The organism is Streptomyces sp. BA2 (assembly GCF_009769735.1).
Classification (GTDB): Bacteria; Actinomycetota; Actinomycetes; order Streptomycetales; family Streptomycetaceae; genus Streptomyces.
This window is the reverse complement of the sequence record NZ_WSRO01000001.1, coordinates 288,358-403,700: the sequence shown is the minus strand read 5'-3', so window position 1 is coordinate 403,700 and position 115,343 is coordinate 288,358. Positions and strand designations below refer to the sequence as shown.

Annotated in this window: 87 protein-coding genes and 6 pseudogenes (1 of these 93 running past the window's edge); 36 read left to right on the top strand and 57 right to left on the bottom strand. The window is 65.9% G+C overall.

All coding sequences use genetic code 11. From position 1 onward, the window contains the following. The first annotated feature begins 9 nt into the window (after positions 1-9). The gene (locus tag E5671_RS01610) at positions 10-1,374 is read left to right on the top strand and encodes a hypothetical protein (protein ID WP_237329991.1); all 1,365 of its coding nucleotides are present in this window, start codon (positions 10-12) and stop codon (positions 1,372-1,374) included. 34 nt (positions 1,375-1,408) lie between these two features. On the opposite strand, the gene E5671_RS01605 is transcribed toward E5671_RS01610, so the two are convergent. Both E5671_RS01605 and bla read right to left on the bottom strand, forming a co-directional pair. Further along, positions 1,409-2,200 carry a transporter substrate-binding domain-containing protein gene (locus E5671_RS01605; protein ID WP_160502034.1) on the bottom strand — a complete coding sequence of 264 codons (792 nt, stop codon included), beginning with the start codon at positions 2,198-2,200 and terminating at the stop codon, positions 1,409-1,411. Between the two features lie 300 nt (positions 2,201-2,500). Beyond that, positions 2,501-3,415, bottom strand: coding sequence for a class A beta-lactamase (gene bla / locus E5671_RS01600; RefSeq protein WP_160502033.1), 915 nt, complete (start codon positions 3,413-3,415; stop codon positions 2,501-2,503). An 812-nt stretch (positions 3,416-4,227) separates the two neighbouring features. Between bla and E5671_RS01595 the strand changes: the two genes are divergently transcribed. Next, positions 4,228-4,374 (top strand): hypothetical protein, encoded by a 147-nt coding sequence (locus E5671_RS01595; protein WP_160502032.1) that lies wholly within the window; start codon positions 4,228-4,230, stop codon positions 4,372-4,374. 144 nt (positions 4,375-4,518) lie between these two features. Here E5671_RS01595 and E5671_RS01590 read toward each other — a convergent pair whose 3' ends face one another. Genes E5671_RS01590 through E5671_RS01580 form a run of 3 tightly spaced genes read right to left on the bottom strand, consistent with a single transcriptional unit; the run spans position 4,519 to position 8,884 of the window. Then, positions 4,519-5,103: a DUF6262 family protein gene (locus tag E5671_RS01590; RefSeq protein WP_160502031.1), complete on the bottom strand. Its 585-nt coding sequence runs from the start codon at positions 5,101-5,103 to the stop codon at positions 4,519-4,521. After that, the gene (locus E5671_RS01585; RefSeq protein ID WP_202120928.1) at positions 5,100-7,709 is read right to left on the bottom strand and encodes a tyrosine-type recombinase/integrase; all 2,610 of its coding nucleotides are present in this window, start codon (positions 7,707-7,709) and stop codon (positions 5,100-5,102) included. Before E5671_RS01585 ends, E5671_RS01590 begins: the two co-directional genes overlap by 4 nt. Then, positions 7,706-8,884 carry a tyrosine-type recombinase/integrase gene (locus E5671_RS01580; RefSeq protein WP_336605620.1) on the bottom strand — a complete coding sequence of 393 codons (1,179 nt, stop codon included), beginning with the start codon at positions 8,882-8,884 and terminating at the stop codon, positions 7,706-7,708. The genes E5671_RS01585 and E5671_RS01580 overlap by 4 nt, the downstream gene beginning before the upstream one ends. A 135-nt stretch (positions 8,885-9,019) precedes the next feature. Between E5671_RS01580 and E5671_RS46865 the strand changes: the two genes are divergently transcribed. The 3 genes from E5671_RS46865 to E5671_RS01565 are packed head-to-tail and all read left to right on the top strand — an operon-like array spanning position 9,020 to position 10,112. Beyond that, positions 9,020-9,253 (top strand): DUF6192 family protein, encoded by a 234-nt coding sequence (locus tag E5671_RS46865; protein WP_160502029.1) that lies wholly within the window; start codon positions 9,020-9,022, stop codon positions 9,251-9,253. Then, positions 9,250-9,513 carry a DUF6192 family protein gene (locus E5671_RS46860; protein WP_272902806.1) on the top strand — a complete coding sequence of 88 codons (264 nt, stop codon included), beginning with the start codon at positions 9,250-9,252 and terminating at the stop codon, positions 9,511-9,513. The genes E5671_RS46865 and E5671_RS46860 overlap by 4 nt, the downstream gene beginning before the upstream one ends. 35 nt (positions 9,514-9,548) lie before the next feature. After that, positions 9,549-10,112, top strand: a complete 564-nt coding sequence (locus E5671_RS01565; protein WP_336605619.1) for a transposase — start codon at positions 9,549-9,551, stop codon at positions 10,110-10,112. Between the two features lie 430 nt (positions 10,113-10,542). On the opposite strand, the gene E5671_RS01560 is transcribed toward E5671_RS01565, so the two are convergent. Then, positions 10,543-11,490, bottom strand: coding sequence for a hypothetical protein (locus E5671_RS01560; protein ID WP_160502026.1), 948 nt, complete (start codon positions 11,488-11,490; stop codon positions 10,543-10,545). A 443-nt stretch (positions 11,491-11,933) separates the two neighbouring features. Here E5671_RS01560 and E5671_RS01555 point away from each other — a divergent pair, with 443 nt between their 5' ends. From E5671_RS01555 to cas6e, 6 genes and pseudogenes are all read left to right on the top strand, one after another. Then, positions 11,934-12,704 (top strand): aquaporin, encoded by a 771-nt coding sequence (locus E5671_RS01555; RefSeq protein WP_336605618.1) that lies wholly within the window; start codon positions 11,934-11,936, stop codon positions 12,702-12,704. A 543-nt stretch (positions 12,705-13,247) separates the two neighbouring features. Further along, positions 13,248-15,035: a type I-E CRISPR-associated protein Cse1/CasA gene (casA, locus tag E5671_RS01550; RefSeq protein WP_237329990.1), complete on the top strand. Its 1,788-nt coding sequence runs from the start codon at positions 13,248-13,250 to the stop codon at positions 15,033-15,035. A gap of 144 nt (positions 15,036-15,179) precedes the next feature. Beyond that, on the top strand, positions 15,180-15,782 hold the full coding sequence (gene casB / locus E5671_RS01545; RefSeq protein WP_160502024.1) for a type I-E CRISPR-associated protein Cse2/CasB: 603 nt from the start codon (positions 15,180-15,182) through the stop codon (positions 15,780-15,782). Between the two features lie 103 nt (positions 15,783-15,885). Beyond that, the gene (gene cas7e, locus E5671_RS01540; RefSeq protein ID WP_160502023.1) at positions 15,886-17,040 is read left to right on the top strand and encodes a type I-E CRISPR-associated protein Cas7/Cse4/CasC; all 1,155 of its coding nucleotides are present in this window, start codon (positions 15,886-15,888) and stop codon (positions 17,038-17,040) included. Continuing rightward, entirely contained in the window at positions 17,037-17,834 is a 798-nt protein-coding gene (gene cas5e / locus E5671_RS01535) for a type I-E CRISPR-associated protein Cas5/CasD (protein ID WP_160502022.1), read from the top strand. The genes cas7e and cas5e overlap by 4 nt, the downstream gene beginning before the upstream one ends. Before the next feature lie 5 nt (positions 17,835-17,839). Continuing rightward, positions 17,840-18,589 (top strand): annotated as a pseudogene (gene cas6e, locus E5671_RS01530) (type I-E CRISPR-associated protein Cas6/Cse3/CasE); the annotation flags it as partial. Between the two features lie 731 nt (positions 18,590-19,320). On the opposite strand, the gene E5671_RS01525 reads toward cas6e, so the two are convergent. Continuing rightward, positions 19,321-19,488, bottom strand: a complete 168-nt coding sequence (locus E5671_RS01525) for a hypothetical protein (RefSeq protein WP_160502020.1) — start codon at positions 19,486-19,488, stop codon at positions 19,321-19,323. A 412-nt stretch (positions 19,489-19,900) separates the two neighbouring features. Between E5671_RS01525 and E5671_RS01520 the strand changes: the two genes are divergently transcribed. After that, entirely contained in the window at positions 19,901-20,212 is a 312-nt protein-coding gene (locus E5671_RS01520) for a hypothetical protein (protein ID WP_443032540.1), read from the top strand. Between the two features lie 178 nt (positions 20,213-20,390). Next, positions 20,391-20,486 (top strand): annotated as a pseudogene (locus E5671_RS01515) (IS5/IS1182 family transposase); the annotation flags it as partial. 819 nt (positions 20,487-21,305) lie between these two features. Here E5671_RS01515 and E5671_RS01510 read toward each other — a convergent pair. The 4 genes from E5671_RS01510 to E5671_RS47650 form a co-directional block, all read right to left on the bottom strand. Then, the gene (locus E5671_RS01510) at positions 21,306-21,935 is read right to left on the bottom strand and encodes a hypothetical protein (RefSeq protein ID WP_160502019.1); all 630 of its coding nucleotides are present in this window, start codon (positions 21,933-21,935) and stop codon (positions 21,306-21,308) included. Positions 21,936-22,552: 617 nt separating this feature from the next. Continuing rightward, complete coding sequence (locus E5671_RS47660; protein ID WP_443032539.1) at positions 22,553-22,804, bottom strand: FAD-binding protein; 252 nt, start codon at positions 22,802-22,804, stop codon at positions 22,553-22,555. Further along, positions 22,780-23,382 (bottom strand): FAD-binding protein, encoded by a 603-nt coding sequence (locus tag E5671_RS47655; protein WP_443032538.1) that lies wholly within the window; start codon positions 23,380-23,382, stop codon positions 22,780-22,782. The genes E5671_RS47660 and E5671_RS47655 overlap by 25 nt, the downstream gene beginning before the upstream one ends. Further along, positions 23,288-23,551, bottom strand: a complete 264-nt coding sequence (locus E5671_RS47650) for an FAD-dependent oxidoreductase (RefSeq protein ID WP_160502018.1) — start codon at positions 23,549-23,551, stop codon at positions 23,288-23,290. The genes E5671_RS47655 and E5671_RS47650 overlap by 95 nt, the downstream gene beginning before the upstream one ends. A 1,063-nt stretch (positions 23,552-24,614) precedes the next feature. Between E5671_RS47650 and E5671_RS01490 the strand changes: the two genes are divergently transcribed. Further along, positions 24,615-25,034 carry a hypothetical protein gene (locus E5671_RS01490; RefSeq protein WP_160502017.1) on the top strand — a complete coding sequence of 140 codons (420 nt, stop codon included), beginning with the start codon at positions 24,615-24,617 and terminating at the stop codon, positions 25,032-25,034. A gap of 738 nt (positions 25,035-25,772) precedes the next feature. Here E5671_RS01490 and E5671_RS01485 read toward each other — a convergent pair. Genes E5671_RS01485 through E5671_RS01465 form a run of 5 tightly spaced genes read right to left on the bottom strand, consistent with a single transcriptional unit; the run spans position 25,773 to position 28,973 of the window. Beyond that, the gene (locus E5671_RS01485) at positions 25,773-26,051 is read right to left on the bottom strand and encodes a hypothetical protein (protein WP_160502016.1); all 279 of its coding nucleotides are present in this window, start codon (positions 26,049-26,051) and stop codon (positions 25,773-25,775) included. After that, positions 26,048-26,722: an ABC transporter ATP-binding protein gene (locus E5671_RS01480; RefSeq protein WP_160502015.1), complete on the bottom strand. Its 675-nt coding sequence runs from the start codon at positions 26,720-26,722 to the stop codon at positions 26,048-26,050. Before E5671_RS01480 ends, E5671_RS01485 begins: the two co-directional genes overlap by 4 nt. Continuing rightward, complete coding sequence (locus E5671_RS01475; RefSeq protein WP_160502014.1) at positions 26,719-28,242, bottom strand: hypothetical protein; 1,524 nt, start codon at positions 28,240-28,242, stop codon at positions 26,719-26,721. The genes E5671_RS01480 and E5671_RS01475 overlap by 4 nt, the downstream gene beginning before the upstream one ends. Then, complete coding sequence (locus tag E5671_RS01470) at positions 28,232-28,675, bottom strand: hypothetical protein (RefSeq protein ID WP_160502013.1); 444 nt, start codon at positions 28,673-28,675, stop codon at positions 28,232-28,234. Before E5671_RS01470 ends, E5671_RS01475 begins: the two co-directional genes overlap by 11 nt. A 55-nt stretch (positions 28,676-28,730) precedes the next feature. Further along, positions 28,731-28,973: a hypothetical protein gene (locus E5671_RS01465; protein WP_160502012.1), complete on the bottom strand. Its 243-nt coding sequence runs from the start codon at positions 28,971-28,973 to the stop codon at positions 28,731-28,733. A 398-nt stretch (positions 28,974-29,371) separates the two neighbouring features. Here E5671_RS01465 and E5671_RS47260 point away from each other — a divergent pair, with 398 nt between their 5' ends. Both E5671_RS47260 and E5671_RS01455 read left to right on the top strand, forming a co-directional pair. Further along, positions 29,372-29,869, top strand: a complete 498-nt coding sequence (locus tag E5671_RS47260; protein ID WP_336605617.1) for a response regulator — start codon at positions 29,372-29,374, stop codon at positions 29,867-29,869. Continuing rightward, a pseudogene (locus tag E5671_RS01455) lies at positions 29,793-30,646 on the top strand (IS5 family transposase). The gene E5671_RS47260 and the pseudogene E5671_RS01455 overlap by 77 nt, the downstream one beginning before the upstream one ends. A 297-nt stretch (positions 30,647-30,943) precedes the next feature. Here the strand turns inward: E5671_RS01455 and E5671_RS01450 are convergent. The 3 genes from E5671_RS01450 to E5671_RS01440 form a co-directional block, all read right to left on the bottom strand. Beyond that, positions 30,944-31,636, bottom strand: a complete 693-nt coding sequence (locus E5671_RS01450) for a response regulator transcription factor (RefSeq protein WP_160502011.1) — start codon at positions 31,634-31,636, stop codon at positions 30,944-30,946. Between the two features lie 1,290 nt (positions 31,637-32,926). After that, positions 32,927-34,009 carry a ParB/RepB/Spo0J family partition protein gene (locus tag E5671_RS01445; RefSeq protein WP_160502010.1) on the bottom strand — a complete coding sequence of 361 codons (1,083 nt, stop codon included), beginning with the start codon at positions 34,007-34,009 and terminating at the stop codon, positions 32,927-32,929. Then, a complete protein-coding gene (locus E5671_RS01440) occupies positions 34,006-35,283 on the bottom strand; it encodes a ParA family protein (protein ID WP_160502009.1) in 1,278 nt (425 codons plus the stop codon). The genes E5671_RS01445 and E5671_RS01440 overlap by 4 nt, the downstream gene beginning before the upstream one ends. Positions 35,284-36,115: 832 nt before the next feature. Between E5671_RS01440 and E5671_RS47645 the strand changes: the two genes are divergently transcribed. The 6 genes and pseudogenes from E5671_RS47645 (at position 36,116) to E5671_RS01415 (ending at position 46,552) form a co-directional block, all read left to right on the top strand. Further along, positions 36,116-36,826 (top strand): IS110 family transposase, encoded by a 711-nt coding sequence (locus E5671_RS47645; RefSeq protein ID WP_443032537.1) that lies wholly within the window; start codon positions 36,116-36,118, stop codon positions 36,824-36,826. Positions 36,827-38,530: 1,704 nt separating this feature from the next. Next, the gene (locus tag E5671_RS45850; RefSeq protein WP_336605616.1) at positions 38,531-39,715 is read left to right on the top strand and encodes a transposase; all 1,185 of its coding nucleotides are present in this window, start codon (positions 38,531-38,533) and stop codon (positions 39,713-39,715) included. A 900-nt stretch (positions 39,716-40,615) separates the two neighbouring features. Next, the gene (locus E5671_RS01430) at positions 40,616-41,500 is read left to right on the top strand and encodes a ParA family protein (protein ID WP_237329986.1); all 885 of its coding nucleotides are present in this window, start codon (positions 40,616-40,618) and stop codon (positions 41,498-41,500) included. Positions 41,501-41,993: 493 nt separating this feature from the next. Beyond that, positions 41,994-42,434 (top strand): hypothetical protein, encoded by a 441-nt coding sequence (locus E5671_RS01425; RefSeq protein WP_160502008.1) that lies wholly within the window; start codon positions 41,994-41,996, stop codon positions 42,432-42,434. A 398-nt stretch (positions 42,435-42,832) separates the two neighbouring features. Next, the gene (locus E5671_RS01420) at positions 42,833-43,306 is read left to right on the top strand and encodes a hypothetical protein (RefSeq protein ID WP_160502007.1); all 474 of its coding nucleotides are present in this window, start codon (positions 42,833-42,835) and stop codon (positions 43,304-43,306) included. Positions 43,307-45,794: 2,488 nt separating this feature from the next. Next, positions 45,795-46,552: pseudogene (locus tag E5671_RS01415) on the top strand (IS5/IS1182 family transposase). Between the two features lie 72 nt (positions 46,553-46,624). On the opposite strand, the pseudogene E5671_RS47255 reads toward E5671_RS01415, so the two are convergent. After that, positions 46,625-46,949 (bottom strand): annotated as a pseudogene (locus E5671_RS47255) (alpha/beta hydrolase); the annotation flags it as partial. A 50-nt stretch (positions 46,950-46,999) separates the two neighbouring features. On the opposite strand from E5671_RS47255, the pseudogene E5671_RS01405 reads away from it, so the two are divergent. Beyond that, positions 47,000-47,249, top strand: a pseudogene (locus E5671_RS01405) (winged helix-turn-helix transcriptional regulator); the annotation flags it as partial. A gap of 269 nt (positions 47,250-47,518) precedes the next feature. Here the strand turns inward: E5671_RS01405 and E5671_RS01400 are convergent. Further along, positions 47,519-48,208 carry an ANTAR domain-containing protein gene (locus E5671_RS01400; RefSeq protein WP_160502006.1) on the bottom strand — a complete coding sequence of 230 codons (690 nt, stop codon included), beginning with the start codon at positions 48,206-48,208 and terminating at the stop codon, positions 47,519-47,521. Positions 48,209-49,907: 1,699 nt separating this feature from the next. Between E5671_RS01400 and E5671_RS01395 the strand changes: the two genes are divergently transcribed. From E5671_RS01395 to E5671_RS01385, 3 genes are read left to right on the top strand one after another with little or no spacing between them, the layout of a single operon-like run. Further along, positions 49,908-51,020, top strand: coding sequence for a bifunctional DNA primase/polymerase (locus E5671_RS01395; protein ID WP_160502005.1), 1,113 nt, complete (start codon positions 49,908-49,910; stop codon positions 51,018-51,020). After that, positions 51,017-52,522: a DNA primase family protein gene (locus tag E5671_RS01390; RefSeq protein WP_160502004.1), complete on the top strand. Its 1,506-nt coding sequence runs from the start codon at positions 51,017-51,019 to the stop codon at positions 52,520-52,522. The genes E5671_RS01395 and E5671_RS01390 overlap by 4 nt, the downstream gene beginning before the upstream one ends. Next, positions 52,519-52,920, top strand: a complete 402-nt coding sequence (locus E5671_RS01385; RefSeq protein WP_160502003.1) for a DUF6009 family protein — start codon at positions 52,519-52,521, stop codon at positions 52,918-52,920. The genes E5671_RS01390 and E5671_RS01385 overlap by 4 nt, the downstream gene beginning before the upstream one ends. 104 nt (positions 52,921-53,024) lie before the next feature. Here E5671_RS01385 and E5671_RS01380 read toward each other — a convergent pair whose 3' ends face one another. The 5 genes from E5671_RS01380 to E5671_RS45215 all read right to left on the bottom strand — a co-directional run bounded on the left by E5671_RS01380 (position 53,025) and on the right by E5671_RS45215 (position 56,406). Then, on the bottom strand, positions 53,025-53,468 hold the full coding sequence (locus tag E5671_RS01380; RefSeq protein WP_160502002.1) for a hypothetical protein: 444 nt from the start codon (positions 53,466-53,468) through the stop codon (positions 53,025-53,027). Between the two features lie 40 nt (positions 53,469-53,508). After that, the gene (locus tag E5671_RS01375; protein WP_160502001.1) at positions 53,509-53,760 is read right to left on the bottom strand and encodes a hypothetical protein; all 252 of its coding nucleotides are present in this window, start codon (positions 53,758-53,760) and stop codon (positions 53,509-53,511) included. Continuing rightward, positions 53,720-55,246 (bottom strand): hypothetical protein, encoded by a 1,527-nt coding sequence (locus E5671_RS01370; RefSeq protein ID WP_160502000.1) that lies wholly within the window; start codon positions 55,244-55,246, stop codon positions 53,720-53,722. The genes E5671_RS01375 and E5671_RS01370 overlap by 41 nt, the downstream gene beginning before the upstream one ends. Positions 55,247-55,251: 5 nt before the next feature. Further along, positions 55,252-55,968 carry an ATP-binding cassette domain-containing protein gene (locus E5671_RS01365; RefSeq protein ID WP_160501999.1) on the bottom strand — a complete coding sequence of 239 codons (717 nt, stop codon included), beginning with the start codon at positions 55,966-55,968 and terminating at the stop codon, positions 55,252-55,254. 105 nt (positions 55,969-56,073) lie between these two features. Then, the gene (locus tag E5671_RS45215) at positions 56,074-56,406 is read right to left on the bottom strand and encodes a hypothetical protein (protein ID WP_202120927.1); all 333 of its coding nucleotides are present in this window, start codon (positions 56,404-56,406) and stop codon (positions 56,074-56,076) included. A gap of 1,462 nt (positions 56,407-57,868) precedes the next feature. On the opposite strand from E5671_RS45215, the gene E5671_RS01355 reads away from it, so the two are divergent. The 3 genes from E5671_RS01355 to E5671_RS01345 all read left to right on the top strand — a co-directional run bounded on the left by E5671_RS01355 (position 57,869) and on the right by E5671_RS01345 (position 63,340). Beyond that, positions 57,869-59,254 (top strand): hypothetical protein, encoded by a 1,386-nt coding sequence (locus tag E5671_RS01355; RefSeq protein WP_160501998.1) that lies wholly within the window; start codon positions 57,869-57,871, stop codon positions 59,252-59,254. A 1,774-nt stretch (positions 59,255-61,028) separates the two neighbouring features. Beyond that, positions 61,029-61,259 carry a hypothetical protein gene (locus E5671_RS01350; RefSeq protein ID WP_160501997.1) on the top strand — a complete coding sequence of 77 codons (231 nt, stop codon included), beginning with the start codon at positions 61,029-61,031 and terminating at the stop codon, positions 61,257-61,259. Further along, the gene (locus tag E5671_RS01345) at positions 61,256-63,340 is read left to right on the top strand and encodes a hypothetical protein (protein ID WP_160501996.1); all 2,085 of its coding nucleotides are present in this window, start codon (positions 61,256-61,258) and stop codon (positions 63,338-63,340) included. The genes E5671_RS01350 and E5671_RS01345 overlap by 4 nt, the downstream gene beginning before the upstream one ends. Positions 63,341-64,359: 1,019 nt before the next feature. Here E5671_RS01345 and E5671_RS47640 read toward each other — a convergent pair. After that, positions 64,360-64,722, bottom strand: a complete 363-nt coding sequence (locus E5671_RS47640; RefSeq protein WP_443032551.1) for a DUF2637 domain-containing protein — start codon at positions 64,720-64,722, stop codon at positions 64,360-64,362. A gap of 1,682 nt (positions 64,723-66,404) precedes the next feature. Between E5671_RS47640 and E5671_RS01335 the strand changes: the two genes are divergently transcribed. Further along, the gene (locus E5671_RS01335; protein WP_160501994.1) at positions 66,405-67,004 is read left to right on the top strand and encodes a DivIVA domain-containing protein; all 600 of its coding nucleotides are present in this window, start codon (positions 66,405-66,407) and stop codon (positions 67,002-67,004) included. 785 nt (positions 67,005-67,789) lie between these two features. Here the strand turns inward: E5671_RS01335 and E5671_RS01330 are convergent. The 3 genes from E5671_RS01330 to E5671_RS01320 all read right to left on the bottom strand — a co-directional run bounded on the left by E5671_RS01330 (position 67,790) and on the right by E5671_RS01320 (position 71,384). Next, positions 67,790-68,218: an ImmA/IrrE family metallo-endopeptidase gene (locus E5671_RS01330; protein ID WP_160501993.1), complete on the bottom strand. Its 429-nt coding sequence runs from the start codon at positions 68,216-68,218 to the stop codon at positions 67,790-67,792. A gap of 1,065 nt (positions 68,219-69,283) precedes the next feature. Further along, positions 69,284-69,616: a hypothetical protein gene (locus tag E5671_RS01325; RefSeq protein ID WP_160501992.1), complete on the bottom strand. Its 333-nt coding sequence runs from the start codon at positions 69,614-69,616 to the stop codon at positions 69,284-69,286. A 1,354-nt stretch (positions 69,617-70,970) separates the two neighbouring features. Continuing rightward, positions 70,971-71,384: an ATP-binding protein gene (locus tag E5671_RS01320; protein WP_237329985.1), complete on the bottom strand. Its 414-nt coding sequence runs from the start codon at positions 71,382-71,384 to the stop codon at positions 70,971-70,973. A 569-nt stretch (positions 71,385-71,953) separates the two neighbouring features. Between E5671_RS01320 and E5671_RS01315 the strand changes: the two genes are divergently transcribed. Then, entirely contained in the window at positions 71,954-72,430 is a 477-nt protein-coding gene (locus E5671_RS01315) for a helix-turn-helix domain-containing protein (protein ID WP_202120926.1), read from the top strand. Positions 72,431-72,571: 141 nt separating this feature from the next. Here E5671_RS01315 and E5671_RS01310 read toward each other — a convergent pair whose 3' ends face one another. The 17 genes from E5671_RS01310 to E5671_RS45835 form a co-directional block, all read right to left on the bottom strand. Then, entirely contained in the window at positions 72,572-73,633 is a 1,062-nt protein-coding gene (locus E5671_RS01310) for an LCP family glycopolymer transferase (protein WP_160501989.1), read from the bottom strand. Between the two features lie 86 nt (positions 73,634-73,719). Continuing rightward, a complete protein-coding gene (locus tag E5671_RS01305) occupies positions 73,720-74,346 on the bottom strand; it encodes a hypothetical protein (protein ID WP_160501988.1) in 627 nt (208 codons plus the stop codon). Between the two features lie 332 nt (positions 74,347-74,678). Next, positions 74,679-75,056, bottom strand: coding sequence for a hypothetical protein (locus tag E5671_RS47635; protein WP_160501987.1), 378 nt, complete (start codon positions 75,054-75,056; stop codon positions 74,679-74,681). A gap of 372 nt (positions 75,057-75,428) precedes the next feature. After that, positions 75,429-76,352 (bottom strand): class I SAM-dependent methyltransferase, encoded by a 924-nt coding sequence (locus E5671_RS01295; RefSeq protein WP_160501986.1) that lies wholly within the window; start codon positions 76,350-76,352, stop codon positions 75,429-75,431. A gap of 134 nt (positions 76,353-76,486) precedes the next feature. Next, positions 76,487-77,680 carry a hypothetical protein gene (locus E5671_RS01290; protein ID WP_160501985.1) on the bottom strand — a complete coding sequence of 398 codons (1,194 nt, stop codon included), beginning with the start codon at positions 77,678-77,680 and terminating at the stop codon, positions 76,487-76,489. Then, complete coding sequence (locus tag E5671_RS01285; RefSeq protein WP_160501984.1) at positions 77,677-79,920, bottom strand: CDP-glycerol glycerophosphotransferase family protein; 2,244 nt, start codon at positions 79,918-79,920, stop codon at positions 77,677-77,679. Before E5671_RS01285 ends, E5671_RS01290 begins: the two co-directional genes overlap by 4 nt. Positions 79,921-80,016: 96 nt before the next feature. Then, on the bottom strand, positions 80,017-82,290 hold the full coding sequence (locus E5671_RS01280) for a bifunctional glycosyltransferase/CDP-glycerol:glycerophosphate glycerophosphotransferase (protein WP_160501983.1): 2,274 nt from the start codon (positions 82,288-82,290) through the stop codon (positions 80,017-80,019). A gap of 106 nt (positions 82,291-82,396) precedes the next feature. Beyond that, on the bottom strand, positions 82,397-84,688 hold the full coding sequence (locus tag E5671_RS01275; RefSeq protein WP_160501982.1) for a bifunctional glycosyltransferase/CDP-glycerol:glycerophosphate glycerophosphotransferase: 2,292 nt from the start codon (positions 84,686-84,688) through the stop codon (positions 82,397-82,399). Between the two features lie 310 nt (positions 84,689-84,998). Further along, positions 84,999-86,780 carry a hypothetical protein gene (locus E5671_RS01270; RefSeq protein ID WP_160501981.1) on the bottom strand — a complete coding sequence of 594 codons (1,782 nt, stop codon included), beginning with the start codon at positions 86,778-86,780 and terminating at the stop codon, positions 84,999-85,001. Beyond that, entirely contained in the window at positions 86,764-89,019 is a 2,256-nt protein-coding gene (locus tag E5671_RS01265) for a bifunctional glycosyltransferase/CDP-glycerol:glycerophosphate glycerophosphotransferase (protein WP_160501980.1), read from the bottom strand. The genes E5671_RS01270 and E5671_RS01265 overlap by 17 nt, the downstream gene beginning before the upstream one ends. Before the next feature lie 91 nt (positions 89,020-89,110). Then, on the bottom strand, positions 89,111-91,339 hold the full coding sequence (locus E5671_RS01260) for a bifunctional glycosyltransferase/CDP-glycerol:glycerophosphate glycerophosphotransferase (RefSeq protein ID WP_160501979.1): 2,229 nt from the start codon (positions 91,337-91,339) through the stop codon (positions 89,111-89,113). Positions 91,340-91,994: 655 nt separating this feature from the next. Beyond that, entirely contained in the window at positions 91,995-92,969 is a 975-nt protein-coding gene (locus E5671_RS01255) for a UDP-glucuronic acid decarboxylase family protein (protein ID WP_160501978.1), read from the bottom strand. A gap of 231 nt (positions 92,970-93,200) precedes the next feature. Beyond that, positions 93,201-94,292 carry a sugar transferase gene (locus E5671_RS45845; protein ID WP_237329984.1) on the bottom strand — a complete coding sequence of 364 codons (1,092 nt, stop codon included), beginning with the start codon at positions 94,290-94,292 and terminating at the stop codon, positions 93,201-93,203. Between the two features lie 72 nt (positions 94,293-94,364). After that, complete coding sequence (locus E5671_RS01245) at positions 94,365-95,168, bottom strand: WecB/TagA/CpsF family glycosyltransferase (RefSeq protein ID WP_202120925.1); 804 nt, start codon at positions 95,166-95,168, stop codon at positions 94,365-94,367. Beyond that, on the bottom strand, positions 95,165-96,181 hold the full coding sequence (locus tag E5671_RS01240) for an NAD-dependent epimerase/dehydratase family protein (RefSeq protein WP_336605615.1): 1,017 nt from the start codon (positions 96,179-96,181) through the stop codon (positions 95,165-95,167). The genes E5671_RS01245 and E5671_RS01240 overlap by 4 nt, the downstream gene beginning before the upstream one ends. Before the next feature lie 510 nt (positions 96,182-96,691). Continuing rightward, positions 96,692-97,369, bottom strand: coding sequence for a tetratricopeptide repeat protein (locus E5671_RS45840; RefSeq protein WP_237329983.1), 678 nt, complete (start codon positions 97,367-97,369; stop codon positions 96,692-96,694). A gap of 14 nt (positions 97,370-97,383) precedes the next feature. Continuing rightward, positions 97,384-98,013, bottom strand: a complete 630-nt coding sequence (locus E5671_RS45835; protein WP_237329982.1) for a helix-turn-helix domain-containing protein — start codon at positions 98,011-98,013, stop codon at positions 97,384-97,386. Between the two features lie 934 nt (positions 98,014-98,947). Between E5671_RS45835 and E5671_RS01230 the strand changes: the two genes are divergently transcribed. After that, positions 98,948-99,718, top strand: a complete 771-nt coding sequence (locus E5671_RS01230; RefSeq protein ID WP_160501977.1) for a class I SAM-dependent methyltransferase — start codon at positions 98,948-98,950, stop codon at positions 99,716-99,718. Between the two features lie 69 nt (positions 99,719-99,787). Here E5671_RS01230 and E5671_RS01225 read toward each other — a convergent pair whose 3' ends face one another. Both E5671_RS01225 and E5671_RS01220 read right to left on the bottom strand, forming a co-directional pair. Continuing rightward, positions 99,788-99,979 (bottom strand): YegP family protein, encoded by a 192-nt coding sequence (locus E5671_RS01225; protein WP_160501976.1) that lies wholly within the window; start codon positions 99,977-99,979, stop codon positions 99,788-99,790. A 544-nt stretch (positions 99,980-100,523) separates the two neighbouring features. Next, a complete protein-coding gene (locus E5671_RS01220) occupies positions 100,524-101,102 on the bottom strand; it encodes a hypothetical protein (protein WP_160501975.1) in 579 nt (192 codons plus the stop codon). 464 nt (positions 101,103-101,566) lie between these two features. On the opposite strand from E5671_RS01220, the gene E5671_RS01215 reads away from it, so the two are divergent. After that, positions 101,567-102,223 (top strand): sigma-70 family RNA polymerase sigma factor, encoded by a 657-nt coding sequence (locus E5671_RS01215; RefSeq protein WP_160501974.1) that lies wholly within the window; start codon positions 101,567-101,569, stop codon positions 102,221-102,223. Between the two features lie 57 nt (positions 102,224-102,280). After that, a complete protein-coding gene (locus tag E5671_RS01210; protein ID WP_160501973.1) occupies positions 102,281-103,000 on the top strand; it encodes a peptidoglycan-binding protein in 720 nt (239 codons plus the stop codon). Between the two features lie 429 nt (positions 103,001-103,429). Here the strand turns inward: E5671_RS01210 and E5671_RS01205 are convergent, their stop codons facing one another. From E5671_RS01205 to E5671_RS01185, 5 genes are all read right to left on the bottom strand, one after another. Further along, a complete protein-coding gene (locus E5671_RS01205; RefSeq protein ID WP_160501972.1) occupies positions 103,430-105,427 on the bottom strand; it encodes a hypothetical protein in 1,998 nt (665 codons plus the stop codon). A gap of 248 nt (positions 105,428-105,675) precedes the next feature. After that, positions 105,676-106,398 (bottom strand): response regulator, encoded by a 723-nt coding sequence (locus E5671_RS01200; RefSeq protein ID WP_160501971.1) that lies wholly within the window; start codon positions 106,396-106,398, stop codon positions 105,676-105,678. Next, complete coding sequence (locus E5671_RS01195; protein WP_160501970.1) at positions 106,383-107,414, bottom strand: histidine kinase; 1,032 nt, start codon at positions 107,412-107,414, stop codon at positions 106,383-106,385. Before E5671_RS01195 ends, E5671_RS01200 begins: the two co-directional genes overlap by 16 nt. A 284-nt stretch (positions 107,415-107,698) precedes the next feature. Beyond that, positions 107,699-108,079, bottom strand: coding sequence for a roadblock/LC7 domain-containing protein (locus E5671_RS47250; RefSeq protein ID WP_160501969.1), 381 nt, complete (start codon positions 108,077-108,079; stop codon positions 107,699-107,701). 448 nt (positions 108,080-108,527) lie between these two features. Continuing rightward, positions 108,528-109,187 carry a response regulator gene (locus E5671_RS01185; RefSeq protein WP_160501968.1) on the bottom strand — a complete coding sequence of 220 codons (660 nt, stop codon included), beginning with the start codon at positions 109,185-109,187 and terminating at the stop codon, positions 108,528-108,530. 495 nt (positions 109,188-109,682) lie between these two features. Between E5671_RS01185 and E5671_RS01180 the strand changes: the two genes are divergently transcribed. Both E5671_RS01180 and E5671_RS01175 read left to right on the top strand, forming a co-directional pair. Continuing rightward, positions 109,683-110,318, top strand: a complete 636-nt coding sequence (locus tag E5671_RS01180) for a hypothetical protein (RefSeq protein WP_160501967.1) — start codon at positions 109,683-109,685, stop codon at positions 110,316-110,318. Between the two features lie 71 nt (positions 110,319-110,389). Next, the gene (locus E5671_RS01175) at positions 110,390-110,689 is read left to right on the top strand and encodes a helix-turn-helix domain-containing protein (RefSeq protein WP_160501966.1); all 300 of its coding nucleotides are present in this window, start codon (positions 110,390-110,392) and stop codon (positions 110,687-110,689) included. 84 nt (positions 110,690-110,773) lie between these two features. Here the strand turns inward: E5671_RS01175 and E5671_RS01170 are convergent, their stop codons facing one another. The 3 genes from E5671_RS01170 to E5671_RS01160 form a co-directional block, all read right to left on the bottom strand. Continuing rightward, positions 110,774-112,864, bottom strand: coding sequence for a glycosyltransferase (locus tag E5671_RS01170; protein ID WP_160501965.1), 2,091 nt, complete (start codon positions 112,862-112,864; stop codon positions 110,774-110,776). Further along, complete coding sequence (locus E5671_RS46850; RefSeq protein WP_160501964.1) at positions 112,861-114,486, bottom strand: stealth conserved region 3 domain-containing protein; 1,626 nt, start codon at positions 114,484-114,486, stop codon at positions 112,861-112,863. Before E5671_RS46850 ends, E5671_RS01170 begins: the two co-directional genes overlap by 4 nt. A gap of 124 nt (positions 114,487-114,610) precedes the next feature. Next, on the bottom strand, positions 114,611-115,343 hold the 3' end of the coding sequence (locus tag E5671_RS01160; RefSeq protein ID WP_160501963.1) for a stealth conserved region 3 domain-containing protein. It continues 881 nt past the right edge of the window; the window shows 733 of its 1,614 coding nt (coding positions 882-1,614); its start codon lies beyond the right edge, outside the window; the stop codon is at positions 114,611-114,613.

Sequence of the window (115,343 nt, the reverse complement as noted above, 5' to 3'; positions counted from 1 at the left end):
GTCAGTGTTATGACGGCTGCGACCCTCCTCGCCGGACTGGGGCCCATAGGAACGGCGGTGGCGGCCGATCGGAGTGTCGGGCCCGCCGCAGAGGCCGAGGAAACGGTCCAGAGCACGTCCGGATACCACGTCAACTCCTACGATGTCCGACTCGACTACAACCCGGCCAAGGAAACCCTGTTGGGAGAAGCGACGTTAGACCTCGTCGTCAAGGAATGGCGGGACGCCCTCGATCTCCGGCTGCAACTGCCCGCACGCTCAGTGCAGATCGATGGGAAAGCGGCCACATTCTCCGCGGATAAGGGCACCCTGCACGTGAAGCCGGTGGCGCGACTCAGCCCGGGCCGGCACGTCAAGGTGCACGTCGCCTACGCGGGTAGCCCACGCCGAACGCTCGACGACCCGGGCGAGGACAACCTGGCCTGGGCGGCGACCAAGGACGGCGGCCACTACCTGGCGCTCGAAACCGCCGGCGTGCTGTTCCCGGCGAACAGCGACGACGCCGACCGCTCGGCCGTGCACCTTCAGGCCCGGGTCCCCGACGGCTGGACCGCGATCTCCAACGGCCGGGCGGGCACCCCTGTGAAGGACGGCGACCACAAGGTCTACCGATGGGCCAACCGAGAACCAATGCGGGCCGGCTACGTGCATTTCGGCGTGGGAAACAAGTGGACCGAGTCGGACACGAAGCTGCCCGATGGCACCCCGGTGCACTTCGTCTACGGCAGCGGGGCGGAAGGCCGGGGCAGAAAACTGGCCGAAGCCCTGGGGGAGGCGGCCAGTTGGGAGGCGAGCATCTTCGGGAAGTACCGCCACGACAGCCTGACCGTCTCCTTCCTGGACTTCGAGGACCCGAACGTGCCAAACGTGACGGGCTGGAACACGATCTCCATGGGCATGGAGTATCCGGGGGATGCGGAAACCCAGCCTGTCACCCAGGACATCTTGGTCCACGAGCTGGCCCACACCTGGCTGGAGGCCGTGCAGGCGAAGGACGACTACGTGGAGGAGACCATCCCCACCTATCTGCAATGGGCCTGGAAGGAGAAGTTCCGCAAGGCAGATCTGGTCACGATGTACCGGGACAAAGTCAAGAAGATCCAATGGCAGCACACCAACGTGTACACGACCGGCGACGTCGCCATGTATGCGCTCCGTCGGCTGGTCGGGGACAACGCCTTCGACCGAGCGCTGAAGGACTGGCTGCCCAACCACGCCGACCGGCCCACCGCCTGGGACGCCTTCCGAACCTCCCTGGAAAAGCACTCCGGCAAGGACCTGAAGCCATTCTTCGCCGGCTGGTTCCCGCCCGAGGGAACAAAGCCCGCCTACCCCGGTGACGACTTGGTCTGGCCGGCCTGGGCCAAGGACTGAGACGGAAACGACGTCGGCGCACGATGGCAGCGTGTCACTTCAGCCACTTGGCGTAGAGCGCGTCGAAGGCCCCGTCCTTCTTCATCTCGGTGAGCCATGAGTTGGTCTGTGAAGTGAGGGGACTTCCCTTGGGGAGCATGTACACCTTCTCCACTCTGGTGAAGGGCTTCTCCGGGTTCACGACCGTCAGCCCGGGGTGGTTCTTGGCCTGGTACTTCCCTTCCAGCGCGTCCGTGATCATCACATCCGCGTGTCCCTTCTTGATCTCGTCGAAAATGGTCACATTGTCCGGCCAGGTGATGACGGTCGCGTGGCGAAGACGGTCCTTGACCAACTGCTCATTGGTGCCGCCCGGGTTCACGATGACCCGGACGTCCTTGCGGTCGATCTGGTCGAGTGTCTGATACTTGCTCTCCTCACCCGACCTGACCACCGGAGCCTTGCCGTCGACAAGGTACGCGGCGGTCAGGTCGGCCTTCTTCCGCCGGTCTGCCGTATCAGACACGCCGCCCATGGTGATGTCGCACTTCTCCGGGGTGAGCAGATCCTGCATCATCGTCGGCCAACTCGTCTGCACGAATTCGGCCTTGCGCCCCAGGTGCTCGGACAGGCTCTGGGCCATGTCGATATCGAAGCCGCTGTACTCCCCGCTTGCCTTGTCACGGGAGGTCAGCGGCATGTAGTCCCCCGTGGTGCATACCTTCAGCGGTGATTTCAGATCCGCGGATGGTGCACTGTGCGCGGGCGCCGCCGCGCACACCGTACTGGTGACGAACAGCACGGACGAGACGACGACCGAATGGATCAGAACCTTGCGGGTAACCATGGAACAGCGACTCCTTGCGTGAGCTGTGGGGGCAGACAGTAGATGGGGTCGGCGAAATGCCCCGGTGGCCACCCGTACCTTTCCCGCCATCTGACGCAGGACGGTGGTCATGTCGACGGAGGTTGAGAAGATCACCAGGCCCGCGACCAAGTCGAGTGAAGCGCGAATACGCCGTCCGGCCTGGCCAGTCTCGGCTTCCGCGGTGAGCCGCGCGTGCTCGGTAGGTGGCGCGGCCTGATCGTGGGGCCCTGGAGGGGGACGCGGACGTCGACGCGGCCGGAGGGGCCCGCCGCCTGGTGTTCAGGTGAGGGCTGCCGCCAACAAGGTGACGGTCTTGGCGACCAGCGGGTTGTCAGTCGGCCCTTCGGGAGCATGTTTGGTCGAAAGGACCGCCAACACAAGAGGCGACTTCCCTGGAGGCCACACGACACCGACGTCGTTGGCCACTCCATACTCTTTTCCGCCGCCGGTTTTGTCGGCAAGGGTCCAGTCGGCAGGCAGGCCGGCGCGGAAGCGTTCGCCGTTGGTTGTGTTGGACATCAACCATCCGGTCAGCCGGCTCCGGTCTTCGCCCGCGAGAGCGTTCCCGAGAATGAGCCGCGCGTATGTGTGCCCGATGGCACGAGGGCTGGTTGTGTCGGTCTTCCGCCAGGGCTCCGCAGAGTTCAGCGCGGGCTCCCACCGGTCCAGCCGTGTTGTCTTGTCCCCGATCGAGCGGCAGAACCGGGTAATCGCGGTCGGGCCGCCCAACTCACGGAGAAGGAGATTCGCTGCCCCGTTATCGCTGTGAGAGACAGCAGCGGCGCACAGTTCGCCGACGGTCATTCCGTCGGCGAGGTTCTCAGGCCTACCCGTGATCGGGTGATAGCCCGAGTTCATAGCATCCTCGCTGGTGTACCTGATCCGCTGCGCAAGGAACGTACCGTTGCGGTCGAGGTCACGTAGGACAGCCGCGGCAGCAAGCGTCTTGAAAACCGAACACATAGGGAAATGCTCATCTGCGCGATACGTCACGGTCCGGCCGGTGACCGTATCGCGGGCGAACACTCCAAGGCGCGCGGAGTACTCCTGTTCAAGACCACTCAACTGCTTGGCTAGCTCCCCGCCGGTAGGGCTTGAGGCGAAGGCCCTGGGCGATATGGCGGTAGCCAGGGCGGTCCCCGCACCAAGAGCCAGGATCGCGCGTCGCCCTGGATGAGATCCGATGGTGTCCAAAGCTGTACTTTCCCCATCTCTACGGTCACTACAGTTACTCCAACCCTCAAGACGCTAAAACCACCACATTGGTTCCTTATACCCTGAATCGGTCAAGCCGGGAGCCCCCAACTACCTCCTGGAGCCGCTGCGCTTGTCGGGGGTGCTGGAGGGTCTCAATGCCCGCCTGACCCAGGCCTACTGGCGGGCTCTGGTGCGCCACCACCGCCGTCGCCCGCTCCTCGAAGACACCACGCCAGCGATCGCCGGACCGGTGTCGCATGGGCGGGGAACCCATTCATAGCGGACCGCGGGGCTCCGGTACTTGGAGCCACGTGGTCGTCCTGGCATGGGAGTTGAGGGTCTCGGTGCGCGGGCTGACCCGCTCCTTTCCGGGCCAGGGCCCGCAGGGAATGCGACTGTCGGCCGACGCGGCTTCACTCGCAGTACGTGCTGCATGTCGCGGACGAGGCCCTTTGTGACACCGTGGCGCGAAACAACCCCCGTGATGCCTCGCCAATCTGAATGGGCACCACAGGTGAACCGTCGCGCATTCGCCGGGCTGCATGGCCCAGGCACCGCACCTTCGGACCGGTTAGAAGCTGTGCCACATGCCTTGATCCGTGACCTGCTGTGATGGCTGGGCAGGTTCGTTCACTTTGAGGTCGGGGTGGGGTTGGGTTCGGGCGCGGGTGGGATGCTTCGCGCGTGGATGGGGGAGCTTTCGGTCTGCGCTGGTGACCATGGGGGTGCGGCGGAGCCTGCGTTGTACGGGCCGAAGCCTTTCCCGCTCGGCAAGGTGCCGGCGCTTCGGCCCGTTGGGGGTGAGTGCCGTGTCCCAGACGATCGGCAGCGTGCTGCGCGACCGGTTCGAGGAGCTGGTGGCGGAGTCGGTGAAGCTGGTGCACGCGATGACCCGGTGCCAGTTCGCGGTGGGCGATATGGCTCTGGAGGTTTTTACCGACCGCAGGAGCTCATGAACCGGCTCTGAACTGCGACGATTCATAGACTACATGTCCGCGACGGAGAGCTGAGGCCGTTGTTGTAGCTCATCTGAGTGGTCTCGTGGGGCGGCCCGTCCACCGGGACGGTGGACGGGCCGCGAGGTGGTCAGCGGAACAGGATCACGTGCCTGATCCCGGGGCGGCGATGCGGGCTTCGAGGTCGGCGACGCGCCGGTCTTGAAAGCGGAGGTTGGAACGGGCGGCCTTGAGCCGCTCGTCGAGGGTGCGGTTCTCGGCGGTGATCTGGCGGAGTCGCTGCTTGAGGGTGGTGTTCTCGGTGGTGATCCGCTGAACGGTCTCGTCGGTCCACGCGGTTTCCAAGTCGCGGACCTCCCCTAGGAGTTCGCCAATGCGGATGCGCTGAGTGGCGATCTCTGCGTGCGCGGTCTTGAGCGCATCCTCGGCGTTCAGCGCGCGTTCACGCCAGGTCGCCTCGCGTTCGTCGTCCTGGTCTCGGAGGGGCTGTGACCGGTGTTCGCTAGCTTGGGCCATCGCCGCGGCGATCGCGGTTCTGGCCTCGGGGTTGTCGTAGAGGAAGGTGCGGGAGACGTTCGCGCTGCGGGCGACAGCGGCCACGCTGATCTGGGCTTTCTCGCGGCGGAGTCGGGCGAGGGCGTCATGGATTCGTTGAACGGCGATGTCGGTCTTGCGGCGGCGGGCGGCCAGGGCTGCGGCCGTGCGGGGTTCGGGGACGACGGTGTTCATGCGCACGCTTCCTCGTTGTTGGCCGTAGCCGGTTCGCCGTACTCGTCTTCGTCGGGCTCGGCAGCGGCTGCGAGGTCGGCAGCGCGGAAGGCCGTGGACCACATGCGGTGGAAGTAGTCCTGGGGTCTGCGCAGGTCCAGGGCGAGAGCGTCCTGCAGGAGGCCGAGGCCGGCCAGGGCCTTCTCCAGGCCGTCGATAGCGCGGGCGGTGGGTTCGAAGACCTGGTGTAGGTAGTCGGCGGTGGCATCGTCTGGAGCGCGTTCGGCCAGCGTCTGCCATTGCTCGCGCTTGCGGCGCCAGTAGAGCAGGTCGGCGCCGGACATGACGAACTTGTCGCAGCTGTGGCAGTTCAGGTTCCAAGGACATGCGCCGCCGTCAACGACCGGCTGGAAGGTGCAGAATCCGCCCTCGGCTGGAGTGCTGCGACGTGTGAGATCCACGGCCAGCGCCTCGGCCTGGCGCCGGTCGAGCGGGTTGGTGCCGATGGAGAGCACGGTGCCAGGGCTGGCCGCGCCCGGTCCGGTGACCCAGACGTGCTGCAGTACGCCCTCGATCTCGGAGACGGCGACCTTCGCGTAGTGCTCGGCCATCCGGACCGAGAGATGCCCGAGGTAGCGCTTGATGTGGTGCAGTCCCGCGCCGCTGGCCAGCAGCCTGGTCGCCAGAGTGTGGCGAGCCTGATGGGTCACGCACGAGCCCAGATCGAGATCGGACACCCAGTCGTGGAACGAGGAGCCATACCAGGCATAACTGACCGACGACTCGAAGCCGGGGTTGCGCTTCGGCGCGGGGAACAGGGCCATCCTGGCCCGCTCCTGCGGGGTGGCCGGCCGGCCGAACCTGCCCTCGAAGCGGTCCAGGGTCTTCTGCCGGCGTTCCTGGATCCGTTGGAAGGTGTACTCGGGAATGCGGACGGCCTGGTCATAGTTGCCGACCTTGGTCTGATCGTGCCAGAGCATGGGCAGTTGGCCGTAGCGGCCGACGCAGTCCAGCCTCAACTTGATCACTTCACCAGCGCGCCGTCCGGTCACGACGATCGTCTCCCAGATCTCGCGCAGGCCCCGGTCGCCGGGGTCGTAAGTGTCCGCGAACTGCTGGAGGTTGTTCTCGTCGGCCAGGGCCCGGGCGACCTCGTCGCTGAACGGGCTGCGGGTGCGGTTGCGTCCGGTGCCCATCGGCGGGAAGGCCGTGATGAACTCCCGGTCCAGGCCGATCCGATCGGCCTCTCCAGCTTCCATCGCCCAGCGCATGATCTTGCGTGCGCTGGCCAGTACGAAGTACTGGGTCGTCTCGGTGACGGTGCTGGCCTTGCCGCCGCGCGACTGCACGATGAGCGATGGCATCCGGTGCCGGGCCCGGTGGCGCTGATCAGCAAGGAAGCGGTGGACGTGCTCGGCCCGCAGAACTTCCGGATCGTGGCCTCCGCCGTCGGTATCGACCTCGAGGAAGCAGCTCAGCTCCAGGCAGGCCCGTCGCATGTCGTTGTACGGACTCCAGGTGCGGGGGCTGCTCGGTGTTCTCAGCAGGTTGGCGAGGTAGTCCCAGAGCAGGTCACGGAGCCAGCGCTGGGACACCCCGGACAGGTCGTAGTGGCTGTTGGAACCGCGGAAACTGGCCCCGAAGTGATCCAACTCCAGGTAGCCGGCCTCCCGCGTCTGCGAGGGCGTCAAGTAGACCACTCGCAGCGACTGCAGCATCTCCTTGGTCAGGCCCCGCGCGCGACGTGAGCAGTTGTCCAGGTCGAAGCCGGTCAGGGAGTCCATCGCCCGGCAGTTGTTCACGAGGTTCTGCACGTCGATGGGCAGCCACCGGGTGCGGGGATTCTGCCGCTGGTGGGCGAACAGCCCCCACTTGATCTCCGCCCTGAGCAGTGGATGCAGGCCAAGAAGGTTGATCTCGCCGACCCTCATCATCGGATCAGCGTCCCGGCACCACCGGCGGAACACCTTCTCGTCCTGGTAGCGGACCGTGATCGATGACGGATCCCGCTCGTGTGAGTGGAACCAGCCTTCCGGAAGCTCAGCACCACCGGGCCGTCCGGCACGGTCGTAGCGCTGGTCGTGGTTGGGACACAGCCCCAGAGGTGATTTCGCTCCGTCGTGGCAGGAGGCCGCGGAGCAGATACCGAAGCCCGTGTAGGGCACCTCGGTTCCCAGCCACTCGTCGAAGTCGGTCTCTGCCTCGCGCGCACTGGCCCTGCGCCAGCGGTGGTCGTGCCGAGCGCAGAGCCGGTATCGGTGGCCGAGGGCGAACCGCTCGCATCCGGTGACCTTGCATGGTCCGGTGAAGGCGGCCGTGATCAACGGCAACGGCTCGGCGGTTCGCAGGAACTCGGCCCGCTCGGCCTCGCCATCGCCGCGTGACACCCACTGCTGGCGGTGGGTGTCACAGAGGTCGCTGGTGCCGTGCGCGGACCGCTGACATTGCGAAACCCGGCATCCCCAGCCGAAGACCGGATGCTCGGCGGGGACCTTGATGACATCGGCCCGCAGCAGCGGGTCGAAGCCCGGACCGTTGATCAGCGCGGTCAAGATCTCCAGCCGGTCCCTGGACTCGCGGCCACCGTGCTCGGCGAGGAGGCGCAGGCCGCTGGGTGCTGCGGTCATGCGCGCTCACCCCAGACCTTGCGCAGGGCGGCGTCGAAGGCAGGGTCGTGGATGTCGACGTGAGCGTAGATCTCATCAACCGTGCTGGTGGATGCCCAGCCGCCGGCGTCCCGGGCGAGCAGGAGGTTGCCGCCGGAGGCGTCCAGTACGGCGGAGGCGAACTCGTGCCGGAATGCGTGGGGTTTCACCTTGCCCAGACCGGCGCGGAGCGAGGCCCGCCCCAGCATCCTGCGGGCTCCGACCGTCGCCCATGGCTGTCCCCGTTCCGGTCCGCGGAGCTGGACCAGCAGCATGCCGTGGCCGGGGTGTTGGGGATACTCGCTGGTCATGTACTCGAAGTACGTGTGGATCGTGTGCGAACTGACGCGCTTGATCAGACCGCCGGTCACCACTCCGTTCTCCACGGACCAGGGGTACTTCGTCTTCGCCCGGGCTCGGTTCGCGTTCGTTTCGCGGTGGCAGATGTGGACGTGTGGCGCCCGGCAGTCTCCGCAGGCCGCCCCCTCGCGAAGGTGCAGGTCGGCGAGGTGCAAGCCGCACATCTCACCGATTCGGAAGCCGCCGTCCGCCAGCCAGCTGACGAGGACGCGGTCCCGTGCGGCGTGGACCTCGGCCAGCAGCAGGTCCTGGGCTCCCTCGGGGAGCATCTTGGGGTGTCGCCGTCGCACCCGTGTCGGAGCCAGCGGGTTCGCAGGCAGGCTGCGGGTGGCGTGCCCCAGCAGTGCGCGATCACGATCGGCCCGGGTCGGCAGCCGGGAGACATTGAGGGCCGAGCCGAGTTCGGCGTTGACGCCCAGCGCGGCCAGGTGCAGGTAGAAGCCCTTCAAGCAGGCCGCCGTGGTGGACAGCGCAGCCTGTCCGTACGGCCTCTTACCCAAACGCCACGGCTCGCCGAGCGGCAGGCGTACCTCCGCGCCGACGATGCCCATGTACCGCTCGAGATCCCGCAGTACCACTGCTGCGAACGCGAGGCACTCCCGCTCCAGCCACCGCAGATGGTCCACCAGCAGGTACGCGTACGTTCGTTGCGTGCCCGAGCCGTCGTATTCACGCAGGAACCGGTCCGCTTCCATGTGGACCGTGCCCTCGGGCCAGACGATCGTCCACGACCGCCGTCCGTCCTTCCGGTCGATCTGCTGGACCCTCAAGTCCCCGATGACTACATGCCGTGCCACTCGTCCTCCGTACCGACCTCGGAACATGACAGACGTCCCGGATCCGGTCGGTAAACGAGCCCGTGACGTCCAAGTCACAGGCCCAGACGGACATCACGAGCAGCACTACTCCCGGTCGGTAAAGAGATCGAGCCGTTGCGTGGTCACGGCGGACACCAGCCCATCGAGGACGAGGACACGCTGAGCGTCGAAGCCTCGCTCAGGATCTTCGCTGAAGAGATCGGGCTGTCGTTCCATACAGTCCGCACGTATCGCTGGGTGGCCGCGCGGTGGCCTGCCGAACAACGGCAGGAGGGCGTGTCGTTCGAGGTGCACCGGATCCTGGCCTCCGCGCCAGATGCGTATGAGCAGATCAAGGACCGCCGCTGAATGAACGCACGGGTCGACGTCGGTGGAGCGGGGATGCGGCCAAGCGGGCCGCGGGCTGGTCGACGGCCACGCCGGTGACGGCGCAGGAGAAGGTGGAGAGCATCCGCGACCTGGCCACCGACGAGACCGTGGCGGCCTTGGCGGCCTGCGAGCTGCTCCAGCGCCCCGAGGTGGCCTTCCGGCTCTGGCCCGCATCCACGCTGAACTCCACGAGCAGGTCCGTCTCCACGACGGCCTCAATCCCCGCACCGTGGCAGTGATCTTGGATTCTCAGTCCGTCAAAGGAGCCGAGACCGTGGGTCAGGACACCCGCGGCTTCGACGGCGGAAAGTTGATCAACGGCAGGAAGCGGCACGTGGCCGTGGACATGCGCGGCATGCCGCTGGCCGTCATGGTCACCAAAGCCTCACCGCACGACAGCCTCCCCGCCCGCGACCTCCTCTTCCGACTCCGCCTCACACCCCGAAGTCACCGTCGCCTGGGCCGACTCCGCCTACGGCGGACCCCTCATCGACTTCGCCCGCACCTTCCTCGGCCTCACCTCAAGACGGTCCCCCGCCGCAAGGACCAGGACGGCTTCGCCGTCCTGGCAAAGCGGTGGCGAGTCGAGCGCGCCATCTCGTGGATCATGAGAGCCGGGAGAAATGTCCGCGACTACGAACGCCTCATGTCCCACAGCGAAGCCCACATCACCTGGACCTTCATCACCCTCATGACCCGACGCCTCACTCGTCCTCCCCGCCCACCGCGCACGTCACCACACCCCGTCGTCCAGGTGAAAGCGGTCGGCAAGCCCAAGCCCATACGCATTCGGAAGCAGCCGCAGACGATCCGCCTCGCCCTCACAGCATTGCGCTGACACCCGCCCGCTCCCTCTGCCGGCGAAACCTCATGGGCCAGCATCACATTGGTGTGGTGCTGGCCCTCGATTCGCTTCTGGGGCAACGGTCAGTGCTTCAGGATGTGCTCCGTGTGACGCGCCGGCGGGCGATGCTTCGCCGTGTAGTCGCGACGAGTGTTCCCACCAGGCAGGCACTCAGGAAGCCAAACAGGGCACCGCCAAACAGATTTCCATCGGGAATGGACACAGCGACTGCGTATATCCACCAGACGGCTACCACCAGCAGAGCAACCTTGTCCTTCGTCACTAGGAGTACAAAGGACCGTTCTGGGCGGCGGCGGATGGCGACAGCCTCCGAGATAGCAAGGGCCGCGATGATCGCGATGGGCAGCAGTGGGGACACGTTGCTACTCCTCTCCTCAGAAACAAGGGATGTCAGCTGGACATGTCAACGGCAGTGGCCGCCCTTGTAGTGGTCCGGGTAGACGTGCGGCAGCTTAATCCTGAGGCACCTGCCACGATCGTAGGCTGCGGATGCTCGTGCAGTGATGGCAGCCATGGTGACCCCGATGACAGTGGTAAAGCCCCCAGGGATCGCGGCGATCGCCGTAGCGCCCAGGCCGCCGCCCAGGGCGATCCGGCGGGTCTCCTTCCTGTTGAAGTAAATGGTCCCGGTCACCCAGCCCCAGGTGACCTTGGGGTCGGCGACGACGGGGAAGGCCGTGCCGCTGTTGGTTTCGATGCTCTGGACGAGAGTGTTCCCTTCCAGCTTGTAATTGGTCGGGAGGTCCCGGCCACCTGCGTCCTTGGCCCACGGCGCGTCGATCGTGCCGATCGCTACGGCTGTTTCGTCGCCGATCTCACGGATGAGGTCATAACCGCCGTCCTCGTTGGAGGCGATCTCAGTGTTGGCCGGAAGGCTGAGCTCGAAGCGCTGACTCGTGGCGGCCTTGCCGTCCTTGAGTGTGACCAAGCTCCGGACGCCGCCGTCGATCGTGGGCTGGACTGCAATGTCGGTGGAGGGGGCGGCATCCGGGTAAACGACAGTGCCCGAGCCCGCCTTGGTACCTGTCGTGCTCTTGGTACTCGGTAGGCTCAGCCCCAAGCCGGTGCCGTCGGGAGCGGTGGCCTCAACCTTGCCGGTCGATGCGCTCGGGGCCGTGACCGTGACTTTGACGGCTTCAGTGTCGGTGACGGCCTTGGCCGCCTGGTCACCGCCCCCAGCAGTGGTGTGAGCGAGGTCGTCGGTGCCGGTGATGTTCTCCACTGTGGCCGCCGCCTTCGCCGCTGCCGATGGTTCGTCTGCGGCGAAGGCGGCCGGAGCGATGCCAAGGATGAGTGCGCCGGAGGTAACGGCGGCTATGGAACTGGCAATTGAGCGGTGAAGAACAGGCATGAACCCTCCCCTATCAATGGCGAAGTCACCCCGGTGCGGGCGCCCACAGGAGGAAGCCGCCTGTACCGGGATGACCTTGATCGCGACCCTGACATAAGGAACGGGTCAGCAGAAACCGTCAGCGGCGTGTCCACGCCGAAACAGCACTTAAGTCCCAGACGTGATCAACCTTTGTCGGCGTTTGCCGGACGGTCCCGGACACGTCCGGTGCCCCGGCTCCCCCGCGTGGTCTCACGCAGCGTCACCGATCAAGGGATGCGGCACAGCTTCTTACAAACTGCGGATCGTCACCGGCCTGCCGGCCCCGACTGGGCTGCGCCGTTCCCCCGGCCTGGTGACGGGTGATCCCCCGGACGGGTCCGGCGACGAGTGTCGCCGTGAAGCCCGCGCCCGGTCGGGTAATCAGGGTGATCATGCCCCGCAACCCTGACCAGGAGGCGTTCGTGCCCCCCTTACGCATCTTCCTCGCCGAAGCCCTCGGCACCGCGATCCTGATCACCGGCGGCGTGGGGACCGCCGTCTTCGACGCCGACCGCGCCGGCGTGCTCGGCGTCGCGCTCGCGTTCGGATTCAGTCTGCTGGCGGCGGCGTACCTGATCGGTCCGGTCTCCGGCTGCCACATCAACCCCGCGATCACTGCGGCGATGGTAGCGGCCCGCAAGACCGACGTCCGGCTGGTGCCCGCCTACCTGGGCGGGCAGGTCGTCGGAGGCCTGTTTGGGGCGCTACTCATCTGGTCGATCGGCCAGGGCAAGGCGGGCTTCACCGCCATGGACCAAAACGGCAAGTCAACCATCGTCTCCGTCAGCGAGACCGGCTTCGCGTCCAACGGCTACGGCGCCCACTCCCCCGACCACTACAACCTCGCCGCCGTCCTCCTTGCGGAGGCCGTGGCCACCGCCGTGTTCACGCTGATCGTGCTAGCCACCACCGCCCGCGACTTCCCGGTGGCAATGGGCGGTCTGGTCGCCGGCATCAGTCTGACCCTGGTGCACCTGGTGACCATCCCGGTCAGCAACACCTCCGTCAACCCCGCTCGTTCGCTCGCCACCGCCGTATTCCAGCACGGCTGGGCCCTCGACCAGCTCTGGGTGTTCATTGTGTTCCCCCTCTTCGGCGGCCTCCTGGTCGGCATCGCCTGGCGGGCGCTCAGCCCCACCCAGGCCACCGTGGCCGAGGTCGGCGAACAGACCCCTGACGTGCCCCGATCTTGAGGAACACGGACCCACCCATCACGCGGGTGTGCGGGCCGCGGCCACCAACGCCCCCTGCATGGCGGGCAGTCCCAACCGGTGCGGGATACCAGCGCTGTGTCGCCCCGGGCTGCCGGTAGAAGTGCACCGCGGTCCACGTCCTTCTTCAGCTGCCGCACGTCCGGCCGGTGGGATGCCTGTCACGAGCAGCACAGCAGGGGTCGGTTCGTGCCGAAATAGGCGCGCCAACTCTGCTGATTGGCCGGCTGACTCGGGCGTCCAAGGTGGCTCCGCATCCGTGCTCTGGTGCTGGATGCCTCGTACCGGGCCCGGCTGAGTCAGGCTGTAGCACGACGACGATTTCGGGCCACGGCAGGCGTAGCGGAGACGGGGCCGGTGGCGAGGCCCGAGATTATGGTGAGTCGCCGGGCTGGCGCCCGGCGACTCGCTGCCCCGCGCATCGCGGGGTCGACGTGATTCCCGATCTGCCGTGCAACCAGAGAAGGGGATCATCCCCGCGGTGCTGCGGCCTTCCGGCAGTTGCGGGGTCAACAGCCCGGATTTTTGCACGCAATTGTGAAGAAAACGTGTACATACCGAAGCTGCTTGTTAGCTTCAAGCAGAGAAGCTCCTGTTGAGGGGGGACCGATGGTTCATGGCTTTTCCCTGAGAGACGAACCCTGGCTGCGATTACCGCCGGCCCTGGGCGGGCCCGCGGTAGATCACTGCCTTCGCACCGCACTGCTGGAGGCCCACAAGTTCGGCGATCTGGTGGTGGAGCTGCCCACCCAGCGGCCGGCCGTGTTCCGGCAGGTTCTGCTGCCCGTAATCCTTGATGCCCTGGGCCGCCCCGCGGACGAGCGCGAGTGGATGGCCTGGTTCGCCCCGGGGCGGTGGTCGCAGGATCAGCGGTCACGGCTCGATACGTATCTGGACGCGCACGGTGGGCTGTTCGACCTGTTCCATCCGCAGAAGCCCTTCGGGCAGGCCGCCGGGCTGTGCACGGCGAAGGGCGAGACAAAGACTGCCGGGCTGATCGTTGCGACCGCCGCGACGGGCAATAACGTGCCACTGTTCGCTTCGCGTTGCGAGGGGGACGTCTTTCCCCTGACTCCGGCGCAGGCGGCGCACTGGCTGATGCACACACACTGTTGGGACACCGCCGCGATCAAAACCGGCGCGGTGGGTGACCCGAAAGCCAAGGCCGGCAAGACCACCGGGAATCCGACCGGGCCACTCGGGCAGATGAGTGTCGCCCTCCTCGTGGGAGCAACGCTGTTCGAGACGCTGTTGTTGAATCTCCCCGTGGGGCCGCCACCGGCCTCCACCGACTTGCCGCAGTGGAGGAGATGCGATCCTGCAGATCCTCATTCGGCCAGCAGCCCCCAGTGGTGGGCGCGGACGCCCGAAGGGCTCCTGGACCTGTGGACCTGGCAGTCCCGCCGCATCCGACTCTTCCCCGAAATGACCGGCCAGGGGCTGCGGGTAACCCGTGTGCTGGTCGCTGCCGGCGACCGCATGCCCCGCACCCCCGACATCGAGCCGCACACCATGTGGCGCGTGGAGCCGAGCGGTGGCCGCAGCCCGGGAGGAAACAAGGGCATGACCGTGCCGCGCCGCCCACTGCGCCTCCAGTCCGGGAGGGCCGCGTGGCGCAGACTCGACGCACTGCTGGCCCCTGAGCGCCAGGCCATGGATGCCGGACAGAGGACGAGCGGGTTCACCACGAGCACCCTCCTCGGCCAGGTCGGCTCCCTGGCACCCGACCTCGACGACACTTATCCGCTGCGCGTGGAACTCTCCGGTATCGCCTACGGCACCCAGTCGGCTGTCATCGACGACGTGATGTTCGACGCCCTGCCCCTCCCCCTGGCCGCCCTCGATGCAGACAGCACTGTGCGCTCCGCCCTCCTCGAAGTAGCAGAACAGGCAGAGCAGCTGGCCACGGCGGTCAACCACCTCTCGGCTGACCTACGGCGCGCTCTGGGCGCCGAACCGATCCCCTGGGACAAGGGCCAGCGCCCCGGCGAACTCCTCCTGCACGCCCTGGATCCTCTGGTGCGGCTGATGCTGACCGGGGTGAGAGCGGTCAATGACACCAAGCGGATCGAGGATCGCCAGCTCGCCTGGGAGCAGCTTGCCTGGCACCGCGCCTGGGAGGTCGCTGAACGCCTCCTGCGGGCAGCGCCCGTCACGGCATTCGCGGGGCGAAGCCTTGGTCCGCAGGAGGGCAAGCCCGCACGTACGCACTGCGTCTCCTTGGCCGAGGCCTTCTTCCGCAAGCGCCAGGCTCAGATTCTCCACCGGGCCCAGGCCGCTCGGCAACACTGCCCCAATTCCCCCAACGCGTAGGCCACGAGGAGCCCTTCCAAGGCTCCGCTGCATCCGCCGCACCCATCCCTGCGCGCCGCCTCGGGGCCAACTGTCCCCGGCCCCGGGCATCCCAGCGCCCCCCTTCTTGCGCCACAGCGCCCCTCATCACGTCTGGACCCGGTCTTGTCCGAAGCCCTCACCGCCAAGCAGCGAATCTGGCACCGTTACATCGCCGCGGACGGCGTCTGGCGCCGCAAAAGCGGCAATGCGGCCGAGCGTCCGCCCGAGGAGGACCTCGCGGTGCTGCGCCGGGGCCTGGGCCATCCCTCCGGGACCGTGCTGGAGATGTTCCCGTTCTACACCTGCCCCATCGACGACTTCGCCGCCCGCCTGGGGAAGTTCTCCACCGAGCAGGAGGCCGAGCACATCGCTCTCGCCCTCTACGGGCTGCATCAGCAGGGCCAGGACCGCCCCATGCACCGCGCCGGATACGGCCTCGGCCGTGCCATGCAACGGCTCCGCAGCCAAAGCCACACCTGTGATCAGGCCGTCGACACCCGCTTCCAGCAGGCGTTCTCCGCACCCTCGACGCAGACGCTCCAGCGACGGCTGTTCGGCCTGGTCACCCAGCTCAAAGACATCCAGCAGCCCCTTGACTACGACCAGCTGATCTGCGACGTCCGCCATTGGCACCGGCCCGCACCCCGCTCCCACGTGCGCCGCCGCTGGGGCCTGGACTACTACGGCTGGACCCAGCAACCCACAGCTCCACAAGCCGGCCACTAACTCACGGCACACCCCCGTTCCGCCCGGCCGCGAACCTCCCGCCTGCGTCTCGCTCCGACCACAGCCCGATCAACCACGCGCTCACACGACCTGGAGCAACCCGGTGACCCAGCGCCTGTATATCGACGTACACGTCGTCCAGACCATCCCGCCCGCCAACCCCAACCGCGACGACCAAGGCACCCCCAAGGAAGCCATCTACGGCGGCGTGCGCCGCTCCCGCGTCTCCTCCCAGGCATGGAAACGGGCCTCCCGCCAGCATTTCGACGCCCAGGCCCCCGAGCCCGAGCGCGCCACCCGCACCCGGCGCATGACCAACGAACTCACCGTCCGCATCTCCCGCAACACCAGCCTGGGGCACAAAGACGCCAGCCGCATCGCCACCGCCCTGCTCTCCCAACTCGGCCTCAGCCAGGGCAAGAAGGCTGGCGACACCGCCTACCTCCTTTTCTATGGCCATGCCCAACTCGACGCCGTGGCTGCCCTCGTCACTGACCGCGCCACCGACCTCGCAGCCCTGGACGACAAGACTCTCGCCGCAGCAGTCAAACAACTGCCCGTCGCAGAACGCTTCGAGACGGGCCACCCCGTGGGCGTCGCCCTGTTCGGCCGCATGGTCGCCGACCTTCCCAAACTCAACGTCGACGCCGCCGTACAGGTGGCACACGCCTTGTCCACCCACGAGACACAGCTCGAGTTCGACTACTTCACCACCGTCGACGACCAGAACGGACAGGACGAGACCGGAGCCGGCATGATCGGAACCATCGGCTTCAACTCCGCCACCCTCTACCGCTACGCCACCATCGGCTTCGCCCAGCTCACCGACAACCTCGGCGGCGACACCGAAGCCGCGCTCGCCGCGCTCGACCGGTTCATCGAAAGCTTCGTGCTCTCCGCTCCCACCGGCTGCCAGAACTCCTTCGCCCACCGCACCCGCCCCAGCCTCGTCGCCCTCATCGTCCGCACTGACCAACCCGTCAACCTCGTCTCCGCCTTCGAAGAACCCATCGCCGCCGAAGTCGGCATCCAGGCAAACTCCGCCCGCCGCCTCGCCGAAGAACACATCACCGCCACCCAGGTATGGGGCGACACTCCCCTCTACAGCGCAGCCAGCCACACCTTCACCATCCGTGAACCCCTCACCAAGGACACCGCCGAAACCCTCACCCGGGCCTTCGGCGAACCCCTCACATTCGCCGACCTGCGCACCACGCTCCGGGCCCGCGTCTCCGCAGCCGTGCGGGAGAAGGCATGACAACCCCCGCCCCCACCTCGGTTCTCCTGCTGCGCCTGGCCGCCCCACTCCAGTCATGGGGCGACCGCAGCTACTTCAACCGCCGCGAGACTCGTCCCGAACCCACCAAATCCGGTGTCGTGGGCCTCGTTGCCGCCGCCGTCGGCCGCCCTCGCCACGCCGCCATCGACGACCTCGCCGGCCTCGGACTCGGCATCCGCGTCGACCAGCCCGGCAGCCTCCTGCGCGACTACCACACCGTCAGCGACCACCGCGGCCGTCCACTCCTCTCCGCAGCCGTCACCGCCAAAGGGCAGCAAAAACCCACTTCACCCCACAAGTACACACAGATCACTCATCGCTTCTACCTCCAAGACGCCGTCTTCCTCGCAGCCCTAGAAGGCCACCGCGACCTCATCACCACCCTCGAACACGCCCTACGCCGCCCCGCCTTCCCCCTCGCCCTCGGCCGCCGCTCCTGCCCACCCACCCAGCCTCTGCTCCTAGGACAGCGCACCGGCTCACTTGAGGAGGCACTGCAAGCGGAGCCCTGGCAGGCCACCCCCGCGGCACGCGCACGCTGGAGTCGCCAGAACGGCGACACCGCCCACATCGGCCTGCCTGCCACCCTCGACGACCCGGCAGGAGGCGAAGCCCGCGCCGACGTCCCCCTGTCCTTCGCCCCCACAAACCGGACCTTCACCACCCGTCGAACTCGCCACACCTACCTCCAAGCCCCAACCGGCCTTACCCCCGACCCTGCACGGCCCCCGGCCACCGGCGGCCACGATCCCTTCGCCCTCCTGGGCTGGTGAGCGTCATGCCCTATCTCTCCCGCATCCGCATCAACCCCCTGCGCGCCGCGAGCCGCAACCTCCTTGCCAGCCCACGCGCCATGCATGCCGCAGTCCAAGGAGGCCTCCCCGGCCCGCCCGAACAAGAACGCACCCTGTGGCGGCTCGACTCGGACAACCGCCACCGCCCCCAGCTGTTCGTCCTCACCACCGACAAACCAGACTGGAACCACCTCGTCGAACAGGCAGGATGGCCCGGCGCCGACGACGAGCACTACGCCGTGCGCGACTACACCCCACTCCTAAAGCAACTGGCCCCCGGCCGCACCTTCGCCTTCCGCCTCACCGCCAATCCGGTCCAAAACACCAACCGGCCCGACAAACCGACGCCCCGTCAACAAGAACGCATCACCGCCGGCGACAGGCGCAGCTTCCGCATCGGCCACCGCACCGCCGCAGCGCAGCTCAACTGGTTCCTCGCCCGCACCTCGCTCTGGGGGTTCGACGTCCCCGTCGCCGCCCACCTGGACGCAACCCATGGCACGGACAACGAACCACCCCGCGACATCCGCATCACGACCCGTCAACGCCGTTCCTTCGCCAAGGGATCCATCACCACGAAGGAAACCGCCGTCGTCATGAACGCCGTGACCTTCGAAGGGCGTCTACGCATCACCGACCCCACCGTCCTCGCCGAACGCCTCCTGGCCGGCATCGGCCCCTCCAAGGCATACGGCTGCGGACTGCTCACCCTCGCGCCGCTCCCCGAGGCAAGAACGGGAGGGCCACACCCCCATCCAGCCGGTGAGCCGGCCGAGATCGTCGACCCCGCGTGCGGGGATGCTCCACACCAGTACCCCCTTGGGGAACGGCACTTCGGGTCGGCCCTGCGCCTGCAGGGATGATCCGGGTCTTCGTGGTTCGGCCACGCCCACTCTTGTTGAGTGTCGGCCTCGCACCTGCGGGGATGATCCAGGTCAGGACAAAAGCCGCACGGGGCCTCGCGTTGCTCCCGCGGCCGCGGGAATGCTCAGGTAGTGCGCTGACGAAGGATCTGGAGCCGCAAGTCGACCCCGCCCCCGCGGGGATTACTCCGCTCGACCCGGCGCACGCCGCCGTTCGACTCGCCGAACCGCGCCCCGCGCTCCGCGGGGATGCTCCGCGGAGGACCCACCGGGCGTCCGTGGATGCGCGGAACGTCAGCCGTCGTGAAACGCAGGCTCTTCTGGTCCACACCGTCCAGGTGACGGGGACGGTGTCGGTATCGCCCTGGAGGCAGAGACGACGATGGCTACCGGTTCGGTCATATCGTCAGCGCGGCCGGCTAGACGCAGTACACATCGAGAAGAGCCCGCCAGGGGGCCGCCGCCACCTCGCCCCCGGATAGCAGCGCACCCCCGGCAGGTAAGTGCCGGGGGTGTACCTCACACGGTGAATCCCAGGTCCACCAAGAACTACTTGACTGCCTTGGCCGGCTCAAGAATCTCGGAGGGGGACTCCTGCGGCCTCACGCTCGGCGCTCCGCGAACGATGTTTCCGCAGGCGCCTGGTACTTGGTCGTTGAGGTGATAGTCATGAAGGAAGGCGGCGTGATTTCTTTCTGGGGGTCCCCCGAATCCCGTTCGTTCGCTGCGGCTGTCGCGCCACTGAGCGCGCCGCTGATGGCGGTGAGCATGATGGCAATTGTGACGATTCGTTTGAGTCTCAAATTTCCTCCTCGGGTAGCGCTGTTGTCGTGCGTTCCCATACATCGACGCACGCCTAGCGGCCGAGCGCTCGCGTTCGGCGTTCAGCTGTCGGAACTTGATCACATTGGCCACAGGAAGGGCAAAGCTCTCCACATGTGCTGACTGAAACTGCACCTCCTGAATGAGTCGCCGGCGACGCCCTGGCACAAAGGGGGAGGGCAGAGTGACGAATCAAGTACCGCCGAAAAGTTGGTTGTTGCACAGTTAAATCTGAGGCGTGGCTCGTTGCGCCATGCCGTAAGCGAGCCCTACGAGGCAATCGGGGCTGGCTCATTGGCGATTACTAGGCGCGCCTGGACCGGCGTCCTGCCGCCACCTGGTGGCACGTACTCTCGCGCCATGACGAAGCACAAAGCGGTTCCCGTGGATATTGACGTGGTGATCGAAGACCTCAGGACACTCGTCAATGTTGAATCTCCATCACGTGACCTTGAGACCTCGGGCGCATCGGCCAAGGTTGTTGCTGCTGTCATCGAGAGCCGTCTCGGCAGTCTGGTGCAGGCCATTCACGGCCTTGCGGCGCTTGATGACCGGGCTGGCGGGGAAATCCTGGTGACCGCCGACGAAGAGGTCGGCTCCCGCTCCTCTTGTGCTCTCATCGAGGAACGGGCTTGCCTGCGGCGCCGTCCTGCTCTTCGAGTGCGCCGCTGACGGCGGAGGCTTGAAGATCGGCCGCAAGGGCTGCGGCACGTTCCAGGCCGCCATCACGGGCCGGGCGTCGCACGCAGGCCTTGAGCCCGCACCCCCGCTGCAGCGTGATCGACGCCATTCGCTACGTCAACGACAACGGCTGCAAACAAAGGAGCCGAGACCGTCGGCGCGGGCACACGTGGAATTCGACGGCGGGAAACTGATCAACGGCCGCAAACGGCACCTGGCCGTCGACCTGCGCGGCATGCCCCTGGCCGTCATGGTCACCGCATCCGCTCACGACAGCCTTCCCGCCCGTGGCCCGCTCTTCCGCCTCATGCTCCCGATCAACGGCAACAGCTATCGACTCAAGAACCGCCTCCAGGCCATCGAGCGGGACACCGAAGTGGCCTGAGCAGTGGTGCACATAACTGCGTACTCGGTGGTGCACTCAGACGAGTACACGGACACCGCTCCCTCTTCTGGGGGGGACACTCAGGGCCAGCAGCACATTGGGTGTGGTGCTGGCCCTCGATTCGCTTCTGGGCAACGGTCAGTGTTTCAGGATGTGCTCCGTGTGGCGCGTCGGCGGGCGATACTTCGCCGTGCAGTCGCGACGAGTGTTCCCACCAGGCAGGCACTCAGGAAGCCGAACAGGGCACCGCCGCATAGATTTCCATCGGGGATGGACACGTAGACTGCATATATCCACCAGGCTGCTACCACCAGCAGAGCAACCCTGTCCTTCGTCACCAGGAGTACGAAGGACCGTCCTGAGCGGCGGCGGATCGCGACAGCCTCCGAGAGGGCAAGAACCGCGATTATCGCGATGGGCAGCAGGGGGGGACACATTGCTACTCCTGCCAAAAACAAGGGGTGTCAGCTGACCAGGTCTTGTCGTGTCTTGCCCGCGCGATCCTTGGACCCGTGGTGGAAGAAGAGGCGGCTGGCAAGCATGGCCGGGATGAGGGGGAGCATCCAGACTGCCGTCGACCAAGAATGTATGGTTCCGACCGCCACGAGCATAAGGAGGAATACCCCGAGGAGGATCGCAAGGTCCTTCACTACGGGCCGGTGTGTCTTAGTCATGAGATATGTCCTCCAGAGGTGCCTTTCAGCACTTGTAACGCTTCCAGCCCTTGATGATGCCAACGTAAGTGACCTTCCATTCCACGCACTGTTTGGCCCTCGCAGCGTCCTTGGCCTGTGACAGCAGGGACGACGCCTGTAGCGCCGTCGCGGTCGCACAACCAGCGGCGGCCACGGCGTTGGGGATCTTTGTGCAGGCCATCGCGGCGGCCACCACTGAGAAGTACGCCAGTTTGGTGCCGGCTAGCTCCTTTACCTCCTTCTTGCTGAAGCGCAGGTAGATGTACCAGCCGAGGGAGACCTTCGGGTCAGCCACAACCGGAAAGGCCGTGGCGCTGTTGGTCTTGATGCTTTGGATGAGAGTGTTCCCCTCCAGCTTGTAACTGGTGGGAATGTGCTTGCCGTTAGCGTCCTTGGCCCATGGCGCTTCCATGGCACCGACCAGCGCGGCGGGCTCGCCCTCACCGCCCTGGCGGACGAAGGCGTACCCGCCCTGCCCATCGCCGATGGCCTCGGTCCCGGCCGGAAGGTCGAGCTGGAAACGCTGCTCGGTGGCTGCGGCGGAGCTCTTGAGCGTCACCAGAGCGCGAGCGCTGCCGTCGGTGGTGGGCTGGACCGCAATGTCGGTGGACGGGGTAGCGTCGGGATACGTCACGGTTCCCGCCGTGCTTTTGACCCCGGAGACCGTGTTGGTGCTTGACAGGCCTAGCCTCACAGTGGCGCCACCAGGGCCGGTGGCTTCGACTGCGCCGACGGACCGCTTCGGGGCTGTGACGGTAACCGAGTCGCCGTCCGGGACGTCGGTGACAACCACTGCCGCGTAACGTGATCCGCCCCGACCACTCATGGCCACGTCGCCCGTGCCCGTGGCCCTTTCCACGACGGCTGCCGCCCTGGCGGCATTGGACGGGCCGTCTTGTGCGAAGGCCGCGGGTGCGATGCCCAGGAGGAGAGCGCTTGATGTGAGCGCAGCTATAGAACTGGCAGTTGTGCGGTGAAGAACAGGCATGCCCCCTGTCAATGGCGAAGTCACCCCGGTACGGGCGGCAACGGGAGGAGGCCGCCTGCACCGGGATGACCTTGATCGCGACCCTGACATAAGGAACGGGTCAGTAGAGACTGTCAGCGGCGTGTCCACGCAGGAACAGTGCTTAAGTCCCAGACATGATCAACTTTTGTCGGCGTATGCCAAATGGACGCGGCCACGTCCGGCTCCCCGGCTCCCCCCGCGTGGCCTCACGCAGCGTCACGCATCACCGGAGATGGGCACAGCTACTGAAAGCTGGCCCAGTCAAGATTTCCGTGAAGCCGATCAGACAGACCAAGGCTTCCAGAAGAGAGTTGGAGGCCAGCCGGTGGGCTCCGTGCAGGGCCCGTGCAGGCGGCCTCTCCTGCGGCATACAGACCCGGCATCCGGGTCCGCCCATCGAGATCCGTGCGAATGCCGCCACAGGTGTAGTGCGCGGCGGGGGCGACCGGCATAGGAGTGCGGGACGGGTCTATGCCGTGCGCGATGCAATGCACACGGACTGTGGGAAGTGGGCGGCCCAGCCCCCCAGTCGGGTGGCATCGAGCAGGGCATGGTCGTCGCCGCTCTCGCGCAGGCGCAGGGTGATGGCGCGGGCCACGACGACACGAGGCGCTAGATCACCCCGCGGGTGAACGCCGTGCATGAGGGGGCGCCCGACGCGGTCGTGAGTCGGCCGGCCCGGCGGCCAACAGACCGACGCCGCCCCTGCGTTCGCACAGTACTTCGGTGATCGCGTCCCCTGCGGTGTCGAGGAGCAGGTCGCGCCGAACCCCCCTCGACGAAACTCGACGTGGCGCTGCGCCCGCACCGCCGCCACCAGCACCGCTGAGACGGCTACACGGGTTGCATCACCCCCGGCGTGCGCGATGCGGTGCCAGTGGTGTCCGCCTTCCCGGCCCAGGTGCAGGCGCCCATCCGGATATCGGTCGAAGCCGACGCCGACGCGGGCCAGCCAGCGCAGTACGGACTGTGCGGCATCAATGGTGACACGGGCGGCGGCCTCGTCGCTCAGGTTGCATCCCGCGGTGAGAGTGTCGCTCAGATGGTTGGCGGAGCTGTCGTCGAGTGTCACTGCTGCCGCGATTCCCCTGCGCGATGGTCGTACAGCCGTCGCCGAGCGCGGATTTGACCAGGAGGCGGACCGAGCCGCGGCGGCTGAGGGCCAGCGCGCATGCGAGCCCGGCAGCACCGCCGCCCACCACGACGAAGTCGTGCTCGCCATCCGGGAGTTGGTGGTGCATGGGTGGCTCCCCGGGGTCACGCGACGTGTGCGCCCGGGCTGCGACCATGCGGGGCGATGCGGTGGCAGGCGTACCGGGCCCCGTTCGTTGTCCTTGCCCCCGCCGCATCGCGGGTACGCACGAGAGCGAAGGAAAGCAGGTTACGGACGCGTCCGCTGGACGAGGGCGCCGTCGGGCTCGCCTCCGGAATAGGTGTCGAGGATCAGCGAAACGGCTCCGCGGTCAGCCATGACTGAGCACCTCCACGCCCTGGGCGCGCCGGGCGAGATACACACTGGCGATCGAGAGCCTCCGTCGTGACCGAAGGAGCAGTGCTTCGGCAAGACCGTCACCCTGCTCGAGCTCCTCCGCACCTGAAACCCGCCAGGATCCAAACAGTCGTGTGAAACCTTCACGGCACGTCCGCTTCGTGGGGCCCTTCGGCGGAATGGTTCCGGCGAAGAGCGGTCCCGCTGCCGCATCAAACGTGTTCTGCAGTGCCCTCCAACGAGTTGTATGTGGGATCTGAGGTGGGGCCCCTCGGCCCTCTTCCTCTGGCAGACTGCGTTCGTAGGCCACACCCAGCTGATTGAAGTGACGGGGAGGGCGCTCAGGCAGCAGCCTCCTCTCCGCCCTGCGCGCCGCACGCAAGGACCTCGCGCTTTGGCGGAACCCGCCCAGGGGCGAAGGCCGCCTGCCAAGGCTCGCTGCTGCCCGCCGTGCTACGCAGCCTTCTGCCGCCCAACGCCAGCCCCAGCTACGGCCAGCTCAGCGCCCGTCCTCTCTATGACGACGAGGGCCCGAGGCTGGCAGGTGCCCCGGCTCACGTTGTCACGCAGCGAAGCCGGATGTCCCGGTGCCATGTCTGAGGGTGTTCCAAGATCCTGCTGGGCGAGGACGGGGTGTACGTCCGCAGGGATGTTCTGAGCGGGACGACGCCTGGGCGGGCTGCGGTGACGCGCTTGGTCTCCTACCCTTGCGGCAGGACTTTGGGGCGGCGATGGGCGCGTTGAGTGAAGAGCTGGGGCATCGAGAAGTGTCGGCCCGTGCCCGGGTAGAGGAACTGCGAGGCCAGATTGACGGGTTGAAGCAGGAGCTGGCAGCAGCCGAGGAGCGGCTGGCGCGGCTGCAGATTGCCCGGGAGACGGTGAATGAGGTCCTCGCCGCGACCGACTCGGATGCTGAGGTGGCCCGCGAAAAGCATGAGGCCCGGGAGCCGAGGGATGGTTCGGTGATCGGACGGCAGCCCGTGCCCCCGTGGCGGCCCGGGCTGGACGCGTCGGTGCTGCCGACGGCCTATCAGGACATGCTGGAGTTTCTGACCGGTGCCGGAAGGCCATTGCTGGCGAAGCAGATTGCCGCGGGCATCGAGCTTGACAGCGAGAAGTTCTCCGAGATCGGAGGCGTGCGGTCGAAACTGAAGCGACTTGTACGGCAGGGCTGGCTCACCGAGGACGTCCCGGGCGCCTTCGCCCTGCCGCCCACCAGCGGCAACGCGTCCTGAAGGCATGGTGGCCAAGGGACGCTTCTTTCTCTACCGGTTAGACGAGAACGCAGCGACTCTTGGTCGACGGGTTACCCGTTTTTACCGTGTCGCTGAATTGGCAACCGTAGGTGGCGCGCTCTGGGCCGGCCAGGCCAGGGCGTGCCGAAGCAGTTCACATAGGGCACCACGTTCCTGAGAAAGCGCAGCTCATTTCGGACGGGAGGGCCGAACAGGCTCCGATGAGGCGGTGAAACGTTGAGAAGTCAGGCCGTGCCAGGTGAGTGGCAGCCCGCGCTGGACGTTCCTCCCAGGGGGCCAGCGGCGCAGTGACCGCGGAGCGGGCTGGCATCGACGTCAAGACGGCGGAACGCCGAGCGACATGGCACCGGCCCACGCCCTCACCTGCGACGTGACCGAAACTCGCGAGCCATATGGGTGAATCACAGTTCCCTACCGAGGGTTGGAAAGGCATGGCCGAAATATAAGACGCCGCCAGCTGGGTACCACCGGCCAGCGGTGCACCTTCCGCGGCCCGCGCGCCGGATATGGGATACCGGACACGAGAGGATTCGTCAACGTGAAACAGGAATCTGCCGCCCGTCTACACCAATTCATCTGCAGGTACGTGAGAATCCCAAACTTTCAGAACCGGAGACGCCGAGAGAACAATAGGAGCAGGCGGCTTTTCGCACGCCGCCTATGGAAGGCTTTACGTCGAAAATTCCCTAAGTGCAACAAAGGCAACAAGATTAGATCTCAAAAATAAGACACAGCATCGCGCCCACCATCGTCTTCGCCACGGACCACGCCCTCACCTCCATCCCCACCCTCTGTCCGGTTCCGACGGGCAACCACGCCCATGCGTCGGCTCATGCCCAGGGAAAGCCGGCCGGCCGCCTGATGGCCCACGGCAGCGAGGCCGACCAGCTCCAGGCCAAGGAACGCGGTCACGGATCCCTGCGGCACACCGAAAGAGACGTTGTTGAGGTCGAGTCGGCCGCCGTAGCGTTTGGTGAGGTTTCCGACTTCGATCACGTGGTGTTCCTGTCGACTGTCCGCGAGAGGCGTCCGCCGTGCCCGGTGAGCGGACCGCGGCCCGCCAACTGGATGGTGGCGGTGACGAGTTCGTCCAGCTCCGGCGGCGGGTGGTGAGCGACGACTGCAACCGCGCGGCCTTGCCGGCGCCACTGTCCGAACTCCGCGAGCAGCGCGGCCACCCCTTGGGGGTCCATGCCGTTGAACGGTTCGTCGAAGATGAGGAAGGGGGCGGGTTTGATCGTGGTCAGAACGACCCACGCCTTGCGCAGGTTGCCGGTGGACAGTTCGCCGGTGGGTGTATTTCGCCAGGGGCGGAGTCCGTAGGCGCTCGTGCGCGTGCGCAGCTCATGGTCGTCAACGTCGCGTACCGGCCTGAGCAGTTCGACGTGTTCGGCGAGGGAGAGTGCCGGATAGAGCGCAGGGCTGCTGCAGCACACGGTGCGACGGCCACGCAGTCGCGGGTCGTGCGCGGCAATGCCGTCGAGCCACACGGTGCCGGTGAACGGTCTGAGCGCCCCGGCCATCAGTTCCACGACGGTGGACTTGCCCGTTCCGTTGGGGCCACTGATCAGTGTCACACCGTCGTCAAGACGGAAGGACAGATCGGACAGTACGGGGGTGCCGACGCGGTAGCCCGCGGTCACGGCGGCAAAGTGACAGACAGTCATGTGATGATCTTTCTGCGCAGTATCCGGTCGGCCAGGGCGAGGCAGCCAAGGGCGGTCAGCGGCCCGGCGCCAACAGCGACGGGCACGGGCGCCATCCAGGGCACGGTGGCTGCCGCGATGGCCGCCACGCAGGCGAGGCCGCCCAGGTTCCCGGCGTCGCCGGTGCCGTCCGGGTTCTCCTGGCGGCCGGTTTCGACCAAGTCGCTCAGCACCGCTCCCGCGGTAGCCGCGACGGCCAGCGACAGTCCGTACAGCGCCGGGAGGGGCGAGTCGGCCAGCAGACCAATTCCGGCACAGGCCGGGGTCATGGCCAGGGCCACCGGTCCCAGCAGGCCGGCGATGTGGCTGCGTGCCAGCTCGCGCTCCGCATGGCCCTGCTCCCAGGTCCAGCGCAGCTGGCGCAGGAGCACCCCGGGGCCGGCCACCGAGCCGCACAGCACGCCGATCAGTGTCGCGGCGGCGAGCAGCGCGCCACCGCCGGACAGCCGGTCGTTGCCGCCAGTGAGCTCCGTCAGCAGGCCGGGGGCGGCGCATCCGGCGCCCAGGGAAGCAAGCCCCGCCAGCGCGATGCTGTGCAGGGCACGGCGCAGCGCCAGGGCCACGCTCTGCGTGCCGCGGGCCATCGTGCGGGGGACGACGGTGAGCAGCGGGTACCGGGGTCTCCGGCCGTCGCGGGTCGGGGCCGGTCCGCTCAACGGGACGTCAGGCCGCCACTGCCCGGACGTGCGCCCCAGCCGGTGCCAGAGCAGGGCGCCTGCCACCAAGGCCACCGACGCGGCGACGCCCCAGGTGGCCAGATACGCCCCTGCGTGCCGGGCGAGAGCATCGGCGCGGCTCCCCAGTTCGGCCGGTCCCAGCGACTTGGCGAGCCGCAGGGCGTGGGCGGCGGCCGCACCGCCCAGGGCGCCGGCGACCGCGGCCACGGCTGCGGCGATGGCAGAGCCCAGGAGGCCGGGCCCGGGTGCCGTCCGGCGCGGCGGGCAGCCTGCGAGCGCGACCGGTGCCAGGGCGCCACTGAGCGCGAGGACGCCAACGGTCACAACCGTGCCGGCGCCGACCGGGCGGTTTGTCATCAGCGCGATGCCGAACAGCGCGCCCACAGCCGCGAGTCCGGTCAGCATCTGGCGTAGCAGTCCTGGCCATGCGACGCGCCCCACAAGCACGGCCCACAGCGGTATGTCCAGCCCGCGCAACACCGGCAGATCGGCTGGGGCGAATACGCTCAGGCGGGATTTCCGGGTGGCCGCGGAAGCGGTGGCGGCCAGCGCACGCAGGGCCACGATCACGACGACCAGTCCCTCCACGCCGCCCGCGCCGACCTCAAGGACCCGGCCCAGGCGAGCGGCGAGCATCCCGGCGACCGCGCCGGCCGGTGCCGCCAGGGCCAGGGCGCCGGCGCAGACGGCCGCGCCGCCCCACACCACGGTCCGTGCCGAGGGGCGCAGCCCGTTGCGGTGGCAGAAGTGCAGGCCGTCGGCGGTGATGACGAACCGGATTGCTCCCCAGGCCTCAGCGGACATGTTTCCCCGCAGCTTGGGTGGACAGCTGGCCCGGCGCGAGCAGGCTCGTCACGGCCGCGAGGACACACAGCACCGCCAGCGCGCTGTACAGCATGGCGCCGGGAAGCGCCCTGGCGGCCTGCCAGTTGAAGATCTGCACCACTCCGGCAAGGAACAGCAGGATCGTCAGCATCCCCGGGAATACCCCGGGAAACAGCAGGAGGAGCGTCGCCGCCGCACCGATGACCGTCGTTGCCACCGTCAGGCCGTGGATCAGTAGGGCCAGGCCCGCGGCGTTGGCCGTCTCGACTCCGACCGGCTCGCTCCAGGTCACCCAGCCCCACACCGACGAGGCGAACAGGCCCGCGAGGGCCGTCCACCCCGGCAGCAGCGCGAACGCCAGCGCGCCGGAGCCGCGCTGGCATGGTCTCCCATGGTGATGCCGCATTTCCATCACCGCCCCCTCGCTATCAGGACACGCACCGCCAGGGCGACGGCGACCACGGCACTCACCGCCTTGCCCGAAGGGCGCTGCCGAGGCGGTCCGCATCCTGGGCGACCCAGGCGCAGGGCATGAACGCGGCTGTGACGGCCAGGCCCACCGACCGCCGAGCAGTGATCGATCCGCAGTCCTCTCCGGGCGCCCACAGACGCGCGTTCCACCGGTCGGTGGAACGCGCCAGGTATTGCGCCTGGAGGAGAGCCACGGCGAAGTCGAGGCAGATCACCACCAGGCCGGATGCCGTCGTCACCCCCTTGACCTCCAGGTCGACCGCGGGCCAGGCAAGATGCGCGACGCTGAAGAAGGGGCAGGAGCTCGCAGAGCAGGCCGTCGGCGTGGCCCACCCCCTGGTTTCCCTGGATTGCCCGTATTGGCCCGGGCAGGGCGACATCGGACACGTAAAATCCTCGCTCGAGGCCGCATTGGGTGAGGTGCGGTCAGCGGAAGTGATTTCCTAAGGGGCGCTTTCTCTCGCGTTCCGTTGTGTTGCTTCGCCGGTCGCGGGGTGCCCAGCCATCCATCACCCTGCCGAGTGCACCGTGGCTCCGCCACCCGCCGACCGGCGGATTCCCCGGCAGCTAAACCCCCTACATCACTTATGCCCCTTGTACTTGATATATCCCTCACCGGCCGCTGCTATAGCGGTATATGACGCTCAGTTATGCTGTGCGCCGTTACGTCGGAAGTGGGGGGCATGATTCGCATAATGATCGTCGACGACGACGTTTCCGTACGCAGCGGCCTGCAGCGAATCCTGGAGACATCCGACGACATCGGCGTCCTGGCCACCTGCGGCGGCGCGGACGCGGAAGCCCTCGCGCGCCTTCACCGCCCGCACGTCGCACTGTCGACATTCACATGCCGGACGTCGACGGACTGGCCGTCCTCACGGCACTGCTCGCCCTGCCCGAACCGCCCGCTGTCTCGATGCTCACCTCATTCGGCGCCGACACCTACGTCTGTGCCGCCCTCAGCGCCGGAGCACTGGGATTCCTCCTCAAGGACACCAGTCCGGACCAACTGATCGCGGGAGTACGGCTCTTACTGGCTCTAACGAAAGCTGCTGATCATGAGACGGTCGGTCCTTTTCCTCGTAGGTCTGGGTATGGGAACCCGTCAGTCGCGGCCGTGGATCGTGTCAGATGAACTGTGGTCGCTGGTCGAGCCGTTGCTGCCGACGCCGGGGCCGAAGAAGGTCGAGGGCAGACCGCGGGTGCCGGACCGGCAGGCGCTGTGCGGGATCCTCTTCGTCCTGCACACCGGCATCCAGTGGGAGTACCTGCCCCAGGAGCTCGGCTTCGGCTCGGGCATGACCTGCTGGCGGCGCCTGGCGGCCTGGAACGAGGCCGGTGTGTGGGACCAGCTGCACGTGCTGCTGCTGGAGAAGCTGCGGTCGAAGAACCAGCTGGACTGGGAGCGGGCGGTGATCGACTCCTCGCACGTGCGGGCCGCCCGGCGGGGCCCAAAAGCGGGCCGAGCCCGGTCGACCGCGCACGGCCGGGCAGCAAGCACCACCTCATCGTCGACGGCCAGGGCATCCCGCTCGCGGTGTCGCTGACCGGCGGAAACCGCAACGACGTCACCCAACTCGAGCCGTTGCTCGACAAGATCCCCGCCGTCGCAGGCCAGGTCGGCAGACCTCGTCGGCGCCCGGATGCCCTGCTGGCCGACCGCGGCTACGACCACGACAAGTACCGCCGCCTGCTCTGGCAGCGCGGGATCCGCCCCGTGATCGCGAAACGGGGCGAGCCGCACGGCACCGGCCTGGGCGTCTTCCGCTACGTCGTCGAGCGCACGATCGCCTGGCTCCACGGCTTCCGCCGCCTACGCATCCGCTGGGAGAGACGCGACGACATCCACGAAGCATTCCTCGGCCTCGCCGTCTGCCTGATCACCCACCGCCACGTCCGACGCCTTTGTTAGGGCCTCTTAGGCCCCCGCACCGCTCCCCGGCTCCATCCCCCGGGCGAACTGATTACATTCACCCGCCAGTTTGGCCCGGTCTGACCGTTTCGGCGAGTGATCACGAACATATCCCGGTCAATGAACTTCCTCAAACTCGGCCATGGTGGGCAGCGCCGCGGCGAGGAGGAAGACGATAACCAGGCGGGTGCATAGGTTGCTCCACTGCGGGAATATCCGCTTGGCACGCGGACAGCCTTCTCCTGTTCGCCCGCTATGGGCAGGCGCCGTCCTTGGCCGTCAGCAGGAGCGTCAGCGTCACAGGGGCCCTAAGCGATAGCCGAATCCCCGCACGGTCTGGATGTAGTGCGGTGCTTTTGGGTCGTCCTCAATCTTCGCACGCAGCCGCATCACGCAAGCATCGACCAGGCGGGCGTCGCCGTAGCAACTGGGCGCCCAGACCTCGTCGAGGAGTTGTTGACGGCTGAAGACCTGTTCCGGAGCTGCGCTGAGAAACAGCAGAAGTTTCATCTCGGAGGGGGCCAGCGGCACGTCCTGTCCGTGCTTGCGCACCCTCAGCGCATCACGGTCGATCTGCAGGTCCCCCACGGCGAAGAGTCCGTACTGCTCGTCGGCACCGGAATGAGAGGGCGCAACACGGCGCAGCACAGCCCGCATTCGTGCCTCGATGAGTTCGCCGCTGGCGGGTTTGACGACGTAATCGTCGGCTCCTGCCTCCAGGCCAACCACCACGTCGATGTCCTCACCGCGCGCGGAGAGAATGATGATGGGTAACTGGCTGGTCTCGCGGATGCGTCGGCACACTTCCAGACCGTTGATGCCAGGCAGCATCAGATTGAGGAGCACAATGTCCGGCTCGAGGGTTTTTAATGCCACCAATCCATCCTCACCGGTGGCAACCGCCTCGGTCTCGTACCCCCGACGGCCCAAATCCAAGACCGCACCCCGGCGTACGGCTGGATCAGCCTCAATCAGCAGAACACGTGTCATGAACGTGCTCCTTTCCACAGCATAGGAATAGGACATTCCGTGACATAATGCCCCAACAGTTGTGGTGCTGTGGACCCATGTTGTCCGTGGCGCGCCCGAACTCACCGCCCCAGCGTGGCGTCCCGCTCTGCTGGTGCTGGCGCACCCATGGAGTCCTACCTTCGGCGGTACCGGCCCGCTGGTACCGGACTCCGGGTATGCGCCACAAGCAGCACCGCTTCGACCGTCCCCTTTCCTCTTTCCTCCGGTGCGGCCTTGCCTTGGCACCGGCCTGCAGGGCATACGTCTGCTGGCCACCCCGATCGTTCAGACCGCGGCTCCGCACGGCCCGGGCAAGCGGGCAACGAGGTCTACGCGCAGGCACGGTCTCCCCGGCCGTGGAGCGCTGCGCCCGCGACGAACCGACCCCACAACCTCGCGGCCCGAGACAGGCAGACCACGCGCGGCGAGTAGTTCCGCCCGACCCGGAAGGCAGGCAGGGAGGCAACGGTCTCCAGATCACAGACCGGACCAAGCCTCGGCATCGCGTGGCTCACCGTCCGCGCGCTCACCCAGCCCCACCTGGTCATCCGGAGCGCCCCGACACAGGGCACACACATCAGCCCAACTGGCCAACACGGAAAGGGTGCCCGCGCCCTGGGGTGGTTGAACAACTGCAGCATGGTGGCGACCCTGCCCACTACTGGCCGCAGCCCGGACCGGGCACCCAGGAGAGGGGGGTCACAAGGGCGTCGTCTTCCTCGGCACCAAGGACGCCGGCGCGGACGAGTCGCACCAGATCCACGTCGTGGCGACGGACCAAGCAGTCAGCAAACGCATCGAGCGATTCATCGCGGACTATCGGCAGGTTCCGGAAACGGTCAATCCCTCCACTGCCCCCTGAGGGCAGCACGTCGATCGCCCAGGCCAACGTCTACAGGACCCACTGGCTGAAGAACCTCACCACCGCCGCAGCTCGGCGACCCGTTTGGGCGACAACTCCCCCAGCAGCGGCCTCATCGCCATGGCAACCCCTCCCGCTGGGCCGCTTACCCAATCCGCACCACACATCACCAAGATCGCTTAGTAGTCGCCGCAACACCCCGCGCCGATCTCACCACGATCGCCGCCGAAATCAACAGCTGCCGACGCAAGGCGCTCGGCTGGGAAACCCCAGCCGAGCGCCTGCCTAAAACTGCTCGCGGTCTGTTCAACCAACCACGGTGTTGCAGCGACTCCTCGAGTTCGCCCACCGTAGCCAGCAGTGCCCACAGCCAAGCTGGGCTCGGGACCGCTCCTCTCGCCCGTGCTTCAGGCCCGGTTATTGAGCAGCTTGATCAATTGCTCCAGCTTCTCGGCAGGCATGTGCTCCTCGAGGATCCGCAGCACCGCTTCGGGACGACCAAAAGGCATGGAACTGATGCCGATGAGTTCTGGCAGTGGCTCTCGCTGCTTCTGCGCTGGCGAGTTCTTCGCCGCCGCTGCCGTGGCCGGGGCCGTATACTCCCGTCGGACGGTCGGCTCGTCGTCTGCCGAGAGGCTCGCCTCGGGGGCGCGGTGCTGCGCACCCTGCGGGTCGGGCTTCCCCGCTCCCCCCGTGCCGTCCTCTATTACGTCGTAATGAGACTCGTCGTTGGTGCGTGGAGTGCCTCGTTCACGTCGGCGGGTGGACTCCTCGGCCGCCTTCTTCTCCTTCAGTTCTTCCAGTGCCTCTTGCTGCCGCTCGGCAGGCTTGTTACCCACAGCCCGGAGCAGATCGACACTTTCCGTGCCAGCCTCCAGGCTCTGCTGCAGTTCGGGGGTCAGACCCAGCAGGGCCAACCGTTGAGAGACCCAACCCTGCGACCTGTGCAGCCGTTTGGCGAGCTTGGTCTGGGTCTTGTGGATGGTCAGTAGCCGCTGCAGGGCTCGCGCCTCATCCATCGGTTCCAGGTCCTGGCGGTGGACGTTGGCAACCAAGGCCGATTCCAGGAGTTCGTCTTCTGTGCTGCCCTGGGTGTCATCGACCATCACCTTCAGCTCGGGGACGCCGCATTCGCGGGCAGCCCAGAGGCGGCTGCTGCCGTCGACGACCACGTGCGTGGTGCCGTCCTCAAGTTCACTTTCACGGGCCGGGTTCGCCGTGACGTAGGCATCCCGGTTCATGACCGTGACAGCCTGCTTCTGGCCATGGTCCCTGAGGCTGTTACCTAGGTCCGTCAGGTCCCCGAAGGTCGTTCGCGGGTTGTCGGGGTTGGGGCTGATGAGGTCGACAGAGAGTGTGGTCGGGTCGGGCACCCCCTCGGTCGGAACGCCGCCTGTGGCTGCGGCCACTGCAGCTCGCCGGGCGCTCACTCCGCCACGAGTCCTGCCGAAGGACGCGCCGGTTCCCAGTTGGTCCGCAACGCGGCTCATGGAAGCTCCCTTGCCAGTGCGCGCATGGTGACGGCCTGCTCGCCACGCGGCGAGAACGACAACAGCGGCTGCTTCATGCGAACCGCCTTGCGCTGGTCTCCGAGGTCGCCGATGACCGCGACGACCCTCGGGTCCTTTATGGCGATCCAGGCGTCCAGCGAAGAGGTGGCGATGTATCCCCGGCGCGGGTCGTAGAGGTTGACGACGATGCCCAGGTAGTCGAGATCGATGCCCATGTCCTCGCGGAGGTCCTCGATCTGCTCGATGAGCAGGTCGTAGGCGTCGGCGCTGCTGTCCTCGGCCTGCACGATGATGAGCGGCCCAGAGACCCCGGTGTCCTCCTCTTCGCGCCGCCGACCGTAGTAGATCGCCGCGTCCATGCTGAGGCCAAGACTGGGCGGGCAGTCGACGATGATTTCGTCGTACTCGCCTTCGAGTGGCGCCAGGGCTCGCTCGAGGGCTGCTTCACGGAAACGCACCTTGGAGAGCGCGACATCCAGGAGGAAGGCGTCCTTGCATCCGGGCAGCAGGTCCAGTCGGCTGCCGTAGCGGTCATCATTGATGGTGACGACGAGGTCGTGAATGTCGCCCTTTGCCTCGCCGGACATGTGCTTGCTGAGGCTGTCGGAGTCCGGGCTCATCGGAATGTCTTCCTGCCCAAGCTGCTTGGTCAGGTGGCGCTGCGGGTCGAAGTCGACCATCAGGATGCGGCGCCCCAAGCCGGGCAACTCCTCAATCTTGAGCGCCGACTTCGTCGAGCCCCGCGTTGCCTCTTCATCAAGGGCGGCGGCTTCCTGCGCGGCAATCTGGTCGGCCAGGTGGCGCGAGATCCGTACCGGATGGAGTGAGTCCGGGTCCTCCGCGAGTGCTGCGCCGAGGCCTGATGTCACGGCTGTCTTACCGACGCCGCCCTTCTGGTTGCAGACGATGCGGCGCTTGGGGTACCTACGGCGCTGGACGGTGGGTGACGGGTTGTTGTCCAACCACAGCATTACCGACTGGGCAAGTCCCTGGATCAGGGAAAGCTTTCGATCCTTGGCCACCTGAGCGAAGGAGGCCCACTGGCCAGGGGGAAGCCAGGTGGAGAAGGAGTCGGCGCCGGCGGTGTCGACGGTTGCGGGCGCGGCTGCAAGGCTCATCCAGGCAGCGATGCCTTGCTCTACCGCATCCTGCAGGTCAAACCGGTGCTGGGCAGCTCGGATCTTCAGATCGTGTCGAAGTTGGCTGGGGAGTTTGGATACGACCTTCTCGCGGTCGCTGGCTGGCGAGCTCATGGCAGACACCTTACTAACGTCCGTCACCCATATGCGACTTCGACACGTTAGTTTTCACAGCTCGCTATTACGCCGTAATGACAACCCCCACAACACCCCATCGCCAGCACCCGCACCCGCACCCGCACCCGCACCCGCACCCGCAGGCTATTACGGCGTAATAGCCTGCTCGCCCCTCGCCGTTGTGCGCGGGAGAGCTATTACGCCGTAATACTGTCACTCTCGCCCTCCCTCCCTGATCAGCTCACCCCGCGCTCCGACACCGTGAACAGGCCCGCCATTTCGCCGTATCGCTGCCCGGAGGGAAGCTGGTGTCCTGCCCCTGCAGCGCCCCGCTCGGACGGCTGGCGCTCTTCGGTCATCGACCGCCCCGCTGAGGTTGGTGGGGCCAGTCAGCAGACGCATGAGGTCGCTGCTGATCCGTAACGGTCGGCGCTACTGGCCCCCTGCGTTGGCGCCCAGCACGACGAGCTTCCACACGACTGATGTGGAGCACGTGATGTGGAGCTCGTGATGTGGAGGCCTCAGCCAAGCGCTGTCTTCATCCGCAGCGGCGTCCAACGCCGATCCTTGCCGCTGCGGGCGCCACGCCTCCTGGTCCAACTCGTCCTCCGATACAGCGAACTGCTCCGGACGCAGCCAGTCGAGGAGCCAGCCTTTACTCGTCCAGGGCGACACCTCACGGCCTCTGGACCGCATGGGCGAGCGCATCACCGTGTGCCAGCGAAGGCCCCGGTCGAGTTGAGACGAGGAACGATGGCCATTACGGCGTAATACTCCCCGGCGCTCTACTGGCATCCGCCCGCATCTCGCGCTCGCTGCGGACCAGACCATGGCGGCCTCCATCGTCTCTTGCCCCGCTCAACCGAGTCGTCTTCCCAGCGAACCGCGTCCTTCCCGCCGGCTCCTGCCAGAAACGAATTCCGGTGGCGATCGAGTCTCCTCCCGGGCTGCGGGCGACTGGGCGACCGGTGTTCGCCATCAACCGCTGGCCGTGGCCCTCTTCCGCGACCGACACTCAGTCGCCCACAAGGAGTCCGCTGCGATCGACGCCCCCGCCCTGGCGAACATCTTGCGCACCGACAAGGCCGCCCACCGGCCGCTGCCCGCGGACTCCAGGCTGGCCCAGGCGGCCGACAGGCTCACACGGGCCCAGCAGGACGCGGTCTGGGACCGCGCCCAGGCCCACAACACGCTCCGCTCCCAGCAAGGGAGTTCTCCCCCGCGATCCTGGCCGCCTTCGCCGAGCACTGCCGCGGGCTGTGCTCACGCGAGGCCCCGCCCTCCTGGCCGCTGCACAGGCGCCGACCCGGGCGCCAAGCTCACGCCGCCAGCTACGGGAACTGCTCAACGCGCTGGACGCCAACTGGGCATCAAAGCTGAGGCGGACCAGTTCCACGAACTTCTCCGCCGCGACTACCTCCACCAACTCCCAGGTCGAGGAGGCACTCGGCCAGCAAGCTACCGCCCTCCTTCAGCAGCTCGAGACCGCCAGCACCCAGACACATCGATCACCACAGGCTTTGCAGGGCTTGGCCCTTGAACCGGATCCAGGATGCTGCCCGAGACCGGCTAAGACCGCAGCCGGTTCGCTATACGCCGGCCCGATGAAGGCGTACGCCTCGCTGAGGACCCGTCGCTCGCGCCAGCGGCAAGAGCCACGTGGTGACCAGCCGCAGAGTCACGAACCAGCGCCTGGCCGGCTACGTGGCCTTCGCCTCCCTGAAGGCGCATCCTCGGGCGGCCGGGCCCCCACTACGACCGCCGATTCGAGCTGCCGGAGACCGTCACACCGCCGCCCAGCGCCACCTGTTCAACTGCTTCATGGGGATGATGTTCCACTGTTGCGGGTTGGAGAGGCCTACGACGAGAGTCTCCACCCGTCCGCCCAAGTCAACGCGGCGGCAGCAACTATCGCTCAGAGGACAGGTATTACGGCGTAATAGCCTGCCTCCTCCCCCGCACCGACCAGTGCGCTCGGACGAGCTATTACGGCGTAATACTGTCGCCCTCGCCCTCCTCGCGGACCAGCCCAGCTCGTCCCTCACTTCGAGGGACGGGGCGATCCGCCGGTCGGAGGAGCCTGGCTGTCATCAGGGACACCAACTGCCCGTGGTCGAGCGGGATGCGACCCACCCAGAAGGTCGTGATCATTAAGCAGGTTGAATGCGCGGACTGCCGCACCTCGTTGCCGCGGGCATGCGTGGTCCGTCGCCTTGAGGGCCGTGCCTCGCCCCAGTAGCTCCCGCTCACCCCGAGAGACACTTGGCCGGTCTCCCGAGGTTTCGGGAGATCATCGCCATGGGTTCCGCTGCTCCACTCTCCAACGGTTCTGGAGAATGACTGCCAACGCGTGGGGCCACGATCACGCGACGCGCCATACGCGACCCCGTCTGCGCCGACTGCGAGCACGCGCTTGGAAAGGCACGGCGAATCCGGATCCTGCGTGCGATGGCCGACTACCTGGAACGCTAGGCCCAAGGCGACCCAGTCGTCCTGAGGTATACGCCTCCGTCTCACCACGGCAGCAGATGCAGGAAACAGGGCCACACCTATCCAAAACCGACGTGGCCCCTGCGCCGCTGAGGCCAAACCGCGCTCCGCACCGAGGAGGCCAGCGAGCTTAGAACGGCTTACAGCGAAGAATCGAACACATCGAACACTTCACATTTCAGAGGGCCACATCGAGCACATCGGATCCTCTTGTTCTGGGTAGTGCCCCTCATCCTTCAACGCAGCCCAGCTTGCACAAGGAACGGGTCTGCTGGGTAGCGACAGCGCGCGACCTGTGCCGTGCGCCCGGACAATGCGGTACGCACCTCTTCAGTTCCCGGACGATGCTTCCACGCAGGCCCGCTGGCCAAGCTTTCGGGTGTCTACGGCTGTTGCGTTCGCCGCGCTGGAGGAGGAGTCGGACAAAGCCCCGGTTGCGCATGGCTTCAGCGACCAGACCTGGACCTTGGCCAGGATCAAGTCCCTGATCGGGCGGCGGTTCCAAAGGACCGTGACGCAGTCGGGGACTCCCAGATGCTGCGGCGGCACGGCTGTTCGCACCAGGTCCTGCCCGCCATGCAAACGAGTGCGACGAGGACGCAATCACCGGCTGAGCGAAGGAAACCTGCCCCCAAGTGGAACCGCCGCGGCGGCCCCGAAAGCCTGGCTCGTCTTCGAGGACGAAGCCGGCTCTCGTTGACGCCGCCGACCCGCAGGACCTGGTCCAGGCGCGGCTGCACTCCAAGTAGCCCGGGTGCGAGGCCGTCCACGACGATGGATCTCGATTGCCACATTGGCCGCGGAAGAGCAAACGACACTCAGTGGCGCATCTTCACCTGGAGCGCTACCGCGACCTCCTTGCCTGTGCCCACCAACAGCCCGCGGACCAATCGTCCTGGCCTGGGACAGCCTCAACGTGCACAAGGACGCCCGGCAACGAGCCTTCGCCGAGGCCCACGACTGGCTGACGCTCTTCTGTCTCCCGCCGTATGCCCCCGACCTCAGACGCGTCGAGGGCATCTGGTCGGTACTGCGAGGAACAACCCGGGCCAGCAGAGACTTCAACGATCCCGACACCTTCAACCGAGCACTCCACCACGGTCTCCGCAGTATCCAGTACCGCACCCAGGCCACCGACGCGGGAAGCTGCCTCGGGACCACGGTCATGCACCGTGTCGCAGCCGATATACGTCCACCGATTGCCCTGCGGGGACTTCTCCCCGACTATGACCCAGCCGGTGTGGGCGATCTGCAAGAGTGGCAGCTGCCGAGACACCACCCCTACGTCTGCCCAAACCAGGCGGCTCTCTCTTCGAGCTTTGCACGGAGCATGCCGCCTCCGGCGTCGTGTGCGCCCCGAGTCGACCAAGAAGTCGATGTACGGGGCTTCGTACGTGTTCTGCTCCTGGCAGGCGGCCGAGCAGTGCCTCCATCACGACGCGCGGTTCTCGATGGCTTTGCAGCTGGACAGGAGGGTGTGGGGTGGTCGGGCCCAGATCGGTTCCGACCTCGAGACCGCCTGGCGGTCACTGTCCAAGACGGGGAGAGTGGGCTGGCTTCGATCCTTGCGGCGAGGCCCTTCAGGGGCCCGCCCTTTCCTCCCCAGCTTGATAGCCAGGCCGTCGTCGGAGACGTGGTTCAGTCGCGCGTCTTCGCTACCTCTCGCCGCCAGGCCTGTTGCGGCTTTCCCGCTGAACAACAGGCGATCACCCCAAGATGCATCATTGCTGGTCAGAGAGTTGCGCGTACAACGATACATGCATGCATGACTGCAACAACTCATGTTTCAGTAAATATTGTGTCCAATGAATCAACTACTCTCTCTATGTATGTCTCTACTGTCGCTACGACTAATGTTTTCTTACCTGCTACAGATGAAAGAACATCTCTTGCAGGTTTATCTGCAACGCTGCAACAAACCATGTATGGATGGAAGTAGCCAACTACCAAACCTCTTAAAGAACATCTAATAGCTGCTTGGCAGTAGCGATCGCTGACACGATGTCTGCAGCGACGCATGTATGCGTCTATCGAGCGATCAAACGATGTTCTTGTCCAACGAGCGCTCGAACGACATATCCATCTGTCGTTCTCTCCCTGTATGGATCGAGCGGACTTTGTGCCTAACAACTGATCGATGCATCGAGCGATGGATGTACCGATGGCGCGAACTACGACACGCGCGCTCTCTGTAGCGATCGATCTTGTTATCGATCACTCCGCCGAACAATCAACTCGTCTACCGGTCGAGCGTCCTATCTGTGGCTCTGTCAACCACGCGCTCTCACCGTCTGTCGCACCATCAGGCCATCACAAGTACCGAGGAGCTAGCGCTCAAACGATCGTCCGCGCTCCTCAGCTCACGGACATACCGCGGGCCCAACCATCGTGCAAGCCATCCCCGTCACCGTCGGTCATGCCGACGATTGAGCGCACAAGCGTGCTGCTGCTCTACCAGAGTGAGAAGCGATCAAGCCCTCGATCCCGCCGAGCGTCCAGCTGCTGGCTCCGGTGCCACTGGGTGCCACCGCTCGAGCGCTAGCGCGTGGCCCCGCCGTCGCCAAGCGCACCCACAACGACGACATAGAGGAGAGGGCACGGGGCAAGGGCCGATCCTGCGCGTCACACCCGACTCGCGCAGCAACTCCTGTTATCGTCATGCCGTGATATCCCGTGTCACTAGAGCGTTTGACGAGACAAGGCAGCAGACACACTCGGGCGAACAAGCCAAATCGGCTGTTCACCCCGGGGGGAAGTCGTCGGCATCGTCACTCAAACTCCTGGTGACACCTGTGCACTTGTGGAATCGGATGACTCACTGGAGAGAGGCGGACACGCGATGAAAGTCATCGCCGTGGCAACACAAAAGGGAGGGGTGGGGAAGACCAGCACGACGGTCAATCTGGCTGCCGGGCTGTCACTCGCCGGCGCACGCGTGCTCGCTGTCGACCTAGACCCCCAGGCCCAGGCCGGCACGGCCGTGGGCGTCAATCTCTCGGGGGAGGACCAACTCGCCCGCTCATTGGGGTGGATCATCCAGGCCCGACTGCAGGGCATGCGCATGGACCTCTCGAATCTGTGGTTCGACCGCAGCGAGCTCCTGAGCGAGTTCGAGGACGCCGGCACTCTGCATCTGCTCGCCTGCGAAGAATCCACGATGACTGCCGCTCAGGACCTCATCCACAAGAAGGGGTACCAGTCCACCCCGATCCTGCGGCGGATACTCCTTGACGTCGAAGACTTCTTCGACTTCGTCATCATCGACACCCCGCCGGCAGTGTCCTCTCTCTCTGCCACGGCCTTGGCAGCAGCGGACTACGTCATCACGGTCTCCATCCCCGAGTACCCGGCCCTCAAGGGTGCTGCCGCCACGCGCGGCACCGTCCGATACGTCAAGGACCGCACGGGTGGAGAGTGCGATCCCCAGTTCCTGGGCGCCGTCCTGAACCGCTCCAACCCGCCTTCCAGGTGGAAGAGCCAAGAGGTCAACGTGCGCAACGGCCTGCTCGACAACGACCTGGCCCCGTTCATCACCGACATCCGCACGGACAACCGGATCAGCGATTCCTTCGCCTTCGGGGTTCCGTCGGTGATCCGGTATGCGAGCCACGGCCCGGGCAAGATGTACGGCCAGCTGATGGGGCAGATCGTTGAGCGTATCCAGCAGCCTCGTGAGAAGTGGGAGATGCCGGAACGCATCGAGAGCGAGGCTCCGGGTGAGTGAGAGCAAGCCCCGCTCAAAAGCGAAGAAGACCTTCAAGCCAGCCGGTGCCTCACTTGTGCAGGGGCTCATCGCGGGTGCTGACGATGTGGCCGGGCGCTCGTTCCTTGGTGGGGGACAGGCACCACCTCAACCGGCCGCCCCTGCCCCTTCACCAGTACCGGCCCCCTCCAAGACCAGTGAAGATTCCCATCTCCCGCCGCAGCCATCGAAAGCCGATCCCGCCACGGGATCGGCTTCTGCGCCCGCAACCCAGTCCGGCGCGGCATCCGGTCCAGACCCCAGCACACGGTCGGCGGGGGACGGCGCAGACGCGTCCTCCACCTCCCCGTCGGCAGCACCCTCTGAGGTCAAGGCACCCCGCAAGAAGTCCGCCTCTTCGTCAGATTCGGCATCGCCGAAGGCGGGTGCCGCGGAGCCCAGGGGAGGGGCCGCCGTTCCTGCCGCGGCACCCCGCGCCCGAAGGCGCAGTGGAAGTGGCTGGGCTCATGCCGCGGTGCACGAGAGTTTCGCCGATGCCAAGCTGCGTTCCAGGTCGTGGCAGGCGTACGGCTTCCGGATCACCCCCGATGTGCTGGCAGACCTCAAGAGCCGGATCAATGCTGACCGCCGTACGACCGGCAACTCCCAGCTGGCGATCGGGCACTATCTCGACGCGGCGCTGCGCAGTGCGCCCGATGATGTGGATGAACTCATCGCGATGGCACAGGATTTCGCGGGGGAGCGGATTTGGGACACGGACAAGACCCAGCCCTCGTCGTACCGAGTGGGCCGTCAGGCCTTTGAGCTGGTGTCGACCCTCAATGTGACGTTGCAGGAGAGGGATTACGGGCGCCGAGGCACGTTGGTGGTCTCCGCGTTGGTGGAACGTTACCTTCAGGCGCTGCACGCGGATGGCGCGCTGCAGCGGCCCGAGAGGCGGCGCCGGTCCAACTGACGTCGCACCTGATTCTCTGGGGGTGGGCGTCAAGCACGGCGGTGGGCGCACGACGATGTCGGCGCCCGCCGCCTTTTTGTTGCATCACTGGCTGCATCACTGGCTGCAACGTTGAATGTTGCGTTGGCTGTTGTCTTACATGCAGCGCTCTAACCAACGATATGACGAACGATCAAACAAACTGACGACCTGTCATGCGCTCCTGCAAGCCATGTGACACTAGAGCTATCACTCGTGACAGTCGATCGTCATTCTCCTGAAAGGCCCTCAAAATAGGGGCTTCCGAGCCGACTTGGCTGGTTTGGCGACACGCCGCAGTTCTAGTGACGCCAGAAATCCTGGGCTGTTCTGCGCTAGGGTGTGACAACAATCAATACCCTTGTCAGGAGAGTCGAGCGATGTCGCTAAGCAGCGACCAACTCAGCACCAGCGCCGTGGCCACCGCGGCCGGTCTGAGCGAGTCATGGGCCTGGAAGGCACGCAACCAGGGGGTTCTGCACGAACCCCACTTCGAGGACGCCGTCGTTGCGCTGCGCGTCTACGCGTTCGTCTCCCAGATCGTCTGGCCTGGCACGCGCCGCCCCCGCAGTGCCCGTCAAGACCTTGAGCTGTGGCAGTCCTCCGCCGTCGAGGCCGCGCGACAGGCCGTGTCCGACACCAAGACGACCCCGGAGACGGTCCTTTGGGTCCTGGAGGACTCGGTCCATCTGGTCACCACGCCCGCCGAGCGCGCCGCGTTCGACCTCGCGCATCTCAGCGGACGCGTCGCCATGCGGATTCCCATCGGCATGTGGGTCGCCGAACTGCCCGATGCCATAACGCAGCTCAAAGCCCGCCGACGCCGCGCCTCGGGCCGTAAGAACGCCGCCTGACCAGGCCGCCGCAAGGCGCACACATCCTCGGGGTGCTTGCTGCCGTTCTCCCTAGGGCAGCAGCAAGCACCCCGCCACGGTCCCTACGCGCCCAGACATCCGGCGTACGGCGCACAGCAAAACAGCCCGGGACCACTGATCCCGGGCCATTCGCATAGTCGAGGGGAGGCGATACCCAGCCAGAGAACTCCTAACTGAATACCTCTCTCACCGAACTCGCGATCGCCTGGCCGGGCACCGAGTCGCGGTGAGGGTTTCCCTTCCTCACTCTCGTCTGGAGCACATCATAGCTACCCACACGAGGGCTGGCTCAGTCGTGTCACAACTGACTCCTGAATCGGCTCAAACGGTCTCCCTCGCCCCTCCCGCTGACCACACGACGCGCCGCCCTCGCCACACCCTGCCCACCGGCCGACCGCACGCCGTGCGCGCCCTGGACATGCCACGCCTCGACCAGCCGCCGATCGATTGCGCACCACCTGCTGCCTTGCAGCGGGGTTGGAGGATGGCCACCCGCGCCGCCAGGAGGCACTGGTGACTTCCGTGGCGGAAGAGACGCCTGTCTCTGGTGCGCCCCATCAGCCGCACAGGAGTTCCGCGGTCCCACAGGAGCCGGAGCGTCGTCAACGCGTACGGGTGCCATGGCGGCTGGTGTCCTCCCCCTTCTACAGCGACGTCGCCCTGGCCGTCTACGTCAAGGTCAAGGCCCTCGCGCGGCGCCCCGAAGGATGCACGGCCGGCACCGCACGGCTGGCGGACTATCTGGGGATGTCGAAGGCGTCGGTCGAGCGCGGGATCGCACTGCTGCGCCGCCCGGCTCCGGACGGGGTGGTGGAACTGCCACAGAACACCCGGCGTTCACTGCCCGGCGGTTCGGGCACAACGGCGCGACGGCGGGTGCGCCCGATGTCTCCCACCGAGCGGTTCGTGTGGCTACCGGTAGCAGCAGCTGAAGATCTCACACCCCGACAACTGCGCGCGTACGCGGCCCTGATGTACGCCCAGACGCAGCAGATGCCACTGACCCTGCTAGAGCTCGCCGGGATGTTGCGCCATTCTTCGGGCCAGCGAGCCGGTCAGATGCTGACCGCGGCGGCGGCGGGGGGAGTGGTCGATGGGCTCGAGGCAGCAGGCTGGTTGACAGTGCAGCGCCGAGCCGGAGCGCAGGGCCGTCACCAGTACATCGCGCACTCGATCCCTCCCAGCGTCGCCCTTCGGCGCACCGAACCAGTGCCTGGCACACCACACGAATCGCCAGCCGATGCCTGCATCCCTCCTGTTGTTGATGAGGGATCGGGTGCACAAGTTGGTGAGGGATGGCTCGCGAATAAGGAAGACCCTAAGACTGTCCGACCTGATGACGGGGGAGCGCGTACCTCACCCGCCGTAGGCGAAACTCGGGTAGTTGGGGCCGCTGGACCGATGAGAAAAGCGCCAGACGCCTCAGCTCTCCCGCCGACAGCGGGCACTCTCGCGCTACGCGCGGGTGATCACAGCCATTCCTCCCCTCAGTCGCGCCAACACCAGAGGTCCAGCAGGGGAGGGGGACCACCTCGGTTGCCCTACGACGGGCCCCCGTTGACCTTCAGCGCCCAGATCCACGCCGTCCTGGAACCCGTGCACTGGCTGCTCAAGGGCGTGAACAACTCGTACGTCCAGCGCAAGATCGCCCGAGAGGTCGGCCGTCAGTTGCGCGATGGGATGGACCCCTCCCGCCTCCGCCACCGCCTGACCACCCGCCTCACCCAAGTCACGACCTCAGAGATCCGGGATGTCGGCCGCTGGCTCCTTGGCGTAGCTCTGCCCCGTTGGGGGTGCGGGCACCTGGACTGCGAAGCGGGGGTGATGTGGTCAACTGGCCGCCCGTGCGACGCATGTGCTCAGATCACCGCCGAGAAATCCGCATCCCGGCGGCGCGCCCAGGGGCTGGAACAACCTCTGTGCCCCGACCACGGATGTCGGCCCGGCCCGTCCGGGGCGTGCGCGCCATGCCAGCACAAGGAAGTGACGGATGGCGGAGGGACAGGGCTCCAAGCCTCTGCGTCTCGCGAAGCTTCCGGCCCGGCCCGCGGTACCTGCGGCGGCTGCGGTGCTCGCATCTTCCTCGTAGGTCGGGCTACGGAAGATGGATTGTGCAGGCTGTGCCGCGAAGAGGCCATGGACGATTTGACCGAATCCACCGATGGTGAGGAGAAACAGCGACATAGGGCGACGACGTGCGTGGGCTGCGGCGGAGTCCCCTGCGGCCGTCCGGCTCTGCTCGGCCGACCGTTCTGTGTCCGTCACCGGGCGGTGGAGCTCGCCGCGGCCTCTACGCAGGCGAGCCAACGCCCCGCTTTGTGGGGGCCCCTGTCTCCGAAGAGAAGCCAGACGGCGTAGAGGTTGCGCGAATAGGTGCGGTGGGGACGTCGATTGCGGAACGGTGACAGGTCACAGCAATCATGGAGTTGCGATGCACTGTGATCACTGAGGGGGATCTGAGCCCGCGCTGCCATCATGGTTGCCTGAACCACTCTGGGACCAATTCGCGGCGCTGCTGGCCGAGCGGCCGGTGTACCACTCGGACCATCCGCTTGGCTGCCACCGCCGGCGCATCAGCGACCGCATCCTCTTCGACAGATGCTGCAACTGCTGCGATTCGGCTGTTTTTACGAAGCGATCGCTGACACGATCTGCTCGGCCACCACAGTCCGCGGCCGCCGCGACGAGTGAATACGACTGGGCGTTTCTCCCTGGAGCCCTACGACCGGATCGTCGGCCTCGACCTCGACCAGATCTCCGTCGACGGAGCGATCACCAAGGCACCTGGCGGAGGGTAGGCCGCCGGACGCTCACCGGTCGACCGCGGCAAACAGGGACGGAAGCGCTCGGGCATGACGGATGGATACGGCATTCCGCTGGGCCGCGTCCTGGCCGGTGCCAAACGCCACGATTCTCCACTGCTTGCCCCGACTCTGAAACATTTGGAGGGTCCCGGTCCATTGCCCGACACCATCACGCGGCCTGCACGGACGCATCGCGCGCAAGGCGGAGAAGACGCCCACTCAGGCGAGTCTGCGTGGGCACGTCAATCGCACTCACGCGTGGCAGAACGCCTTTCACCGTCTCGCCCGGAGCTACGAGCGTCGCGTCACTGTCATTGATGCCTTCTTCGACCTCGCCGCCACACTCATCACGATGCGTGGCCTGATCCGGCGGTCCTGGACAACTCTCCGCTGGGACGAACGCCCCAACCGCCGACCGTGATCCTTCGGCCCCGCTCCGGTCACATCGCCAGATCGGCGGCTCGGCGGCTCGGCGGCTCGGAAAGGAGCAAGGAGAGCCGATGGTCATGGTGGGCATGGTCAGCCGAGCTGTCGCGACGGCGTCCTGGAGCTGCTGCGCCACTGGTGGGTAGGGCGGTGTACGCGTGGACCAAGGCCGCGCGGACGTATGTCGTCGGGTACGCCTCGCCCGAGCGTCCCCGAGTCGACGAAGAAGTCGATGTACGGGGCTTCGCTGCCGGCCAGGACGGACTCGGCGAGGCCAGGGGCGGCATGGAAGCCGAACCACCACGGGGGCCGTCCGCGAAGACGTGTTCTGCTCCTGGCAGGCGGCCGAGCAGAGCCCTCATCACGACCAGGCGCCGGACGCGGCGGGACCTCGCCGGTGCAGCTGCGTCCGCCTTCCGGGCGGACGGCAGGTTTATTCACATCTTCTGTGAGACGCCGGATGCCCGGTCTCTCGCAGAAGATGCTGTCCGTGACACTGCGAAGCCTCACCCGCGACGGGCTGGTGTCGCGCCGGGTCCAACCGACCGTGCCGCCACGAGTCTTGTACCGACTCACCGGCCTCGGGTTGTCTCTGGAAGTCGCGCTCGCGGGGCTGCGGACCTGGGCCGGGGGAGGACACGGCCGAGGTCGGCCGCGCCAACGTAGCCGCCGACCAAGAGGTCGATGAGTGATAGGCAGGCCGGTTTCGCGCTCAGTACTGGTGCCTCGGGTACTCGCTTGAAGGCGTCGGCCGCCGTCCGGACCTCTACCGTCACGGCAGCCGAGATCTGGCACGGACGGTCCTCAGACCCCAACCTGCAGGAACGCTGGCGGCGCATCTGCCGCAAAGCCGCCTTCGCAAGCCAGCAACGCCCACGCCAGACGCTGCATCCGGGGAGACCAACACCATCAACTCGCCTATTACGGCCCCGGAATGGCACACCCTTCGAGGAACCCGGTACTAGCTGGGTAGACGTACTCGCCCATCGACGATGCCGCGGGCAACAAGCATGATCGGTTGGCCGTGGGCAAAAGCGTAAGCGCGGATCCGCACCAATGCGTTAGGCAGGGGCAGCCCCAGCTGTTCACTGACCATCCCAGTCGCCTGGTGAACCACCGCGCGGCGTAGATCGCCGAACGGGGAATACCGCTGGGTGCGGCCGCCCTCATTGGCCGGTGCTTCATACGCCAGGACGAACAAGGCAAGCGCATCGGAGATAGTAAAGCCGTATGAGACCGCCTCTTTCCTTATCGGTCCGGCCGTGCCCCGGTGCCCCACCAGCGTCCCGAGGCGGATTGTACCGAGCCTCAGCGGAAAGGCGAACACCGCCCGCACACCTTGCGCCGACGCCTCAGACGCAAACACCGGCCATCTCATGCCAGGATCCTGCTGCAGATCGCCGACCAGGTACAGAGCACCATTCTCCGCAGAGTCCACTCCCGGCCCTTCACCCAGAGTGAACTGCAAGTCGTCCAGGCGGGCGCTCTTTTCATCGCTGAAGCACACCAACTCAGTGAGGCCCCGGCCCAACGAAACTGCTGCACCGTCCACATCGAGCAGGGCAGCGCAACGCTGCAACCATTCAGGCGACGGACCTGGACCTTCCGGCCCCAAAGGGGCCATGAAGTCGGTCACGGTGAAATTAGACATCAGGCGTCACCCCGGACACACCTGAAAATCGCCTTCTCCCACCCGACGGAAACATACTGGCCAGCGCGGGAAATACGCATTTGGCGACTGCCGAGGGTGAGCATCCTGAGGCCTGTTCACGCAGTCCGTCCCACCCGCCCCGGCGAGGCGTAAGGGTCGAGTGAATGCCGCAGAGGCGCACTGCGGTGTAGGTAGCGACGAGAGTGCAGGCAAGAGTGTCGGCATCTGACCGCCGTCGCATGCTGAGTTGAATACGAGAGGGAGGGCGTGTTCCCGAAGTTCCCGTGTTCCCGCAACTTCGCGAAGGAAGGCGTGCGGGGCTCTCCTCCCGCGTGGAGTACGAGCACGCCTGAGGCGAACAGATCCGCTGCAAAGCAGGGGTGTCGCGGGTGGCTTCGTCTTTGGTGGGGAAGGTAGCTGGTGGCCGGGGCGGGCCCCGCCTTGGGGGCGCCCCTGCGTGCACTTGATGCCCAGTCAGGCAAATGAGACGTTTCAATTTCTCAGCTTCCCTTGGTGGAGCAGATGGACGATCAGGATCTGAACATGGTGGCGCCGATGGCCGCGAGGGGCATCCGCCGTGGTTGCAATGGTCCGTAGCCTTGGCTCGTCTCGTCGAAGTTCGGGATTGCCGAGCCAGTGCACTCCTCAAGGTCCAGTGATTGGCAGCCTCTTTTTTTGCCTATGGCGACGCGCTGCCGTAGGGCAGTGAAAAGGGAATAGTTTATTCCAGATGTGGTCAGCACGGTTCAGTCAAAGCCTAGCCCCGCATGAACATATATTCGAATATGGAAGCGGTTGTTGACTCAAATTCAGAAGCCCCCTAGAGATGGATCACATCCTCTATTCTCTGCTTGAATGAAGAGTTAACGGGCGTGGGGTACGGCTGGGGAACCTCAATGGCCAGGAAACCTGTTTAATGCGTTTAAGACCCAGCGCCGCAGAACCGGGTGACACCTGCTCTTTGTTGAGGGAGGAGGGCTGAACTCACGGGCAATGCAGCCTGCTGGTCGTCTCGCGCCGGCAACCGGCAGGCGCCGTTTACGCGGCAGGCCCGCGGATTGAGCGGGCGGCCTCTGACTTGGTTCGTACATGGCATTTCACCCATGCAGATCGGATCCCGTAGGCACCGTTCCAGCGAGCGTTGGACACTGTTCCGTCCCGTGCGGTTGGGGCACATCTCCTGTGCTGGCGTCAGGCGACAGGCTCCGACGAAGCGGGGGAGTGCAACGCCATACGTGGCGGCTCCCAGTGGGGGAAGCGCTGGTAGATCGGCTGCCATCGGCGCTCCCCGCCGGGACAGCGACTCAACGGCAGCGACTGGGCCGGCTCACGGTCGCTCCGCGTCAGGCGGGCAAGTTTGCAGGTCAGGCTGCGCCTCAACGAAACCGGAGCGACTCAAGCGACTGTGGCTTGCCATATATGAAGACATTCCCGGGGTGTGCGTGTGCGTCATATACAGAGAAGCTCAGTCGCTTGAGTCGCTGTTGCGTCGCCCCTGGCCCTGTGACCTGCAGCTTGTCGATGACTGTCCGACAGCGACCAAAGGGTCTCCCGTCGCTGTCTTATCGACGGCTCAGTCGCTGTGTGGCGACCGACGGCACGTCCAGCGCTATTCTCCCCGGATGCACACTCCAGCCCCAAGGGTTCGCTAATCTATACCCGTCATTGAGTCGCTTCAGTCGCTGATGGGGGGGACCGCATGGCTCCTGAGCTGCGGCCTTCGTGCAGCGAATCAACCGAGAGAGCCCCTGGTTCGTTAACCGCTGCGCCGCTGCTGGCCACTGCCAAGTGGTGTGCGGGCAACGGATGGCCTGTCCATCCGCTGGCCCCGGGCCGCAAGACCCCTGCGGGGAACTGTGAAGCGTGCCGTCAGCACGGCCACTCCAGCACCGGGTGCGCCTGTCTCGTCCAGGGTCGCTGGTGTCACGGTTTCCGCGCCGCTACCCTTAACCCTGACCGCATTGACCAGTGGTGGGGTAATAATCCCGACTTCGGCGTCGGAGTCGCCTGCGGCCCTGCAGGACTCGTGATCATCGACATTGACGTGCACCACCTGCCCCTGCCAGCTCGGGACCGAGTCTTGCCTGGAATCAATATCGCCGACCGCGTCGATCTCACAGGGCTGTCCAATGGCTTCCACACTCTTGCAGTCCTGGCTGCCCTGCGAGACGCCGCCAGCCCGGCTGACGATGAAACGACTCTGCGCGTGCGCACCCCGTCCGGAGGGCTCCATGTGTGGTACCGCACCCAAGGCGGCCAGCGATGGCAGTGTTCCACTGGCTCCAGCCCCAACCGGGCTCTTGCCTGGCAGGTTGATGTCCGCGCGCACGGGGGCTACATCGTCGCCCCCGGCACCGTCACCGATGCTGGCACCTACACCCCGCTCAGCGGCACCCGAGAGCCGGCACCCCTGCCCGACTGGTTAGCCGGGGAATTAGGGCGAACCGGCCATATTCCTTCCCTCCACACCCCTGTTCCGCGCCCGGTACCACCCCGCGCCCGACAGGCAGTTGTCGCCGCCGGGGGCGGCGGAAACGCTGCCTCACGGGCTCTTGCCATGGTCCTGGCAGACGTTGCCGACTGCTCTGCTATGCCAGAGGGGGCAGCCTTCTCGGAGAAGCTCAACCGCGCCGCGTATACCGCTGGAGGCCTCGTCGCCGCGGGGCACATGACCGAGGCCGAGGCAGAACAAGTCCTCAAGGCGTCCGCTGATCTCGCACGCCCCGGGCAGGAACGCCGGTCCCACTCGATCATCAGCAGCGGCATGAGCGCTGGATCCCTGCGCCCCCTCTTCCTTGGAAGCCGCACATGACCCTCAACGGGAACGATGACATCCTTCTCGGATTCGATCCCCGAGCTGTGGCGGCGCAGATCCTGGATCAGACATCTGCCCCCCCGCAAGAAAGGGTGCCCGCCTCTTCAGGGACAGTCACGTCAGGCGGACTGCTCCCAGACACCCTCACTGATCGCGGCAACGCCAAGCTCTTCGTCAAGCTCTACGCCAACGACTACCGGCATGTGCCCGGTCTTGGCTGGTACCGCTGGGACAGTGCACGCTGGCAGATCGACGAGGATGACACCGTCCTGTGGGCCGCCGGAGACCTGGCAGAGAGCATCGCCACCACCGATCCCCGCGGACTCCACACCACGACCGCGTTACAGCAACACCGGCGCCGAGCGCTCAGCACCAGCGGCATGAACGCCATGCTGACCCAAGCCAAGTCCGCCCCTGGCATGGTCCTCAACGCCTCACTGCTCGACGCCGACCCGTACGCCCTCTGTACGCCCTCGGGCATCGTCGACTTGCGAACTGGCCTGGTCCGAACCCCGGACCCGAACAAGGACTTCCACTCCCACTCCACCTCGGCCGGGCCACAGTCCATGCCCACCCCGCGGTGGAGCCGGTTCCTCACCGACACCTTCGGCGACGGACCCGAAGACGCGGCAATGATCGACTTCCTGCACGTCCTCCTCGGGTACTCCATCACGGGCGACGTCGGCGGCCAGGTCATGCCCTTCCTGTTCGGCTCGGGCAAGAACGGCAAGTCCGTCCTTCTGGACGTTCTCATGAAACTGCTGGGGGACTACGCCGATGCCGCCCCACCGGGCTTCCTCATGGCGCGCCCCTATGAAGGCCACCCCACAGACCTGGCCGAACTCCATGGCCGCCGAGTCATCGTGTGCAGCGAGGTCAAACCGGGAGACAAGTTCGATGAAGCCCGCGTCAAACTGCTCACCGGCGGAGACCGCATCAAGGCCCGCCGGATGCGACAGGACTTCTTCAGCTTCGCGCCCACGCACCATCTCTGGCTGCTCGGCAACCACCGGCCCGAGGTCGGCACCGGCGGCTTCGCGTTCTGGCGCCGCATGCGCCTCATCCCCTTCGAACGCGTCGTCTCCGACAACCGTAAGATCGACAACCTGGCGGACATCCTCGTCACAGAGGAAGGCCCAGGCATCCTTAACTGGCTCATCGACGGCGCGCGCCGCTACCTCGGCGGGGACAAGGACCTCACCGGCCCTGAACGGGTGCGCATCGCCACCAACGCCTATGCGGAAACGGAAGACCACACGGGCCGCTTCCTCAGCGAATGCTGCACCCTTCACCCCGCCCACCGCGAGGAACAGGCGCACCTCTACGCCGTGTACCGGTCCTGGTGTCAGAATGAAGGTGCGCCCGCAATTTCATCCCGAGCCTTCGCTGCCCGGGTCCGTGATGTGGTTGGACTCACCTCGCCCAAGGAGATGATCCTGTCCAATCAGCGGAAGTATTACCCTGGGATCGGCTTGCTTGCCGACGAGGAGAGAGCATGAGCGCCCTCATCGCAGAGGACGAGATCAGCCACGAGGCCGAACTCGTCTGGCTTGAGGACACCACCGAACTGGACTACGTCCGGCAGAGCCTCGACCGGCTCCCCAACCGCCGAAGCCGTCCCCCATACCACCGCGACGGCCGCATGGTTGGCTACGCCTTGCTCGCGCCGGCAGCGAAACCTTCTCGTTCGTCGGGAACTTTCCGCCGACGGGTGTTTTGGCTCCTGCCACACGATCGAGACGCCGAGCCCCAAGGTCTTTACTCCACGGGAGCACCGGCCGAGGCTGTCGACCCACGCACCCTGGCCCCCGGCCGCAAGGGCTGCAAGACGGAACGGTCCGAAGGCGGCCCGCTCTCCTCCGCGATGCGGGAATTGGGCATAACCCTTCCCCACTAGCCCAGGCCCCGACGGCGCGTGAGGGGGCCCGCAGCGTAGCCGCGGGACCTGACCGTGCAGCTCGCTCGGCACCAAAGGACTGACGGATGCAGACCTTCAGGTATTCAACCTGACAGCGCCTTTTGGACGCTGTGCCACAGAGCCTGGCCGTCGCCGAAGAACGGCATCAGAAACACGATGTGCATGAGGTGCCACCAGGCCAAGGACCGGTCGAGGCCGGAGATCCACAAAAGCGCGCCAACTGTGACGCAGGCCCCCGGCCCGGCCAGGGCTACCACCGCCGTTTGCCCTGCGGTCATGGTCCCCTGAGGGATCACCGACGTACGCCACACGGTCCGCTCGATCGCTATGTGTGTGACCGTGCGGATCCTTTTGAGGACGAGCACATGAGCCGACTCGTGCAGCGCAAACGAGGCAATCAGGCCCATGGCGGCTGGTTTGATCAGCAGCATCCATGTCAGAGAGGCCGGGACCGGGTCACCGGAGTGCGCCATCCAGACCAGCGCCGTCGCCAGAAGGACACCGGCGAACGCCAGCAGCGGCCACACCTGTACGACTACTGACCAGACGACCCTATGGACCTTCAGGTCAGCTGCTGGATGCGTTGAGGAGCCGCTCACGACGTTGTTTCAATCCCCGGTATATGGCCTGGATCATCGTCAGGACAGCGGTAAGCACGAGGAACAGGACGATGAGCGGGGCAGGGTTCTCGACGCCCGCGCTGATGGCCAGAGCCCCGTTGTCCTTCTCTACCGTCTCGAAGACCAACGATCCGAAGAACGCCTGGCGTGCGACGGCCTTATCGGCTCCGGTGGAGAAGATGAGGGTCAGGAGGGACACCGTTACGGTGACCAGCGTCAGCAGTGCGGCCCCGATGACGGACTTCACTACCGACCGTGCCTGGAACATGCTGTCTCCTCGACTCACTCGTGCGGATTCCTTGCACCGCGTACCAGACGAACGCGACGACAGCTCCGGGAAGGCAGCCCACCGCCGCCCAGGGCGGGAGGCTGAGCAGGCCCAGCCCGATCACTGCCACGCTCGCGACGATGAGGACTACCGACAGCCCCAGGAACACAGAGAGAGGGTTGTCCCGCTCCGCCGGGAACACGATGCTGATGCACGTACTCACGACCGCTCCGCCCAGGCAGGATGCCAAAGCCACCCCGCTGGACAGGAGCCGGCCCGGGTCGATGCCCACCGCGATCGCGAGGGCGGGCACGGCGAACACGACGAGCAGGACCAACTGCGCCCTGATGAGCCGCGTATAGATCCGCCAAGCCGACTCCTGTGTGCCCGGCAGCGCACGCAGCTTCTGGGTGGCGGTGAAATGGTAGAGGCCGGCGAAGGACAGGACGGAGAGGCCCCACAGGGGGTTCACGGAAGGTTTGGCCAGCAACAGGTAGACGAACAGGGCCAGTGCCATGGCGGCGGTCGCCACGGTCTGCGCGCTGCGCAGCAGACACCAGTCGTAGGGCCCAAGCACGCCTCGCAGCCGCACACTTCCGGGAAGCTTCAGGTAGCGGGACTGGCGTAGGTGCTGGTTGGGGGCGAGCGTGAAGGTCACGGCCAGGAGCGCGATCGACAACGCCGTCGTGGCGGCCACAGCTGTCCAGGGCCCGTATTCGTTCCAGGCCCAGGACGTGGACGTGACCCACGTGTAGTCGGTCCGCTGGCCCAGGTACGCGCCGGAGAGGCCCTGGATCATCGAGGTCATCTGCACGCTGTAGTACGCCAGCACCGCGAACAGGGCCAGTACGTTGAGCAGGCCGGCCATGCCGCTGAGCCCGATCAGCATCCACAGCCGGGTCAGCAGCTGATACAGGGCGGACAGCGCCAGGTAGGCCAGGGCGGCGGGCAGGACGATCGAGGCGGTGATGTAGCCGACCGCGGACGGGCCGAGGAGGACCAGCGCGCTCACGGCCAGGGAGAACAGGCCGACGGCGGCCACGATGGCGGTCATCGCGGCTTCGTACATGAGAAACGCCGTCGTGCGTTCCCGGTTGGTGACCGGCAGCTGGTAGCTGAGCTGGAGCATCCCTTCGGCATTGATGAACAACACCTTCACCAACAGGAACGCGATCTGTACCCACAGCAGAAGGGACACCGTCGAGGCGTCGAACAGCAGCCGCCACACGGCCGCTTGGCCCGCCAGGGGACGCAGGAACAGGTAGGAGGCGGTGCACATGGCGCCCAGGAGCAAAACGGCCGCCACGGCCACGAACACCCGGACCGAAAAGGACTTCAGAGCTCCAGCCCGCAGCACCCGGCGGCGGAAGAAGACGAGGAGCATCCGGGCCAGGGCCGCAGATTGTCTCAGCCGCACCGCCGTCACCACTGGGACGCTTCGAGATAGTCGTACACCATGGCGGCCAGTGATCCGAACTCTTTGACCAGGTCCTTCGTCGGCTCGTCGTACACCACGTGCCCGAGGTCAACGAAGAGTGTCCTGTCGGCCAGGCGCTCCAGCACGGCGAAATCGTGCGTGCACAGCAGGATCGCGCGGCCCTCGCCGCGGGCTCGGCTGAATTCCTTCTCGGCGAAGCGCAGTGCTTCCAGGTCGATGCCGTTGAGAGTCTCGTCAATGATGATGAGCGGCGGGCGGATGGTGAGGGCGGACACCAACTGCGTCTTCTTGCGCATGCCGTGTGAGTAGTCCTCGATGAGGTCGTCGTAGCGGCCGTCCATGGAAAACTTGCCGAACAGGCCAAGGGCCTCATTGTGGTCAACACGGAGGCCGAACAGATTGCCCACCATGGCAATGTATTCGCGGGCGGTGAGGAACTCGGGAAGATAGTCGTTGCTGGACAGATACATGGCCAGCAGCTTCGCCTCGGGCCCGGCGTGCTCATGGCCGCCGATCCTGACTGACCCGGACTGAAGGCGTACGAGATCGAAAATATTCTTGATCAGCGTGGATTTGCCGGAGCCGTTGGGCCCGACGAGACCGACGATCGTGCCCTCCTCGACCGTGAAGGACACCTCCGACAGGACGTTGACGACGCCGTCGTAGGAGTAGCTGACATTGTTGACATCCAGGAGAGACACTCTCGCGTTGTTCCTCTATCGAATCCGTTGGTCAATACGGTCCCCAGGGCGCCCGGCCAGTACCCCGGTCTCGTGGACTACCTTGCGGAAGCGGCCGTGAGATGGCTACCTGCATTCGGCGCTGACCTTCAGGCCCCAGTTGCTGAAGGACCAGCTGCCGCTGAAATTCTTGCGCTGCTGCACCACACACCAGATGACCAACCCGGCGTAGATGACGGCGCCCAGAGCGAGGATGACGGCGGTAAATATCAGGAACCAGGCGTCATAGCGTACGAGTCCCTTGTCGACCTTCGTTTTGATCGATGAAATGGCGCGTTCGGGCGCCGTGCACGCGTTCACGTACACACCGATCGACGCGTGGGTGAAAGCGTTGACAGTCTTTACCTCTGTCGTCTGGAGGGGGCTTTCGGATCCCTGTACTGGAGTTGAAGCAGGCACATCTCTCCTCTGATTGCCGCTGGCCGGGCGAAAACGTCATGCCCACGCGGCACCGATTGCCAGGGCCTGTGCGGTACGCCAGGGGTGGGCGTTGCCAGGACCCTGGCATGCACCGCGGATCCTGAAAAGGGGAAGTGAGCAGATAAGTGCTCAAGAGTGATGAGCTGTCAACTTTCGGCTATGCGAGGGATTTCGTCCTTCACGGCGGCAGCGGCGAACGACTGCCCGCCGGCACGGCGAGACCTGACCACGAACCCGCACGGAACGGATGACTAGGTCCGGACCCTGATAGCCGACCCGGAACCACGGCCGGCAGAGCGCTACCTGGGACGACAGCCATAGGCCCTGCACCAGGTAGCGCCTCAGTAACCGTGCAAAGGGGGAGGCGTAACGCGATCCAGTCGATCGGCGAACGGCTGTCGGGGTGGGAAGCACGCAGAGTGTTCAGCAGCGTGTGATGCCTGAGGACTCCCTGGCTCAGGGGTTTGACACGCCGAGGCAGACCACGGTTGGTCAACAATCCTCGTTGCGGGCACCGCGTTCGTTCACGGCAGGTGGGCATACGCCTTCCAAGATCACTTCCGCGACGTGCACCGGCGAAAGTCCAGCCCAGCGTCGGGAACACCCCCCTTGCTTCCTGATCCGCACCATTCGCTGGGCGATGGAATCGGTGTGTGCAAGTGGGCGAAGAAACGTATCGCCAAGAACACCTGCACGACACGCGCGACGGGTTCATGAAACGTGTGCCAACTGCTGCGATGTAAAGGTCTAAAGTGGTGCCGCGTCGCTCGCTGTGTCCGCCGGACGTGGGAAGCGGCATCTCGAACACGACAAAGGCCCCTAGTAGCTCCAGGCCGGCAAACCTGGAGAAACGCTACTGGGGCCAGTCGGTGCGAGAAAGTCTTTGGCGAAAGGTCTCGCACACAGCGCGAGACCGAGGTGTTGGGAAACGAGGTCTCGCTGCAATGCAGCGTACCCGCAACTGTCCCTCGGGACACAACAGACACCGCCAGGCGAGTGCCGTGTCAATCCGGCCACCGGGCGGACTCCTCCATGCCCTCCGGCATGCAGGCCCCTGCGCTCCTCTCAGTAGAGGAGTTGGATGACCTAGCCGCCCCAGGGGCTGCCCGGTACGGCCTACCAGGCCTGTAACTGCCGCCCCGGCCATCTCGCCCGATCCCCATCGGGCCAGCTGGCCAATCTGCCACCGCTCTGTCCAGGGGTGCAGTCCCCGGTCGAGCGAAGTGCCCGCCTGTAACCGGGCAAATTTTCGGTTCCCAAAGAACCCACAGAGGCCGCAAGGCCGATAGCGGGCTTTGTGTTGCCGCACAGCAATGCAAAGCGGCGAACAGAGGCAATAATGCACGACGTTTCGGCATGTCGCCATAGCGACCCGACGACACAGCGGAATGTGACCGGAACCCGGTCGGCCACGGGGCCATCACGCCGAGGTTTCACCCCGTTGGCCGATGCTGCGGACCACGAGTTAGCTACGACGGCTTCTCGACAGCTGCGCCGCGCCGATGACTTCTACGCTGCCGCCCGCTTCATGGTTGACGCCGGCCTTCACCCGAAGGCCGGCCGTACGACGATGCGTCTGGCCGACGTCTTCGCGCGACGCATGCGATGCAACAAGGACGGACACTTCGCGTTCAGCATCGAACAGACTGCGCGTGAACTCGGACTCAAACGCCGGGCGATCCTCAATCATGCCCTGTATCTGCGCGAACTGGGCCTCCTCGCGTATGTCGAGCATGGTTCGAAGACGAACGCGATCCGTACCCGGCTCGGCACGGCCTGGCAGCCGGGCAACGGCTACCGTGGCACGGCGACCATCTTTGCCGCGGTGGCACCGCGCGTGTGGGACGAGGCGATGGGCCGCCGGATCAGTGGCACTGGGTATACGTCACGCGTTGTCGGTTTCACCGACAACGGGCGGGCTCACGCGTGCAGGGAAGCCCTCTGCAAGGAGGCGAAAAAAAGAGCTTCCGCCCTAGACAGTGCGTGCACCCCTTCTGTGATGGTCCCCCAGGACCATCGCCAGTTACAGGTAGTGGGGGGTAAGAAATACACCCCGCGCAAGCGCGCGGCAGGTGCGAAGAACACCTCCCGCGGCAACACCACCAGTCGCCCGGACACTTCGCCCGCGGAGTGTGCCCAGGCCGTCGCCTTGGCCGAGCAGGTGCAGCGCGAGGTGTGGTGGCTTGGTCGCGGCTGCGCCCGCCGCCTTGGATACATGCTGAGACCGCTGCTCGCTGCCGGCTGGACGTGGCAGAGCCTCGCAGCAGAGCTGCTCACCTGGGGAGTACCCGGCTACCTGCGCGATCCCGCCGCCTACCTACGTCACGAATTCGAACGACGCCGACGGCTCGACGGTCTGGCCGTCTGTGCACCGCCAGCCCTGCCGGATGAGCGGGCCGATGACGCGGGCACTCGCTACACCGCCATACTGCGCCGGCGCGAAAAGAGCAATACCCCGGTCTGGCGCCGCTACGCCGAGGAACTCCGTCCTGAACTGCGCCGCCGCTTGGCCGAAGTCCGTCTCTCTGGCGAGGAAGAGCCCCCACGGCGGCTTGAGCGTGAGCCGCTCTTGCGTGGGAGCGACCAGGCCTTTGCTGAAAGTCTTCCGATCCAGGCGTGGGCGGATGTATCGCCACGTGACATCTACCAAGCCAGGGCTTTGGGCCTGCCCATCCCTACCGGCCGTGCCGCTCCTGAGACCGACCAGGGGTGGCTGGAACAGATGCGCGATCATCTTGAGGCTGAAAGGGCGTGTACCGCCCTGCGCGCCGAACTCAGCAATTGGGAAGCTGAACGCTCGCCGACCTGCCGAACCGCTGATGCCTGAGATCAGCCGGCGCCTGTGGGCGCGGGGCAGAGCGCACAAGGACAGGGCCTCGCTGAGCTCCCGGCAGTTGAAGCCAGTTCCCTCCAGCTCGAGGCCCAATCCACGGTCAAACACGACGCCACCCTCGAACTCCCATTTCCAGAGCGCGTTGCGCGATGTGCCAACTGGCATGAACCGGCGTGGTGTTGAAGCACGCGCCCTGAACGGTCTGCCTCAAACGCGCCTGTTCGGGCTCCAGTCGGCTGCATTACGCTCAAGGGCGGCAAACCGAAACTGTTTACTCGTCGGCAGTGAGGTCAGCCTGCTACCCCGCCTACCAATGAAGCCCGCCAGGCTGCACACATCCCTCTCGCATAGAGCTCGCACTCCGTGGGCGCCGCGAGTGCTGTGGGGCTCCGGCCTTGATCCACGTCGGACCGTTGTGGCCGACGTCTCCGCACCACCCGGCGTGGTGTCCAGGCCATCGGTTCGGAGAAGTTGGGTCGAACGTCATGTGCGGCGCGACATTCGCCGTTCGTCTATCCGTCTGGGCATACAGGCCGCTGAGAAATCTTCGGTGCCGGTGCATCCACACAGGCGCCTCGCGCGGAAATAGAGGGGTAGCTCGTCGTCAGAGGGGAGGAGGGTCGCCCGGTGATGTGCCGGCGCGCCGAGGACGAAGGCGGGGCGCCATCGGCGGTTGGCTTGGGGCGGGCCCCTGGGGGAGGGGACCGAGAGGTTCCCGTGGGCGGGTACCTGTAGTGGTGATCGGACGCAGTCTGACCGGCGCTCCAGTCCGCCACACGCAAGTCTGTTCGGCGGCGGCCGGGATTACCAACCTTCCCCTGCCCGACTGCCTGGTACCTACACCCGACCGAGCAAAAAGCCCGACCGGATGACGGTCTCTTGACCGCTCGGACATAAAACCAACTAGCAACAACCCGGTCAGTAACGCTCAGTCATGTGTATCCCGGCGTATCGATGGGGTGAAACTTGCCGCGAGATCGGCGGTTGGCGCGCTAAGGGAGGTGGAGCGCACTACGTTGATGGCTGACCAATTTTCCATCGGATCAGAGGGAGCACCAGGTGGAACCCCTCGTTCATCGTGGTCCCGATCGGCGTCCCGGCATCACCGCTGCGGAGATCGCCCAACTGTCAGGGGTGGTCACGAGGCCAACTGTTGCATCAGTGGCGGCTACTGCCCGTGTTCCGGGGCATGAAGCCCGCAGGGGTATCTCGCAGGAGAACGGGCAGCGTATGGCCGCAGCCATGTCCGTGGGCCTGCTTACGGAACGATCGGCCCGAGCCATTGCCGAAGATCCACAGGCCGTGTTGAGGGGAGCACAGGAACTCCAAGCCCTTGTCTTGGAGATCATGACGGCCCAATTGGAGGAAGTAGACCAGCAGATGCTGGCATAGCGATGAACACGGCGGAGGCCCGGGTACTCCCGCCAAGAAGCTACCGGGCCTCGCCGACAGTTGGCTGACCGAGCCGAGATGGGCTGTGCGGACATGCGTGCGCGTCAGATCACCGGATGGCTCGGTCGGCCGGGCCAATACCTCTTGAAAGTAGAGGGTACCTATGACACAGGCAGTTCACGACTTTAAACGCCTCCTTCCTTGGCCAGACGTCTCAGTCAAGGAGGGCCCCCTTGCCCTGGGTCTCACCCAGGTCAGGGCAACAGCCGGTTGGTGGTACCGACTTGATGCTGCCGAGAACTTCGGTGGCATCTGGCGGAGATCCTGCGGTCGGTTGAGTCGGGCTCTGCCCTGGTGTCCTGAAGTCCTGTCCCAGTTGACCGCGCTCGATGGCGACAGCCAGCTATGCGAGCAGTACTTCACGGTTCGGCTGCGCGGCCGCGTGGCGACGCTCTCCGCTGCAGAATTGACGCAGGGCAAAGGATGGGAGCAATTCCCCGCCATCGACCTGTGGGAATGCCTCCCCCTGAGCAGGGTGCTGGCAAGCGTCGTCTACAGCCAGGCAGTCGGCCTGAACCCGGTTTGCTTCCGAGAGGACCGGCGATGACGAGGCCACAACTGCGCGATGTAACTGCCTCATTCTCCGACGGAACGTTCAGCGACGCCGGTGCACGCGAATACCGAAGTCCCCGGCAACGCCGGTCCGACCTCGCCAACGGCCCAGCGAGCCCTCCGGCCGCTGCTGCTCTGCGCGGCCCCGCCCACCCATCGCTGCACCCGGCGGCTAAGTCGTATCAGAACGCAGATCACGCCCGCCCAGATCATCAGGCCGACCGTGACGAAAGCGGCGAGCTGCCCGGCTGGCCGGTAATCGGCTCGCCGGGCTGGTGCTACGAAGTCGATGAATGCGGAGGCGGCGCACTCCGGAAGCTTCGCCGGGGCAAGACCGAGGATTGGGAACTCATCCTGGACTGGGCGCCATATGTTTCCGAGCGGCTCGTCGTCCTCGGCGACGACGGCAAGTCTTCCGGGCGCTACTACACCATCACCATCGGAGCCGACACCCTCACTAAGAGCCTCGCGGACCTGCGAACCGCCGATGGATGGAATGACTTCAGCGACGACGCTGGAGCCGCGTCCCGGGCCATCCGCGAGGTCCTCATCAATGTCATCACGGACCAAGGCAAACGGCTGCCCCGCACCTTCGTGGTCACCCATACCGGATGGCATCAGCTTCCCGGTGCCGGCCTCACCTACGTCCACGCCGACGGGCGCACCTACCCTGCCGGCCGACCCGTCCGCATCATCGGTGCGCCGGATCCCCTCCGCCGAGCCGCTGAGCCCCTCGAAGGCACCGCAACTTTCGAGGACTGCTGCCGTGCCGTCCGCGACATCGCCAGCCATGGCTGGGCCCCCTTGATGGGTCTCGCGGTCGGTGCCCGCTCGCTCGCCCATAGTCTTCGCCCCGTGGCCGCGACCTTCATTCTCGATGCCGCCCCCAACTCCGGGAAGACTTCGGCGGCCAATACCGGCCGCAGCTTGCTGATGACTCCGCGCCCCAGTGCCTGGCCGCCTGTGCCGACCAAGGGGATGAACAGCACTGTCACCGACATTGAGTGCGCCATCGACTTCGAAGGCGACATGCCCACCTTGCTGGACGACATCCCCCTCACCCGGACGTCGTCCACGGTGGAGGTCCGCGAGATGGAGAAGAAGCTCGAACTCATCATCCGCGCCGCCGGCAACGCGACAGAGATCAAGGGCCGCCGAAACCGCGACCTTACGGCCAAGCCCGGCAATCGCATCCGGTCCATCCCCACCATCGCCGCCCAGATGCTCCCGCCGTCCATGCAGGAGTCCCTATACCGCCGGGCAGTTGTGGCCTACCTTGGGCGTGACAGCGGGGATGTCGACTGGCGCTGGTACAAAGCCGGTGGCGGCGAGAGCCTGTCCCTTCCGTTGCGCACGATCGGCGACCGGATCATCGCGCATCTACACGCTCACAGCAGCGTAGATACCTACCTCGCAGACCTCGAAGCACAGGCCCTCGACCAGTTCTTCCCCCATGTGGAGAGCCAACTGCCCCAGCGGAGCGGCACAATGGACGGCGTCGTCACCGCTGCCGCCGCCATGCTCGCCGGACTGGGACTCGTAGCCGCCGTGACCGACATGGAGATGGACGACCTCATCAGCGTCGTGGCTCCTCCACTTGCCGGCTCGCTTGCCAAACAGGCCCTGCGGATGGACGAACAGCACATCACGCAAGACGGAGTGGCCGCCGCCGTCGGCGAAGTCCTCCGCAACGCGTTCTCCCGCCGAGACGCCCACATCCGCGACAGCAAAGGGAACATCGGCCCTGTGGTCCCAGGCCATAGCGAGCAGGATCAGGGACTGCGCAGACAACGAGGCGGTGCCTGGGGAGGCCAAGGACCAGCCGCCTATTGGCTCCCGGACCGCGGCCCCGCAATCGGCATCACCAACAGCAACCTCAACATGCTGCTCAAGGCCAGTGGTGACCCCCGTGTGAACAGTTACGTGGACCGCTCGCTCCCCGACACCTTGCTGCAGGCCGGTGCAACCCTCCGCAACACTGCACAGAAGGAGCGAGTAACTTCCCATCGAGTACGCGTAGGCGCAGACAATCTCCGGCTGCTCCTAGTCAAAGCCGACCTTGTGTGGGACCTGTAGCGTCCAACCCGTCCTCCAAGACGCACGTCGGAGCCGTGAAGCGATAGAGCTGGGCCGTCCCTGCAGCTGGCCCAGCTCTGGACCAGATTGAGGCGTCGTCTTGCACCGGAATTCGGGCCAGCGTGTGCTCCTCGGGGAGTGATGGTCTCCGCTTGCCCGCCAACCGCCGGGTGCGCTGTGGCTAGGCTGCCTGACGTTCTTGGAGTTCTCGCTGCCGTCGCTCGTGCGCGACGAGGTACGGGCGCACAAGCCCAATGTCCTCACCCCGCAGCGCAGGTACGCATGGCCGACGAGGAGCGGACGTCGGCGTGGGCTGTACAGCGGTTGATCGGTGGCGGCCCGCCGCGGGCAACAGTAGTCCCAACAGTGGCTCGACGATTCGAAGAACATAGGTTGGCATGTCGACGCTCCTAAAGGGCGGTGGCGAGGTCCCCGGCACGAGCCCATGCGGTCGGGGGCTTCTCGGCATGACATCGTCATGGCGTGAGCGGCCCTTGAGTGCGCCAGCTACGGGCGAAAGTGCGTCCGCAAGTTCCGAGGCGCAGGCGTAGGACGTGTGCCTCGAGCTTCCAGCAGGGGGAGCGCGGTATCCGGTCGGCAGGAGGTCACTCAATAGGCGTAAGGGAGCCTCGATCGGAGCATTAACGCGCGTCACGTCAGCTGCCATGGGAACAGCGCTCAAGGCTATGACCTGGGATGTTCCCGTGTTCCCTTGTTCCCGCCACCTTGACAGGCGCGGTGTAAACAGAACAGTGAGATTCCGCTTGTGAAGGACTCTCCTTCACCGGTGTCCGCGGCCAGGGCTGACTTACGTCACCTGGAGCTCGTTTCGTACCTGGAGTGCGGATGCCGAGGGAGATGCAGCGCGAGCTGATACGGGAATCCAGCTTGGAAGGTAGTCAACGACAGAGGCCCTCAATCGTGGGGTCGGTGAGCGAAATCACCGCGTCGGTTGAGGGCCTCTGTCGTGTCGTCGCATGTGCTGACCAGCGCATGCGAGCTGAGGTTCGGGCGCACCCCTAACGGGAATCCGGGATCCGCGTCACCTTATGAGTCAGCTGGTCCACAAGTTGATGTAGACAGGCGAGGGCTGCGATAGGTGGAAGGCCAGCCACAGTTGCGGTGACCGCGTCGCCCAGTGCGTTCACCGCGCATAGCGTGGCATTGATCAAGGAAAAGAAAATCATGATGGTCCATGAAGACCCTTTGGTTGACCGCCCGTGCAAAGCCGATCGTAGAATTGTCAGGCAGGCGACAATCCAAGGCCCATAAATCAGCAGCGGCCACCAGTGTGCTACGCCTTGCGGTAGATCTGATGTGCCGAGGACATGGAGGGTCTCATATGAAATCAATCCTCCGAGAGAAACGACGGACATGACCATGATCACGGTGAGGGTTGTGACGCTGAGGCTGGCGAAACTTGACCATCTACCGCTGGCTCTGCGGGCCCGATGCCGTCGCTTGCGTGGACGATTTGTTACCAAGGAGCCTGCGCGTGGCTGGTGGATTGGATCTGGCTGTCGGCTATACGCGGCCGGCGGGAATAGATCCCACTTTGCCTCGATGTCCAGTTCGTGATTAATCCTCCTCAAGTCGGGAGTGCTGTCGAGGAGTTCTCCGGTTTCATGCATCAATGGGTCCCGGTGGGGGAGTGGGTGAAAGGGTACGCGTATTAGCGGGATGGCGATTTGAAGATCGATCGCAACCTTGCAGGTGAAATTTGAATGCGTCGCCCTTCGCGGCGCCTTTGCCGCCGGCGTTGGCTCAGGGAATGAAGGGGTGGCAGAATCAGGTTAGCGGCGCCGCTAACGCTCGCCGACACGAGCATCTTGCGTCAAAAGCTGTGTCTTTCCGGTCCTGTTCTCCGATGCCATGCCGGACCGCTCCCGAAACTCCAACCGTTGGCAGCGACCTGTACCACGCAGTAGCGCAGCTGCTCCCGCCGCGCGGCACCCCGATATGGGTGGGACACTTCAGCGTTCCGGCACTTGCGCCATAACACACGGAGCCCTCTCGCCGAGAAGCGATCTCCCTCACCGGCTTTCGCATAGGCGTTCTCCCATCTCGCCTCCCTCCGTGAAACGCCAGGCGCTGCGCCGCAGGGCTTCTAGCAAGGCTGGAGTGGCATGTGAACGTAGCGGTCAATGCCTGCGGGGGAGAGTAGCGCACCAGCTACGTCTACTAACTGCGGTAGCCCGCCAGGCAGTCACCGGCCTGAGGAGATCAGGAATGCCGCAGGCGAGCGAACGCATGAGGACCTGCGACAGGCTTCTGCAAACCACGTGACTGAGGGGCCTGTGAGCAGGGTAAACGCTGCATGGCGTATCGAGCATGGCTTTGACGACGTAGGGAGAGGCCCTGCTCGTGTGGCCGATACCTCGGGACGACCTCGAATTAGCGCACTGGGGGCGCAGAGTTGACGCTGAGTCGGCGAACACCGGGACGTGGCGTCGACGGCGATGCGCCACGTCACGAGCGGCTGAGTTCGTCGGCAGGTAGGGCCGTCCCGCCCGGAATACTCGGCTACGAGGATCGACGGCGAATCTGTGCGCGTCCTCGCGTGGGCCGGCTGCTCGCTCGTGGCAGGGGAACAACTCCTGATGCCGAATATCCGACAACTCTGAAAATCGCGACGGTGTGCCATTTCGGGAGAGCGGAGCCTACCGCTCCTTTCGACCCTGAATGCGGATCCTCCTCGTTCGAGGTACTGCCTATGTGATTACATTGGAATTACTGTCAGCGGTTCGCGTTACGCCTTCCCTGCTGTCACTGCGACAGTCAACCCGACTTGCGAGAGAGCGAGTTGGGGTCGAGTGCCCTGCCCCGCTAAGGTGAGCCCGGCAGGATCCCACCTTCCGTTTCGGGCCTCGTCCTGTGGCAGACCGGGTGTCACTTTCACGGATTCGCCGTGTCTGCGTGTGTGGGTAGGTCGTTAGATTGCATCCCGGGTCCTGCCTCGCTCTCACGAGGACCGACAGGACAGAGTCGAAGTGTCTTGCCCTCGCGGTACTAGACGCCTGGACCTGACCGTGCGCATCAGGAAAGCAGAGGGAAACGAATGCTGTTGACCCCCAACGACATCCGGCAGCGAAAGTTCACGACGGTACTGTTCAGGCAAGGCTATGACGAGAAAGAGGTCGATGCCTTTCTCGATGACGTCGAGGTGGAAGTGAGCAGGCTTCGCCGGAGAGTCGAGGAGCTGGAGTTCGAACTTGTCGTCACAAGACAGAGGGATCTCAACGGATATGACGACCCCCAGCTCAACTCGCCGACTGTCCCTCCCCGGAGTTTTCATGAAGATGCCGCGGGCCAGGGGGAGACACCGTCGACCGAGGACTGCTGCAGCGTAGGTGTTCTGCGCCTAGCCCAGCAAACGGCGGATCAGGCCATCGCCGAAGCTCGAGCCGACGCCAACCGAATCATTGCTGAGGCAGAGGGTCTCGCCGACAGACTCCGCCAGGAAGCCCACGCCAGCGCATACGCGATGGAGCGAAAGGCTAGCGCGCTACGTGGGTTCGAGCGTGACTGCCGGAGTCGGCTGAAGACATACCTTCAGAGCCAACTCCATCAATTGGACTACTACGAATCCTCTGAGGCGACTCCCAGTTGGCCCCGGCCGGCGGAAGCTCGAGAATCCATGGCGTGGTCTGGGCCCTTTGCGTGACCGCACCTTACTCGGGGCGGACGATGCCAGCAGGGTTCTCCAAGTACTGCTGACTCAGCATGGCTGTGACGCATCAAGACCTGGATGAGGACCAGTGCGGACACCCACACCCGGCTCTTTTCTCTCTGGGGCATGCCGTCTCCACGACCGTGCCTTGCCATGCTGCCGTGATGCGTGCACCCGATGGTGTCGGCGGCCAAACGATGGCGTGGTACGCAAACCAGCCAAACGAGCCCGGAAGAGACACCGCACCTGCAACAGACATGGCGGGCTCGTGCGAAAGGCGAAGAACCCCAAACAGGGCAATCCGGCGTGCCGATGTTGGTTAAGTATGCCTACTGTGCTACATGGCTACCAGTAAGGCGACTGCGTCGCGTATAGGAGTACGCCGTCGTAAGCAAATTGAGCATGCCTGCGCCTGTTGGATGAAAACTCTGGATGCCCACCTTGGACACCCTTACTACTTCTATGGGGCGTTAGCGTGCTACCGATGGCTACTTGGACTCTCTCGTATTTCACCGACGACTGCCAGCACAACCATGGGATCGAGTGCGCCTTGTTCGGCTCAGCTTTTAGCTGAGGAGCAAGCCGCACTCCTTGAGCGTCAGCACCAACATTTTAGTGACCCCTCACACTGCGAGTACACGCTCGGCGTTTATGACGTCTTGGCCTGGGCCTGTGGGCACAGCGATTCCCCGCCGTGCGCCCGTACACTCAAGCATGCGCATGCCAATGATCTAGATCCATGTAAGTGATCGGTGCGCTGCGAGAACAGCGAGGATTTCTCAGCGGTATAGGTCCAGAGGGCTGAGCCAACGTCGCTCGTCTTCTTCCTCGGCTAAGAGACGCGCGTGATACATGCGTTCAGTGACCCCGTAGGCCTGGGCGATGGTTCTCCTGGGGAGCCCGGAATCCCGGGCGATGGCGAGTTCAACGACGCTGATCAGCTTCCGGGCAGCCCACAGTTCCGCACTCCGCTCCTGAACGATGGCAGCAACTGGAGTACTGCCACCGAACATGCATTCCCGGTGCCCGAGCGTAATGTGGCCGAGCTCGTGACAGAGTGCAGAGCGCCTTTGCGCACTACTGAGCCCAAGAGTGCAGTAGACCTTGCGGTGTTCAGCATCCCAGGCGGCGATCGTGTCCTGGAGATTGAGGTAGTAAATGGGGATCCCCATTTGCTCAATCTCGGCTTCGGGGTCGAACGCACTCACGTGGCACGCAACCTTTCTTGCGGAGTGCTGGCCAAGAGAGGCTCATCTCACATATGCAGTTAATCCGCAAACCGAGTGACGGGAGGATTGGCGCGCGGGCGGTTCGCCCGGATTGCCCATTCCGTGCGCTCGGCGGGTCGACACGCCTTGACCTCGTGTGAAGAGGCTGTCGCTCCCCGGCCTAGCCCGTGCGCGGTACCGCATTCGGCAGTCTCGCCGATGCAGGCGACGGCCAAGTCAGGTGCTGCCACGGGTGAGCCTGTTGTGTGTAGCAAGTATGGCTCTGCACATCGCCTTGCCGAGACCGACGCGAGCGCGCACGGCACGCGCCTTGGCACCTACGTTTCGGGGTCGTGCGCCGAGCTCGGCGCCGGGCCAGGATTCACTCTGGTCCCCCGGGCGGTGGACGGTCAGCAGACGTTCCGTTCTCAGCTGCCCTGCAGACTCGCCCAGGACTGCGAGATCCTGCGCCACGCGTGAGGCGGCGCCGGAACTGACCGCCGGTAACACTCTCACCCAGACTTCACGGCTGAGGAACCCGCCCGGGTTCGGCGCACATGACTCCGCACGGAGTGGCGGCGTGGAGGCAACATGCCGGGCAGGGGCAGGAGTTCCACCGTCGGGGCGTCAAGGCGGTAGTCGCTGTGCCAGCCATCAAGGCGGCGAATTGCCACCGGGTTCGAGTGGTCGGTCACCTGAACCGCGGGGGGCCTCGGAGACCGATTGGCGTCCCGGGTCGGCACCAGGATCGGTCGAGGGGATCGCCAACCAGCGGAATACCAACATGCGGTAGGAGAATTTCTGGCAACGGCGCGCCCCTAGCTGAGCTAGATCGGCAGGGCGCCGTGAGCCGCGCGCCTGTGTCAGGGAACGCTGCCGTCAGGCAACGGGCCAGGGCTGCGCGTGCTGGAAGCGGGACCGTCATGCTCGGCAGGGCGGCAGGGTCCAGGCCGTCCTGTCGAGCAGCACCCCGGTGGGTGGCTGAGCGAAGGCAAAGGGAGAGTTCCGTCCGGCTGCGCACCCGTCAGAGCGCAGCGTGGCCCTCTGTTTGCCATCGAGTCTGCGTCAAGTCGCATTCACGCCAGAGTGGTCGTAGCGGGCGCGGGAGACCTCGTGTGCAATGTCGGGAAAGGCGCGTCGAAAGCTCGTGTTCGGCAGGCCGAAATGACGGGCAAGAGCCAGGGTGCTGGGTCGTCGGCCGCTGGCGCGGGCTCGGTCTTGTTGTTGGCGCAGAGCTTCGCGCACTTGTTGCTCAGTCGGATAATGGGAAGGTTTCACCTTGATTCCCTTTCTGGATTGGACAGGCAGCGACATGAAATAGAAATGCATCAATTGACGTGCATGGCCATCCTGTTGCGCCGGTGTGCCCGTGAAAGCAGATGAGTTCTTCAAGACCATTGGGGGTTCTGCAGGAACACGGGACGGGCAGCGTGCATGTCCGGTCGCACAACGCCGCCCCAGTGGCCCAGGTCTCTCGATGGCAGGCTGCAGTCGTCAAACGCGTTGTGGGGCTTGGGCTGGCGGAGCAGCACGCCCACAGGGGCTCGTCATGAGTCACGACAGGCTGGGTTGAGCAAGCCGAGAGTCATCTCGCTTTTCTTGTTCTAGCCTGCACGGCCAGGTGTATCGACACCGTGGAGCTCCTTGAAGGACTGGAGACCAGGTCCGCTTCGGATCGCATCGCTGCTGTAGAGGGCGAAACTGGAGTGCATGTTTCCGGATTCAGTCGGCATGGGCTGTTCTAGGCAGAGGCTGCACTGAACAAGTATTCGAGTTGAAGGGCTCGCCTCTTGACTCAAATTCAAAACTCCTCGGGAGTGATCAGTATCTCCATTTGCTGGTGGAGTGAAAACTTAACGGTGGGGTGCTAGGGGTGGGGGAGTGTAACCGGCTAGCGAACCTGTTTAATGCGTTTAATCGTCGGTTGCCGACGTGATTGCCGATCCGCTTCTGCACTTCGTTCGCGAAGGTAGAAGCATGTGCTCGGGGATATGGCAAGGGTCGAGTTTTCAGATACTGATAGAGAAAGACTCTGTTCCTGGCCGTGCTCGAGGGGGTCGCCAATCTCGAGCGAACGCGGCTTGAGCAGGGCCGTAGCCACATCAGGTCTGGGGGCGCAGCAATCTAGCGGCCGGATTGGACGTGCGGGCGAAGCGCGCGAGGGGGCTTCTCGCGGTGGCCGGCATGTACCCCGGAGCTGACAACGAGTCAGCAAGGTTATCCCGTTGTCAGGGAGACCAGTTCAGCTGCTTGAGCTTGGCTGAATATGTGGCTGGTGGGCTCTGTGCCACGCGGGTGACGGGAGGTGTGAGCTCGTGGCATCGTCCCGGGGGCCAGGGGCCAGGGACATGTGGCGCGGCAGCCGGCGATGGCGAGGGCGCCTTTGGAAGGGAGCCTGCCCTGTGCGCATGCGCGTACATAGAGGCGCCGAGGCCTCCTACCGTGCTGGAAGGTCAACAACTTCCAGATGTATCTGAGGCGAGTACCGCGGGCTGGTCAGGCGGTTTCGGTCGACCGGACGGACGTGCCCCATGTTCCCGGGCTCAGGGGGCGCTCGGCAGAGGCAGTCGGATTGCTCATCCGAGTGCACGGCACTGGGGCCGAGGGGGCGTCATCGGCGCCGAGGGCGATCAAGCCCCGATGGCAGCCAGGAATCCAGGGCGGAGCATGCTCCTGGCCCCTGTGCGACGCGGCTGAGCGAACTCGGGCAGGACCACACTGGCTTGGCGGACTGAACGCTCGGTCTAGTCGATCACCCGTAAGGAAACGATACGAAGATGGTCTTTCCGTTTCCGATGGGGACGGGCTCGACGGTCACCATGCCGCTGTGCCGACTAGCCAGCTCGAAGATGGTCTGCAGACCGGAGCCCATGGTCTCTCCTGTGAGGCTGGGGAAGCTCGGGTGGGTGTCGGCCACGGCGACGGTTAAGCAGCTCCCGGTGACCGTGAGCTTGACGCCGATCGCGGGCGAACGGTCTGCGGCGTGGCGGACCGCGTTCGAGACCAGCTCGCTGACGCTCAGCAGCATCGCGTCCGCAATGGGGCTACCAGGAATGACTCCGAATGCAGTCAGGGCGAGTGCTGTGGTGTAGCGCACGAGCCGGACTGACTCAGGTACGGCCGGAACTGTCTGGTCGTGCCACTGATGAGATGTACGTACAACCATTCGAGTTCCTCGCGGTGAAAGATTGAAAGTGCCGCTCGCTGCCCAGGGGGGGGCATGAAACGCCTAGGCCGGCATGCAGTCGCCTGTGCCCCTGGTGTGCACGGCTGGGTACTGGGGATCGATGCGAACCCACAGTAATGGAATCATAACAACGTGCTGGCCACGCCTGTGCTCGAAATAAGCTCATTTGGCCACTACTTAGTCAAATACCTTGTGATTTACGTGCCTGTTCAGTTGCTCGAATTGAGGCTCAATCAGCATCGCGGCCTCCCGCAGGCCAGAGGCCCCCCGGTCGAGCTGGCCCTTCCGGTGTTCTAGTGAAGCGTCAACCCGTTGGCATGGCTGCGCCTGTTGGGTGGATCGGCGGCCAGAGCGCGCTGTGAGACTTGATATCTGAAGGTCTATGGTGAACTGTGTCTATTGATCAAGAATATGGGTTATGTCTCATCTATCCGAATAGCAGACGCTAACACTGGGTTTGATGGGGTGTTTGCTGAACTTGCCCACGGCTTCTCGCCCGCCTTGCCCAGGGCGGCCGCCGTGTCGGTGGAGGGCACGATTGGTTTCTCATGGGCGGGGCCAGGACGCGGGCAGGCTGGGACGGATATAGACCAACTTCCGGACCGCGCAGCGGTTGCGGCTATGAGTGGAAGGAGCCCGCAGTGCAGTGGAATTTACGGATGAAGGCGGCAGAGGCCGGGATCTGGCAAGCCAGCACGATGCGCTGCCGACTGGCCGAAGCCGGACTGAAGATCAGTACGGGCAAGATGTCAATGCTCTGGTCCAAGACCCCGACCACTATCCGACTGGATGATCTGGAGGTGTTGTGCGCGGTCTTGGCCTGCACCCCGAGCGACCTACTGCTGTCGACTCGGAACGAGACCCCCAGGGAGGAACGGCCATCGGCCGCGGCTTCGAGTGATACCCCGGGCACTCCGAGAGACGCCGTACCAGCCGCTGGCCAACTTCGCTCCAGGCACCCGCTATCCGCACCCCCGTCGCCGTTTGGTGCATCGCATGCCGCGCCGTCCCGAAGGCCACGTTAAACGCCGCCCGAAGCGGGCGCGGATGGTTGCGGGCCGCTGGGAGACTTGCCCACCCGTCGACCCCGCCGTGCCGCGCCCTCACTCAGTCGGCAGTGGTCACCAACGCACGCAGCTTCGCTGACCTGGCGGTGACCCAGGTGGTCATTCGTCGGCTACGCGGCCGTCTGGGCGGTAGGCGTTGTACAGGTGCTTTGGCAGCGCGGTATCCCGGCGCAATGCCTTGAACAGGGCCTTCGCCTGCTTCTTGACGGTTACGTACCGACCCCAGTGATCAGGGTCCTCAACGCTGGGGACGGTGACGGCGCGTACCCGGTTGGGAGGAATCATTCGCGCCGTGTTCACGAGGGAATACAGCTCAGCCGGAGAGTCGAGTCCTGGGTCTGCCACCAGGCTTGAGGTGACCGCGTCCAGCACCGGGTAAAGCCGTGTCGGATTGTAGAGCGTTCCGGTGGAGTTGATCTTGGATAGCAGCTGATGCATGAACTGCTTCTGCCGTTCGACGCGTTGGAGATCGCTGCCATCGCTGACTCCGAGCCGGGCACGGACGAAGGTGAGAGCCTCCTTTCCATTCACCGTCTGCCGTCCTGGCTGGAGTGTGATGCCGTACTGGGACTGGCGTACCCGCTCCGCCACATCGACCTCTACGCCGCCGACCGCGTCCACGACTTTGATGAAGCCGGAGAAGTCGGCCACGAGGTGGTGGTCGATCCGGATGCCCGTGAGGTTTTCAAATGTGCGGATCGAGCAGGCCGCTCCGCCGAACTGGTACGCCCAGTTGAACTGCGCGTGCTGTGCGCGGCTGCGGCCCCCCTCCGGTCGCAGGCAGGCAGGGATATCCACCATGAGGTCGCGCGGCACGCTCGTCATAGAGGCGCTGCGCCGGTTGGCAGCCAGATGCAGCAAGATCGTCGTATCCGCTCGTGTGCTGCCCCAGTCGGCTTCACTGTCAGTGCCGAGCAGCAGGATGTTCTGGGCCTTGCCTGCTACCACCGTAGGCCGTGCACCATGATCGGCGTCGAGCGCGCGCTGAGTCGCCTCATCGGTGCGGGTGTTGCTGTCGAGTTGTGCATAGATTAACCAGCTGATGGCCACCGCGATCAAGAGAATCAGTGCTGTCGCAATAGCGAAGATCTTGAGGATGCGTGAAACGGGGAGCCCTTTCGCTCCGCGTGCGAACCGGTCGGCCATCGAACTCTTGGCCACGGAGCTCTCCTTTTCGATTGAATGGCGAGTGTCTTCCCTAAACGACCGTGGCGGCGCCAGGGCCGAGCCACGGGATCCGCAGCGGTCTATTCGTTTGCTCGGCCCTCCGGTTGAACTCGGTCCAACGTGTCCGGGTAACCCGGTGCTGCTGCACCAGAGGGATCCACCGTCGCCAAGGCCGTTGGATAGTCTGCAGCCCTCTCGCTGTCGCTTCGGACGAAGGGACGGATCCGCTCGATCCACTCCACTGCGGCATCTTCTGCTCTGGTGGCCTTCCAGTAGCACCGAATGCATAGGTGGCTGTCGGCGCATACAGCTGCCAAATAAGCCCGATTCGAGGCTCTGATGGCCCACTGCCCCAGGAAAGAATCGTTGTAGGCGAGTGTTGAGGTGATGTAAGCGGAGAGAGCGGTGTCGGTGTAGGCCTCAGCGGCCCCACGTGGTTCCTGTTCTTCTTTTGCCGCAGATAATGAAGTGCCGGCCCGTTCCACCGCGGCGGCCATCCGCTCGCTCTCTTGGCCTGCGGCTGCGCTTTCGGCGCGCGACTGCGCTGACCGTGCCAGTTCGACGAAAGCCTCAGCGTCGATCGACGAGCGCAGCGACATAGGGGAGGCTGACCTCCCTGCGGCTCGCTTCGAACGACTGGCCGGCGCGGTGGCAGCGGCCACCGCCAGCGCGGCAACGACCGCCAGGATCACGAGATAGGGATACATCAAAGCTGCCTTCCTTTTGCCCGCTCGACGTCGGGAGCGCGTGTGCAGCTTCCGCTGCATTGTGTGCTGCTAAGGATGGCTGCGAGATCTCGTTCGTGAGGGATTGTCCCCCCGATGCAGTAGCGCCTCATTTCCTCCAGAACTTGCTGATCGTTTCCGCTGAGCGTTTCTCATCGTGCGTGGCAGGGGTCTCGACGCATGCTTGCGGGGGTGGTGCGACCTACTGCGGCGCCCGCCCCCCCCCGCTGAGGATCCCCCGAAAGAGGGGGCTCCTGTCGGTGAGTTGGACCCGAGCACGCCAACGCCGAACATGACCCGCTGCACCACGATCTTCAGTACCTCGCCCCCTGGCTGGCAGGCTGAGCGATGCGCATGCTGGCCGACCCCGTGGCGGTGGTGTAGTGGGCACGGACCACTCCGTACGCCGCCAGGGCCTGTTGGCAGCGCTCACAAGGGCGGGCCAGTAGGGGCCTCCCCTGGCTGTCTACTCTCGCGACGTAGACCACGGCGCCTTGAGGTCTGCGTGTGCGGCGCAGGATTACTTCCTCGGCATGAAACGACGCGTTCTGAAAATCGATGATTGGGTGATTTCGGTACTTGTTGCACGCGCCTCCAAGTACCCTCCCACCCCTCACTAAGACAGCGCCAACACGGTATCTGCACTGCGAGTTGGCTGCTTGTTTTATGGCGAGTGCGAGATATTTGGACATTTGGGAAGAGGTGATCTGACACCGCTCCTACGTAGAGGGATGGTGTAGCAGGTTGATTGCAGCTCACGCATGCGGGGGTGCGCCTCAGGGGGACCGTTCAGACGCTAGAGCTGCTACCCACCGCACAACGCCATCCACGTTGGTCGCGTATGCCAGCTCCTCGCCATCCGATAGTGCCTCGTCGGCGGCACTCCGCCCTGGGACGCTCTCCGGCTCCGTGGGCGTATCCCTCTCTTCCTCGTCTTCGAAATCAAGAGCATCGAATTCCGTTGACCGTTCCTCTTTTTCACGCATACGTTCCCGCGTCGCATACGCCACCAGATCACCTCTATTTCGTGGGCAAGTGGGCCGACTGCCGTGGCCCCGATGGGGTCAGCCTCGCGCTCGCCGTACCGCCCGTGTGAGCACGGGCGGCAGCAGCTCGGCCGCGAGCTTGCGGGCCAGCGACGGCGTCTGCGGGTCCTCGTCCCTGGGGGCGGGGAGGGCGCGGGATCCGGCGGGAGTGGCGTAGCGGGACGTGACCAGCGACGGCGTGGGGATCTTCTCCTGCGTGGCGCGAATGACATCAAGGCCCGCGATGCGCTGGACTTCCGGGCGGCAGCCCGGCATGTCGCACAGCTCTTGAAGGAGCGCGGCCGAGAGCGAACCGGGGTAACCCCACGTGCCGTACATCTTGTTCGACGAGAGCATGACGGGGCGCAGGTCGTGGCGGAACACCGCTTCCCAGGACGCGGCGGCGACGCCGGGTGTGTGCTCGGTGCGGTAGTCGTCGAGGACGAGGATGCCATCCCTGCGCAGTGCCCTCTTCGCCGTCAAGATGTCCTCCCGTACGTCGTCATAGGCGCGTGAGGCGTCGATGTGGATGAACCGGCACGAGTTCTCGCCGAGCAGCGAGGCCAGCATGTCGGTGCGGCCCTCGACCACTTCGGGCAAGGTGTTGTGGAAGGCCGAGTAGTTGGCCTCGAAGGCCTCTCGGGTCAATGACTTCTGGTAGAAGGCCATGGTGGCCTCCTTGGTGTATCCCGCATCGGCCCCGAAGAGGTCGCAGACCGTCATCTTCTCGCAGGGGCGCAGGAATTCGCCCATCACGATGGTGCTCTTGCCGAGGTAGCAACCCATTTCCACAAGGTTGCCGGGGTCGGTGCCCGCGGCGCCCGCGCCCAGGAACCAGGCGAACAGGCGCTGGTCGAGCGGCCAGAACCAGCCCGGTACATCTTCAAGGCAGGTGGGGCGGGGCAGTTCGGTCTGGCGGTGCTGACTGGGGGCGGTGACCGCTTCGTTGGCCGTGGTCGTCATGGTGGTTCTCCGTAAGGGGCATCTGGGGCATCTGGGGTGTGCAGGGTGTCGGGTCAGTGGGGGCGGGGGTGCGGTAGCGGCGCTTTGGCCGGGCCTGCGGACGTCACCGCAGCGGCTTCAGCCGCTCGGAGCGGTCAACGGCGTTGGGCCCGCACCCAGCCACCGCCGCCGTCAGTCGTGCCCGCGGTGGGCGTGCTCCGCTCGGCCAGGTTCACGGCACTGAGCGTCAGAGCCAAGCCTCCCAATGGCCAGACGGGAGCTGCGAACCGATGCGTTCCCATCCAGTCCGGCTCCAGGATGCCGAACGCGCAAAGGGTCAGCGTGAGCGGCAGCAGGACGGCGGCCATCGCGGTGCGGGGCATCGTGCGACGGGCGAGGACCGCCCCGACGAGCGCGGCGGTCAGGAGCACGGCGCCCCAGCCCATGAACGTGAGGAGGCCGCCGGTCGTCCGCGTGAACAGCTCGGCGTCCGGCGGCTCCTGCGCCTTGGCCACGGCCGTGTTGGGCGCCAGGCGACCGAAGAACGCGTAACGCCAGGCGAGGAATGCCGCGTACGGCACGGTAAAGACTGCCAGGCTCATGGCCGCCGCCCCTACCCGCGGCCACAGCTCCCCGCGCCGCAGCGACAGAAGAAGCAGAAGGGGGTATGCGCCCGCGAGGACCGCACCGTCCGGCCTGGTCAACGCGGCGGCCAGGGCCAGCAGGCCGGAGGCCACCGCGACGTCGGGAGCGTGCGGGACGCCAGTGGCCGCCCGGATGAGCAGGGCCGCGAGGATGGTGGCGAGCAGGGCGTACAGCGGGCCCTCCAGGCCGGAGAACATCCAGGCAACGAACGACACATTGCCGGCGAGCAGGAAGCCCGCCAGGCCCGTGACCAACCAGGAGCGGGACACCAGGCTTCGAGCCGCGCTCGCGACCGCGACCAGGATCCCGACGGTGCACAGCACTCCCAGCATCTTGGGATACAGCACCAGATCCGGCACGTCGAAGATGGTTCGATGGTCGAAAAGGCCAAGGCGCCTGCCGGCGACGAGGAGACCGAGCCAGGCAGGATTGGAGTAGCCCTCGCCCGGCTCAGCGCCCGGCTGCTGTACGGGTCCAAGTCCTTCGTCGATGCTGCGCGCGTAGGCGAAGGTGATGGCCGCATCGTCGACCACCCACTGCCCGAAACGGGCGCCGTGCCAGGTGATGAGGGCGGTGCCCAACGCGATGGCTGCGCCGTCGGCCCGCCAGCGGGCCCAGAGGGAAAGGTTGTTGGATGCTTCCAGAGGCAGAATCTGCCCCGGTTGGGTGACCAGCCCCGGAATGGGGGCTGTCGTGTCGGTCATCGCGTGCCGTTCCGGAGGGGGGAGAGCGGGGAGGTGTGGTGCTGGTCGAGGCTCTGCTGGGGGAGGGACGGCAGCGGGGGGTCCTGGCCGAGCATGACCCGGGAGACCACGCGAGCGGCCGCGTCCCCGTCGTCGTACTCGCAAAACCGTGCGCGGAAGTCGGACCGCAGGGCGGCGGAACGGTCGTCCCGCCGCACCCCCGAGGCGAACAGATGCGCCAACTGAGCGGTTCGGGTGGTGACATGACCCGGCGACGTGGCGAGCGGATCGAAGTACGTGCCGCGTGCCGCCTGATAGGCCGCCCAGTCGTCGGTGTGGATGATGACCGGACGGTCCAGATGGACGTAGTCGAACATCAGCGAGGAGTAATCGGTCACCAGGGCGTCGGCGGTCAGTATCAGGTCCTCGACGCACCTCTCGTCGGTGACGTCGCGCAGCAGTCCGTGCTGCTCCAGGTCGCGCAGTTGCAGGCTGCGGGCGGCGGCGCGGGCGTACTGCCGGTGCAGCCGCACGAGCAGCGTGACGCCGGGCCCGAGCTCGCGCACCAGCCGCTCGAAGTCCACCCGTGGCTCATACCATTTGCTGTGGTCGCGGGGTGTCGGTGCGTAGAGCACGACGGTGTTGCCATCGGGGATGCGAAGGCGGGTGGGCACGGCTGCCGCGCGTAGCACGTCGCCCCGCACGAGCACGTCGTTGCGTGGCGCGCCGGTCGCCAGCGAGGTGAAGCGGCACGGATAGGCGCGATCCCAGACCCGCTGGGCGTACCGACCGGACACCAGGCTGTAGTCCCGGCGGTCCGAACGCCGCAGCTGCGCGGCGATGTCGAGGTGATACATCGCTGCGGGACGGCCCAGGAGATCGGCACCCATGCGTTTGGGCGGCGTCCCCTGGTGGGTGTGGACGTGGATCTGCCCTTCGCGTTTCACCAGGCCCGGGGCCCAGTTGACGTTGTTGAAGAAGTACGTGGCCCGGCTTATCACCCGGTGGTAGCGCGGGGTGCCAGGGAGGACGAACTCGACGCCTTCCGGCACCTGCTCCACGGCCTCGGGCCGCACTACCCACACCGGGCGGACATGCGGGGCGAGCGTCCCGGCCGCCTGCTGGATCGCGGCCGGGTCGCCGGCCACACCGCGGTGCGAGAACGCCGAGTACACCGCGAGATGTGGGTTGAGCGGACGCCTGCGCTCGATCCGAGCGAGTGTGCGCTTGGCCCTGCGAGCGGCCGATTTACGCAGCTCATGCTTCTTGCGGCGGGCGGCGGAACGTACTGAATCGGCCAGGGCCCAGGCCTGGAAGACGGCGTAGGGGCTCGTCGCGGTGAGCCTCCACTGGACGCGGTAGCGGTCGTCGGGCGGGGCGAAGCCGGCCGGCTTGTAGCGCCGGTAGAACCGCACCATCATGCGGTAGAAGTCGCCGCGGTCGCCGGGCAGTACGCATGCGGTGGCCAAGAGCGTCGTCAGGAAGTGATTGATCATCCGCTCGAAGAGCAGCGGCCGGGCCGCGTCGAGCTCCGGGTGCTCGTCGAGGAACGTGAACAGACCGGCGTACTGCGCGAAGATGTCGAAGTGCTTGCGGCCCGAGGTCTGGGTGATCGCGCCCTGCCTGCGCTGCCGGTGTTCGATGCATACCAGGTCCAGGCAGCCGATACGGCGGGCGGCGACCAACGCCTGAAAGGTGATCGGAGCGCCTTCGTAAAGACCTGGTTTGTAGGCGAACTTGTGGCCAGTGAAGAAGTCGCGGCGGTAGGCCTTGTTCCAGGCCACCGGGGACAGGCGCAGGTACTGGGGGCTCGTGAGGATGTCGAAGGTGTCCTTGCCCGCGGCGGCGAGCAGGTCCGCCGTCGTGCTGCGCCCGGCGCGGCCCCACCAGTACGTGCGCACGTGGTCGAACACCAGCACATCGGGATCTTCGGTGACGGCAAGCCGTTGATCGATGGCCGCGAGCGCGCCCGGCGTGTAGCTGTCGTCGCTGTCAAGGAAGAGCAGGTAGTCGCCGGTGGCGTCGTGGACACCGACATTGCGGGCACGCCCGAGGCCGACGTTCGCGGGAAGGTGGACCGCCCGGACCCGCGCATCGCGCGCCGCGTACTCGTCGATGATCGCGCCGCAGTGATCGGGCGAGCAGTCGTCGACCGCGATGACTTCAAAGTCGGCGAAAGACTGCGTCAAGACCGAGTCGAGGCACGCACGCAGGTAGCCCTGCACCCTGTGGACGGGGACGATGATGCTGAAACGGGGCACGGGCTTTTCCACGGGTCGTGATGGGCGGGGACGTGGGTGGTGCACTGGGCGGCGGCAGGCGCGTGTGGAGCCTGGGCGGCTCAGATGGCTGCTCGCTCAGATGTGGCACGGCGGGACACCCTTGGGTGCGGGACGTTGCGGTGGGACACGGGGCGGGGCGGGCGCGGGAACGCGCCCGCTCAGGGGCACGATCGGCGGCAGCCGGTCGGCCGGCTCGCCGAGCAGCACCCGCCGCACCACCCGCTCCGCCGCGAGCCCGTCGTCCAGGTCGCAGAACCGCTCACGGAACGCGGCCCGCAGCCGCCCCGAAAGCTCCCCGTCCCACTCGCCCTCGCGGAAGATCCGCGTCAGTTCGTCCTGCGTGCGGGCCACGGCGCCCGGCGGCTCGGCGAGCAGGTCGAAGTAGACGCCGCGGGTCGCGCGGTAGATGTCCCAGTCATCGGCGTACAGGACAATCGGCCGGTCGAGGTTGGCGTAGTCGAACATGATTGACGAGTAGTCCGTGATCAGGGCGTCGGCTGCCAGGCAGACTTCCTCGGCGGAGCGGTGCTCCGTCAAGTCGATCAACTTGCCGGAGTGCACGGCCCGTTCATGCCCCGCCGAACCCTCGTCGAAGTGGTGGGCGCGCAACAGCACCACGAAGTCCTCACCGAGGGCGTCGCACCAGGCGGGCAGGTTGAGCTGTGGTGCGAAACCGGTGCGGTAGTTGCGGTGGGTCGGCGCGTACAGGAGGGCGGTCTTGCCCTCGGAGATGCCGAAACGCTTGCGGATGGTGGACACATCGTCGGCCGTCGCGCTGTAGAAGGTGTCGTTGCGGAGATAGCCGACATTGAGACTCTCGTACGCTCCCGGGTAGGCGTGCTGCCAGACCTCGGTGGAATGGTGGTTCGAGGAGACAATGAAGTCCCAGCCGTCCACCCGCTCCAGGAGTCTGCCGAGTGGTCCCGCGGCGGCGGCAGCGGCAGGAAAGCCCACCTGGTCCACGCCCACCCGCTTGAGCGGCGTGCCGTGCTGGGTCTGCACATGGACGGTGCCACGGCGCTTCTTGACCGCCATCTCGAAGTCGACGTTGTTGAAGGTGTACTTGGCAGTGGCCATCACCTCCCAGTAGCGGCGGCTGCCGATCACCACGCATTCCACGCTGTCCGGCATCTGTTGGCCGCTGCCGTCGGCGACGAGGAAGACAGTCTTGATGTGTGGGACCAGGCGCTGGACCGCGGCGTGGATGGCGGCAGGGTTGCAGGCGTAGCCGCGCCCCCGGTAAGCCGAGAAGACGGCCAGGTGCTCGTCGATGGGCCGCCTGAGGAAGGTCAGGTAGGGGTGGCGGCGACGCTGCCAGAGGCTCCCCGCGCGCTGGAAGGCGGGGGCGAGATATCCGGTCGGCCTCTTCTCCGCCGCGCGCAACGCGCAGAAGACCACGTAGTGGCCCGAGGCAAGCAGCCGGTGCTGCGCTCCGAGACGCCCCGAAGGCTGTCGGAACCCTGCGGGCCGGTGCCGCCGGTACAGCCGTGAAGCCCGGCGGAAGAAGCGCCGCCGCAGAATCGCGGAGGGCAGCCGCGAGGGCGTCGATGCGGTCTTGAGCACCTCGTGCGTGAACCCGCCGAAGGTCCGGGCGAGCACGGAGGCCGGTGGTGTGAGCACGGCCGCCTCGTTCATCGCGAGGTCGAACTGGTCTAGCAGGTCCAGGTGGTGCAGGCCCGCGCCCCGGTTCTGCTCGCCCTGCCTGCGCAGCAGATGACGTACGCAGACCCGGTCGAGCACGGCGATCCGCTCGGCCCGCAGTGCGCACAGCACGCTCCACACCGTGTCTGTGAACATGCCCGGCGCTAAGGAGAGCCGGTGCTCCGTCAGGAAACGCCGCCGGTAGGCGCCACAGAACGCGGGCACCATGGGGTCGGGCAGAGCGGCATGCTGCTCCACAGAGAAGGCGCCTGCCGGAGCGCCCTTCCAAAGCCACTGGAGGGCTGGGCCCTGGGAGCCCTCGAACCAGTGCACCCGCTCATGGTCGAAGAACAGCAGATCGGGGTCTTCGGTCTCGGCGAGCCGGGCGTCGATGGCCGCCAGCGTGCGGGGCACGAGCCTGTCGTCGCCGTTGAGGAACAACACGTACTCGCCGTTGGCCACCTCTGCCCCGGCGTTCCGCGCCCGGGGCAGGCCGCCGCTGGACGGGGACTGTGTGCGGCGTACGCGTGGGTCGCGCTCCGCGTGCTCGGCGACGATCGTCGAGCACAGGTCCGCCGGTCCTTCGATGTCGTCGACGACCGCGATCAGTTCGAGGTCCTCGAAGGACTGTCCGAGCACCGAGCCCGGGCAGTCGGCGAGCCGCCCCGACACTCCGTGGGTGGGAACGATGATGGTGAAGCGCGGCAAGACTGCCTCCTCGTGGGGTCGGCTTCTCTGTTGGGCGCACGCGCCGCGGCTGGAGCCTGCCCTTTTCATGGGCGGGGTGGGCGTGGGGCCTGGAGCTTCAGACACGTCAGCTCCCGGGGGTGGGGGGAGTGCGCTGCAGCAGGCGGGCGGAGGACAGCGGCAGCCCGGAAGGGTCCGATCCGGACAGGGCGTCAAGCGCCCGCGGCGCCGGCGCGGGGTGCCGCTCCGAAAGCGGCACGACCGCAGGCCGTGGGGTCGTTTCGCCGAGCACCACATGTCGCACGATCCGTTCCGCGGCATGTCCGTCGTCGTAGGGGCAGAACCTGTCCCGAAACGCGTGCCTCAGCTGCGCGGAGCGTGCCTCTCGCCAACGGCCTGATTCGAAGATGTCGGTGAGTTCGTCCTCGCTGCGCGCGACCGCGCCCGGCGGGAACTCGCGCACGTCGAAGTAGGTGCCGCGGGCCGCTTCGTACGCCTCCCAGTCGGTGGCGTGCAGGACGACGGGGCGGTCGAGGTTGGCGTAGTCGAACATGAGCGAGGAGTAGTCGGTGACCAGGGCGTCGGACGCGAGGCAGAGGGACTCGACGTCCGGATGGTCCGACACGTCGATCAGGCGGCCCGAGCTGGGCGCCAGGGGCGCCCCGTACGAGTGATGGGCGCGGGTCAGGACGACGAAGCGCGGACCGAGGTTGTGCAGCATCCGCTCCAGGTCGAGGGAGCGCAGCTGGGTGTGGCGGTAGTCGCGGTGGGTGGGCGCGTAGAGGATGGCGACGGCGCCCGGGGGGATGCCGAGGGACTCGCGGATGCGGGCCACGTCGGCGGAGCTCGCCCGCTGGTAGATGTCGTTGCGCGGGTAGCCGTACTCGAGCGTGGTGTACGAGGCGGGGTAGACGCGCTCCCAGACCAGCGTGGAGTGCCGGTTCGCCGACAGGACGTAGTCCCATTTGTCGGCGTTGCGCAGGAGGGCGGCGAAGTCCATGCCCCGGGCGGCGGCGGGCCGGTCCTGGAGGTCGAGGCCCATCAGCTTCAGGGGGGTGCCGTGCTGGGTCTGGATCATGATCTGGCCGGGGCGTTTGATGAGCCTGCGGTCGAAGTCGACGTTGTTCACGAGGTACTTGGAGCGCGCGAGGGCGCTCCAGTACGCGGCCGTGCCGGGGCGCAGCCTGCGGGTGGCCGTCGGCAGGGTGTGGTGGTGGGCGGGGTCCGCGATCCACGCGGTGCGGATGTGCGGGGCGTGCTCGCGCACCGCGGCCTCCAGGGCGCCGGGGTTGCAGCCGTAGCCGCGCCCCCAGTACGAGGAGAAGACCGCGCGGTCGGCGCGCAGCGGCAGGCGCAGCTGGATGCGGTAGTGCAGTTGCAGCACGGCACCCTTGGCGCGGTGCCGCGCTCTCGCCGCGTACCGCTTGGCCCGTGACCTGACCCGCAGCGCCGTCCACAGGGTCCGGTAGGTGCGGTGCGTGCCAAGGCGTACCAGGCCGTGCCGGACCCGGGCGCGGACGCGGGCGCGTGGGCGGGCGCCGGGGACGCGGTATCGGCGGTAGTGGGTGCGGGCTTTGCGCAGGAATTCGGCGCGGCTGCCGCGCGGGAGGCGGTCCCGCTTGCTGAAGACCGCCGAGAGGTGGTCGACCATCTTCCTGAAGAGGACGGGCCGCCAGGCCGCCGAGAGTTCCGGGTGCTCGTCGAGGAACGCGAAGACCCGCTCGTACTGGTCGAAGATCTCGAAGTGCCTGCGGGTCGTGGTGCGCAGGATGCTGCCGCGGCGGCGCTGGAGGTAGTGCACGCAGACCCGGTCGAGGGTGGCGATCGAGCCCGCCTTCATCAGGACCGGAGCGGTCCAGGGCGTGTCCTCGTAGAGGCCGGGCGGGAAGGTGAAGCCCTCGCGTTCGATGAAGTCGCGGCGGTAGGCCTTGTTCCAGGCGACCATCAGGAGGCGCAGCAGGCCGGGCCTCTCGCTCAGCCGGAAGGGGGCGGGGCCCTCCTCCTTCAGGAGGCTCGCGAACTGGTTGCGCACGGCCTCGCCCGACCAGAAGGTGCGCGCGTAGTCGTAGATCAGGACGTCCGGCTCGTCGGTCTCCTTGATGCGGTCGGAGATCGCGTGCAGGGAGTGGGGGGTGAGGGTGTCGTCGCTGTCGAGGAAGATCAGGTAGTCGCCGCTGGCGCGCTCCATGCCGGCGTTGCGGGCCGGGCCCAGACCGACGTTCTCCTTGAGGTGGACGGCCTTCATGCGGGTGTCACGGGCCGCGCGCTCGTCGATGAGGGCGCCGCATGCGTCGGGTGAGGCGTCGTCGACCACGATCAGCTCGAAGTCCGTGAACGATTGCTCGAGGACGGATTCGAGGCATGCGTGCAGATATGCCTGCACCTTGTACACGGGCACGATGACACTGAACCGGGGCAAGGCACATCCATGGGTCGGCGCGGGCATACTGCCCGGAAACGCCCCGGCGGCCGGTCGAGTTACGCCGTATGTGGCATATGGGGGATGGGTACGAGTGAAGCGATCCTGTGAGAACCGGTTCATGACCGTTCGCCTCCGATGGCGCCCTGTCCGAGCTCACGGCCGAGGACCATGAATCGGACTGCGCACGTGCCCGCGGTCCTTCGTAGCTGGAGTCGTCGCACCCTCGGAAACCAGCAAGTCCGGGGACTCGTTCTGCCGTCCGCACCGCTTGATGGCGCCACCGCTGCTACTGACTTCTTCGGAGTCACTAATCGCGACAGGCTGATGCCTCCGCGGCCACTGGGTCAGCGGGAAACCGGAACGTCGTGCGCTGCACCGAGCCCGTGAGGTTCTTCCAGAACCGCCCAGCGGACAGGGGCTCGCGGACCGAATTCTGCAGCTCCGCGAGGCGGCCACAGGAGAGCGCGCGCCGAGCGGCGGCCACTGCCTTCTCGTCGACCCAACCGGGCAGCCGGGCCCCCGGGTCCGTGTAATCGGCGATGATCCAAGGCAGGCTCAGGCGCTTGTCGGCGCCTGCTTTGAACCGGCCCGTGCGCTCGACATGGGCCGCGAGGGGGTACGAGAGGCCGATGGGATCGATCGAGAGCCCGTCCAGCGGCACGGCGAGGCCATTGTGCCCCAGCATCACCCGGGAGCCGGCCACGCTGGCCTGGAACCGGTCGGCCAGCGGCAGTTCGAGATAGGAACGGTTGAACTTGGCTTCCAGGACCAGCCTCTGGCCATCGGGCCCGGCCGCCCGCTTGACCCTCCCGGTGAACGGTGTCCGATTACGGAGGTGGTCCGCTTGTGTGGTCGGGTGCGCCGATCCGGTGATGCCCTGGTACCCGCGGCGTTGGTCGTAGATCTCGTACCGCGGGGACACGAAGGGCGGCCGCCACAGCAGGAGGCAGCACAGACTCCAGACCCCGACCGTCACGGCGGAGGCTGCCGTCCTGCGGTTCATCGGTACGAACCAGACCGGCAGCATCATCAGGAACAGGCCGGGGAGGAGCATGCGAGCGTGCATGAAGTCCCCACCGACGCGCACCACGTAGACCATGCTGAGCAGTCCTGACAGGACCGGCGCGGCGCACCGCAGGAGCGTGGTGGAGGGCAGGGGCAGCCGCCACCTCCACAGCTGGGTCAAGGCCAGTGCGATCAGGACCAGGAGGGGAATCCAGAGTTTGTACGGGAGCAGGAAATTCTGGGCGTAGAACAGACCGCGTCCCCAGAGGGACTCCGATGCCTCTTTCGAGACGGCGGGAAGAGGGATCAGTACGCCGTAGTATCCGGCCCGGAAGATCTCGTACGAGACGGGGAGCGCGGCAGCCGCGGCGAGGTAGCCACCGGCCCGCAGGATTCCGGTGCGGAGCAGGACCAGCCAGATGGCCAGGAAGACCACGGTGACCAGGCCGAGGTCGGGGCGAACCAGCGGACCGAGGCCGAAGCCGACGGCTGTCGCCGCGTGGCGGACGGGCGGAGCGTCCCTGGAGGTCGTGACAAGGAGCCACCAGCACAGCGCAAGCCAGCCCAGGACCAGACCCGTCTCCAAACCCGAGGACGCGTAGTCCCAGAAGGCACTGACCGGCAGGACCAGGAGTACGCCGAGCGGAAGAGGCATCTGCCGGGAGCCGTGCAGCCGCAGCGCCGCGTGCCCGGCCAGCGCGTACCCGAGGGTGGTGGTGATGAGGCCCAAGACCACGGCCACTAGCAGTGGGTCAGCACCGCTGATCAGGTGCCCCAGGACAACCAGCCACTGCCAGAGTGTCCCGGTGGAAGACTCGGCGCGCTCCCCGATGTTGAACACCGGCCCGTTGCCGGCGAGGATCTGCCGGACGGCGCGGGTGTAGATGAGCGAGTCGTCGCCTGCCCAGCGATGTCCGTAGCCCAGGATCAGGATGGCCGCGGCCGGCGCCAGCACAGCGATCCTGGCCCAGATGCGTACGTGGCTGTGTCCCCGGTCGCCGGGGTTGGACACGGTCCGCTGGGCGTTGACGCGAGCCATGGTCGACCGCTGCGGAGCAGATGATCCCTCACGTGTGTGCGTCATGGCAGGGAACCTCTCGGAGCGGTGCGTGGGCGAGACCGGCGGCCGGAGCGGGGGTGCGGCTCGCCAACGGGATGACGGGGGGGATGTCCTCGGCGGCCTGCTGGAGGAGCACGCGTCGCACGACCCGCTCGGCAGCCCGCCCGTCGTCGAAGTCGCAGAACCGGCCACGGAAGGCGCTGCGCAGGGCGCGGGCGCGGTCACCGTTCCACTCGCCGGTGCGGAAGATCTCGGTGAGCTGCTGCGGAGTGCGGGCCAACGGTCCGGGCGGCGCGGCGGGCAGGTCGAAGTAGGTGCCCCGGGTATCGCGGTACATCTCCCAGTCGGGGGCATAGGTGACCATCGGGCGGTCGAGGTTCGCGTAGTCGAAGGTGATGGACGAGTAATCGCTGATCAGCACGTCCGAGACCAGGCACACTTCCTCCGGCGAGTAGTGCTCGGTCAGGTCGATCAGTTTTCCGGAGTGGAGGGCCTGAAGGTGCCCCGGGGAGCCCTCGTCGGAGTGGTGGGCGCGCAGCACCACGACGAACTCGTCGCCGAGTGCCTCGCAGAACGAGGCGAGGTCGAGGCGTGCGTCGAACCCGCCGGCGTAGTCCCGGTAGGTGGGCGCGTACAGCACCGCGATCCGGTCCTCGGGGATGCCCAGGCGTCGGCGCAACTCCTGGACGCCTGCCAGCGTGGTGTTGTAAAAGGCGTCATTGCGCGGATAGCCGTAGTCGAGCGTTTCGTAGCCGCCGGGGTAGGCACGTTCCCAGATCTCGGTCGAATGCCGATTCGAGGAGAGGTTGAAGTCCCAGCGCGCGATGCGTTGCAGAAGATGCTGGTAGTTGCCGATCGTCGAGCAGGCGGCCGGGTACTCGGATGTGTCCAGCCCCATGCGCTTCAGGGGGGTGCCGTGCTGGGTCTGGACGTGAACGGTGCCGGATCGCTTACGCACCGCGGGCTCGAAGTTGACGTTGTTGAAGGTGTACTTGGCGCGCGCCATGACCTCCCAGTAGCGTGCGCTGCCGATCACGACGCACTCCACGTCGTCGGGAACGTGCCCTTGGGTGTCTTCCGTCACGAGGAACACCGACTTGATGTGGGGGGCGAGCCGGCGGACAGCGGTGTGGATGGCGGCCGGGTTGCAGGTGTAGCCACGGCCCCAGTAGGCGGAGTACACCGCGAGGTTCTCGTCGACCGGCTCTTCGAGGAATGTCCTGTACAGCGTGGTACGGGGGTTCGCGTTGCGCCGTGCGCGTTTGGGCACGGGCAGCGTGATCCGGCTGGACCTGCGCAGAGAGCGCAGTGCCCGGGACGCTGTGTGCGCGTTCGCGGCGAGCAGCCGGTGCTGCACGCCGAGCGAGCCACTGGGCACGGTGAGCCCGGCGGGCCGGTGCAGTTGGTACAGGTGCGAGGCCCGCTTGAAGAACTGCCGTTGCAGGCTGCTGGAGCCGAGCCTGGCGGGTTCTGCGGCGGTCTTCAGTACCTCGTGGAAGAGACGCAGGAAGAGCCGTTCCCGCACGGCGGTGGGAGGGTCCAACTCGTTGGCCTGGCGCATGACCAGGTCGAGCTGGTCCAGGAAGTCCATGTGGTGAGGCCCCGGCAGATGTGTTCTGCGCCCCTGGCGACGGAGATGGTGCCGGACGCAGATCTGGTCGAGCACGGCGAGATCGCGGGCGTGGAGCGCCGCGGGCAGGCACCAGCTCAAGTCGGTGAACATGCCGGGCGCGAACGTCAGGGTGTGACGTGTGGCGAACTGGCGCCGATAGGCGGCGCTCCACGCCGGGAGGAGTGGATCGGGGAGTGCGGTGTGCTGTTTCAGGGAGAACGCGCCGACGGGTGCGCCAGCCCACACGCGTTCCAGGGCTGAGCCCTGGCCGCCGTCAAACCAGTGGATCCGCTCGTGATCGAACAGGAGGAGATCTGGGTCGTGTGTCGCGTTCAGGCGTTCGTCGATCCGCAGTACCGCGTCCGGTGTGAAGGTGTCGTCGCCGTCGAGGAACAGCAGGTAGTCACCGCGGGCGGCAGCAACTCCGGCATTGCGGGCGGCACCCAGACCGTCGGCGGGGTCTGTGCACACCGATCTCACCCGGGCGTCGCGTTCGGCGTATCGGGCCACGATGGGGGCGGCTGGTCCTGAGGCAGTCGGCAGGACGGTGAGCAGTTCGAGGTCGCCGGACTGAGCCAGCACCGACTCGAGGCAGTCGGACAGCCGACCAGACACGTCATGGGTGGGAACAATGATGCTGAAGCGCGGCATGGTGGTCTCTTTCGAAACTGATTCGGGCCCACACAGAAGGGTGGGTTCCGCTCGGTGGTCGGTCAGAGGGGTAGGACGGGGCCCTGCCCAGTCAGCGCGACAGTTCGGCTGTGCCGCGTCCGGGAGCGGGGATCCTCGCCAGGCCTTGGGCCGGGGGGAGCTCCTCCTGCCTGAGGATGTGCCGCACGACCCGTTCGGCGGCCTGTCCGTCGTCAAAGGTGGGATAGGCGTGGTGGAAGGCTGTCCGGCGTCCGGTGGAGGTGTTGTCCAGCCAGGCGCCGGACGTCAAGACCTTCGTCAGCTCGTCGGTGGACGTGGTCACATGGCCGGGTGCCTGCTCGCGCACGTCGAAGTAGGCACCGCGTGTGGCCTGGTAGGTGTCCCAGTCGTCGGCGTGCACGATGATGGGCCGGTCCAGGAGGGCGTAGTCGAAGAGCAGCGACGAGTAGTCACTGACCAGGACGTCGGCGACCAGCATCAGGTCCTCGACGCGGGGCGCGCCGGGTTCGTGGCACACGTCCATGAGCAGGCCGCGCTCGTGCAGGTCGCGCAGCTCCCGCTGCCGGTAGGGGTCCGACCGGTATCGGGGGTGCAGGCGCACGAGCAGGGTGACGGAGGGGCCGAGCTGACGGGCGAGGGTTTCCAGGTCGATGCGCGGCACATACCGTTTGCGGTACTCGCGAGTCGTTGGCGCGTAGAGGACCACGGTGCTGTCGGTGGGGATGCCGAGGCGCCGCCGCAACACCGCCGTGTGCTCTGGCTGTGCCTTGACGAGCGCGTCGTTGCGGGGGCTGCCCGTCGGCAGCGAGGTGAAGTGGCAGGGGTAGGCGCGGTCCCAGACTCGGTGGGAGTGGTCGTTCGCCACGAGGCTGTAGTCCCAGCGGTCACAGAGATGCAGGAGCGAACGCACCTTGTGGCGAGGCATCACCGTTGGCCGTCCCAGCAGGTCGGTTCCCATGTGCTTGATGGGCGTGCCCTGATGCGTCTGGACCCACACTGCTCCGGGCCGCTTGATGACGTCACCGGGCCAGTTGCCGTCGTTGAAGAAGTACGTCGCACGGGCCATGAGGCGGGAGTAGTCCCGAGAGCCGCGCACCACGTAGTCGCACCCCTCCGGCACGTGCTCCGCGGCGTCGGGCCGCACCACCCACACCCCCCGGATGTCCGGGGCGAGTTCGGCGGCCTGGGCGTACACGGCTGCCGGATCACCCAGCACGCCCCCGAGGTTGTGCGCGCCGTACACCGCGAGATGCGGGTCCAACGGTCGTGTGGCGCCGACCCGTCCGGTGAACCCGCGGGCCTTGCGCGCGGCCCCGGTTCGGATGCCCGTGGCCACCTTCGCTCCTTGCTTGCGCCCTGAGACGACGGCTTGGAAGATGAGGTAGGGACTGTCGAGAGCGAGCAGTTGGAACTGCGCGTGGAGCTCGTCCCGCGGCGGGATGAAACCCGCCGGGGCGTGGCGGCGGTAGAACTCCAGGATCCTGCGGTAGAACTCGGGCCGATCCTCCGGGCGCACGCGATCGCCGAGAGGCAGTGTGACCAGGAAGTGATTGACGGCGCGCTCGAAGAGTGCGGCGCGCACCGGTTCCAACTCCGGGTCTTCGTCGATGCGGTCGAACAGTAGGGCGTACTGGTCGAAGATGTCGAAGTGCCGACGACCGGGGGTATGAGTGATCGCGCCAGCTCGGTTGCGGTACTCGAAGCAGACCCGTGGCAGGCACGCGATGCTCTTGGCGCGAGCCATGACTTCGTAGATGACGGGCGCGTCCTCATACAGTCCTGGAGCGAAGGCAAAGCCGTGTTGGACGAAGAATTCTCGCCTGATCGCCTTGTTGCAGGCGATCAGGAAGAGATGTAAGTACTCCGGGTTCTCGGCGATGGTGAAGGTGGCGGTGCCCGGCGACTCCAGTAGGTCACGGGTCATGCTGCGGCCGCCTCGTCCCTTCCATGACGTACGTACGTGGTCGAAGACGAGCACATCGGGAAACCCCGCCAGGCGGAGCCGGTCGTCGATGGCCCGCAAGGAACCCGGCGTGTGAGTGTCGTCGCTGTCCAGGAACAACAGGTAGTCACCGGTGGCCTGGGCCACTCCGGCGTTGCGGGCCTTGCCCAGCCCAACGTTCTCGCTCATGTGGATCACTTTGACCCGATGGTCCCGGGCCGCGTACTCGGAGAGGATCTCCCCGGAATGATCCGGGGAGCAGTCATTCACCGCGATCACCTCAAGGTCGGTGAACGACTGGTCCAGAATGGAGTCGAGGCACTCCCGCAGGTACCCCTGCACTCTGTAAACGGGAACGATGACACTGAAACGAGGCAAGAGCTGATCCCTCTCCAACTGACCTGTGGACGGACGCGGTAAGCGGCCGTATGGAGAGCCTGGCGGTACGCCCAGGACTGGCCTGGCACATCGCTGCAGACGTCCTGCCGGGTCTCGTGGAGCGGAGAACGACCCGGTAGTTGGACCGGTTACGCCGAATATGGCATCCGGCGTAGGGCGCCGGCGCTCGCCGCGGCCGTGATTTGGCCGCCCATGACGACGCCGGACATTCCCACGGCTGCTGGGCCGGCTCGGGCAGTGGCCGCTCCAGTTCCAACTGTTCGTGGCGGCCCGAGAGCAGCCACGCCACAGTGCAGTGCTCTCCGTCCGCCATCATGAACCACAGCCCCTGGTGAGGCACTCGCACCCGTGGCCCACGTGGGCCCGGCGGCCTCGTATTCAGAGGTGATCACCGAGGCCAGCGTCACCCCCACCAACGAGGCCGAGCACAGCGATAGCCATCACAATGCGCCAACGGTGGCGCAGCGTACGAAGAAGTTCGTGCAGATTCACTGGAGTTGAGCCTCCAATTCCACGGTGAGAAGGGTTTCGTGCGCACTTCGCCTCTCCCGGGCCATCTCGGGGCGAGCACGTGTCGGACCGTAAAGCAGTGGTGGCGAAGCCTTCTCGTGCCACGCCCCGGCAGCAGCCCGCTTCACCCCCTGGGCGCTGCCAGCGCCGAATCCGAGAGCTGCGCGTCGGCCCGTTCGGCGAACCACCTGATGGTGCGGTCCAGGCCCTCGACGAGTGGGACACGCGGAGCCCAGCCGAGCAGTGTGCGCGCCCTGCTGATGACGGGCTTGCGCCGCTCCGGGTCGTTCTGCGGCAGCGGGACGGAGACGATGTCGGAGCCCGTACCGGTCATGTCGCGGATGATGCGGGCCAGTTCCAGCATGCTGACCTCCTCCGGGTTGCCCAGATTGACGGGCCCTGCGATGTCCGACTCGGTCATACGCACGACGCCGTCGATGAGGTCGTCGATGTAGCACAGTGACCGTGTCTGGCTGCCGTCACCGGTGACCGTCAGAGGCTGACCGTCCAGCGCCTGGTGAATGAGGGTTGGAACCACGCGGCTGTCTCCGGAGCGCATCCGCGGACCGTAGGTGTTGAAGATCCGGATGATCGCGGTGTTGGTGCCGCGGCTGCGTCGGTAGGCCATCGTGGTCGCCTCGGCGAATCGTTTTGCCTCGTCTAAGCAGCTCCGCGGGCCGATCGGGTTCACATGCCCCCAGTACGTCTCCGGTTGCGGATGGACCTGCGGGTTCCCGTAAGTCTCCGAGGTGGAGGCCAGGACGAAGCGGGCGCTGGTACGGGTTGCGAGGTCGAGCATGCGGCGGGTGCCCTCGGCGCCCACCCGTAGCGTCTGCAGGGGGTGACGCAGATAGTCGGCGGGCGACGCGGGGGAGGCGAAGTGAAGGATCACGTCGGCCTCGTCCACCACATCGAGGGGCTCGCTGACGTCGCAGTCGACGAGCTCGAATCCCGGGTGCCCGGCCAGTAACTCGACATCCTCCCGGCGCCCCGTCAGGAAATTGTCCAGGCACAGCAGTTCATCGAATCCGGAATTCAGAAGCCTCTCGCACAGATGCGCGCCGATGAACCCCGCGCCGCCGGTCACTACCGCTCTCATCAAGAAGCCCCATCTCTCGTGCGCTCTCGCTCCGCTGCGCGGGCGCTCGTGTTTCCTCGAGGCGCCTTGCGTGATCGCGATGACAGGTAAGCCATGGACGGCGATACCGCCCCTCAACACAAGAAGGCCTGTCTATTCACGCGAGTGGCGGCTGGACATGGCCGGGATGCAGGACACCGAAGACTCCAACGCTGAACGGGCGGGCCCTGCCGTGGGGGACGGGGCTGCGGTTCAGTGGGCGCCGCGCGCGGCGAGTACGGCGGGCAGGGTGCGGACGAGGATCTTCAGGTCGAGGCGGACCGACCAGTGCTGCACGTAGTCGAGGTCGAGCCCCACCATCTCGTCCCAGGACAGCTCGGAGTGGCCGCTGACCTGCCAGAGACCGGTGATACCGGGCGGCATGGCGAGGCGGCCAAGTGCCGGGCCGCCATACCCGGAGTCCTCGACCGGTAGGGGCCGCGGGCCGACCAGGGACATGTCACCGCGTACGACATTGACCAACTGCGGCAGCTCGTCGAGGGAGAGGCGGCGCAGCATCCGTCCGACGGGTGTGACGCGCGGGTCTTCGCGGATCTTGAACAGCTGGCCCCCGGATTCGTTCTGCGCCGCGAGGGCGGCTCGCTGTGCGTGCGCTCCGTGCCGCATGGTGCGGAATTTGAGCATGGCGAACGTCTGGCCGCCATGACCTGTGCGCGGCTGCCGGTAAAACACGCCGCCAGGTGAACTCACCGCCACCGCCAGGGAGATGAGGGCGATGAGGGGGGCCGCGGCGAGCAGCAGCAGCGTGGCGCCGGTGAGGTCGATCAGGCGCTTGACGCGCGGGACGGGAGGCGCCGGTGAGCGGTCCATGGCAGGGGTCCTACTTTCTTGTCTTGGGTTCGAACTGGTCACTCGTAAGAACAGCGGGACCCGGGGGCTCCGGGTATGGCTGTCATGGCTGCGCCGCAGACAGTCCCGGGGGGCGGTGAAGGAGCGGACGGCCAGCCGTACGGCGGCCACCGCACAGAGCAACAGCCCGGCGGCGTCGACGAGGTGGCTGGTGGCCAGGATCTGGAGCACCTCATCGTGGGCGTGGCCGAAGGCGCCACCGATGGGCGAGAGCGGGTCGGTGAACAGCCGGGGTCCATATCCGAGGAGCGGGTCCGCTTTGAACGCCTCCAGTGCGGCGCGCCACGGCAGATGGCGGCCGTGCAGCGAGTTGAGGCCGACGGCAAGCGCCCAGGCCGGCCAGGACGCCGAATATGCCGGCCTCGGAGCGGACTGCTTCCTCCAGTGAACCGGCTGGGCGCGGCAGACACGGTGCCTGGTCAGCCAGTTCAACATGCTCGGCTACCATGTGCCCCTCCCATCGGTAGAAGTGAGGTGACCTGCAGGAACGCTAGATTTTCGATCAGTTCACTCCTTGCCGCCCGGGCCGACGGGCGTGCCGACCAAGGTGGGCGGGCGGATGGCGATCCGGGCCAGATAAGCGGGGTTGTTGCGCAGGTATCGGCGCCACAGTCGGCGCGGCTCCTTGGCCAGGCGATAGGCCCACTCCAGGCCGTGTTCCTGGAGAAGGGCCGGGGCCTGGGGCGTGAGTCCGGCATGGAAGTCGAAGGCGGCGCCGACGCCCAGCAGCGCGGGGGCGGTGAGACGGTCGCGGTGGACGGCCATCCAATGCTCCTGCTTGGGCGTGGGCAGACCGACCCACACCAGGTCCGCGCCGCTGTCGTTGATGCGCTGGATGACGGCGTCGTCCTCGGCCGCGGTGAGCGGGCGCAAGGGCGGGGAGTATCCGCCCGCGATCTTCAGCCCCGGGACGCGCTCGGTCAGGCGCCGGGCCAGTAGCTCAGGCACGCCGTCCCCCGCACCGTACAGATACGAGGACCAGCCCCGCTCGGCGGCGCGCTCCAGGACGGCGAGCATCAGGTCGGGCCCGTAGACGCGCCGCATCCAGTGTGCTCCGGCCCAACGGCCCGCCCACACCATGGGCATGCCGTCCGGGACGGTGAGGCCGGAGGCGTTGTGCACATGGCGCAGCCCGGCGTCGCGGACGGATTCCATCACGCCGTGCACCCCGGTGACGCAGACATAGGAACGCACTCGGTTCTCGACCCAGTGGCTGATCTCGTCGACGGCGATTTGCGGAGTGAGTGCGCTGATGTGGGTGCCGAGTACGTCGATGCGGGGCACCGGCGGTGGCACGGCGGAGGCGGTCATCCGACGAGGTGGGGGCGAGCCCCGAGGTGGGGGCGACCGTCGCGGTCGGCGTACACCTGGTCGTACACCCAGCGGTAGGTTCTCTCAAGGCCGTCGAGGAGGGCGGTGGAGGGCTGCCATCCCAGCTCTTTGAAGATCTGGGTGTTGTCGCTGTTGCGGCCGCGCACGCCAAGCGGGCCCGGGACGTGCCGATGGGTGAGCCGCACGCCCGCGATCTCCTCGACGATGGCGTACAGCTGGTTGATGGAGACCGACTGGTCGGAGGTGATGTTGAGCGGCTCGGTGACCTCGCTGCGGGCCAGCAGCAGGGTGCCATCGACGCAGTCGTCGATGTAGGTGAAGGAGCGGGTCTGCTCGCCGTCTCCCCAGATCTCGATCTCCCGGGCGCCGGTGAGGGCGGCGTGGGCGACTTTCCGGCAGGCGGCGGCCGGGGCCTTCTCCCGGCCGCCGGTCCATGTGCCCCAGGGGCCATAGACGTTGCGGTAGCGGGCGACGCGGGTGGTGAGCCTGTAGTCCTCGCGAAAGTGGCGTGCCATCCGCTCGCTGAACAGCTTCTCCCAGCCGTAGCCGTCCTCGGGCATCGCTGGGTAGGCGTCCGCCTCCCGCAGCGGGGCCACCGCGGTCTCGGTCTGCTTGCCCTCTGCGTAGACACACGCGGAGGAGGAGTAGAAGTAGCGGCCGACGCCGCGCTCCCGGGCGGCGACCAGCATGTTCGTGCTGGAGAGCACGGACAGCATGCAGGCTGCCTTGTTGTTCTCGATGAAGCCCTGGCCGCCCATGTCGGCGGCCAGGTGGTACACCTCGTCCACTCCGCCGTCGCACACCCGGGTGCAGGCCTCGCGCAGGGAAACGTCTTCCATGCGGTTGTCGGCCTGCGGATGTAATTGGTACCACTCGTGGAATGGTTTGCGGTCCACGGCGCGGACGGACTTGCCTTCAGCGATGAGGGCGCGGGTCAGGTGCCCCCCGATAAAGCCCCCGGCTCCAGTGACCACGGCGTCGATGCCCGGCACAGTGCGGCTCCTGATCTGTTGTGGCCTGATACGACAGATACGAAGAACCTTTTGGCAGGTAATGGCCGAAGCGTCGGAATGACACACCGTCAGCCGTCGAATAACGCCGCAGATTCACTGGCCCGGCGCCGGGGGCGGCTTGCGACGGGCGGCGAGGGGCGGGGGCGTGGATCCAGCGCGCCGTCGCTGCCCAAGCACACCGTGCAGGACCGCGGTGCGAGACGGCGTCGGCGTGGCTGGCCACAGGGCAGAGCCCCTGCGCCCCGGGCGGAAGGGACCTCGCTGCCCGCCCGTCCCTGCGTAAAGAATTCGACCAAACGTATGGACGTGGGGTGTGTTTGGGTGGGGCGTTGGTACGGGGAGTCGTCCGTGGGGCATCTTTCAGTCATGCAGGATCCACTTTGGTACGAATACAGGCGATTGGGCTTATTACCCAAGATGCCCAAAAGTCACTCTCTCGGTGATTGCCGCGCGATGAAAGAAGGCGTGCCTACGACGCCAGGTCTTTCATCACAGGGGGGCGGCGCGGCTGAGGAGAGTGCAGGCGGTCGCGTCGCGGCGGTGGGGATGCAGGAGCCTGCGCATGTTGTCCAGGCGGCGGGCGGCGCGAGTGGACCGGAGGGTGGGGTAGGTCTCGAGGAAGGCCCCCCACTGGCGGAGGGCGGCCTCCCGGTGGCCAAGGCGGAGAAGGGTCTCGGCCAGATGGGCCTGGGTGAGGGCGCGAGCGTGCCGTTCGACGGGGGCGCGCAGCTGCAGTGAGGTGGTGAGTGCGCTGATGGCGCCGGGACGGTCGCCGAGGATGGCGAAGGTCTGGGCACGTTGATAGTGCAGGGCGCCCAGCGGGTAGTGGGTGAAGGGGCCTGGAGTGACGTCGGACTGACCATACAGGCGTTCAGCAGTGGTCAGGGCGCTCAGCGCGGCCCGCCGACTGTCATGGGATTGGGCGACCGCCAGCTGGGCCTGGGTGTAGGCCCGGACAATGGGCGGAGCGCCCTGAGCGATGGTGACGGCTCGTTCTGCCAGGTGTACGGCGGCCGGGGTGCGGTGGCCGAGGTCGTGGGCGTGGGCGGACATGGTGCGCAGGGCGATGGCGAAGATGGCGGAGTCGTCGGCGTTGACGGCCAAGCGGGCGGCGGTTTGGTGGTAGTGCTGGGCCAGCGCGTCGGCCCCGTCACCGGCGCACATCATGCCTAGTAGGAGAGTCAGCTGTGCCGCGTCTGACAGGAGACGGCGGTGTGTCCGGTCGCTGGCGGTGGCATGCAGATAGCTGGCGACGTCATGGTTGAGGTAAGCGGCGAGCGCGGTCCGCATGTGGCCCCCGCCATCAGGTTGGTTGCTTCGGCGAACACGTTGGCCATCACCTGCAATTGTTCGGCCTCCGCCTGCCCGGCGCGCCGTACAGCCGTGGTGGGCCGATTACGCTTGATCAGCCGGCCAGGGTCGGGGACCGTGAGTGCGGCGATGCTGTAGGGGTTGACGCTGAGCAGGTGGCGGCGGCTGGGGTCGAGATCGGCCTGGGTCAGTACGGACAGTTCGTGTACCGGGTCCGACTCCCAAGACAGCTCCGGCAGGGGGGAGGGCACGCAGCTCAAGCCCGCGTCAGCTGCGGTGATCGGCCTGCCCAGCCTCCTGGAGAGAGCTTCCAGAAGGAACACTGCGGCGGAGGGCCTGGGACGAGTACCGGCCAGCCAGCGCGAGACCAGGGACCGGTCGCAGCGCAACGGCTGCCCATTTTCGACCGCAACTGTTCGTACCGCGGCGCCGAGTTGAGCTCCGCTCCAGCCTGCCTCGTCGAGCAGGAGCTTCAGAGGGGCGTTGGGTATTCGCGTCACAGCTTCCCTCCCAGTTTCCGGACAACCAGACCGTTGCGCGCAGCTCCCGACTTCAGCTGCCCCCTCGTGCAGCGCTCGCGCCACCTCCAACTGCTGTGGCGTGACCGCGGATATGAACTGAATACCCAGCGCCTGCTTCCTCCAACAAGATGTGGACCTTTTGGCCCCGTGGTTCGGATTTGACCCCAGAGCGGTATGGGGGATTCCAACAGTTGCGAGCCAGGTGGCGTTGTTACATGAGTGAGCCCATGCGCCCGCGGGGACGTGGTGCGTCAGGGGCGTCCTGCGGTGCCTGAATGCAGAGCGGGGCGGGTGTCTGACCTGTGGCACAAGTACGGCCCACATGGTGGGAGGCCTGCTGTTCTCCGCGCCTGCTGGATCCGCACCCAGCGCGGACATGATCGACGGGGACGCAACTACACGTGCAGGCCAGGCAGGATTCCCCCTGCCCTCTCATTCCCAAGCGGACAACGTTGCAGCGCTTGCACCACATCCACCGCCACAAACCCCTGTGCTGCCCGGGGTGGCGGAAGGTCCACTGGCTTGAACGGCAGGCAGGTGGGCTAGCCGCGCCACCTGGTGAACTGCCGTATGCGTCCCGGGTGTCGGGGCTTTCCCGGTCGAGCAGGAACGAGCAACAGGTGAGCATCTGGGCCCCTCCCGTACACCCGGCGGGTGCCTCAAATCACCGCCCGTCGACTATGTCTTTGATGAGCGAACCCGGTCCGCTCGGTGTGTGTGCGCGCGACGCATCCGATGTGGGAGAACCGTGGCGCTCTGCTTTACCAGGTTTGCGCGCGAGAGGGGCGCATGAGCGCTCCCTTTTCAACAGATCGGACGCTTTTTGAGTGTGTGCACCGGACACCGATACATCACTCACTTGTACTGGCTTGAGTTTCCGCGATCGCGATGCTGAACGTCTGGAGGGTGCTCTATGTTTGGAACCGACTGGCAGGCGTGGCATGAGAATTGGGATCGGCAGCAGGAGTGGTATGTCCCGGACCGAGAGGTGCGCTTTCAGATCCTGTTGGACCAGGTCGAGCAGGCGGTCGGACCGCAACCGCGGGTCCTCGACCTGGCCTGCGGCCTTGGGAGCCTCACTGACCGGTTGCTGCGGCGCTTCCCCGGCGCTCGGTGCACCGGAGTTGACCTGGACCCGGTCCTGCTGACGATAGCCCGCGGGCGCTTTATGGAAGACAGCCGGGCCGCGTTCGTTTCCGCTGACCTGAGGGACGAAGCGTGGCTCAGCAAGCTTCCGGCCCACGACTACGACGCCGTGCTGACTGCCACATCCATGCACTGGCTCAGCACGGACGAGCTGCGCGTGCTCTATCAACAGCTGACCCGTTTGGTCCGCCGGGGGGGCGTGTTTCTCAACTCCGATCACATGCCGTCCTCCGGTACACCTCGGCTCAACATCCTCCAGGAATCCCATCACGAGAAACGTCGAGCGCAGCTGAGGTCCGCCGGCGTGCTTGACTGGCCGGGGTGGTGGCAGATGGTCGCCAAGGACGAAACGCTGGGGGAGTTCGCCGAGGAGCGCTTTCGCATGCTCGGTGATCCCTCGGCCCCGGGAGGCGATCACTCGGATGAGGAACTGCCAACGCCGGCATGGCACGTGGCGGAACTTCGCTCCGCAGGCTTCCTTGAGGCCGCATCGCTCTGGGCTTCCTTCACCGACGCCGTAGTAGTGGCCATGCGATAGATACCTGACGGCACGCAGGAAGGCAGCCCCGCCGAGGGCCACGCGGCGGGGCCCGAACCTGTCCGATCGCTAGGGTGCCGCACGCTCCCCATCGACCACGTGCGCGTCGGGAGCATGCCTCCTGACGGACTCGATCCCGTTCATGCACGACGCTTTGCTCTCGTAGGCCTCACCGACCGCGATGATTTCGCCGTTGCCCGCCTTGAGTCGAAAGCGGTACTTGTCTGCCTTGTCTTTGTATATTTCGAACTTGCCTGCCATAACATGTCACCTTTCGAAATGCCCCCTCATGGCGACGGTAAGCCGGAGTGGGGCTCCGCGCAGCTTCAAGGCGGGCAAGTTGGCGTACGCGGCAACGCTGTACAAAGACGTACGGCGAACAGTTCACGGTTCTGGTTCTGGAGGCAGCCGCGGTGTCGCCCGACCTAGGGTCGGCGCCGTGGGAGTGGAAGCGGACCCTGGCCCTCGAAGGAGGGGGCCATCACGCGACACATGACCCCGCCGCTGGGTCTCCACCGTTGCTCCAAGGCCTGTCGGTCTGCCGGGCCGGTCAGTGGAAAGGGGAGGGCAAAGCTCCTCACGATCACCCGGTGACCCCCCGGGGCCGGGGGCCATGCCGCCGCAGCCCCCTCTCTGCTGGGCCGGAAGGCATGCCCCAGGGGCTCGGCCGCCATCCAGCCGCACGCAAGGGCCAGCGCATGACCGGGGCCCTACTCACTAGCTGCCACCCCTCTAAGGCGCCGCCTGTGCATCAGCGGGACCCCGGCGGGCTGCGTTCTTCGCCGCGTCGGCAGTGGGCAGGCTCTCAGTCCTCGTCCACGTCCTCGTCCTGACGACGTCGTTTCTCTTCCTCTTCCTCGTGGCGCCGAATGGTTTCCATGTCTGCCTTGGAGAGGCTGCCGCTGCCGTCCGCCGAATAGGCGACCAGGTCGTACGCGTCCTGGGCCGAGGAGCCGGCAGCCGCGTAGATGTCGGGGGTCGCGTACTTCTGCGGAGGCAGTCCAGTTGCCGCGGCGGGCTCCATGGAGTGTCCCTGTTCCGCGGCGGCAAGCAGGGCATCGACCATGGCCAGGATCACGCCGCGTTCGCGGCGGGTGAGCCGGTCGGCTCGGGCCGGCATGTGGAAGGGCTCCAGCGGGCGTTCGCGGTACATGCCTGCTGCTTGCTCGACCACAGTGGGGTGGACGCCGAGTGCCAGGGCCAGGCCGTCGATGGTTTCGCCGGTGAGCAGCCCGGCGTGATCGCCGCGGGCGATCCGGCCGATCGTGCCATGGCTGACTCTCCCGGAGCTGCGTGCGGCAGCGGCGCGATAGCTCAAGGGGCGTTCCGGGCTGCCGAGTTCGGCCAGGCGCATGGTGACAAGTTCGCGGAGGTCATTCGTCATCAGGTGTAAATCTCCCACAAATCGCAGGTGACGGGATTCTGCAGCGCTGATCCATCGCGACGGGTCGCAGGGTCCGCAGATGGGTCCGGTTGCCATCCATCCGAACGTTGGATTATGTTACGTGTGTCACTTTACATCAGGTGTTGGTGTGTCGGCCCACCTGTGTGACGTGGCTGGTCAGCGCCCCGGCGGTCTAGTGACTGCGCCCTGCCTGATCTGTGCGGATGGCGCACCTCCGGGGCGCCTGACCGCGGGCCGAGCCGCTGAGCGGCAAGGAAGGAATCGTCAATGCCTGCCACACGCACCACCTCTTTCCTGGGAGGGGCCGATGCACGCCCAACCAGGACTCCCGGGCGCCTGTCGAGCGACAGGGCCCGTCCCGACAACAGCGCGTGCCCCTGCCGCTCACCACTTCGTCAGTACACCCTGCCTCCGTTTCGACCGCAGTGTGAAGGAGTCTCCCCGTGTCGCACGTCTTAGCTCCGACGCCCCCGTGCCCTCTCGGCACGGCGGATGCCCTGCCCGCCACCCCGCAGGAGTGGGACCGGCTCAATGACACCCTGGCTCGTTACGGCTACTCGGTCCTGCGCGCATGGATCGGCGATGGGACCGTCTTCGCCCGCATAGACGGCCTCCTGCATATCCGGCTTGCGCCCGCCACGGATCTGCGGGATGACCCTGACGCTGCCGCTGAACTCGCTGGTCTGACCGTGGCCGTCGCCATCCGCGCCTTCCGTGCGCAGCTCGAACACGGAAGCGCCTGGGATCCCGGGCGCGGCGCCTCCCTGCGTACCTACTTCATCGGCCAGTGCCTGATGCGTTTCCCCAACGAATACCGTCGCTGGCTCCGCGAACACCGCGCCGGCGCCTGCCTCGCCCCGGCCATCCGCACTCCCGACCTCCCGGACCCGCACCCCGGGCCCGACCAGGCCGCCGCCTTGCATCTGGATGCCTTGAGTGTCCTGGCCAAAGCCCCCGTCCGTACACGCACTGCACTGGCTCACGTCGCGGTCGGCTACTCCCACCGCGAAGTTGCCACCCGCCTCAACACCACCACGAAGAGCGTCGAGATGCTCCTGCGCCGTCACCGAAAGAGCACTTCGTTCGATCCCCACAACTGAGCCCGCCCTGCCGTCTGACTTCAGCACGCTTTCCCTACCTGCTAAGGAATCGAACCCATGCTGTATCGACTCACCGGCCACCTTTGGCTCCGCCGACGTGCTTCGCGCATCACGGACGCATCTCCCGAACGCGCCGCCCTCCTGCCCGGCATCGCCCCGCAGTATGACCTCACGGAGTTCCCCGGAATCCGATTCTTTCACCTCGGGGCCGAGAACCCTTATGTCGGCACCCTGCGCGCCATGCTGATCGATCGCGGCGCCGGTGATTTCTATACGATGCCTGTCACCAGTGAATGGACTGTTGAGGATCGCCAGGCCTGCATGGCTTTTCAGCGCGCGCAGGGCTGGGAAGCGCATCGTGCGACGGGCACTCCCGACGCTGAAACCTGGCGTCTCCTCGTCAATGATTACGGGTGCGATGTGGTGCATAATCAAAGCCACTTGATCACTCACCATCACCCGAGCAGCGGCGAGAGTGTCGATCCCTTTCCTGTTCCTGATTTCCCCGGGGCCGAACACTTTGGACCGGGACAGGCCAACGTCTGGGTGCTCATGCTGCGTCTGCGGCTCATCACCCACGGCGGCGCCGATGACCAACGCGCTCTCCTTGACGACGATCCCGCTCTCGATGTGGCCCGCACCTGGGACGACGGCCTTCGTTACGCCTGTACCCGCTATCAGCTCGCACTAGGGTGGCGTGGCGCGGCCGCCGATGGCTATCCCACCATGGAGACCTGGACGCGGCTCTTTTCCTTTCGCTCGGAGAGCCTTGCTTGAGCCTCTCCGTGCTCCTGAAGGAGGCGCGATTCCGTGGGCTGCGTTCAGGGACCGCCTGACGGGGCGGGAGAGTCTGGAGCATCAAATTCCTGAACAATGCTTCACCTGGCGTGCGGTGTCGGCGCATAAGAGGAATCCAGCGCAATACGTGGTCCAGCCGTCCGGGCCCCGGATTGCCCACCCCGAGAGCCTGGAAAGCTCGCGGCCGCATGCCGAACACGAGTCTGGCCGCAGGTTGGGGATCGCCTCACCATAAAGAGTAGGCATGGTCGTGGTGCAGGTTCTCCCACGCCCAGCGGTCTGGTAAGCGGAGTAGCACATGCTGCTTATTATCCAAGCGCCTTGTCAGTAGACGAAGGACATTCCTTGACCTTAGTCCATTTGATCACCGGCGTGTCTGGGGCCCACGAAAATCTCCAGCTCCGCAGGTTACGAAGGTGCGGCTGGATCCGTGCGTCGACGGGCCAACTCCTTTTCTACCGCCTGCAAAAGGAACGCGAAGTCCACCCGCTCGGCGTAGAAAGGTCCCGCAGCAGCCACCAGGTGGGGAAGCTGCTCGGCCATACCTTCCAGGATGGCCGTATGCGCGCGGCGGAGGCCATCTGGACGGGCTCCACGCGCCCACTCCAGGAGCGTGCCCGCGCACTCCAGCAGCACCGAACTGTTGCCGGCGGCCGCGACAACACGGTCAGCGGCCTCCTCGTACTCCTTGCTGAGGAGCTGGTGGAAATCATGGTCGCGGAAGGTTTTCAGACGGGCTTCCGCCCGGGCGGTCCGCTGCGTGTACTCAGGTGACTGGTAAAGGGACAGCAGAGCCGCATACTCCACGGCCATCGCCTGTGCCTCCTTGAGCTGTTCCGTCAGCCGGTCGAGCAGCGCCGCGCGATCGGGATCGTGGGCGCACAGGCCGGCTCGCTCCAGCCAGTTCGGCGTGTACTTCGCCCGCTCGGTCTCGTAGATCGCAACCAGCCGGCCCATCTCCTCCCTGCTCGCATACAGCGCGACAACGCCCCGTGCGCGGACCACGTTCAACATTGAGCGTGCGTCCGGTTCTCTGCGCACACGGTCAAGCAAGGAGCGCAGGCACGCGGTGTCCGCGTAGCCCTCGGCAGCAGCGACTGCCTCCTGCAATTGACGTTCACACGCCGCGAGTTCGTACGGCTTGAGGTTCTCCAAGTTGTTCGCGTTGGGCCCCTGAACATGCGCGATGACAGCCCGCAGCCCGGTGATCTCTTCCTCGCTGTGCAGGACGGTCGCCCGGGTGGCCTCGATCTCCTCCAGCCGTGCGCGAGCTGCGCCGAACTCGTCCTTCTCTCGGAGGTGCTTGTCCCGGTACCGAGCGGGCAGCACGGCCAGAGGAAGCACCCGCGAGGGGGTGGTCTTGAGCTGCTTCTGGCGCAGCCGGCCAAACTGCTCGAGCAGTCTCGCGCGTTCAGGTTCGAGACTGTCCAGATACGGTTCGGAGCCTCCCGCCGCGGCAGCCCACTGGAGGGTCAGAAACTGCCGGGCGGTGGCGAGCCGGGGTATGTCGAGCGGATCCGAGCTCGATGCCAACTCGCTGATGAGATCCTGGACTTCGTCCAGGCCCATCCCCAGCAGCGTGGCCCTGAAGGCCCTCAACTCGGCCTGCCGACGCTGCTCCCCAGTCAGCTGCAGGCCCCCCGCGGTTCCGGCAAGAGCATCCGGAGCCGCACCGCCAGCGACCGGGATCGCGAAACGGCGCAGCTCCCGCTCCACCACACCCATGATCCTCACGGCTTCAGCACTGAGCTCACCGGTGATGGCAGTCGCTGTCTGCCCGGCTTGGCAGGCCGTGCGGTAGAAGGACGCGGCCGCATACGAGGCCGCCCACCGCAGCACTACACGGGTACACCACCGCGGCAGCGGAACGGCGTCGAAGAGAGCCTGCTGGGCGGAGGCGGGAAGCCTGGCCAGTGATCCACCCGCCCAACGCGACACCTCCTCCAGGGAGTTGCCTACTTGCTGGGCGCAGGCTGCCGGCCCCTGGTAGGCGAGGGCGGTCAGGGCACGCCCCAAGGCCTCATGCACCGCCTCCTCCGCCGACGCGGCACCGTCCCGCAGGGCTGCCGCGGCCTGGGCCGTTGCACCGGGCACCGCCTGGAGCAGCGTGGCCAGCGTGTGAGGGGGCAGCAGGGCACAGACAACAGGGGGGAGCGGCAGCAGCTCCGCGATTCGGCGGTCGGGCAGGGCCGTGAGCCACGCGGAAGTTTCCGCCGCGGCCTGGGCTGTCCGGGCTCCTAGTTGCTGGGCGCAGGCTGCCGGCCCCTGGTAGGCAAGGGCAGTCAGGGCACGTCCCAAGGCCTCATGCACTACCTCCTCCGTCTGGTGCGCGTGGTCGGCGACGAGCCCGAGGGCGTTCCCCACGCCCTCGGATACCTGCTCCAGGGTGCGGCAGAGTGTGGGCATCCGGTCAGCATCCGGGGGGCTCGCTGCTTGATGGAGAGCCATTTCGCGCCGGCTGGTGTGCCCCGGGCGTCCGGTGGACCACTCCAGGAGTTGTCGGTCGATTCTGGGTGGGACGTCCGCGGAGCGCGCGGCCTCCAGGCCGGGGTGCACCGTGGGGTGAGGGACTGCCCCTGCGTGTGCCGGTGGCCTGGCGCGGCTTGTACGGCTCACTGCGAGGCTGTCGAACTCTGGCATCGGAGCACTCCTGGCTATGGGGAATCCCTGATCGTCCTGCGGAACCGGTCCGCAGGTGGCTGCTCGGCGAGACATTCCGCTTCCGACGCAGTCAGCCCGGACCTGTAGGCAAGGAGCGCTGCCTGGGTCCGGCTTTCCACGCCGAGCTTGTCAAGGTTGCGCGAGACATACGTCTTCACGCTCGAGCGGGACCAGTTGAGCTTGTCGGCAATCTCCGCGTTGGTCAGGCCTGCCCCCACAAGGGCGAGCACCCGGCGTTCACTCTCACTCAGCGTGCACAGCTTCTTGTCCATCGCGCCGGCCCGGGCCGGTGTCCGTTCGGAGGCCTGCCGTATCAGCCGGGCCAGGACGTCGGCGTCGATCACTCGCCCGCCTGCCGCGACAGTGCGCAGCGCCGCGAAAAGCTCCTGCGGGTGCAGGTCCTTGAGTAAGAATCCGGATGCTCCCGCCCTGAGTGCGTCCAGCACCCGAGTGTCGGTGCCGTAGACACTGAGGATGAGGACGTGGGGTGGGTTGGGCAACTGCATCAGCTGCCGGGTGGCCTCGACGCCGTCGAGACGGGGCATGCTCAGGTCCATCAGCACGGCATCGGGACGGAGGGCCTCGACGAGGGGCAGCGCCTGGGTGCCGTCGCTGGCTTCGGCTACCACCTCGAACCCTTCGGCGCACTCCACCAGTGTTCTCAGTCCCGCACGGACAATGACCTGGTCATCTATCACCGCTATGCGAATACGCACTGTTCCTTGCCCTCCCCGTCCGCGCCGGTGGGGAGAACCAGCTGGAAGCTGAAGCCCCCGCCGGGCCAGGGGCCGGCCGACAGGTGACCACCGGCTTCAGCGATCCGCGATCCCAGTCCTGCCAGGCCCATCCTTCCGGAGCTGTGAACTGGCGCAGTACCGATGGACAGGCCGTTGCGTATCGCGAGTGTCACCTGCTCCTGTTGGTATGAGAGGCAGACGTCGACGGTTGCTCCGGGCGCGTGTTTGACGATGTTGGTGAAAGCTTCTCGGCAGGCGCGATGGAGCAGCTGCTCCAGAGGCAGTGACAGCAGCTGAGGTGCGCCGTCCACACGGCAGTGCACGTTCATGCCGGTCGACGCCATGTTGCGTACCAGTGTGGCCAGGAACTCGGCAGAGTTGGTGCGGGACCCCAGAAGGTTGTGCTGGGGCTTCCCCTCACGCATCGCCTCGAGCAGCGTGCGCAGATCTCCCAGCATGTGGCGGGCCGCCTCGAGCACCGCCTCGGCGGCCTGCCGCGCCTGGGCCGGTAGCCCCGGCATCTGTTGAAGCGCCCCCGCCCGCAATGCCAAACAGGTGGCCTGGTGACCTAAGTGGTCATGGAGGTCGAACGCGATCCTCGTTCGCTCTTCGAGTAACGCGAACCGCGTCACGTCGTCCATGGCGTCTGCCATCCGGGCACACCGCTCGCGCAGGGCGGCATTGAGAACGCGCTGGTATCGCATCAGCCCGCCGAAGACGGCGGGAAGGACCAGATCGAGGCTCGTGCGGTGGCACAGCTGGACGATCCCATCGGCTGAGCCCGTCAGATGTTGGACCACCAGGTAGACGCCTGTTCCCGCAACCAGGACCGCATAGCGCATCCGGCCGCCGTAGCAGGCGACCGCATAGGCTGCGGCGATCAATGAGGTGCGTGCGCCTGCGGACGAACTGGCCGCCAGCCCCACGGCCAGACACAGCTCGGGGAGCAGGCGGCGCAGCAGCAGCGCTGCTGCCGTCCCTAACTCGATGGCCACACAGACGCCCGACGCGTGCGCTACAGCGCTACCGGGCGCCTCTGATAAGTGGGTGGCACCCGCGAGTGATGCGAGCAGTACGATGCCGATGTCCCAAGCCCACCGCCGGGCTGGTTCCGCCTCGCTCCCCATGAAGGAACGGCGGAGCCAATCGTAGATTCTGACACGCATGTGCTTGGTGGCTTCGTATTCCGCTGTTGTGGGTGAATAGGGGAGGCTGGTGCGCTTCCACTGGAAGACGGCTGCCCCGGGAGCGCTGAACAGATGGCCGGGCAGATTTCCGGTCAGCCAAGCAGCCGATTATGCGGCTCCGCTCGAATCTCGGGCGCAAGGATGGGTCCGACGCGGTCTGCGAGGCAGGTTGCCTCGTGGCCGACTTGCTGGCTATTGCCACCGGACTGGGCCACCACGGCGAGGAAGAAGCCGCTGGGGAGCGCCATGTGGCACAGAACGCCGCTGCTCAGATTCATCAGCGTCCGGCGGGCTCGGCCAGCGCCGCAAACCGTATCCAGGCTCTGGGCAAGGACACCGAGGGTGAACACCATGGTGGCGAACTGTTCCGCTTGCTCCCGGTCCAGCGCGCCCGAGGACGCCAGCATCTGTCCAGCGGGTGACAGCACGAAGGCGTGCCGCACACCTCCTGTGGTCTCGACGAAGTCCCCCACCTGCCACTGGAGATCACCTGGAAGAGCAGGAACGATTGGCGTGACGGCGGGGGGCCCTGCCTCGTGCGGCACCGGGTCGTCCTGGTAGACGTTCCGCCCTGAAGGGGAGCGCGAGATTGGACTGCGGGACGCGGAGCTAGGGGGCGACTCGCTGTCTGGCTCCGCTGTGTCAATGGCCACTGTACGGCTCTCCTTCGGCGTACGAAGACTGCTCCTTGCCCAGGTCCACGAGCACGTGATCCGTGGCCGCGGGAAGTGCACGCACCAGAGCGTTTCGAGCTCCCTGAGACCGGCGCGGCAGGTCAGCCTGCGCCATTGTGAGTCGGGGGTTGATGCCCACGGTACGGAAGATCACGCATAACGGTTGTCGGCAAAGGTGAACTCCAGCGCGCCAAAGGGTGACTCGGCGGGCGACGGCAAGCGCGGGGGACCGGCCCGGGCACCTCATTCAGTCGGCTTCGCAGTGGACACTCGAAACGCCTGCTTCACAGGCGAAGATGGCTGCCTGGGTGCGGTTGCCCAAGTTGAGCTTGGTGAGGGTGCGTGAGACATATGTCTTCACGCTTGTGTGGGACAGATACAGCCGTCGCGCGATTTGAGCGTTGCTGAGGCCTGCTCCGATCAGTTCGAGCACACGGTGCTCGCTACTGCTGAGTTGGGCGAGCCGGTCACGTGCCGCCTTGTCGAGGCCGGGCGCGGAAGCGGACGCTCGCTGGATCAGGCTGTCCCATGCCGCGGGCGTCATCACGCGGCCGCCAGTGAGCGCGGTATGCATCGCTGTTTCGAGTAGGTGGGGGGACAAGCTCTTGTCCAGGAAACCGCTGGCGCCCGCATTCAGGGCGTCCAGTAAGCGACTGTCGACGTCTGAACCTGTCAGAATAAGCACCTTGGGCGGATCGGTGAAGCGCACCAAATGTGCGGTGGCGGTGACGCCGTCGATGCGCGGCATGCATAAGTTCATCAAGACGATGTCGGGTCGGTACATCCTGGTCTGCTCGAGCACTTCGGCACCGTCGGACGCCTCTGCGATCACCGTGAACGCGGCAATGGTCTGTACCAGGTGCCGCAGTTCTGATCTGCCCGTGGAGTGATCGTCAGCGATCAGCACTGATGAGGTCACCTTGTCACCTCAACTCCCTTCAGGGCTAGAAACTCTCTGCGCCGACATTACTGTGTAAACCCAACGAAGAAATCATCAGGTTAGGGCAAGAAGGTATTTCGGAACAGAAGTGCCAAAACAGGGGCCCAACGTCCTGAACGTCAAGGACCAACGTCCTGGCGGAGCGCACGGAGCGCACGGAGCGAGGCGCAGGCGGGCGCGGAAGACGATCATGAAGTTCGAGGGCCGGCCGACGGCCCCGAAGCGACGGCTGCGCCGGTCTGGTCCCTGAGCGGCCGCACTGTGCAGGCGAAGAGACCCGTCAAGAACCCGTCGAGGCTTCTCGAACGATTGAGGCCAACCGGCGTGTCCGGAAAAGGCGTTCTGCCCATCCGTTAAGCTCCGCGAAACAGGGCTCTATTGCCCAGAATGCGGCGATAAAGACACCTTCGTTGTTGCCGAAAGGTATTACCTATGAGATTAGTTCAAACCCGTACCGTCGCGGTGTCCGCCGCTCTGCTGACGACGCTGGCCGCCGTGGGCGGCACGAGCCAGGCTCAGGACTGGACGCGCGCGCCTGGCGACAGTGCGAAGCGGACTGCACCCCCCGCGCACGCCAACTGCGTGGACCGCTACGGGACAAACCTGAACGAGTACCTCTCGATCCAGGAGCAGATCGTTGGCCACCCCCGCTGCCACGAGGTATCAGCCGGGGAGAAGTGGGTCCTGTCCCTCCCCGGGTGGCGTACAGCCGCCGACGGCAAGAAGGCCGTCTACCCGGAGAACTACAGCCCCGCATTTGGGCGGAACGTGCCCCCGATGCTCGACTTCCAGGCCAAACTTCGTGGCGCTCGGGCAGTCCTGGACAATGGCAGAGAAGAAAAGTCCTTCATCTTCGGCCCGGAAGTCTTGCAAGACATCGTCCGGGGAGATGAGCTTGAGAGCACCGCCTTTGCCTCACGCCCGCTTGCTCCCCTCCCTTCCGGCAAGTACAAGATCACCGTCTTCCTGCGGATGAGCCATGAGCACTACGACGGGGTGGGACGCGACCCTCATGCGAACCGTTTGCCGGCTGGTGAATTCCAACTCCCCGAATTTCCCTTCGAGGTCATCCCGCGGCAGGACGGCCCCGGGGCGTAGCTGCATGGGTCCACACCGATGGGGGTGTGCCAGGTCGAGGAACCGCCGAATGAGATTGGAGATGTGAAGCGGTGAAGTGGAACTTGCGCCGGGTCGCAGCCCGGCAGGGCATCTGGCGGTCCGATCAGCTGCACGCTGCCTTCGCAGGGGTTGGGTTCAACCCGTCGCCGAGCAAGGTGGCCGCCCTGTGGTCCAACAGGCCGATCACGGTGAGGTTGGACGACCTGGACCAGATGTGCGCCGCCTTGGACTGCACGGTCAACGACTTGCTGGAGGCGGAAACGGTGCGATGGCCGAGCATGTGCGAAGGGGCAGGGGCGGAGCCCGTGGGCGACAACGCCGGTCCGGCGGGCGCCATTCGGAGCTGTTGAGCTGGCAATGAGCCCGGAGCAGCGCTTCTGGTCAGGCGAACGGCCCCCGGTGCGGGGGCCATCGTCTGCGGTGACGGCGCGCCACTACTCCAGTTCAGTAACGACCATGGATAGATCGTTGTCGGCGGTGTAGTAGGGGCGGACGGCAACTCGAGGCGCGTCCTCGCTGTAATGGAAGAGGTCGACAGCGCCAGGTTCTTCGACGACAAGCTCAGGGAACCGATGCGTTAGCTTGCGGTTGGGACTGTCGTCGAGCAGACGCCCTATCCGTGAATTGCAGTTGGTTTTCTCATCCCTCAGGAACAGGTCCCAGTTCTCCTCACGGAGGATACGGCGATGCATCAGCTCGTCAACTGGAATGCGGCAGTGGAACGACTGTTCGTGGGAAGTGACGTCCTGTACGACGAGGGTTGTTCTGGGCTGCTGCCGGCGCTGCAGCACGAGATCGGGGGCGCTCGTCTCACCCCATTCACCGATGTAACGACCGTGTACGACAATCGCGGTGCGCTGGTAGTCGATCCCGGTGACTTCGACGTGGTGCAGACGTCGCCATGAGCGAATGGCCAGGTGGCCGTCTTCGGTGGCGTAGGGCACGGCATGAGTCACCTCACCGTGGTGATGGCGTAGTGCCGCTTGAAGTGCGCCGCGGCTATCGATGGCGTCGGCGGTAAGACGGATGCGTGAACCATGTCCGTTATCGGTGAACAGGTCCCACCGGCCTTCACCGAGGCGGAAGATGTCAACCGGGCCGATAGCTGCGGCCGGTGGCAGTGCGCGGGGGCTCCCTGGGATGGGCCGGCAGGGGAAGCGGAGCCAGGATGTTTCGCGTGGCGTATCCCGCCTCCTGCTGCGCAGGTACACGGCTTGGCCACGGTGACTGAGGGCAGGCCGGATTGTGATGGTCCCATCCGCGCCGACGGTGCATGTGGTGGATCCGGCCTGGGGCAGGGGAGGGTTAAAGGCGGGAACCGTGCCAGTCTGGCGGGGGTCGATGAGGGACTGTGTGAATTTGGCCAGGCGAGCGATGCTGGTCCGTCGGCCAGCGGTGATTTTCGCGAAAAGGTCTTGGTATTGGTCCTTGATGCGTTCTGGGTCGAAGCGCCGGGATGTCGCATAGGCGGATGCACCCACAGACTTGCGCTGTGCGGGGGAGCCCATACACACAGTAAGCGCGCGGGAGATGGCCTCGATGTCGTGCAAGGGAACCAGGTAGCCGTCGACGCCATGACGGATGATCTCTCCTGGGGCGGCCGGACAGTCAGTGGCGATGACGGGGAGCCCCGCGCGCATGGCTTGGACCAGAGAGAGGCCGAAGGGGTCACGCTGTGACGTCGAGACAGCGATGGACGCTTTTGCCCATTCGGCATGCATGGGATCGGTGCGACCCATGAGGAAGACATGGTTGTGCAGGCCGAGTTCGCTGATTAGGCGCAGCAGGTCGCGGCGCAGCGGTCCGGCTCCATGGATGCGCAACTGCCAGTCGGGGAAGGAGGCGGCGATGCGGGCGTAGCTACGGATGAGGACGTCGTAGCGGTTGGCGTCGCTGAGCTGTCCGGACGCCATGACGATGCGTGAGTCGGTGTGTGAGGGAGGAAACGATGTTGCGGGCACAGCGTTGGGGATGGCGAGGGTGAGAAGTCCGGGGTGTTCCAAAGCCTCACGGCGCGCCGCCGCGTCGGCCTCGGTGTGGGTCACGACTGCATCAATGCGGCCGTAATGTGCGCGCATACCGTCGCGCACCCCCGCGGGGGTCTCGTCGTATGGCCTGCGCTCCAGAGCGACCTTGGCTGCTCTCTCCGGAGCGAGCCGGGCTACACAGAGGTTCAGGCCAGGGCTCGTGCCGATGATGACATCGGAATCGCAGCGTGTCAGGAAGCGTCGGACATGCTCGTCGTCGACTCTGGTGAAGTGCCTGTACGACGGCTCGTCGGGGGGGATGAGCTCGGAGGGCTGCCTGGACCATTCGTTCACCGGGTCGTCAGTTTGGAGCACGGTCTCACTGAGGGGGAGAATCGCGATCTGGCTACTGACGTCAGGAGTCGCTTCGCCTCTCCTGTCGAATACAGAGGCGATCCTCACGTCATGAGAAGTTGCCAAGGTATTAGCGAGATGTAAGACAGGGCGGATCGTTTCGTCAGTTCTCGACACGGTCTCGACGATGTATGTGATTTTCACGAAGCTTCCGTTTTTTCAAAGGGGCTTACCACTGGGAAATAGGACTCCAGGAATTCGGAGATAAGACGTCCTTGCGCTTCGATCTCACCAGGATCACTTGCTGAATCATTGATGCAGAACGCGGCGAGGTCGCGACGGAATAGCGCTCTGTCAAGCTTTTGACGAATGGTGTCGTCGTCGAGTTGGATATATCCATACCGGAGGCTGCCTGGCATGGATCGCCCGGTATGGAACCCATAGTAGTGGTGCAGGGATGACGCGATGGAAATGTCGCTCATGCTGCGAACCTTACTCGCCGCTGTCCGGGAATGATCGTCAGGGAATTCTCGCTCGATATCGCAGAGGACACTGCGCCGGAGAGCGTAAGGGATATGCTTCAACTTGTGAATAATCCTCTTGCCGAATCTCGCCTCAATGAGTCTTCGGTTATTCTTCGCGGCCACCGAAGTGGGGACTTCGCTTGGATCAGCGTCCCCGTGGGGAACCATGGCGGGCGAGGAGAAGAACTTGGCCACTCCATTCGAATGGAAGAATGCACTCGGAGGGACTGGGTGGCCGATAAACATGTCGTCATTGAAGTAGATGAAGTTCTCTGACAGTCCTTCGATGTGGTGGAGCTGGCTCTCGATGGCATGGCTGTTGAACGTCGGAAGATTCCTCGGGTCCCTGAAGATTTCCGTGTGGTCCACAATACGAGCGCGCCCGTTCGCGTGGTCAAACCAGTGCGGAGTCTGACGGTCGGTCACGATATAGATGTTCCGGATCCAGGGCAGGAACATGTGGATGGACCTGAGGCTGTACTTCAGCTCGTCGCGAGAGATGTAGCGTGCGATACTGCCGGACTCTTCATGATAGTTCTCCCCGCGAGTCGCTGCCCGCCTCCGCTGCCACTTCGGGTCCATTCCGTCGACCCATGTATAGACCGCGTCCACGGGGAACGTGATCTCATCGGTGTGCGTGACGTCGAACTCCCGCCGTGTCCGTATCGGCCGCAGCGTCCCGCGCTCTTCGTTCACAACGGGCCGTGCCAGGGGAGTAAAGCGCTCTCCCGGCAGCACAATGGGATCGTGTCGCCGGGACACGGCATCGCAGACGAGGTTCCGGCGCGGCGCGATCAGTCGATCAGTGATTTCGGGATCCTCTGGCCAGAATTCGAGATCGCAACCGCTGTCCCATCCGTAGAAAAGGGTGTGGCTCGGCACGCTGCGGAACCAGACGACTCTTACCGTGCCGGCCTGACAGAGCCGGTGCCAGGCGGCGGTCTCGTCTGGGGCTACGATCCGCGGTGTGGAGGACCCCCCTCTGTCGGCGTACGCAAGGTAGCCTCCGGTGAGGGTCAATTCTTCCCGCAGGGCCCCCAGTACTGTTGTCTTCTCCTCGGCTGCCACACCGAGCGCGGAAGCCAGGTGATCCCTGCTGCGCACCGCGAACCAGCCGATACCTGCGCTGTCCAGTACTCGTTGGACAGCGCGGAGGTTCAACTCGCGTGCTCCCAGGGGAGTGAGTCCCTCGCAGACATGGACCGCGCGCGGCGACATGTCCACCGTTAGGTTCACCGCTGGGCCGGTGGGTGAGATCACCGCATGGGGGGCGTGGGACTCTGCCGCTTGAGGGAAAGCCACCACAAGATACTCCTCTGGTTCATACCGCACGTCCGACTACTGGGCCAGAACGTTCTGATTTCACATAGCTGCTCGCCCAGGGCACTGCCGAGCGTGAGTCCTGGATTCGTCTAGCAGCAGGTCGTCATCTCGCTGTTCCGCCGGACGGCTCAGGTCTCTGATAGACGAGGGAACCCGCAGCCAGCTGCTTCGGAGGCACGCCTCGCCCTGAAGGAGCCAATCTCTCTTCAAACGGGCTGGGAACCGGAAAGTATGCTTCCAGGAACCCCTGGACGAGATCTTCACGTTCTTGGGGGCTCCTGCCGGTGTCTCCCGTATCGTTAAGACAGAATGCATCCAGATTTCGCTCCCCAAGGAGCAGGTTCAGGCGGCGTTCCAGGTTCCCATCCCCTAGGTCCGCATAGGCATACTTCATGATTCCCGGAATCGCACGGTTTGTGTGGTAGGCATAGTAATGGTGCAGAGATGAAGCGACAGAGATATCTCTGGGATGACGAAATGCCGATGACGCGGTGCGCTGATATTCTTCAGGGAAGCGTTCTTCGAGCTCTTCCAGGACATCAATTCGAAGCGCATGTGGGACATGTCTCATTTTTCGCGTGATGGTTCTACCGAATGCCCTACGGACAAGCTCACGGTTGTTCGCGCCGGCGGTCACTACCGGGTCGGCGTTACTGTCTGATGTGACTCCGGGGAAAGGGATCTTCGCGGACGAAGGGAAAAACTTTGCCGTCCCGTTGGACAGGAAGAACATGTCAGCTCTCAGGAACCTCCCAAGAAAAGTGTCGTCATTGAAGTAGATGAAATGGTTGGCGAGCCCTGGAATGCGGTGCAGTTGACTCTCGATGGCATGCGAA

Bases quoted from the DNA above. Each gene is read 5' to 3' on its own strand.
- E5671_RS01610 (WP_237329991.1), top strand. From the start codon at position 10: ATGACGGCTGCGACCCTCCTCGCCGGACTGGGGCCCATAGGAACGGCG.
- E5671_RS01605 (WP_160502034.1), bottom strand. From the start codon at position 2,200: ATGGTTACCCGCAAGGTTCTGATCCATTCGGTCGTCGTCTCGTCCGTG.
- E5671_RS01590 (WP_160502031.1), bottom strand. From the start codon at position 5,103: ATGAACACCGTCGTCCCCGAACCCCGCACGGCCGCAGCCCTGGCCGCC.
- E5671_RS01585 (WP_202120928.1), bottom strand. From the start codon at position 7,709: ATGACCGCAGCACCCAGCGGCCTGCGCCTCCTCGCCGAGCACGGTGGC.
- E5671_RS01560 (WP_160502026.1), bottom strand. From the start codon at position 11,490: ATGCCTGTTCTTCACCGCTCAATTGCCAGTTCCATAGCCGCCGTTACC.
- cas5e (WP_160502022.1), top strand. From the start codon at position 17,037: ATGACAACCCCCGCCCCCACCTCGGTTCTCCTGCTGCGCCTGGCCGCC.
- E5671_RS01525 (WP_160502020.1), bottom strand. From the start codon at position 19,488: ATGCTCACCGCCATCAGCGGCGCGCTCAGTGGCGCGACAGCCGCAGCG.
- E5671_RS01520 (WP_443032540.1), top strand. From the start codon at position 19,901: ATGACGAAGCACAAAGCGGTTCCCGTGGATATTGACGTGGTGATCGAA.
- E5671_RS47650 (WP_160502018.1), bottom strand. From the start codon at position 23,551: ATGCACCACCAACTCCCGGATGGCGAGCACGACTTCGTCGTGGTGGGC.
- E5671_RS01480 (WP_160502015.1), bottom strand. From the start codon at position 26,722: ATGACTGTCTGTCACTTTGCCGCCGTGACCGCGGGCTACCGCGTCGGC.
- E5671_RS01475 (WP_160502014.1), bottom strand. From the start codon at position 28,242: ATGTCCGCTGAGGCCTGGGGAGCAATCCGGTTCGTCATCACCGCCGAC.
- E5671_RS01470 (WP_160502013.1), bottom strand. From the start codon at position 28,675: ATGGAAATGCGGCATCACCATGGGAGACCATGCCAGCGCGGCTCCGGC.
- E5671_RS47260 (WP_336605617.1), top strand. From the start codon at position 29,372: ATGACGCTCAGTTATGCTGTGCGCCGTTACGTCGGAAGTGGGGGGCAT.
- E5671_RS01450 (WP_160502011.1), bottom strand. From the start codon at position 31,636: ATGACACGTGTTCTGCTGATTGAGGCTGATCCAGCCGTACGCCGGGGT.
- E5671_RS01445 (WP_160502010.1), bottom strand. From the start codon at position 34,009: ATGAGCCGCGTTGCGGACCAACTGGGAACCGGCGCGTCCTTCGGCAGG.
- E5671_RS01440 (WP_160502009.1), bottom strand. From the start codon at position 35,283: ATGAGCTCGCCAGCCAGCGACCGCGAGAAGGTCGTATCCAAACTCCCC.
- E5671_RS47645 (WP_443032537.1), top strand. From the start codon at position 36,116: ATGGCGGCCTCCATCGTCTCTTGCCCCGCTCAACCGAGTCGTCTTCCC.
- E5671_RS01430 (WP_237329986.1), top strand. From the start codon at position 40,616: ATGAAAGTCATCGCCGTGGCAACACAAAAGGGAGGGGTGGGGAAGACC.
- E5671_RS01420 (WP_160502007.1), top strand. From the start codon at position 42,833: ATGTCGCTAAGCAGCGACCAACTCAGCACCAGCGCCGTGGCCACCGCG.
- E5671_RS01400 (WP_160502006.1), bottom strand. From the start codon at position 48,208: ATGTCTAATTTCACCGTGACCGACTTCATGGCCCCTTTGGGGCCGGAA.
- E5671_RS01395 (WP_160502005.1), top strand. From the start codon at position 49,908: ATGGCTCCTGAGCTGCGGCCTTCGTGCAGCGAATCAACCGAGAGAGCC.
- E5671_RS01390 (WP_160502004.1), top strand. From the start codon at position 51,017: ATGACCCTCAACGGGAACGATGACATCCTTCTCGGATTCGATCCCCGA.
- E5671_RS01385 (WP_160502003.1), top strand. From the start codon at position 52,519: ATGAGCGCCCTCATCGCAGAGGACGAGATCAGCCACGAGGCCGAACTC.
- E5671_RS01345 (WP_160501996.1), top strand. From the start codon at position 61,256: ATGACGAGGCCACAACTGCGCGATGTAACTGCCTCATTCTCCGACGGA.
- E5671_RS47640 (WP_443032551.1), bottom strand. From the start codon at position 64,722: ATGGTCATGTCCGTCGTTTCTCTCGGAGGATTGATTTCATATGAGACC.
- E5671_RS01325 (WP_160501992.1), bottom strand. From the start codon at position 69,616: ATGGTCTTGAAGAACTCATCTGCTTTCACGGGCACACCGGCGCAACAG.
- E5671_RS01320 (WP_237329985.1), bottom strand. From the start codon at position 71,384: ATGGTTGTACGTACATCTCATCAGTGGCACGACCAGACAGTTCCGGCC.
- E5671_RS01315 (WP_202120926.1), top strand. From the start codon at position 71,954: ATGGGCGGGGCCAGGACGCGGGCAGGCTGGGACGGATATAGACCAACT.
- E5671_RS01305 (WP_160501988.1), bottom strand. From the start codon at position 74,346: ATGTATCCCTATCTCGTGATCCTGGCGGTCGTTGCCGCGCTGGCGGTG.
- E5671_RS47635 (WP_160501987.1), bottom strand. From the start codon at position 75,056: ATGTCCAAATATCTCGCACTCGCCATAAAACAAGCAGCCAACTCGCAG.
- E5671_RS01295 (WP_160501986.1), bottom strand. From the start codon at position 76,352: ATGACGACCACGGCCAACGAAGCGGTCACCGCCCCCAGTCAGCACCGC.
- E5671_RS01290 (WP_160501985.1), bottom strand. From the start codon at position 77,680: ATGACCGACACGACAGCCCCCATTCCGGGGCTGGTCACCCAACCGGGG.
- E5671_RS01270 (WP_160501981.1), bottom strand. From the start codon at position 86,780: ATGACGCACACACGTGAGGGATCATCTGCTCCGCAGCGGTCGACCATG.
- E5671_RS01265 (WP_160501980.1), bottom strand. From the start codon at position 89,019: ATGCCGCGCTTCAGCATCATTGTTCCCACCCATGACGTGTCTGGTCGG.
- E5671_RS01255 (WP_160501978.1), bottom strand. From the start codon at position 92,969: ATGAGAGCGGTAGTGACCGGCGGCGCGGGGTTCATCGGCGCGCATCTG.
- E5671_RS45845 (WP_237329984.1), bottom strand. From the start codon at position 94,292: ATGTTGAACTGGCTGACCAGGCACCGTGTCTGCCGCGCCCAGCCGGTT.
- E5671_RS01245 (WP_202120925.1), bottom strand. From the start codon at position 95,168: ATGACCGCCTCCGCCGTGCCACCGCCGGTGCCCCGCATCGACGTACTC.
- E5671_RS45840 (WP_237329983.1), bottom strand. From the start codon at position 97,369: ATGATGTGCGCCGGTGACGGGGCCGACGCGCTGGCCCAGCACTACCAC.
- E5671_RS01230 (WP_160501977.1), top strand. From the start codon at position 98,948: ATGTTTGGAACCGACTGGCAGGCGTGGCATGAGAATTGGGATCGGCAG.
- E5671_RS01225 (WP_160501976.1), bottom strand. From the start codon at position 99,979: ATGGCAGGCAAGTTCGAAATATACAAAGACAAGGCAGACAAGTACCGC.
- E5671_RS01220 (WP_160501975.1), bottom strand. From the start codon at position 101,102: ATGACGAATGACCTCCGCGAACTTGTCACCATGCGCCTGGCCGAACTC.
- E5671_RS01210 (WP_160501973.1), top strand. From the start codon at position 102,281: ATGCTGTATCGACTCACCGGCCACCTTTGGCTCCGCCGACGTGCTTCG.
- E5671_RS01205 (WP_160501972.1), bottom strand. From the start codon at position 105,427: ATGCCCACACTCTGCCGCACCCTGGAGCAGGTATCCGAGGGCGTGGGG.